The sequence below is a fragment of the Peribacillus simplex genome (genome assembly GCF_001578185.1).
GTDB classification, from domain to species: Bacteria; Bacillota; Bacilli; order Bacillales; family DSM-1321; genus Peribacillus; species Peribacillus simplex_A.
Genome location: NZ_CP011008.1, coordinates 1,644,529 through 1,759,871 on the forward strand (window position 1 = coordinate 1,644,529; position 115,343 = coordinate 1,759,871).

106 protein-coding genes and 2 pseudogenes (1 of these 108 running past the window's edge) are annotated in these 115,343 nt (G+C 40.4%); 99 read left to right on the top strand and 9 right to left on the bottom strand.

What is annotated here, in order from left to right:
• The 63 genes and pseudogenes from fliI to UP17_RS08070 form a co-directional block, all read left to right on the top strand.
• Positions 1 to 620, top strand: partial view of a flagellar protein export ATPase FliI gene (gene fliI, locus UP17_RS07765; protein WP_061462407.1) — the end only. Its footprint begins 700 nt before the window's first position; the window shows 620 of its 1,320 coding nt (coding positions 701-1,320); its start codon lies off the left edge, out of view; it ends in the stop codon at positions 618 to 620.
• A gap of 2 nt (positions 621 to 622) precedes the next feature.
• Positions 623 to 1,069, top strand: a complete 447-nt coding sequence (fliJ, locus tag UP17_RS07770; protein ID WP_061462408.1) for a flagellar export protein FliJ — start codon at positions 623 to 625, stop codon at positions 1,067 to 1,069.
• A gap of 4 nt (positions 1,070 to 1,073) precedes the next feature.
• Positions 1,074 to 1,691, top strand: a complete 618-nt coding sequence (locus UP17_RS07775) for a MotE family protein (protein ID WP_061462409.1) — start codon at positions 1,074 to 1,076, stop codon at positions 1,689 to 1,691.
• A 28-nt stretch (positions 1,692 to 1,719) separates the two neighbouring features.
• Positions 1,720 to 3,033: a flagellar hook-length control protein FliK gene (locus UP17_RS07780; protein WP_061462410.1), complete on the top strand. Its 1,314-nt coding sequence runs from the start codon at positions 1,720 to 1,722 to the stop codon at positions 3,031 to 3,033.
• 8 nt (positions 3,034 to 3,041) lie between these two features.
• Complete coding sequence (flgD, locus tag UP17_RS07785) at positions 3,042 to 3,677, top strand: flagellar hook assembly protein FlgD (RefSeq protein WP_061462411.1); 636 nt, start codon at positions 3,042 to 3,044, stop codon at positions 3,675 to 3,677.
• 11 nt (positions 3,678 to 3,688) lie between these two features.
• Positions 3,689 to 3,934: a hypothetical protein gene (locus UP17_RS28660; RefSeq protein ID WP_061462412.1), complete on the top strand. Its 246-nt coding sequence runs from the start codon at positions 3,689 to 3,691 to the stop codon at positions 3,932 to 3,934.
• On the top strand, positions 3,925 to 4,071 hold the full coding sequence (locus UP17_RS28665) for a hypothetical protein (RefSeq protein ID WP_250211774.1): 147 nt from the start codon (positions 3,925 to 3,927) through the stop codon (positions 4,069 to 4,071). The genes UP17_RS28660 and UP17_RS28665 overlap by 10 nt, the downstream gene beginning before the upstream one ends.
• A 75-nt stretch (positions 4,072 to 4,146) precedes the next feature.
• Positions 4,147 to 5,412, top strand: coding sequence for a flagellar hook protein FlgE (locus UP17_RS07795; RefSeq protein ID WP_061462413.1), 1,266 nt, complete (start codon positions 4,147 to 4,149; stop codon positions 5,410 to 5,412).
• A gap of 48 nt (positions 5,413 to 5,460) precedes the next feature.
• On the top strand, positions 5,461 to 5,676 hold the full coding sequence (locus tag UP17_RS07800) for a flagellar FlbD family protein (protein ID WP_061462414.1): 216 nt from the start codon (positions 5,461 to 5,463) through the stop codon (positions 5,674 to 5,676).
• Positions 5,673 to 6,101 (top strand): annotated as a pseudogene (fliL, locus tag UP17_RS07805) (flagellar basal body-associated protein FliL). Before UP17_RS07800 ends, fliL begins: the two are co-directional and overlap by 4 nt.
• 52 nt (positions 6,102 to 6,153) lie before the next feature.
• Positions 6,154 to 7,152, top strand: coding sequence for a flagellar motor switch protein FliM (gene fliM / locus UP17_RS07810; RefSeq protein ID WP_061462415.1), 999 nt, complete (start codon positions 6,154 to 6,156; stop codon positions 7,150 to 7,152).
• Positions 7,142 to 8,359 carry a flagellar motor switch phosphatase FliY gene (fliY, locus tag UP17_RS07815; protein ID WP_061462416.1) on the top strand — a complete coding sequence of 406 codons (1,218 nt, stop codon included), beginning with the start codon at positions 7,142 to 7,144 and terminating at the stop codon, positions 8,357 to 8,359. The genes fliM and fliY overlap by 11 nt, the downstream gene beginning before the upstream one ends.
• A gap of 17 nt (positions 8,360 to 8,376) precedes the next feature.
• The gene (locus UP17_RS07820; RefSeq protein ID WP_061462417.1) at positions 8,377 to 8,739 is read left to right on the top strand and encodes a response regulator; all 363 of its coding nucleotides are present in this window, start codon (positions 8,377 to 8,379) and stop codon (positions 8,737 to 8,739) included.
• 15 nt (positions 8,740 to 8,754) lie between these two features.
• Complete coding sequence (locus UP17_RS07825) at positions 8,755 to 9,414, top strand: flagellar biosynthetic protein FliO (protein ID WP_061462418.1); 660 nt, start codon at positions 8,755 to 8,757, stop codon at positions 9,412 to 9,414.
• Complete coding sequence (gene fliP / locus UP17_RS07830; RefSeq protein WP_061462419.1) at positions 9,411 to 10,076, top strand: flagellar type III secretion system pore protein FliP; 666 nt, start codon at positions 9,411 to 9,413, stop codon at positions 10,074 to 10,076. The genes UP17_RS07825 and fliP overlap by 4 nt, the downstream gene beginning before the upstream one ends.
• A gap of 14 nt (positions 10,077 to 10,090) precedes the next feature.
• Entirely contained in the window at positions 10,091 to 10,360 is a 270-nt protein-coding gene (fliQ, locus tag UP17_RS07835) for a flagellar biosynthesis protein FliQ (protein ID WP_061462420.1), read from the top strand.
• A gap of 3 nt (positions 10,361 to 10,363) precedes the next feature.
• Positions 10,364 to 11,140: a flagellar biosynthetic protein FliR gene (fliR, locus tag UP17_RS07840; protein ID WP_061462421.1), complete on the top strand. Its 777-nt coding sequence runs from the start codon at positions 10,364 to 10,366 to the stop codon at positions 11,138 to 11,140.
• A gap of 1 nt (position 11,141) precedes the next feature.
• On the top strand, positions 11,142 to 12,224 hold the full coding sequence (gene flhB / locus UP17_RS07845) for a flagellar biosynthesis protein FlhB (RefSeq protein ID WP_061462422.1): 1,083 nt from the start codon (positions 11,142 to 11,144) through the stop codon (positions 12,222 to 12,224).
• Positions 12,225 to 12,264: 40 nt separating this feature from the next.
• Positions 12,265 to 14,301, top strand: coding sequence for a flagellar biosynthesis protein FlhA (gene flhA / locus UP17_RS07850; RefSeq protein ID WP_061462423.1), 2,037 nt, complete (start codon positions 12,265 to 12,267; stop codon positions 14,299 to 14,301).
• Positions 14,298 to 15,446, top strand: a complete 1,149-nt coding sequence (flhF, locus tag UP17_RS07855; protein WP_061462424.1) for a flagellar biosynthesis GTPase FlhF — start codon at positions 14,298 to 14,300, stop codon at positions 15,444 to 15,446. Before flhA ends, flhF begins: the two co-directional genes overlap by 4 nt.
• Positions 15,430 to 16,296, top strand: a complete 867-nt coding sequence (locus tag UP17_RS07860) for a MinD/ParA family protein (RefSeq protein WP_061462425.1) — start codon at positions 15,430 to 15,432, stop codon at positions 16,294 to 16,296. Before flhF ends, UP17_RS07860 begins: the two co-directional genes overlap by 17 nt.
• A gap of 10 nt (positions 16,297 to 16,306) precedes the next feature.
• Entirely contained in the window at positions 16,307 to 17,404 is a 1,098-nt protein-coding gene (locus tag UP17_RS07865) for a protein-glutamate methylesterase/protein-glutamine glutaminase (RefSeq protein ID WP_061466021.1), read from the top strand.
• Between the two features lie 20 nt (positions 17,405 to 17,424).
• Entirely contained in the window at positions 17,425 to 19,467 is a 2,043-nt protein-coding gene (locus UP17_RS07870) for a chemotaxis protein CheA (protein WP_061462426.1), read from the top strand.
• Positions 19,468 to 19,578: 111 nt separating this feature from the next.
• Positions 19,579 to 20,034, top strand: coding sequence for a chemotaxis protein CheW (locus UP17_RS07875; RefSeq protein ID WP_061462427.1), 456 nt, complete (start codon positions 19,579 to 19,581; stop codon positions 20,032 to 20,034).
• A gap of 4 nt (positions 20,035 to 20,038) precedes the next feature.
• Complete coding sequence (locus tag UP17_RS07880; RefSeq protein WP_061462428.1) at positions 20,039 to 20,677, top strand: chemotaxis protein CheC; 639 nt, start codon at positions 20,039 to 20,041, stop codon at positions 20,675 to 20,677.
• A complete protein-coding gene (locus UP17_RS07885; RefSeq protein WP_061462429.1) occupies positions 20,670 to 21,173 on the top strand; it encodes a chemotaxis protein CheD in 504 nt (167 codons plus the stop codon). The genes UP17_RS07880 and UP17_RS07885 overlap by 8 nt, the downstream gene beginning before the upstream one ends.
• A 133-nt stretch (positions 21,174 to 21,306) precedes the next feature.
• Positions 21,307 to 22,065, top strand: a complete 759-nt coding sequence (locus UP17_RS07890; RefSeq protein WP_061462430.1) for a FliA/WhiG family RNA polymerase sigma factor — start codon at positions 21,307 to 21,309, stop codon at positions 22,063 to 22,065.
• Positions 22,066 to 22,369: 304 nt separating this feature from the next.
• The gene (locus UP17_RS07895; RefSeq protein WP_061462431.1) at positions 22,370 to 22,687 is read left to right on the top strand and encodes a hypothetical protein; all 318 of its coding nucleotides are present in this window, start codon (positions 22,370 to 22,372) and stop codon (positions 22,685 to 22,687) included.
• 171 nt (positions 22,688 to 22,858) lie between these two features.
• On the top strand, positions 22,859 to 23,497 hold the full coding sequence (locus tag UP17_RS07900) for a hypothetical protein (protein ID WP_061462432.1): 639 nt from the start codon (positions 22,859 to 22,861) through the stop codon (positions 23,495 to 23,497).
• Positions 23,498 to 23,649: 152 nt separating this feature from the next.
• Positions 23,650 to 24,363, top strand: a complete 714-nt coding sequence (rpsB, locus tag UP17_RS07905) for a 30S ribosomal protein S2 (protein WP_056526825.1) — start codon at positions 23,650 to 23,652, stop codon at positions 24,361 to 24,363.
• 305 nt (positions 24,364 to 24,668) lie between these two features.
• Complete coding sequence (gene tsf / locus UP17_RS07910) at positions 24,669 to 25,553, top strand: translation elongation factor Ts (protein ID WP_061462433.1); 885 nt, start codon at positions 24,669 to 24,671, stop codon at positions 25,551 to 25,553.
• A gap of 125 nt (positions 25,554 to 25,678) precedes the next feature.
• Positions 25,679 to 26,401 (top strand): UMP kinase, encoded by a 723-nt coding sequence (pyrH, locus tag UP17_RS07915; protein ID WP_061462434.1) that lies wholly within the window; start codon positions 25,679 to 25,681, stop codon positions 26,399 to 26,401.
• A 3-nt stretch (positions 26,402 to 26,404) separates the two neighbouring features.
• Positions 26,405 to 26,962, top strand: a complete 558-nt coding sequence (gene frr, locus UP17_RS07920; protein ID WP_061462435.1) for a ribosome recycling factor — start codon at positions 26,405 to 26,407, stop codon at positions 26,960 to 26,962.
• A gap of 399 nt (positions 26,963 to 27,361) precedes the next feature.
• Positions 27,362 to 28,135, top strand: coding sequence for an undecaprenyl pyrophosphate synthase (locus UP17_RS07925; RefSeq protein ID WP_061462436.1), 774 nt, complete (start codon positions 27,362 to 27,364; stop codon positions 28,133 to 28,135).
• 25 nt (positions 28,136 to 28,160) lie between these two features.
• Positions 28,161 to 28,958: a phosphatidate cytidylyltransferase gene (locus UP17_RS07930; RefSeq protein ID WP_061466022.1), complete on the top strand. Its 798-nt coding sequence runs from the start codon at positions 28,161 to 28,163 to the stop codon at positions 28,956 to 28,958.
• Between the two features lie 42 nt (positions 28,959 to 29,000).
• Positions 29,001 to 30,161 (top strand): 1-deoxy-D-xylulose-5-phosphate reductoisomerase, encoded by a 1,161-nt coding sequence (gene dxr, locus UP17_RS07935; protein ID WP_061462437.1) that lies wholly within the window; start codon positions 29,001 to 29,003, stop codon positions 30,159 to 30,161.
• A 7-nt stretch (positions 30,162 to 30,168) separates the two neighbouring features.
• Positions 30,169 to 31,437, top strand: a complete 1,269-nt coding sequence (gene rseP, locus UP17_RS07940; RefSeq protein WP_061462438.1) for an RIP metalloprotease RseP — start codon at positions 30,169 to 30,171, stop codon at positions 31,435 to 31,437.
• Positions 31,438 to 31,717: 280 nt separating this feature from the next.
• Complete coding sequence (locus UP17_RS07945; RefSeq protein ID WP_061462439.1) at positions 31,718 to 33,418, top strand: proline--tRNA ligase; 1,701 nt, start codon at positions 31,718 to 31,720, stop codon at positions 33,416 to 33,418.
• A gap of 164 nt (positions 33,419 to 33,582) precedes the next feature.
• Positions 33,583 to 37,905 carry a PolC-type DNA polymerase III gene (locus tag UP17_RS07950; protein WP_061462440.1) on the top strand — a complete coding sequence of 1,441 codons (4,323 nt, stop codon included), beginning with the start codon at positions 33,583 to 33,585 and terminating at the stop codon, positions 37,903 to 37,905.
• A gap of 193 nt (positions 37,906 to 38,098) precedes the next feature.
• Complete coding sequence (gene rimP, locus UP17_RS07955; protein ID WP_061462441.1) at positions 38,099 to 38,572, top strand: ribosome maturation factor RimP; 474 nt, start codon at positions 38,099 to 38,101, stop codon at positions 38,570 to 38,572.
• 43 nt (positions 38,573 to 38,615) lie between these two features.
• Complete coding sequence (gene nusA / locus UP17_RS07960; protein WP_061462442.1) at positions 38,616 to 39,746, top strand: transcription termination factor NusA; 1,131 nt, start codon at positions 38,616 to 38,618, stop codon at positions 39,744 to 39,746.
• Between the two features lie 17 nt (positions 39,747 to 39,763).
• Entirely contained in the window at positions 39,764 to 40,039 is a 276-nt protein-coding gene (rnpM, locus tag UP17_RS07965; RefSeq protein WP_061462443.1) for an RNase P modulator RnpM, read from the top strand.
• Positions 40,040 to 40,043: 4 nt separating this feature from the next.
• Positions 40,044 to 40,349, top strand: coding sequence for a YlxQ family RNA-binding protein (locus UP17_RS07970; RefSeq protein WP_061144653.1), 306 nt, complete (start codon positions 40,044 to 40,046; stop codon positions 40,347 to 40,349).
• Between the two features lie 19 nt (positions 40,350 to 40,368).
• A complete protein-coding gene (gene infB, locus UP17_RS07975) occupies positions 40,369 to 42,525 on the top strand; it encodes a translation initiation factor IF-2 (RefSeq protein WP_061462444.1) in 2,157 nt (718 codons plus the stop codon).
• Positions 42,522 to 42,803, top strand: a complete 282-nt coding sequence (locus UP17_RS07980) for a DUF503 domain-containing protein (protein WP_057913375.1) — start codon at positions 42,522 to 42,524, stop codon at positions 42,801 to 42,803. The genes infB and UP17_RS07980 overlap by 4 nt, the downstream gene beginning before the upstream one ends.
• Positions 42,804 to 42,820: 17 nt before the next feature.
• Positions 42,821 to 43,189 carry a 30S ribosome-binding factor RbfA gene (rbfA, locus tag UP17_RS07985; protein WP_061462445.1) on the top strand — a complete coding sequence of 123 codons (369 nt, stop codon included), beginning with the start codon at positions 42,821 to 42,823 and terminating at the stop codon, positions 43,187 to 43,189.
• Between the two features lie 169 nt (positions 43,190 to 43,358).
• Positions 43,359 to 44,279 (top strand): tRNA pseudouridine(55) synthase TruB, encoded by a 921-nt coding sequence (gene truB, locus UP17_RS07990; protein ID WP_061462446.1) that lies wholly within the window; start codon positions 43,359 to 43,361, stop codon positions 44,277 to 44,279.
• Positions 44,280 to 44,312: 33 nt separating this feature from the next.
• Entirely contained in the window at positions 44,313 to 45,263 is a 951-nt protein-coding gene (gene ribF / locus UP17_RS07995; protein WP_061462447.1) for a bifunctional riboflavin kinase/FAD synthetase, read from the top strand.
• 147 nt (positions 45,264 to 45,410) lie between these two features.
• Positions 45,411 to 45,680 (top strand): 30S ribosomal protein S15, encoded by a 270-nt coding sequence (rpsO, locus tag UP17_RS08000; RefSeq protein WP_061462448.1) that lies wholly within the window; start codon positions 45,411 to 45,413, stop codon positions 45,678 to 45,680.
• Positions 45,681 to 46,000: 320 nt separating this feature from the next.
• Positions 46,001 to 48,118: a polyribonucleotide nucleotidyltransferase gene (pnp, locus tag UP17_RS08005; protein WP_061462449.1), complete on the top strand. Its 2,118-nt coding sequence runs from the start codon at positions 46,001 to 46,003 to the stop codon at positions 48,116 to 48,118.
• Positions 48,119 to 48,726: 608 nt separating this feature from the next.
• Positions 48,727 to 49,988 (top strand): annotated as a pseudogene (gene ltrA, locus UP17_RS08010) (group II intron reverse transcriptase/maturase).
• Between the two features lie 181 nt (positions 49,989 to 50,169).
• Complete coding sequence (locus UP17_RS08015) at positions 50,170 to 51,129, top strand: polysaccharide deacetylase family protein (protein ID WP_061462450.1); 960 nt, start codon at positions 50,170 to 50,172, stop codon at positions 51,127 to 51,129.
• Between the two features lie 46 nt (positions 51,130 to 51,175).
• Positions 51,176 to 52,402: a M16 family metallopeptidase gene (locus UP17_RS08020; protein ID WP_061462451.1), complete on the top strand. Its 1,227-nt coding sequence runs from the start codon at positions 51,176 to 51,178 to the stop codon at positions 52,400 to 52,402.
• A 162-nt stretch (positions 52,403 to 52,564) separates the two neighbouring features.
• Positions 52,565 to 52,834 carry a YlmC/YmxH family sporulation protein gene (locus tag UP17_RS08025; protein WP_061462452.1) on the top strand — a complete coding sequence of 90 codons (270 nt, stop codon included), beginning with the start codon at positions 52,565 to 52,567 and terminating at the stop codon, positions 52,832 to 52,834.
• 229 nt (positions 52,835 to 53,063) lie between these two features.
• Entirely contained in the window at positions 53,064 to 53,966 is a 903-nt protein-coding gene (dpaA, locus tag UP17_RS08030) for a dipicolinic acid synthetase subunit A (protein ID WP_061462453.1), read from the top strand.
• Positions 53,963 to 54,565, top strand: coding sequence for a dipicolinate synthase subunit B (locus UP17_RS08035; protein ID WP_061462454.1), 603 nt, complete (start codon positions 53,963 to 53,965; stop codon positions 54,563 to 54,565). The genes dpaA and UP17_RS08035 overlap by 4 nt, the downstream gene beginning before the upstream one ends.
• 204 nt (positions 54,566 to 54,769) lie before the next feature.
• Positions 54,770 to 55,828, top strand: coding sequence for an aspartate-semialdehyde dehydrogenase (gene asd / locus UP17_RS08040; RefSeq protein WP_061462455.1), 1,059 nt, complete (start codon positions 54,770 to 54,772; stop codon positions 55,826 to 55,828).
• A gap of 97 nt (positions 55,829 to 55,925) precedes the next feature.
• Positions 55,926 to 57,146: an aspartate kinase gene (dapG, locus tag UP17_RS08045; RefSeq protein ID WP_061462456.1), complete on the top strand. Its 1,221-nt coding sequence runs from the start codon at positions 55,926 to 55,928 to the stop codon at positions 57,144 to 57,146.
• Between the two features lie 48 nt (positions 57,147 to 57,194).
• A complete protein-coding gene (dapA, locus tag UP17_RS08050) occupies positions 57,195 to 58,064 on the top strand; it encodes a 4-hydroxy-tetrahydrodipicolinate synthase (RefSeq protein WP_061462457.1) in 870 nt (289 codons plus the stop codon).
• A 304-nt stretch (positions 58,065 to 58,368) separates the two neighbouring features.
• Positions 58,369 to 60,039 carry a ribonuclease J gene (locus tag UP17_RS08055; RefSeq protein ID WP_061462458.1) on the top strand — a complete coding sequence of 557 codons (1,671 nt, stop codon included), beginning with the start codon at positions 58,369 to 58,371 and terminating at the stop codon, positions 60,037 to 60,039.
• A 123-nt stretch (positions 60,040 to 60,162) separates the two neighbouring features.
• On the top strand, positions 60,163 to 60,909 hold the full coding sequence (locus UP17_RS08060; RefSeq protein ID WP_061462459.1) for a ClpP family protease: 747 nt from the start codon (positions 60,163 to 60,165) through the stop codon (positions 60,907 to 60,909).
• Positions 60,906 to 61,133, top strand: a complete 228-nt coding sequence (locus tag UP17_RS08065; protein ID WP_061462460.1) for a YlzJ-like family protein — start codon at positions 60,906 to 60,908, stop codon at positions 61,131 to 61,133. The genes UP17_RS08060 and UP17_RS08065 overlap by 4 nt, the downstream gene beginning before the upstream one ends.
• A gap of 238 nt (positions 61,134 to 61,371) precedes the next feature.
• On the top strand, positions 61,372 to 63,702 hold the full coding sequence (locus UP17_RS08070; protein WP_061462461.1) for a DNA translocase FtsK: 2,331 nt from the start codon (positions 61,372 to 61,374) through the stop codon (positions 63,700 to 63,702).
• A gap of 29 nt (positions 63,703 to 63,731) precedes the next feature.
• Here UP17_RS08070 and UP17_RS08075 read toward each other — a convergent pair whose 3' ends face one another.
• Positions 63,732 to 64,031 (bottom strand): DUF6509 family protein, encoded by a 300-nt coding sequence (locus UP17_RS08075; protein WP_061462462.1) that lies wholly within the window; start codon positions 64,029 to 64,031, stop codon positions 63,732 to 63,734.
• A 311-nt stretch (positions 64,032 to 64,342) separates the two neighbouring features.
• Between UP17_RS08075 and UP17_RS08080 the strand changes: the two genes are divergently transcribed.
• From UP17_RS08080 to tdh, 22 genes are all read left to right on the top strand, one after another.
• Entirely contained in the window at positions 64,343 to 65,068 is a 726-nt protein-coding gene (locus UP17_RS08080; protein ID WP_061462463.1) for a GntR family transcriptional regulator, read from the top strand.
• Between the two features lie 164 nt (positions 65,069 to 65,232).
• Positions 65,233 to 66,333 carry a BMP family lipoprotein gene (locus UP17_RS08085; protein WP_061462464.1) on the top strand — a complete coding sequence of 367 codons (1,101 nt, stop codon included), beginning with the start codon at positions 65,233 to 65,235 and terminating at the stop codon, positions 66,331 to 66,333.
• Positions 66,334 to 66,546: 213 nt separating this feature from the next.
• Positions 66,547 to 68,082, top strand: a complete 1,536-nt coding sequence (locus UP17_RS08090; RefSeq protein WP_061462465.1) for an ABC transporter ATP-binding protein — start codon at positions 66,547 to 66,549, stop codon at positions 68,080 to 68,082.
• Positions 68,075 to 69,118 carry an ABC transporter permease gene (locus UP17_RS08095; RefSeq protein WP_061462466.1) on the top strand — a complete coding sequence of 348 codons (1,044 nt, stop codon included), beginning with the start codon at positions 68,075 to 68,077 and terminating at the stop codon, positions 69,116 to 69,118. Before UP17_RS08090 ends, UP17_RS08095 begins: the two co-directional genes overlap by 8 nt.
• Positions 69,119 to 70,078 (top strand): ABC transporter permease, encoded by a 960-nt coding sequence (locus UP17_RS08100; protein WP_089364410.1) that lies wholly within the window; start codon positions 69,119 to 69,121, stop codon positions 70,076 to 70,078. It abuts the gene before it with no gap.
• A gap of 202 nt (positions 70,079 to 70,280) precedes the next feature.
• A complete protein-coding gene (gene yfmF / locus UP17_RS08105) occupies positions 70,281 to 71,561 on the top strand; it encodes an EF-P 5-aminopentanol modification-associated protein YfmF (RefSeq protein ID WP_061462467.1) in 1,281 nt (426 codons plus the stop codon).
• The gene (gene yfmH / locus UP17_RS08110) at positions 71,561 to 72,847 is read left to right on the top strand and encodes an EF-P 5-aminopentanol modification-associated protein YfmH (protein WP_061462468.1); all 1,287 of its coding nucleotides are present in this window, start codon (positions 71,561 to 71,563) and stop codon (positions 72,845 to 72,847) included. Before yfmF ends, yfmH begins: the two co-directional genes overlap by 1 nt.
• A gap of 19 nt (positions 72,848 to 72,866) precedes the next feature.
• Positions 72,867 to 73,592, top strand: coding sequence for an elongation factor P 5-aminopentanone reductase (gene ymfI, locus UP17_RS08115; RefSeq protein ID WP_061462469.1), 726 nt, complete (start codon positions 72,867 to 72,869; stop codon positions 73,590 to 73,592).
• Positions 73,593 to 73,672: 80 nt separating this feature from the next.
• Entirely contained in the window at positions 73,673 to 73,930 is a 258-nt protein-coding gene (locus UP17_RS08120; protein WP_061462470.1) for a DUF3243 domain-containing protein, read from the top strand.
• Between the two features lie 243 nt (positions 73,931 to 74,173).
• Positions 74,174 to 74,965, top strand: a complete 792-nt coding sequence (locus UP17_RS08125) for a DUF3388 domain-containing protein (RefSeq protein WP_061462471.1) — start codon at positions 74,174 to 74,176, stop codon at positions 74,963 to 74,965.
• A gap of 8 nt (positions 74,966 to 74,973) precedes the next feature.
• A complete protein-coding gene (locus tag UP17_RS08130) occupies positions 74,974 to 75,885 on the top strand; it encodes a helix-turn-helix domain-containing protein (RefSeq protein ID WP_250211775.1) in 912 nt (303 codons plus the stop codon).
• Between the two features lie 160 nt (positions 75,886 to 76,045).
• A complete protein-coding gene (gene pgsA / locus UP17_RS08135; protein ID WP_034313524.1) occupies positions 76,046 to 76,630 on the top strand; it encodes a CDP-diacylglycerol--glycerol-3-phosphate 3-phosphatidyltransferase in 585 nt (194 codons plus the stop codon).
• A 22-nt stretch (positions 76,631 to 76,652) separates the two neighbouring features.
• Positions 76,653 to 77,885 (top strand): competence/damage-inducible protein A, encoded by a 1,233-nt coding sequence (locus tag UP17_RS08140; RefSeq protein ID WP_061466024.1) that lies wholly within the window; start codon positions 76,653 to 76,655, stop codon positions 77,883 to 77,885.
• A 347-nt stretch (positions 77,886 to 78,232) separates the two neighbouring features.
• Positions 78,233 to 79,279, top strand: coding sequence for a recombinase RecA (gene recA / locus UP17_RS08150; protein WP_061462474.1), 1,047 nt, complete (start codon positions 78,233 to 78,235; stop codon positions 79,277 to 79,279).
• Positions 79,280 to 79,628: 349 nt separating this feature from the next.
• Complete coding sequence (gene rny / locus UP17_RS08155; protein WP_061462475.1) at positions 79,629 to 81,188, top strand: ribonuclease Y; 1,560 nt, start codon at positions 79,629 to 79,631, stop codon at positions 81,186 to 81,188.
• A 157-nt stretch (positions 81,189 to 81,345) separates the two neighbouring features.
• On the top strand, positions 81,346 to 82,143 hold the full coding sequence (locus tag UP17_RS08160) for a TIGR00282 family metallophosphoesterase (RefSeq protein WP_061462476.1): 798 nt from the start codon (positions 81,346 to 81,348) through the stop codon (positions 82,141 to 82,143).
• A gap of 181 nt (positions 82,144 to 82,324) precedes the next feature.
• Entirely contained in the window at positions 82,325 to 82,585 is a 261-nt protein-coding gene (gene spoVS, locus UP17_RS08165; protein ID WP_029281188.1) for a stage V sporulation protein SpoVS, read from the top strand.
• Between the two features lie 138 nt (positions 82,586 to 82,723).
• On the top strand, positions 82,724 to 83,659 hold the full coding sequence (locus tag UP17_RS08170) for a dipeptidase (RefSeq protein WP_061462477.1): 936 nt from the start codon (positions 82,724 to 82,726) through the stop codon (positions 83,657 to 83,659).
• Positions 83,660 to 83,876: 217 nt separating this feature from the next.
• A complete protein-coding gene (locus UP17_RS08175) occupies positions 83,877 to 85,634 on the top strand; it encodes a 2-oxoacid:acceptor oxidoreductase subunit alpha (RefSeq protein WP_061462478.1) in 1,758 nt (585 codons plus the stop codon).
• On the top strand, positions 85,621 to 86,487 hold the full coding sequence (locus tag UP17_RS08180; RefSeq protein ID WP_057913339.1) for a 2-oxoacid:ferredoxin oxidoreductase subunit beta: 867 nt from the start codon (positions 85,621 to 85,623) through the stop codon (positions 86,485 to 86,487). Before UP17_RS08175 ends, UP17_RS08180 begins: the two co-directional genes overlap by 14 nt.
• A gap of 116 nt (positions 86,488 to 86,603) precedes the next feature.
• Complete coding sequence (locus UP17_RS27400) at positions 86,604 to 86,945, top strand: hypothetical protein (RefSeq protein WP_155727268.1); 342 nt, start codon at positions 86,604 to 86,606, stop codon at positions 86,943 to 86,945.
• 236 nt (positions 86,946 to 87,181) lie between these two features.
• Complete coding sequence (gene tdh, locus UP17_RS08190; protein WP_061466025.1) at positions 87,182 to 88,222, top strand: L-threonine 3-dehydrogenase; 1,041 nt, start codon at positions 87,182 to 87,184, stop codon at positions 88,220 to 88,222.
• On the opposite strand, the gene UP17_RS27405 is transcribed toward tdh, so the two are convergent.
• On the bottom strand, positions 88,211 to 88,399 hold the full coding sequence (locus tag UP17_RS27405; RefSeq protein WP_155727269.1) for a hypothetical protein: 189 nt from the start codon (positions 88,397 to 88,399) through the stop codon (positions 88,211 to 88,213). The two genes, tdh and UP17_RS27405, sit on opposite strands and share 12 nt — an antisense overlap.
• A 354-nt stretch (positions 88,400 to 88,753) precedes the next feature.
• Here UP17_RS27405 and miaB point away from each other — a divergent pair, with 354 nt between their 5' ends.
• Complete coding sequence (gene miaB / locus UP17_RS08195; protein ID WP_061462480.1) at positions 88,754 to 90,298, top strand: tRNA (N6-isopentenyl adenosine(37)-C2)-methylthiotransferase MiaB; 1,545 nt, start codon at positions 88,754 to 88,756, stop codon at positions 90,296 to 90,298.
• 1 nt (position 90,299) lies between these two features.
• Positions 90,300 to 90,728: a YlbF/YmcA family competence regulator gene (locus tag UP17_RS08200; protein WP_061462481.1), complete on the top strand. Its 429-nt coding sequence runs from the start codon at positions 90,300 to 90,302 to the stop codon at positions 90,726 to 90,728.
• 149 nt (positions 90,729 to 90,877) lie between these two features.
• Here UP17_RS08200 and UP17_RS26200 read toward each other — a convergent pair whose 3' ends face one another.
• Together UP17_RS26200 and UP17_RS26205 are read right to left on the bottom strand one after the other, a co-directional pair.
• Positions 90,878 to 91,093 (bottom strand): integrase core domain-containing protein, encoded by a 216-nt coding sequence (locus UP17_RS26200; protein ID WP_430151200.1) that lies wholly within the window; start codon positions 91,091 to 91,093, stop codon positions 90,878 to 90,880.
• Between the two features lie 125 nt (positions 91,094 to 91,218).
• Complete coding sequence (locus UP17_RS26205) at positions 91,219 to 91,623, bottom strand: IS3 family transposase (RefSeq protein WP_081108757.1); 405 nt, start codon at positions 91,621 to 91,623, stop codon at positions 91,219 to 91,221.
• Between the two features lie 737 nt (positions 91,624 to 92,360).
• Here UP17_RS26205 and UP17_RS08215 point away from each other — a divergent pair.
• The 3 genes from UP17_RS08215 to mutL all read left to right on the top strand — a co-directional run bounded on the left by UP17_RS08215 (position 92,361) and on the right by mutL (position 97,760).
• Entirely contained in the window at positions 92,361 to 92,900 is a 540-nt protein-coding gene (locus tag UP17_RS08215) for an outer spore coat protein CotE (RefSeq protein WP_056526911.1), read from the top strand.
• A 269-nt stretch (positions 92,901 to 93,169) separates the two neighbouring features.
• Positions 93,170 to 95,797 carry a DNA mismatch repair protein MutS gene (gene mutS / locus UP17_RS08220; protein WP_061462482.1) on the top strand — a complete coding sequence of 876 codons (2,628 nt, stop codon included), beginning with the start codon at positions 93,170 to 93,172 and terminating at the stop codon, positions 95,795 to 95,797.
• Positions 95,798 to 95,819: 22 nt separating this feature from the next.
• Positions 95,820 to 97,760, top strand: coding sequence for a DNA mismatch repair endonuclease MutL (gene mutL / locus UP17_RS08225; RefSeq protein WP_061462483.1), 1,941 nt, complete (start codon positions 95,820 to 95,822; stop codon positions 97,758 to 97,760).
• A gap of 1,348 nt (positions 97,761 to 99,108) precedes the next feature.
• Here the strand turns inward: mutL and UP17_RS08230 are convergent.
• Positions 99,109 to 99,759 (bottom strand): cupin domain-containing protein, encoded by a 651-nt coding sequence (locus UP17_RS08230; RefSeq protein WP_061462484.1) that lies wholly within the window; start codon positions 99,757 to 99,759, stop codon positions 99,109 to 99,111.
• Positions 99,760 to 100,124: 365 nt separating this feature from the next.
• On the opposite strand from UP17_RS08230, the gene UP17_RS08235 reads away from it, so the two are divergent.
• From UP17_RS08235 to UP17_RS08245, 3 genes are all read left to right on the top strand, one after another.
• On the top strand, positions 100,125 to 102,017 hold the full coding sequence (locus UP17_RS08235; protein ID WP_061462485.1) for an OPT family oligopeptide transporter: 1,893 nt from the start codon (positions 100,125 to 100,127) through the stop codon (positions 102,015 to 102,017).
• On the top strand, positions 102,007 to 102,372 hold the full coding sequence (locus tag UP17_RS08240) for a PqqD family protein (RefSeq protein WP_061462486.1): 366 nt from the start codon (positions 102,007 to 102,009) through the stop codon (positions 102,370 to 102,372). The genes UP17_RS08235 and UP17_RS08240 overlap by 11 nt, the downstream gene beginning before the upstream one ends.
• Before the next feature lie 378 nt (positions 102,373 to 102,750).
• Positions 102,751 to 103,359 carry a methyltransferase domain-containing protein gene (locus UP17_RS08245; RefSeq protein WP_061462487.1) on the top strand — a complete coding sequence of 203 codons (609 nt, stop codon included), beginning with the start codon at positions 102,751 to 102,753 and terminating at the stop codon, positions 103,357 to 103,359.
• Positions 103,360 to 103,459: 100 nt separating this feature from the next.
• Here UP17_RS08245 and asnB read toward each other — a convergent pair whose 3' ends face one another.
• Entirely contained in the window at positions 103,460 to 105,349 is a 1,890-nt protein-coding gene (asnB, locus tag UP17_RS08250) for an asparagine synthase (glutamine-hydrolyzing) (protein WP_061462488.1), read from the bottom strand.
• Positions 105,350 to 105,711: 362 nt separating this feature from the next.
• A complete protein-coding gene (locus UP17_RS08255; RefSeq protein ID WP_061466026.1) occupies positions 105,712 to 106,428 on the bottom strand; it encodes a GntR family transcriptional regulator in 717 nt (238 codons plus the stop codon).
• A gap of 287 nt (positions 106,429 to 106,715) precedes the next feature.
• On the opposite strand from UP17_RS08255, the gene UP17_RS08260 reads away from it, so the two are divergent.
• From UP17_RS08260 to chbG, 5 genes are read left to right on the top strand one after another with little or no spacing between them, the layout of a single operon-like run.
• The gene (locus UP17_RS08260) at positions 106,716 to 107,024 is read left to right on the top strand and encodes a PTS sugar transporter subunit IIB (protein ID WP_061462489.1); all 309 of its coding nucleotides are present in this window, start codon (positions 106,716 to 106,718) and stop codon (positions 107,022 to 107,024) included.
• Positions 107,025 to 107,028: 4 nt separating this feature from the next.
• The gene (locus UP17_RS08265) at positions 107,029 to 108,378 is read left to right on the top strand and encodes a PTS sugar transporter subunit IIC (protein WP_061462490.1); all 1,350 of its coding nucleotides are present in this window, start codon (positions 107,029 to 107,031) and stop codon (positions 108,376 to 108,378) included.
• Between the two features lie 16 nt (positions 108,379 to 108,394).
• Positions 108,395 to 108,742: a PTS sugar transporter subunit IIA gene (locus UP17_RS08270; protein WP_061466027.1), complete on the top strand. Its 348-nt coding sequence runs from the start codon at positions 108,395 to 108,397 to the stop codon at positions 108,740 to 108,742.
• Positions 108,739 to 110,082, top strand: a complete 1,344-nt coding sequence (locus tag UP17_RS08275; RefSeq protein ID WP_061462491.1) for a 6-phospho-beta-glucosidase — start codon at positions 108,739 to 108,741, stop codon at positions 110,080 to 110,082. Before UP17_RS08270 ends, UP17_RS08275 begins: the two co-directional genes overlap by 4 nt.
• Positions 110,079 to 110,810 (top strand): chitin disaccharide deacetylase, encoded by a 732-nt coding sequence (chbG, locus tag UP17_RS08280; RefSeq protein ID WP_061462492.1) that lies wholly within the window; start codon positions 110,079 to 110,081, stop codon positions 110,808 to 110,810. The genes UP17_RS08275 and chbG overlap by 4 nt, the downstream gene beginning before the upstream one ends.
• A gap of 91 nt (positions 110,811 to 110,901) precedes the next feature.
• Here the strand turns inward: chbG and UP17_RS08285 are convergent, their stop codons facing one another.
• Together UP17_RS08285 and UP17_RS08290 are read right to left on the bottom strand one after the other, a co-directional pair.
• Positions 110,902 to 112,083: an NAD(P)/FAD-dependent oxidoreductase gene (locus UP17_RS08285; RefSeq protein WP_061462493.1), complete on the bottom strand. Its 1,182-nt coding sequence runs from the start codon at positions 112,081 to 112,083 to the stop codon at positions 110,902 to 110,904.
• A gap of 39 nt (positions 112,084 to 112,122) precedes the next feature.
• Positions 112,123 to 112,560, bottom strand: a complete 438-nt coding sequence (locus UP17_RS08290; RefSeq protein WP_061462494.1) for a helical membrane plugin domain-containing protein — start codon at positions 112,558 to 112,560, stop codon at positions 112,123 to 112,125.
• Positions 112,561 to 113,315: 755 nt separating this feature from the next.
• Between UP17_RS08290 and UP17_RS26220 the strand changes: the two genes are divergently transcribed.
• Positions 113,316 to 114,646, top strand: a protein-coding gene (locus UP17_RS26220) for an IS3 family transposase (RefSeq protein WP_155727194.1) whose coding sequence is annotated in 2 segments (ribosomal slippage) — positions 113,316 to 113,703 and positions 113,703 to 114,646 — 1,332 coding nt in all. Because the reading frame shifts where the segments join, the coding sequence is not laid out codon by codon here.
• Positions 114,647 to 115,343 lie beyond the last annotated feature (697 nt).

Consider the following 115,343-nt stretch of genomic DNA (forward strand, 5'->3'; position numbering starts at 1 on the left):
CTTTAACGGCAACTGCCATCGCTGAATATTTTCGTGATAAGGGATTGAACGTGATGCTGATGATGGATTCGGTCACGAGGGTCGCAATGGCCCAGAGGGAAATTGGGCTTGCTATCGGGGAACCGCCGACGACCAAAGGTTATACGCCCTCCGTTTTTGCCATCCTTCCAAGATTACTCGAAAGAACGGGAACAAATCAGCTGGGTACCATTACAGCGTTTTATACGGTTCTAGTCGACGGTGATGATATGAATGAGCCGATTGCTGATGCTGTCAGGGGAATATTGGATGGTCACTTCATACTAGATCGTAACTTAGCCAATAAAGGACAGTTTCCAGCGCTCAATGTCTTGAAGAGTATAAGCCGTGTCATGAACAATATTGTTGGGGACATACATAAAAGTTCCGCAGAAAAATTACGGGCAAGTTTATCAACCTATATGGAGTCAGAAGATTTGATTAATATAGGAGCGTATAAGAAGGGCTCTTCCAAACCAATTGATAACTCTATTACACGCTATCCTGAGATCATTTCATTTTTAAAGCAAGGCACCCATGAAAAAGCTCCAAAAGATAATAGTATTAACGCCCTTGTCGATTTGATGGGGAAAGGTGATTAGTTATGATTTATCAATATAAATTCGAGAAGATCCTGAACATCAAGGAAAAAGAAAAAAAAGATGCACTAGCTAAATATAATACTGCGTTAAAAAAATTTGAAGAAGTGGCAGAAAAGTTATATAAGCTTTTAAAGAAAAAAGAAAAGTTGCTTGAGTTTCAACAGGAAAAGCTGCGAAATGGATTATCCGTTCAGGAAATTCGCCATCATCAGTTATTTATGGACAATTTGGAAAAACTCTTAAGCCATTGTCAACAGGAAGTCATTGAAGCTCGATACAAGATGAATGTTCAACGGGATTTATTAATGGATAGAAATATTGAGGTTAAAAAGTACGAGAAAATGAAAGAAAATGATTTTCTTAAATTCCTTGATGTCTTAAAGGAAGTAGAGAATAAACAAATGGATGAAATTTCTATCCGGCAATTCTTAAGCAAAGGCGTTAGGTGATAGAATGCGTAAAAAAAGTGAATCTAATGGATTGGAAGAATTGGAAAAAAGCAAGATAAGTAAGTTCCAATGGTTCCTTGTCATCTTCATTTCTTTAATCTTTGCGGTAACTGTAGCGTTGATCGTTTTTACAGTTGCAGGTGTCAATGTTGTGGAAAAGGCCAAAGGAATGTCTGAGAAAATACCCTTCATTGAATCGGATCATAAGAATGAAGAGAAAGGTAATCCAGCCAAGGAAAATGAGAAAGTTTCGATGAAGCTCGAAAAATTAGAAACTGAGATTGAAAACAAGAAAAAAGAGATAGACAAGCTTGAGGGCATCATTGATAAACGTGACAAGGCCATTTTAAAGGCAGGAGCGGAAAAACAGCAGCTTCAAACTGAAATGAATCAACTTAAGGATAGTCAAAATGGTAGTAAACAGGCGTTCAAAAATATAATCCGCACTTATGAAACCATGGCTCCTAAGACGTCTGCACCTATCATTACTGAAATGAATGATGATGACGCAGTGGAGATTCTCTCAAGTATGAAAGCAGCCACTTTAGCTAAGGTATTGGAGCAAATGACAACGGCTGATGCTGCAAGGTTAACGAAGAAACTAACGGAACAAAGTCCTTAAGAGAAGAGATTAAGGAGGTGAATAATATATGAATTCAGCCATTAATTCTTTACTCCCCTTGGCATCATTAAGTCAAAAGGCACCAATTAAACAAAATCAGCAAACCAATTCCGGGTTTGGTTCAGTCCTTCAATCCTCCTTAGTGGCAGAACCTCCTGCTCCAGTGGATATAGGCGACATCACTGAAGGACGATTGTCTGTTATAAAGGATTTGCTTGGTTTTCTGAAACTTGAAAGGTTAAGTGATAAAGGGAAAGAGAGTATTGTTGAAGATATTTCTGTAAACAACCATGAAGAATTCTGCACCCTTCTATTACAGGTACTAAAAAATGTAGCCGGCAATGATGAGGGTCCCCTTAAGGATTTCTTTGCGAGCATAGAGGAAATGGATGTAGAACAAGAATTGGATGACTTCAGCCTGAATCCACAAAGTTTGTTATCTGCCAATGTCATGGAACTGTATACAATTCTAAAAAAGGTTACTGTATTGAATGAAGAAGAATGGCATGAGCTCCCACTATCTGGTGTGGTGAATCTTTTGAAACTGGCTAAGATTCAAGATCTTCTTTCAGAGAGTAAGGATATGACACAAGATGAAGCGGCCATCCAGAAACAAAGGAAAAATCTGCTTGAAGGGATAACGGGGAAACTGGATAAAATGCTGTCCAATCAGTCAGAACCAAAATCAGAATATGGTCAATCCAACATTTCGGAAAAAGGGCAAAATAAAACAATAGAAACATTGAAAAACTCACCCTTGCAATTATCTGGGAGTGACAAGGTAAGTAAAGACAGGTCAATAACCAGCAGTGTGACTTTGCAAAATGCGGATAGCGGTGACCATCAAGGTTCAGGTATGCCTTTTCTCATGACTAAGTTGGAGCAATTCGTCTTGACTGCTTCCATAGGTAAGCAAATTGTCAGTCATGAAGAGTTTGTTAAACAATTTGAAAATATTTTGAGTAAGGCGATTTTTAGCGGAAAAAACGGTGTAAATAAACTGTTGATCAGATTGAATCCCGAACATCTAGGGTCACTTAGAATCGAGTTGATTCAAAAGGAAGGTATGCTGTCAGCCAAGATTATGGCTACTACTTCTCAGGCCAAAGATATGCTGGAGAAACAGATTCATGGCTTAAAACAAGCCTTTAGCGGTCAAAATATTCAAATTGAAAAAATTGAAATATCACAGGCCTTCAATCCTTTTAACCCCGAGAAATTCAGCCAGAAAGATGCAGATGAACAAAATAAACAACAAGAGAGTAAGGAAGAAAGCAATGACGAGACGGATAGTGAGTTTATGGGATCCCTTGCCGAAGCGCTGTTAAATCTGGAAGTGTAGGTGTTAAAATGACGACCATTGATACGTCACTATTATTATCAAAATTTCAAACTGAAAACAGAAAAAACGGGGATGCATTAGGAAAGGATGATTTCTTGAAATTGTTGCTTACACAGCTTCAAAACCAAGATCCGTCAAATCCGATGGATAACACGGAATTCATCGCCCAAATGGCCACTTTTTCATCTCTAGAACAGATGATGAATATGGGAGCCCAAATGGAAGAAATAATCGGGATCAGTCAACAAAATAGTATCATGAACTTTAACTCCTTTGTCGGTAAGGAAGTCACTTGGCATAAATTGGATGGTGGCGATGGTGATCTTGCGGTAGAAGAAGGAACAGGCATCGTGAAGTCGATCCAATATAAAGGTGATGGTGTTTATTTCATTTTAGAAGATGGCACAAAGCTTGTACCCGCCAATATTTCACAAATGAAACAAACAAGTTCCACGGCAAATAGCTTAACGACGGCAAGTGAATTAATAGGCAAACGAGTTTCCTGGATGGATGAAAAAAATGGAGAGTCATCGGCTGTCGCTATCGCTGTATCCTTGAATAATGGCAAGCTGCAAATTGAAGTGGATGATGAAAGCAACACCAAGCTATCATCAGAGCAATTGATCAAAATCGCTGAAGCTTAATGGGCGGGAATATGAGTAAACTTGATTTTCAGGCAAATTCCGCTCAGATGATGGCTCAAACAAAATTACCGTTAAGGCAAGGGCAGTTGATCCAACAAGGTTTTCAACAGCATTTTCAATCATCTGTTTCCACTAATGAAAAATTGATCATTAGTAAACATGCTCAAATGCGGATAAATGAAAGAAATATAGAAATACCACGACAAACCTGGAAACAAATAACCGATAAAGCTAATGAGGCAAAAAGATGGGTGTGACCGAATCTCTTATCATTACAAATAATGCGGCACTCATAGTAAGCACGAAAAAAAATAAAGTCATCACAGTCATGGACAGGGATGAAGCATCAGCTCAAATTTTTACGAACATCAATGGAACTATAATTTTGGATTAATAGGCTGGACCTAGAATAGGAAGTCTAGACTGTGGAATGACTGAAGCAGTCGCTATATGAAAGGGGAGCTTTTACATGCTTCGTTCAATGTATTCGGGAATAAGCGGGTTAAAAAACTTACAAACAAAATTGGATGTTATCGGTAATAACGTAGCCAATGTCAATACTTATGGTTTCAAAAAAAGCCGTGTAACATTCAGCGATGCCATGAATCAAACGGTATCTGGGGCAAGTGCAGCAACAGCCAATAGAGGTGGAACTAATTCTAAACAAATTGGGTTGGGTTCCACGATTGCTACAATCGATACCATCCATACACAGTCAAGCTTGCAAACGACCGGCCGTGAGCTTGACTTGGGAATTTCTGGTGATGGCTATTTCATCGTCAAGCAAGGCGATGCACTATCATACACTCGTGCTGGAAACTTTTATCTTGATAATAACGGTACACTTGTCAACTCGAATGGTTTGAAAGTGCAGGCTTACAAGATTGATGAAGATGGAAAACAATCAAAAACAATCGGTGATGTGGCTGTTAACGTCAATGCAATTTTACCTGCTGTAACAACAACTAAAATAACAGTAGGTGAAAATTTAGCTGCTGATGCAATTGACGGTACCGTATTTAGTCAGCAAATAAAAGTCGTGGATGCAAAGGGTAAAGAACAAACGGCAACTATCTTTTTCCAAAAAACAGCTGATAACAAATGGGAGATTTTTGATGAGGAACCTGCTGCTTTGGGGGATACTTCGGCTACTAAACCAAAACCGTTCACTTCTCTGAATTTCGATGCTAATGGTCAGATAGTGGAAGCTGATAAAACTCAGGAAGGCCTAAACATTAACATTTCAAGTGGCAAAGAGAATGACCCGGATACGGAAGCTGATGAAAGCGTTCAAAAAATCAAATTGGATTTTGATTTCTCGAAACTTACTCAATCTAAAGGTGCTACGACTGCTCTTGTCAATCCAAATGGTAATAAAGAAGGGAAACTGGAAAGCTTTAATATTGGTGCATCAGGGGAAATAAATGGCGTTTATTCCAACGGTATGATCACAACATTAGGCCAACTGGCCGTTGCCAAGTTTTCCAATCCATCAGGCTTGACGAAAACAGGTGGTAATACTTTTCAGGAATCAATCAACTCAGGTACTGCAAACATCAATATCGCAGGTGAGGGCCGGGGGTTGATTGCATCAGGTTCCTTGGAAATGTCCAATGTGGATTTATCGGAAGAGTTTACTGAAATGATCGTTGCGCAACGTGGTTTCCAGTCGAATTCCCGGATTATAACGACATCGGATGAAATTTTACAAGAATTAGTTAACTTAAAACGATAGGTTAAGGGGGGAGGAGCCAGGTGCTTATTTCTCTGGCTCCTAAATATCATTATCAAAGTCACAAGGCTCAATGGAAAGTGCTTTCATATCAATGCATTGTACATAGATACAGTCGAGTCATTGCCAGATACGACCATTACTTTTACAAATGGTAAGAAAATCGTTGTGCTTGAGAAAGAAGAGGAGATGGTTGAAGCTATTATACAATTTTATCGTACCGTGAATATTCTCGGTTTTCGTAATGATGTGGAGGGAAAATCATGAAAAAAAGTCTATTATCAATTATGTTGATTATATTCGTGGCCATAACGCTTGTTGGTGTCATAGCATTCGTGGTTGTGACAAAGTTATCTGACCCCACATCTGCAGAAGAAAAACCTAGCATTGACGAAATTGTCAAATCATCAGTTGAAATTCCCGAAATTACAACGAATCTTGCTGGCAATGATTATATCAAAATCTCATTTATGGTCCAAACAGAAAATAAAAAAGCAAAAGAAGAATTGGAAAAAAGAAGTTTTTAAGTGAAAAATATCATTATTACCGAACTATCCGAAATGAAAGCGGAAGTGTTAACCGGTAAAAAAGGCAAGGAAAAGCTTCAAGAAGAGCTAAAGACTAGAATGAACGAATTAATGGAAGAAGGAAAAGTTGAAAAGGTTTATATAACCTCCTCGATTCTTCAATAAGAACATCCTTGCTTCATTAAATAAGAAGGGGAAGCTTTGGAGGTGAGTGTTAATGTCCGGGGAAATATTATCGCAAAATGAAATCGATGCTTTATTATCGGCCATTTCCACAGGTGAAATGGATGCAGATGATTTAAAGAAAGAAGAAATAGAAAAAAGAGTGAAAGTGTACGACTTTAAAAGGGCACTTCGGTTTTCAAAGGATCAAATCCGAAGTTTGACCAGGATACATGAGAACTTTGCAAGGTTGCTGACCACATACTTTTCGGCTCAGCTTAGGACATATGTTCAAATATCCGTTGCTTCGGCAGATCAAATACCATACGAAGAGTTTATTAGATCGATCCCGAAAATTACCATCCTGAATGTGTTTGAGGTGCCGCCGTTGGATGGCCGTATCATTCTTGAGGTCAACCCGAATATAGCTTATTCCATGATGGATCGAGTTTTGGGCGGGCGGGGCAAAAGCGTGAATAAGGTAGATACTTTAACGGAAATAGAAACGAAAATCATGTCGAATTTATTCGAGAAGGCTTTTGAAAATTTACAGGAGGCCTGGGGAACGATTGTTGAAATCGAACCGGTGATGACAGAGTTTGAGGTGAATCCACAATTTCTTCAATTGGTTTCGCCCAACGATACGGTTGTTGTCATTTCCTTGAATACACAAATCGGCGAAACGAGTGGAATGATTAATATTTGTATTCCTCACGTCGTATTAGAACCAATCATACCAAAGTTATCTGCTTATTATTGGTTGGAAAATTCCCAAAAGGAAAAAATTCCAGAGGAAATCATGATTTTGGAAAAGCGTATTCGAAATGCAGACCTTCCCATTATTTCCGAACTTGGTTCTACGGATATCACCATCCAGGATTTTTTACTGCTAGATGTTGGTGATGTCATCGATTTAAATAAGGCAATCGATGAACCTTTGACCATTAAAATTGGAGGGATCCCAAAATTCAATGGGCAGCCAGGAAAAGTAGGAAAAAAACACGCCATCCAGGTTCTTGATATTTTGAAAGGGGGAGACGAAGATGGTAAGTGATCAAATGCTTTCACAGGACGAAATAGATGCCCTTTTAAAAGGTACAAGTGATATAGAAGATGAGATGAAGTCTCATATGATTGACGATTATTTATCAATTATGGAACTCGACGCCCTCGGGGAAATTGGTAATATCTCTTTCGGAAGTTCGGCCACTGCCTTATCTACTTTGTTGAATCAGAAAGTGGATATCACCACCCCGACGGTTACCTTAATTGAAAGGGGACAGATTGCGGAAGAGTTTCCGCATCCGTATGTAGCGATTCAAGTGCAATATACCGAGGGTTTCTCAGGTATTAATATGCTGGTCATCAAGCAGAGCGATGCTGCAATCATTGCAGATTTGATGCTTGGCGGTGATGGGGAAAATCCTTCTGACATGCTGGGAGAAATTCAATTGAGTGCAGTCCAGGAAGCCATGAACCAAATGATGGGTTCTGCTGCTACATCGATGTCGACCATTTTCAGTAAAAAAGTGGATATTTCCCCTCCTAGCATAGATTTACTTAACTTTTTAAATGGTGAAGGGGAAAATGCGATACCGGACGAAGATTTATTTGCAAAAATCTCGTTCCGTCTCCGTGTCGGTAACTTAATTGATTCCAGTATTATGCAATTGTTGCCTTTAGAATTTGCTAAAGGGTTAGTCTCTGAATTATTGAATGGAACGGGCGATAGTGAACCGACCGATATGAAAATGGAAAAAGTACTAAGTGATCCAGTAACGAACATTCCACCTCGGGAGCCGGCCCCATTCCAAGACGCCGGGTCTAATCAATCGGCAAATGAATCTTTTGGGCAAGGCGGTTACCAAACCCACTCTACGAACCAAATACCGAATATGCCGCAACATTTTGGAGTTTCATCCGTACCTACAGGGCAGCCGGTAAATGTTCAGCCTGCTAGTTTCACTAGTTTTCAGCCCTTTCAGCTTCAAGAGGCTGAAACGAAAAATCTCAGCATGCTGATGGATATCCCTCTACAGGTAACTGTGGAGCTTGGGAGAACGAAGCGCTCTGTCAAGGATATTCTGGAGCTGTCCTCCGGATCTATCATCGAATTGGATAAATTAGCCGGCGAGCCAGTGGATATCCTGGTAAACAGTCGCTTGATAGCAAAAGGTGAGGTTGTGGTGATTGATGAAAACTTTGGCGTACGTGTTACGGATATCATGAGTCAAAGTGACCGATTTAATAAAATCAGATAACTTGGGGGACGAAAATAATGGCTAATAGAATTTTAATTGTGGACGATGCAGCATTTATGAGAATGATGATAAAGGATATCCTTTCTAAAAATGGCTTTGAAATTGTAGGGGAAGCAGCAGATGGAGCCCAAGCAGTGGACAAATATAAAGAAACGCTTCCTGATCTTGTAACGATGGATATTACCATGCCTGAAATGGATGGAATTACTGCATTAAAGGAAATTAAAAAGGTAAATCCTCAAGCTAAGGTCATTATGTGTTCAGCGATGGGGCAACAAGCCATGGTCATTGATGCAATCCAGGCGGGCGCAAAAGACTTTATCGTGAAGCCATTCCAGGCAGACCGGGTAGTGGAAGCCATAAATAAAGCATTAAGTTAAGAGGGTGTCTTCATATTGTTTTTTATTAAAAAATGGCTTCAGGTCTCACTGATGATTGCAGTATTCTTCTCTGGGGCCATACAGGCCTATGCGGAAGATCTTGAAAAAACAGTGAAGGATGTTTATAAAAAGCCTGATGATTTAAAAGTGGATAAGGGTGAATCAAAAGACTTGCAATCTACCAAACAGGCTTCGAATCCGGATAAAGTTGGGATAACCGTTTGGGAGTTTCTTAGGATGATATTTGCTACTATTTTTGTAGTGTCTCTTCTATATATCCTATTAAAGTTCATCAATAAAAAAAGTAAATCGTATCAAAAAGCAAATTCAGTTGAGAATTTAGGCGGCACGAGCCTTGGTGCAAATCGTTCTGTCCAGCTTGTTAAAGTCGGCGGGCGAATATTGGTGATTGGGGTTGGCGAAAATATTCAACTCTTGAAAGAAATAGATAATCCTGAGGAATATGAACAGCTTTTGAGAGATTACAACGATAAGATCGATCAAATGATCCAGCCTGGGGAATTTGCAATGAAGTTGAAAAATAAGTGGTTGAATAAAAGAGAATCCGAAATCGCCAGTTTCCCTGCAGAGTTCAAAAATCAACTCGATCAAATGTCTGATAGCAGGAAGAAACTGTTGAACGAGCTTGATAGGAAAGGAAGAGGCAATGAATGAATGAGTTCATGGAGTTTTTTAATAACAGTGACCCCGCCAATGTCTCTACTTCCGTCAAGCTTGTTCTACTAATGACCGTTTTATCACTGGCCCCTAGCATATTGATTTTGATGACATGTTTTACAAGAATCATCATTGTCCTGAGCTTTGTGAGAACATCGCTAGCTACACAGCAGATGCCGCCGAATCAGGTGCTGGTCGGCCTGGCTCTTTTCATGACATTCTTCATAATGGCACCGACTTTTCAGGAGGTGAATGAAAAGGCATTAACCCCGTTATTTAATGAGGAAATAGATTTAGAAGAGGCATATGTACAGGCCTCGATACCGTTTAAGGAATTCATGAGTGCCCATACAAGGCAAAAGGATCTGGCGTTATTCTTGGAGTATGCCAAGATGGATAAACCGGAAACGATACAGGACATACCCTTGACTGCTTTTGTACCAGCTTTTGCAATTAGTGAAATCAAAACGGATTTTCAAATAGGTTTTATGATTTTCATTCCATTTTTGGTTATTGATATGGTTGTTGCAAGTGTCCTGATGTCGATGGGGATGATGATGTTGCCGCCAGTCATGATTTCCCTTCCATTTAAAATCCTCCTTTTCATTCTTGTTGACGGATGGTATTTAGTAGTGAAGTCATTATTACAGAGTTTTTAAGCAGGTGAGAAAAAGTGAGTGCAGAGTTTGTTATTGATGTAGCAGAAAAAGGAATTTATACAGTTTTGATTATCGCTGGTCCATTGATGGTAATTGCTCTTATTGTAGGGCTATTAGTAAGCATCTTTCAGGCGACTACACAGATTCAGGAACAAACCTTGGCATTCGTTCCAAAAATCGTGGCAGTCTTATTGGGACTCATAATATTGGCTCCATGGATGCTGAGCCATCTATTATCATACGCAAATGAAATATTCGGTAATCTGAATCGATTTGTAGGGTAGGGCATGGAGGAAATATTTCCGCACTTTCCCGCCTTTTTATTGATTGTAGTAAGGGTCACTACGTTTTTCGTGGCCATGCCGATTTTTTCTTACCGTTCTATACCGGTACAACATCGAGTGGGGCTAGGAATCTTCCTTGCCTGGATCATGTACTATACCATTGAAGCCCCGGTTCTGGACTTGGATGTCACATTTTATTTATTAATCATAAAGGAAGCGCTTGTTGGGCTTTTCATTGGGTTTGCAGCCTATATGATTTTATCGGCCGTTCAAATCGCTGGTGGATTGATTGATTTTCAAATGGGGTTTTCAATTGCCAATGTCATCGATCCCCAAACTGGGGCTCAAAGCCCGTTGATGGGACAATACCTTTATACAATCGCCTTATTATTCCTATTGAGTACTAACGGCCATCATTTGCTTTTGGATGGAATCTTTTATAGCTATCAGTTCATCCCGATTGACCAATTATTTGTGCCATTCGGAGATCATACACTAATGGAATATTTGGCGAAAGCATTCAGTAAAGCTTTCATGATTGCTTTTCAAATGTCCATACCAGTAGTGGGAAGTATTTTCTTAGTGGATGTCACGCTAGGAATCCTTGCTAGGACAGTCCCTCAATTAAATGTGTTCGTGGTCGGAATTCCAGTGAAAATCATAGCCGGGTTAGCGGTTATAGTACTGGTGATGGGGATGATGATGACGGCTGTCACCCAACTTTTCAATTTTTTGCTTTTGATGATGCGTCATCTAATGCAGTTGATGGGAGGCGTTTGATATGGAGAGGTTTCAGCTGGATTTACAGTTTTTCGCTGGTGAGAAGACCGAAAAGGCGACTCCAAAAAAACGTCAGGATTCGAAGAAAAAGGGTCAGGTGGCAAAGAGTCAGGATGTAAATACCTCTGTGAATTTAATTGCAGTGTTTTCAGTCCTATTGCTGATGGGGCCGTACATGTATAATCATTTGCTGGGTCTAATGAAAGAATATCTGCAACATTTTACATTGACTGGATTCAGCGAGGAAAATGTACAAATTATCATGATTGAGGTTTTAAAGGAGATGGGTCTCGTCCTTGGACCCGTTTTTGCTGCCGTGATAGTGGCTGGGGTATTGGCTAATGTCATGCAAATTGGTTTTTTGTTTTCGACTGAATCCATTCAGTTTAAACTTGAAAAATTGGATCCCATTAAAGGTTTCAAACGTATTTTTTCAATGCGTGCCATTGTTGAATTATTAAAATCCATTCTCAAAATATCTTTTGTTGGTTTTGTTGCCTTTTATGTACTATGGCAGCGCATGGGCGAGATTATGATGTTATCACAGATTTCTGTGGAAGCAGCGATGGCAACATTGGCGGATATTACGATTAAAGCAGGATTTTATGCTGCCGTGGCTTTATTGTTCATTGCTCTATTAGACTATTTGTATCAAAAATATGACTTTGAAAAAAACATCCGTATGTCCAAACAGGATATTAAGGATGAATATAAAAATTCCGAAGGGGACCCGCTTATCAAATCCAAGATTAAGCAAAAGCAAAGGCAGATGGCCGCTCAAAGAATGATGCAGGAAATTCCCAATGCGGATTTCGTCATCACTAACCCGACGCATTTTGCAATTGCTCTAAAATATGATGAAGATAAGGCAGAGGCTCCGTATGTAGTGGCAAAAGGCGTTGATTTTGTCGCTCAGAAAATTAAATTCATTGCTAAAGAAAATGATGTGATCATGGTAGAAAATCGGCCTTTGGCCAGGTCTTTATATGATCAAGCTGAATTAGGTCAAGCGATACCTGAGGAGTTCTTTAAGGCGGTCGCTGAAATATTAGCCTTTGTATATAAAACCAAAGGTAAACTGTAAAGAAGTAACAGGGTAACCCGCTAGTTAGGAGAGAAAAAACATGCGAGCAAGAGATTTAGTTGTTATTTCGAGCGTCATTATGATCGTTGCCATGTTGGTCATTCCATTGCCAACATGGTTGTTAAGTATTTTACTCCTTTTAAATATCTCTCTTGCACTGCTAGTTCTATTGACTACGATGAATATGAAAGAACCTCTCGAATTTTCAATCTTTCCTTCCTTGCTCCTTTTATTTACATTGTTCAGGCTGGGGTTGAACGTTTCGACGACCCGTGCCATTTTGACCTATGGTGATGCTGGTGGAGTTGTAGAAACCTTTGGTTCGTTTGTAGTCGGAGGAAACGTGCTTGTTGGATTAGTTGTATTCATCATTTTGGTCATCATCAATTTCATCGTCATCACGAAAGGATCCGAACGGGTCTCGGAGGTTGCTGCAAGATTTACGCTGGATGCGATGCCAGGGAAACAGATGGCCATTGATGCAGATTTAAATGCTGGGATGATCTCCGAAAACGAAGCACGTGCCAGAAGGGAAAAAATAAGTAACGAAGCAGACTTTTATGGATCCATGGATGGAGCGAGTAAGTTTGTTAAAGGGGACGCCATAGCGGGCATCATCATTGTCATCATTAACTTGATTTTCGGTATGATCATTGGCGTCATGCAATTGGACATGAGCTTTGGAGAGGCAGCCGTCCATTTTTCCATGTTATCGGTTGGTGACGGTATCGTGAGTCAGGTCCCTGCTTTATTGATTTCTACAGCTACGGGAATAGTTGTAACCCGGGCTGCCTCGAATGGAAACCTCGGAGCGGATATTGTTGAACAGTTATTTCAATTTCCCAAAATGCTTTACCTAACAGCAGCAACCATTTTCCTTTTAGGGTTATTCACTCCCATTTCTGACTTATTCACCATTCCGATTGCTGCATTATTAGTCGTTGGAGGGTATACGATTTCAAGGATACCAAAGCAGGACGAAGGTGAAATACAAGAAATGGAAGAAATGTTGGAAACTGATGAAATGAAAAGTCCAGAAAGCGTCGTTAACCTTTTAAGTGTTGACCCGATCGAATTTGAATTTGGATATGGATTGATTCCGCTTGCGGATGCCAATCAAGGGGGAGACCTGCTGGACCGGGTCGTTATGATCCGCAGGCAGCTTGCGATTGAATTGGGGCTCGTGATCCCAGTTGTCAGAATACGTGATAACATTAAGTTGAATCCTAATGAGTATCGGCTGAAGATTAAAGGAAGCGTCATGGCAAAGGGCGAATTGCTCCTTAATCATTTCTTGGCCATGAGTCCAGGGATGGAGGATGATTCAATAGAAGGAATCGATACGATAGAACCATCCTTCGGTTTACCAGCCAAATGGATCACGGATGAAATGAAAGAACATGCGGAGATGATGGGTTATACGGTAGTAGACCCGCCAAGTGTAGTATCCACTCATTTGACGGAAGTCATAAAGGCCAATGCGCAGGAATTATTGGGCAGGCAGGAAACGAAACAATTGATCGATCATCTTCACGAATCGGCACCTATACTGGTGGAGGAAGTCACTCCGAATCCTTTGTCTATAGGAGATGTACAAAAGGTATTGGCAAAATTATTGAAGGAAAAAGTTTCAATAAGGAACTTACCGGTCATTTTCGAAACACTTGCTGATTATGGCAAGTTATCGACTGACACAGATTTGCTTACTGAGTATGTAAGGCAGAATTTAGCCAGACAAATAACGGATTCTTTTATTACGGATGAAAATAGAATAAAAGTCATAACATTATCGGGGAAAGTGGAGAAGACCATCGCGGATGCTGTACAGCAAACCGAACATGGTAATTTTTTATCATTGGATCCAACTCTATCGCAATCCATATTGGAGGCAATTGCAGCCAAACTGGAAGAGCTGACGTTAATGGATCACCAACCGATCTTACTATGCTCTCCTGCGGTAAGGATGTATGCCAGGCAATTAACTGAACGTTATTTTCCAAATGTACCGATTCTTTCATACAATGAACTAGAATCGAATGTAGAAGTACAAAGTGTAGGGGTGGTGAATATCGATTGAAGGTAAAAAAATATTTGGCACCATCAATGAACGAGGCGATGAAGCGAATAAGGGGGGAACTAGGCAGTGATGCGGTCATCTTAAGTTCAAAGGCTGTGTATAATGGCGGTTTCCTAGGATTATTCAAAAAGAGGAGTATTGAAGTCATAGCAGCCATAGATCCGGTTTCCCAGCCTATCGAAACGATAGTGAAACAGAAATTGAAGAAGTTGCCATCGAAGCCGAAAATGGCAAGTCATATTAATGAGGGCAATAAGGAAAGTGCCGATTTATTAAAAGAAATAGAAGGTTTGAAAGATATGATCAAGAGTATACAAATTTATTCACCTGATAGAGAATATCCGGGGAAACTGCAGGAAATCCACGATTACCTAATGGAGCAAGAAGTAGATATATCACTTCGGTCGCAAATCATGGATGTACTACTTGAGAAATGGTTCGTTTACAAACAACAATCAACGGATGAAGAGATTCAAGTTTGGTTGGAGGAAGCCATGTTCGATATTTTGGAAAAGGTTGAAAACGGAAAACCCGGGCTCCAAAAAAAATATATTAATATTGTTGGTCCAACAGGTGTGGGAAAGACAACGACCTTAGCAAAAGTAGCTGCGGAAACCATGTTGAAGCATGATAAGAAGGTGGCATTCATTACGACGGATACTTACAGGATTGCTGCAATAGATCAGCTTAAGACATATGCGAAGATTTTGAACGTTCCGATCGAAGTCGCTTATAATTTGGAGGATTTCAAAAGGGCGACTGAACGTTTCTCCCATTATGATTATGTTTTTATAGATACGGTCGGGAGGAATTTCCGTAACCCGCAATACGTCAAGGATCTTAATGAAATTATTCATTTTACAGATGAGATGGAAACCTATTTAGTGTTGTCATTAACCTCAAAACAAAAGGATATGGAAGATATTTATCGACAGTTTGCTACCATACCGATTAAACAGGTCATTTTTACAAAAGCGGACGAAACCTCCACTTTTGGGGCGATATTCAATTTTATACACTCTCATAAAGTAGGAGCCGCTTATATAACAGATGGACAGAATGTGCCAGACGATATGGAAATAGCTACATCATCACAGCTATTGAAAATGGCTTTTGGGGCTAAAAAATATGAAAGATCAAGCTGAGAACTTACGAAGAAAATTGGAAGCCCGCCATAATCAATCAATGGCCAGGACGATTGCCGTTTTAAGCGGTAAAGGAGGAGTGGGAAAATCAAACTTTTCCTTGAATTTTTCCATTGCCTTATCCCAGAGGGGGAAAAAGGTCCTGTTGTTCGACATGGATATTGGTATGGGGAATATTGATATTTTGATTGGGGAACACTCCCCCTACAGTATTATTGATTTCTTTGAAAATGATTGTAGTTTAAAAGATATCATCACAGTAGGACCGGGGAATATTTCAATCATTAACGGCGGAACGGGACTGACGAATCTCTTTTCACTTGATGAAGATAAGTATACCCGTTTTAATGAAGATTTAAGTTTATTGTTGGCGAACTACGATTATATTTTATTTGACATGGGAGCAGGTATTACTCAGGATTCTATGAAATTCATGTTATGTGTGGATGAATTAGTCGTTATCACGACGCCTGAACCTACTTCTATCATGGATGCATACTCCGCAATGAAATTTATTAATTCAGTAAATAAAGAGGTTCCGTTGTTCCTTGTTTGCAATAGGGTTTTCACGAGTAAGGACGGCAAAGAAGCGATTAAGCGGCTCCAAAATGCACTAGTGAAATTTTTGGGTCTGGAAACAGTTGCTCTAGGGTACTTACCAAACGATGGAATAGTATCAAAATCTGTTACCAAACAAATGCCCTTCATTCTTTTCGATTCTGAAGCAGATGTTTCCAAAGCTATTATGGACATTGCGTCGAGATATGCAAATCATTCATTTGGGGGAGAATTGACTTTGCAAAGAAGCCATTTCCTCCGAAATATGAAGAGATATTTTCTTGGAAAGTAGGTCTCCTTTCATGGATATCGTAAAAGTGCTGATAGTGGATGATTCTGCGTTTATGAGAAAGTTAATTTCAGAGTTTTTAACAGAAGATAGCAGAGTTGAAGTCATCGGGACTGCCAGGAATGGAAGAGATGCTTTAGATAAAATAAAGGCTTTAAAACCCGATGTCGTGACTTTGGATGTAGAAATGCCGGTTATGGACGGATTGGAAGCATTAAACCGGATCATGAATGAATGTCCAACCGCTGTAGTCATGTTATCGAGCACAACGAAAGAAGGAACGGAAAATACATTAGCTGCCATGGACAGTGGAGCTTTTGACTTTATGGCTAAACCAACAGGTGCCATTTCATTGGATTTACATAAAATTAAGACAGAACTCCTTGAAAAAGTTATGGCTGCCAGCAGGGCAAATGTTCACAAACTACAAAAAAATGCGTTGAATATGGAGATAAGCCCATCATTTTGGGAAAAATATAGTAAAATAGATTCAATAGTATCGATAAAAAAAGAAAAAAATAATAAAACATGGTCCTATAGGAACAGGAAGATAATAGTCATTGGTACATCTACTGGAGGTCCAAAAGCGCTTCAGACCGTCTTGACAGAACTCCCACTAGATATTGATGCGTCCATACTCATTGTCCAGCACATGCCCCCCGGTTTTACAAAATCTTTGGCAACACGCCTGAATTCATTATGCAAGATTAAAGTGAAGGAAGCAGAAGAGGGTGAACTGATACAAAAAGGTGTCGCCTACATCGCACCTGGAGGTTTTCACTTAAAAGTGAAAAAAGTCGGAATGAGCTTGGCAGTCCTTTTGGATCAATCCGAATTGCGAAATGGACATCGGCCGTCGGTTGATGTGCTATTTGAATCGGTAAGTGAAATGAAGGATCTTGCGAAAATAGCCGTTATCATGACCGGGATGGGCATGGATGGGGCGGCAGGGCTTATTAAGCTGAAGCAAAGGGGTCCTTTAAAAGCTATAGCCGAATCACAGGAGACAGCAATCATTTTTGGTATGCCGAAAGCGGCAATCAAAACCAATTTAATAGATTGCATAGAGGATGTAGAAAAAATAGCTAAAACGATAATAAGCTTTTGTTAACATATGGAGGTGGAGTTTGTATGGATATGAACCAGTATCTAGAGGTATTTATAGAGGAAAGTAAAGAACATCTTCAAACGTGCAGCGAACAGTTGCTGGTACTCGAAAAGAACCCGGAAGACCTCTCGATTGTGAACGAAATCTTTCGTTCAGCCCATACCCTAAAAGGGATGTCGGCAACTATGGGATATGAGGACTTAGCTAATTTAACTCATAAAATGGAGAATGTTTTGGATGCGATCCGAAACAGTCAAATCATCCTTACACCTGAATTGTTTGATGTGATATTTTTAGCGGTTGATGATTTAGAAGGCATGGTCATGTCCATTGCTGAAGGTGGAGATGGAAAGAGAGATGTGAAGAGGGTTGTTCACCAGCTGGAGTTGATTGGAAAAGGAGAGTCGCTGGTTTCTTCATCCAGTGCAGAGATTGCAGCAGCTTCTGTCGTTCTTGAAAAGGAGAAAATGACTGCGGGACAGTATGATGAATTTGAATGGACAGTGCTTCAGCAGTCCAAAGATCAAGGCTTCAACAGCTTTGAAATTTCGATAGCTTTGCGTGAAGACTGTCTTTTAAAAGCTGCCCGGGTATTTATGGTATTTGAGGTGCTTGAAAAATCAGGTGAAATAATCAAGTCACACCCACCTGTTGAAGTTTTGGAAGAAGAGCAGTTCGATCAGCAATTTACAGTCACGATGGTATCAAAAGAATCGAGTGAAGAGATAAAGAAAAAAATCATGAAGGTTTCAGAAGTGGGTCACGTTGTTATAAATGACATTGATCTTGAAGGCTTGGGACATACCGCCAATGCTAAAGAGGATAAAGTTGCTGAAGTTCAGGAACAAGAGACAACCAATGCAAAGCTCCCAACTGATAATAATAAGAAGAAAAAACAGGCATCCTTTAAGCCGGCATCAAGCAAGACCATTCGGGTGAACATTGAGCGGCTTGATATATTAATGAATTTATTCGAGGAACTTGTAATCGATAGAGGCAGGCTTGATCAAATTTCTAGTGATTTGGATAATCAAGAATTGCATGAAACAGTTGAAAGAATGTCCCGTATAACAAGTGATTTACAAACAATCGTATTGAATATGCGGATGGTTCCCGTGGAAACGGTATTCAATCGTTTTCCTAAAATGGTTCGTCAATTAGCAAGGGATTTAAACAAGAAAGTCGATTTGGAAATCATCGGAGCTGAAACGGAACTTGATCGTACAGTCATTGATGAAATCGGTGATCCTCTCGTCCATTTATTAAGAAACGCTATGGACCATGGAGTTGAAAAGCCTGAAGAACGGTTGGCGAAAGGGAAGAATGAAGAAGGTAAAATCCTATTAAAAGCATATCACAGCGGCAATCATGTCTTCATTGAAATCGATGATGATGGTGCAGGCATCAATAAAGAGCGAGTCTTGAACAAGGCGCTTTCCAATGGGATATTAACTAAGGAAACTGCTGCCACTCTAACGGAGAAGCAAATCTATGAATTGATATTCGCTTCTGGTTTCTCAACAGCGGAAACCATTTCGGATGTATCGGGGCGTGGTGTGGGTCTGGATGTAGTTAAAAATACTATTGAGTCTCTCGGTGGATCCGTCACGATTGATTCCAGGGAGAACGAAGGGTCCATTTTCCTTATTCAGCTTCCACTTACATTGTCTATTATTTCTGTTATGCTGGTTGCAATCCAAAACGAAAAATATGCCATACCGCTTTCATCCATTATAGAAACAGCGATCATAAAAAAAGAAGATATCATGAATGCCCATGATCAACAAGTTATTGACTTCAGGGGGAAGGTGCTGCCACTTCTGTTCCTGAAAGATATTTTTGAAGTGCCTATCAGTCAGGAAGAAGTAGAGTTTCTCTCTGTGGTCATTGTAAGAAAAGGAGATAAATTAGCTGGGTTAGTCGTTGATTCATTTATAGGGCAGCTGGAAATTGTATTGAAATCACTGGGGAATTATTTAACAAGTGCATTTGCAATATCGGGGGCAACGATTCTTGGAGATGGACAAGTTGCTTTAATCATAGATTGCAACACATTGATTCATTGAATGATAGATGAAGAGGGCAAGGTAATGGGACGTTTGCTCGCCCGTGCCGCATTCAGGTTCTCATTAATGTTATACCTGTCATCATGAAGTTATTTTAAAGGAGGGGAACGGATGTCGCAGGATATGAAAGTAATCGTTTTTCAAATTAAGGATAAAGAATATGCCATTCCGGTGGAAAAGGTCAAAGGTATCGAAAAGCTTCTGCATATTACCAGAGTTCCAAAGGCTGTTCAGTTTGTTAAGGGAGTCATAAATTTAAGGGGTGTTATCACTCCAATCATTGATTTACGGGTACGTTTTGGTTTCGAAGAGGTGGCTTATGATGAATCAACAAGGATCATCATCGTCATTTTGGATGATATGGAAGTTGGGTTGATAGTGGACTCTGCCAATGATGTTTTGGATATTCCGGTGGATAGTTTCGAGCCGCAGCCTGAAGTTGTGGGACATTTAGCTTCAGAATACATAAGCGGAGTGGCTAAAATTGAAAAGCGTCTGCTCGTCCTGATTAATTTGGAAAAGGCTTTAAGTCTAGAAGTGACTGGAAATATGTTAAAAGAAGGATAATCACATGTCGTTCATTGAGAAAATCAATCCTCTTCAACTCGATATTTTGAGGGAAATTGGCAATATAGGTGCAGGCAACGCAGCAACGGCTCTTTCTGCCATCCTTAATAGGAAAATTGATATGAATGTTCCAAATGCTCGGGTCGTTTCCTTTGATGAAATGATGGAAATGGCTGGCGGGGCCGATCACGTCGTTGCCAGCGTTTTCCTTAGAATAGAAGGAGATGCTTCCGGGAGTATGTTTTTTATCCTTTCGCTTCAAGTAGCTGAATACTTGATTCGTCAAATGACTGGTGATGGAACCTATTTGATAGATTCCACACCCTATACCGAATTGGCACTCTCCTGCCTTCAGGAATTAGGGAATATTTTATCTGGATCCTATCTTTCTTCACTTTCCGATTTCACTCGATTGAATATCTGTCCATCCGTACCGTCATTGAGCATTGATATGGTAGGGGCCACAATCAGTTATGGTTTATTGGAATTATCTCAAGTAAGTGACGCAGCCATTGTCATTGATACTGTACTTGAAAAAGATCAGCATTTTGCTGAATCCATTGACGGTCATTTCTTTCTTTTACCTGATCCAGGATTTTTTGATACCATTTTTTCCGCTTTAGGAGTGTCACTTAATGACTGAATTGATAAAGGTCAAGGTTGTGAAGGTTGGAATAGCGGATATGAATATTATAAAACCTCCATATTCGATTCGCACTTCAGGGTTGGGGTCATGTGTTGGTGTTGTGGTATATGACCAAAAAAAGGGGATTGCCGGTTTGGCTCACATCATGCTGCCTGACTCTTCACTCGCTAAATCAGGACAGATCAACGCTGCCAAATTTGCTGATACGGCGATAAAGGAATTAGTGCAGCTTTTAGTAAATGGAGGAGCAAGAATTCGATTCCTAAAAGCGAAGTTGGCTGGTGGTGCGCAAATGTTTCAATTTGCTTCAGGAGGAGATTCAATGAGAATAGGACCCCGAAATGTGGATGCTGTCCGGAAAGAGTTATCTGACTTGCGCATTCAAGTCGTTGCAGAAGATATAGGCGGTAATAGCGGGAGAACGATCGAGTTCAATTTGAACGATTGTTTACTGAATATACGGACCGCTAATAAAGGGACAAAAAACATATAGTAACGATTAGGCTTTACTTAAAAAGAACAGCTGAAAATATGACAGGTACACTTCCAATCAAATTATTGTTGCATTTATGGCCTTTAAGAGAAATTTTGATCACATGACGTTTATAATGTAAGGAGGATGTCCAATGTCTCGTCTGACCATCGAAGAAGAGCAGATATATTGGAAAAATTGGGTTGATTACAAGGATCCGCAAGCCGGGGACATTTTAGTTAAGAAATACACCCCTCTCGTATCGTATCATGTTCAACGCATTTCAGTAAGCCTTCCTAAAAATGTGAGCCGCGATGATATAAGGAGTTTAGGGATGATGGGATTATTCGATGCCCTGGCACGTTTTGATACGAAGCGTGACCTGAAATTTGATACATATGCTTCATTTAGAATTCGTGGTGCTATTTTAGATGGATTAAGAAAAGAGGATTGGCTTCCACGGAGTGCAAGAGATAAAGCCAAGAAAATTGAATCTGCAATAGAAAAGCTAGAACAGCGATATATGAGAAACCTTTCTCCAAACGAGATTGCTGCCGAATTGAATATTCCGGAAGATGAAGTATATGCTGCGTTAAATGGGAATTTCTTTGCCAATGTACTTTCGATGGATGAAAATCCCCAAGAACAAGACGACAAAGAAAGCACGAATTTTCATATTAAAGATGAAAAGGCGGATTTACCTGAGGAACATGTTTTAAGGGAAGAACTGTATGTGGAATTAGCCAAAGCCATAGAAACGCTTAATGAAAAAGAACAGTTGGTTTTACAACTTTTTTATAAAGAAGAACTGACATTAACCGAAATCGGACAAGTGATGGGCCTATCTACGTCTCGGATATCCCAGATTCACTCGAAAGCGATATATAAATTAAGAAACTCGATGCAAAATTAAAAGAATTAATCATATTTTGTTTGAAGAGGGAATGGAGCCAAAGATGCATCCAGTTGATCATAGATCCGGTTGAACGAAAAATGCCTTCTTTAAAGTCAGGGGCAGCCTGAAAGGACTTAGGAACCCATCACTTCAATAAATGTTTCGAAATCACAGAATTTCGAACTGAACTTGGTCACGAAGAGCAGTTCAAGTGTCCCTTACTACATTGTAAGGTAATCATAAATATTATTAAGAAGTCCAATGAGAACTCACTTTCCGCTCGGTTTTGTCTGGTTATTGGAAATGGAAAGGCGGTTTCCATATGAGTTTAAAAGCGATTGAGATGCAATTTGCAATCCCACGAACACAGGATGCAGGGAAAATCCAAGAGCAAAATCAACAAAAGAATTTAATCCAACAAGATCATGCTGCCCATCAAGTCCAAAAGGATTCAGAACGAAAACAAAGGACCGTTGTAGAAGAACGAAAGCTTCCGGCCCATTTTTATGAAAAGGCTCTTTTCGTAAAGATTTTTGTTTTTAAAACGAAACTATTTAAGGTTGATTGGAGCGGAAGTGCGAGACTCCTGCGGAAAGCGAGCATCTGGAGGGGAAATCAACCACAACTCACTACCTGGTAAATAGCAACAAAGTATGTGGAAACAGCCTATGAAAAAGAAAGAAATGCAGACAAGGGACAGTCTCAAAAAAAATATAAACAGAAAGAAATCCCCCAAAAAACAACATTGAAAAATGATCCCCATCCGTATAAAGGAAACTGGATTGACTATTCCGGTTAATTAGGAGGCAACATGTCAGTATTTTTTATGTTTCTGTTGTTTGTACTAAATATATTCACCATTTTCGCCATCATCGTTTTATATCTTCGGCAAAACCGTTTAAGTAAGGTGGAAAAAGACCAAAAAGCCATGATTGATGAAATGGAACAACTTTTGTCTGGTTTTTTGATTGAGATGAAACAGGACAACGAGATATTGGTAAAGGCATTCACCAATTCGGTAGCAATGGATTCCGAGCATGATCAAAAAATAAAAGAACATGGCGCAATTAGAGAAACCATGGAAGATAAAGAAGTAAAACAAGAACAAAATATGCTGAAAGAGTATAAAGAGGGAAGAAGTGCCGCGGCTAAAAAACAGGCGACCAACGCTTACAAAATAATGCCTGAAGACGATGAGGATAATGCTTTACCCGTAATAGTTGAGGACAAATTGGAACTTTCATCAGTGGCCACCACCCTTCCGAACAAGGGGAAGGTGACGGGTAAAGAATTTGCGGACATGTTACAGGCCTCGGTAAATGAACATTCATTAAATGAACAAGTAGATATGTTAGCTGATCAAGGTCATTCAATTGAAGAAATCGCCAAAAGGCTAGGTCGCGGTCAAACGGAAATAGAGCTATTACTAAAGTTTCGCATGAATAGATAGATATTACTTGATTGAGAAGAATCATTATGGTATATTATGAAATGGTGTTAATACACACGCCCCGTGATTCTTGCAGATGGTGCTGTTTCGACAGTTTCTGTATGAAAATGATCGGTGCGGAGGAAAAACAAAACCATTTAGGAGGAACTAAAATGTCAGTCATTTCTATGAAACAATTGCTTGAAGCTGGTGTGCATTTCGGACACCAAACACGTCGCTGGAACCCGAAAATGAAGAAATATATCTTCACTGAGCGTAACGGCATCTACATCATCGACCTTCAAAAAACAGTTAAAAAGGTTGAAGAAGCTTATAACTTCGTGAAAGAACTAGCTGCTAACGGTGGAACTGTTCTTTTCGTTGGTACTAAAAAACAAGCTCAAGAATCTGTTAAAGAAGAAGCAATCCGTTCTGGTATGTACTATGTAAACCAACGTTGGTTAGGTGGAACTTTAACAAACTTTGAAACAATCCAAAAACGTATTACTCGTCTTAAAGATATCGAAAAAATGGAAGCAAACGGAACTTTCGAAGTCCTTCCTAAAAAAGAAGTTATCCAACTTAAAAAAGAATGGGATCGCTTAGAAAAATTCTTAGGCGGAATTAAAGATATGAAGACTCTTCCAGATGCGATCTTCGTTATCGACCCTCGCAAAGAGCGTATTGCTGTTGCGGAAGCACACAAATTACACATTCCACTTGTAGGTATCGTTGATACAAACTGTGATCCGGATGAAATCGATGTAGTTATTCCTGCGAATGACGATGCAATCCGTGCTGTTAAATTATTAACAGGTAAAATGGCAGATGCTATCTTAGAAGCTAAACAAGGCGAAGAAACAGCAACTGAAACAACTACTGCTTAATAAGCAAAAAAGGTTGCTTATTCAGTAAGAAAAAAGGTGATAAGAGGATAATGCCTTTTATCCCTTTTTTTTGCACTAAATAAGCGTACATAAATCACTGTACGGAATGTTTTTTAAAAGGTATAGTCGATTTTTAAGGAAAAGAAATCATTAAGTATTTAGTTCCGTCAAATTGACTGACTAAGTGGATGGCTTTTCTGGAATATTGCCTTTGCTCGTTATTTTCTTTGATGATAACAAGTATTTTTTGGTAAAAATGGGTAAAGATTGAATAAACTGCATTTAATTTGAGGAGGATATATATTATGGCAATCACTGCACAATTAGTTAAAGAATTGCGTGAAAAAACTGGTGCCGGTATGATGGACTGTAAAAAGGCACTTGTACAAACAGAAGGCGATATGGAAAAAGCAATCGATTTCCTACGTGAAAAAGGAATTGCAAAAGCTGCTAACAAAGGCGACCGTATTGCTGCTGAAGGTTTAACTTCAATCGTTGTAGAAGGAAACCAAGCGGTTATTCTTGAAGTGAACTCAGAAACAGATTTCGTTGCAAAAAACGAAGGATTCCAAACACTTGTTAAAGACTTGGCTTCGTTCCTTCTTGCTAACAAACCTGAAAGTGTTGAAGTTGCTCTTGAACAAACAATGGAAAATGGAGAAAAGGTTGCAGATCATATCAATGCTGCAGTTGCTAAAATCGGAGAAAAATTAACTCTTCGCCGTTTCCAAGTTGTTACTAAAACAGATAACGACGCATTTGGTGCGTACCTTCACATGGGTGGACGTATCAGCGTACTATCAGTTCTTGAAGGTACAACTGACGAAGATGCAGCAAAAGGCGTTTCAATGCACATCGCTGCAATTAACCCTAAATATATCTCTCGTGACCAAGTCGATGCTAGTGAATTAGATCGCGAACGCGAAGTTCTTACTCAACAAGCGCTTAACGAAGGTAAACCAGAAAAAATCGTTGCAAAAATGGTTGAAGGACGTATCAATAAATTCTACGAAGAAATCTGTGTGAACGAACAAGCTTTCGTTAAAAACCCTGATCAAAAAGTGGGACAATTCGTTGAATCAAAAGGCGGAAAAATCCAATCATTCGTTCGTTATGAAGTAGGGGAAGGTCTTGAAAAACGTCAAGAAAACTTTGCTGAAGAAGTAATGAACCAAGTTAAAAAAGACTAATTGTCAGATAATTAATAATAGGGAACACTCTGGTGTTCCCTATTTTTTGAAATGTCATGAATTTTTGGTAATATTGCAAGAAAGCATGATGAACGAATGAAAAGATTACATAGTTGGAGGTTCTCATGAGTAGCGCTAAATATAAACGTGTAGTTCTAAAATTAAGTGGCGAAGCATTAGCAGGTGAAGAAGGATTTGGAATTAACCCTGCAGTAATTAAATCTATTGCTGAACAAGTCAAGGAAGTGGCTGAGCTTGATGTGGAAGTGGCTGTTGTGGTTGGCGGCGGAAACATTTGGCGCGGCAAAATAGGCAGCGAAATGGGCATGGATCGTGCTAATGCCGATTATATGGGGATGCTGGCTACAGTCATGAACTCATTGGCGTTACAAGACAGCCTTGATCAGCTTGGAATTGAAACGCGTGTACAAACTTCCATCGAGATGAGACAAGTTGCAGAACCATACATTAGACGACGTGCAATCAGGCATCTAGAGAAAAAGAGAGTGGTGATTTTTGCAGCTGGTACAGGTAATCCATACTTCTCAACGGATACCACTGCCGCCCTGCGTGCTGCTGAAATTGAAGCTGATGTCATCTTGATGGCGAAGAATAATGTGGATGGCGTATACAATGCAGATCCGGTTAAGGACAAAAATGCAGTGAAGTATGATAAGCTTTCCTATCTTGATGTGATTAAAGAAGGCTTAGAAGTAATGGATTCGACCGCGTCCTCACTATGCATGGACAATGATATTCCATTGATCGTCTTCTCGATTATGGAAAAAGGTAATATTAAACGAGCCGTACTAGGCGAAACGCTTGGAACTATTGTAAGGGGGAAATAAAAGATGCCGAAACAAGTTATTTCGAATGCGAAAACGAAAATGGAAAAAGCCATTGGAGCGTATACACGTGAATTAGCCAGCATCCGTGCCGGAAGGGCAAATGCCTCATTGCTTGATAAAATCTCGATTGATTATTATGGTTCGCCGACACCGGTTAATCAGGTGGCTGGTATTTCTGTCCCGGAAGCTAGGCTTTTAGTCATTCAACCATATGATAAAACGGTATTGGGTGAAATCGAAAAGGCGATTTTGAAATCAGACTTAGGCTTGAATCCTTCTAATGATGGTTCAATCATCAGGATAGCCATCCCCGCGTTAACTGAAGAACGCAGAAAAGAACTTGTGAAAGTTGTTAAAAAAGAAGCGGAAGAAGCGAAAATAGCTGTCCGTAATGTGCGTCGCGATGCTAATGATGATTTGAAAAAGCTTGAAAAAAATGGTGAAATCACTGAAGATGACTTACGTGGCTATGCTGATGACATCCAAAAGATGACAGATGGCAATATCACGAAAATCGATGATATTACAAAAGATAAAGAAAAAGAAATTTTGGAAGTATAATTTTGCTTAAAGAATTGATTAAATAAAGAGGGCCGAATCCATACTGGGTCATGTCTTGATTCTAACATATAGGTGTGCTTAAAAGAGAAAACTGTTATAATAAGGTTTCTCCGATAATGATTACTCCTTGAGTTAGTATGTTGCATGCAAACGTTGGAGGTGGTCCTTTTTTTGCATTTTTCACGGTAATCATAACCGGTTTTAGAAAAAAAGAAGTAATGATTTCTCCCTTTCTAGCTTCTAATGAAGAAATAATTTTCATAATAATAATATGAGAACCAGTTTTTTTTTGATATTATGATATAGATTCTTTTTAAGCGGCAGAAAGCTTGATATACATAGTGCACGTTAACTTTGCCTTTGTAGAGAGATAAGTACAACCTGATGGGGGACTAACATATGTATTCACTATGGAAGCGTTTCGTTAAAAAAGATGCTTCTTCCGATGTAACTAATAGGATTCAGCATATTAAACAGTTTGATGTTCCTCAGCATATCGCCATCATTATGGATGGAAACGGCCGCTGGGCCAAAAAGCGTGCATTGCCACGTGTGGCAGGTCATCATGAAGGAATGAAAACCGTTCGTAAAATTACGAAAGTTGCCAATAAATTAGGGGTCAAAACTTTGACAGTCTATGCGTTTTCCACTGAAAATTGGAAACGCCCGAAAAGTGAAGTCGACTTTTTGATGAAGCTTCCCCAGGAATTTCTTGGGACATTTTTACCCGAGCTCATTTCTGAAAATGTAAGAGTTGAAACGATTGGGGACCTGTCACTCATTCCCTCACATACTCAAAATGCAGTTAAACGGGCAATGGAAGACACGAAGGATAATGATGGGATGATTCTGAATTTTGCCCTGAACTATGGAAGCCGTGGGGAGATTGTATCTGCAGTGAATAGCATTATTCAAGATGTTAAGAATGGTATAATAAAGGAAAATGCAACAGAGGAAATTATATCCAGTTACCTGATGACCAAACATTTGTCGGATCCTGATTTACTGATCCGTACAAGTGGTGAAATCCGTTTGAGTAATTTCATGCTTTGGCAGGCGGCTTATACTGAGCTGTGGTTTACAGAGGTGCTATGGCCGGATTTTAGTGAGGGGCATTTATTGCAGGCAGTTGAGGAGTATCAAAAACGTTCACGAAGATTCGGTGGCGTTTAATTTAGAAGGCGAGGAAAATGGAATAATGAAACAACGAATTATTACGGCGGTCGTAGTTGCCGCTATCTTCATTCCACTAGTCATTTTAGGGGGAGTTCCCTTTTTACTGACAGTTTATCTGTTAGGGTCCATTGGTTTGTATGAACTGATGAAAATGAAAAATTTACGCGTTGTATCTTTTGAGGCGTTACTTTCTCATATATTATTGTGGGTACTTTTATTGCCTAATGAACATACCGCTTTTTTAGCAGAAATAAATTACGATAAAGTGCAAGTCTTCCTAATCGGGGTTTTGCTGCTGTTACTTTATACAGTTGTTTCTAAAAACCGTTTTACTTTTGATGACGCAGGCTTTTTAGTGATTTCAATCTTATACTTGGGAATGGGTTTCTACTTCCTATTTGAAACACGTGACGCTTTAGGACTGGGTCTGATCTATATCTTGCTTACCCTATTCACGATCTGGGCAACCGACTCCGGAGCTTACTTCATAGGTAAATCACTTGGTAAAAGGAAGCTATGGCCAGAAATAAGTCCAAACAAGACTGTGGAAGGATTTATCGGCGGGTTATTTTCTGCGATGGTAGTGGGTGTGCTATTTTACATCTTCTCGAGTCTTGACTACACGTTATTACAATTATTATTGATTTCATTAATCATTGGGGTATTCGGCCAATTGGGGGACCTCGTCCAATCGGCGTATAAACGTCATTATGGGGTTAAGGATTCCGGCAAGCTTCTCCCGGGACATGGCGGAATTTTGGACAGGCTTGATAGCTTGATATTCATTTTACCGATTTTGCATTTATTGCATGTTTTATAATATAAAAATAGGCAGTGTTATATGAATTAGGAGATGAGCAATTTGAAAAACATCAGCCTTTTGGGCGCGACAGGTTCGATTGGTCAACAAACAGCGGATGTGGTGAGGTCACATCCTGACCAATTCAAGATAGTGGCTCTTTCTGCTGGAAAGAATATAGAATTGGTCAGGACTTATATACAAGAGTTTGAACCGAAACTAGTTTCGGTCCAGACGGAAGAAGATTATCATGTTTTGAAAAGTGAATTCTTCAGCCGCAAAGATATCGAGTTCATGTATGGCGATGAGGGACTGTCTGCTGTTGCTGTATATGATCAGGCGACAATATTGGTCAATGCCGTCATCGGAAGCGTGGGCCTTTATCCGACGCTTCAAGCGATAAAGGCTAAAAAAGATATTGCTATCGCCAACAAGGAGACTTTGGTAACGGCAGGTCATTTGGTCATAAGTGAAGCTAAAAAAGCGGGGGTTCGTTTGCTGCCGGTTGACAGCGAGCATTCCGCTATTTTTCAGGCATTGCAGGGTGAAAAGGAAAAAAATATAGAACGTCTTGTCATTACTGCTTCAGGTGGCAGTTTTCGCGATCGGACCAGGGAAGAATTGAAGGATGTAACGGTGGAAGAGGCATTGAACCATCCGAACTGGTCAATGGGAGCTAAAATCACGATTGATTCAGCATCAATGATGAATAAGGGTTTGGAAGTGATTGAGGCCCACTGGCTATTTGATCTTCCATACGATAAAATTGATGTATTGCTACATAAGGAGAGTATCATCCATTCCATGGTTGAGTTTCATGACTCCAGCGTGATTGCACAACTGGGAACACCGGATATGCGAGTGCCGATTCAATATGCACTTACTTATCCGGACCGTATTCCGTTGGCAGGACGCAAGCGCCTGAATTTGGCTGAAGCAGGCAAACTGCATTTTAGCGATATGGATTTCACTAGATATCCTTGTTTGCAATTTGCCTATAAAGCGGGTAAAATGGGCGGAACGATGACTACCGTGCTGAATGCCGCCAATGAAGCGGCAGTCGCTGCTTTCTTATCTGGAAAGGTATCCTTCCTTGAAATTGAAACGTTAATTGAAAGAGCGCTGAATCAGCATTCCGTGATGGCCCTTCCGGATTTAGAAACGATTCAGGAAGTGGATAATATGACAAGGCAGTATATAGAATCCTTAGTGAAAGATAGGTGACCGGAACATGCAGACTTTAGAAACGATTATAGCGTTCATCATCATTTTTGGCGCTCTTGTATTTTTCCATGAGCTTGGACACTTAGTGTTTGCAAAGCGTGCCGGAATTTTATGCCGTGAGTTCGCAATCGGTTTCGGCCCAAAAGTATTCACATATAAAAAGAAGGAAACCGTTTATACCATTCGATTGCTTCCGCTGGGCGGGTATGTGCGTATGGCTGGTGAAGATGCAGAAAATATAGAATTGAAGCCCGGCTATCGAGTAGGATTGATGTTTGATAATGATGAGAATGTTACAAAAATCATTTTGAACAATAAAGATAAATATCCTGATATTCGTCTTGTGGAAGTTGAAGTGATCGACCTTGATCATAAGCTTATCCTTACTGGTTATGAAGAAGGTGAGGAAGATAATCTAAAAACGTTTACCATTCATGAAGAAGCGGTAATCGTTGAAAATGGTGTAGAGAACCAGATTGCTCCATATGACCGGCAATTTGCTTCAAAGTCGCTTGGGCATCGCTTCCTGACGATAGTAGCTGGACCAGCAATGAACTTTGTTTTGGCTTTTGTCATTTTTGTGTTGATCGGCCTGTTTCAAGGGGTCGTGGTGGATGAAGCGAAACTTGGTGAGCTGACTGCAGACGGTTCGGCTGTTAATGCCGGGTTAAAATCTGGTGATGTCATTCAATCCATAGAAGGGACGGAAGTCTCATCTTGGGAAGATGTTCAGGAAAGCATTCAAAAGAACCCTGGGCAAGAGATCGAGTTCGTCGTGGACAGGGACGGGAAAACGTTAGAAGTGCCGGTCATTCCACAAGAAGTGGAGAGGGAAGGTAAGAAAATCGGGATTATCGGAGTTTACCCTCCAGTTGAAAAAGCACCGATTAAAGCTATACAATACGGTTTTACGGAAACATATTTTTGGACAAAACAAATTTTCATCATCCTTGGTGACCTCGTAACAGGTGGATTTACGATTGACAGCCTATCCGGTCCTGTAGGAATATATAAATCAACTGAAGAAGTAGCGAAACAAGGTTTATTCACGTTAATGAAATGGGCAGGGCTGCTGAGCATTAACTTGGGAATCATGAACTTGCTGCCGCTACCGGCATTGGATGGAGGAAGACTGTTATTCTTTGTTGTCGAATTCTTAAGAGGAAAACCGATCGATCGCCAAAAAGAAGGAATGGTTCACTTCATCGGCTTTGCTTTGCTGATGTTATTGATGATAGTCGTTACATGGAATGACATTCAGCGGTTCTTCTTATAAGACATGTTTGGATAAGGTAAAACAGGCCAGCAGATTTTTTTCTGTTGGCTGTTTTCTTATCTCCAAGAAGGAATAGTCATTTCCTAGTTTTTTAACCGTTTTAGGGAAATAGTTTGTTTTCTAAGGAAATCGTAAGTATAATCGAGAATGAGTATATTAAATTAGCTTTTCTGAATAGCGCAGAAAGACTTTTTTGTATGATATGACCGTATTCATGCTGCAGTATGAATTTTACCGCAGCCGCAGTTTAATTTAAAGGAAATATTGAAGAGGTGCAGATATGAAACAAAGTATGACGTTAATCCCTACATTGAGAGAAGTGCCTGCAGATGCTGAAATCAAAAGTCATCAGCTTCTATTACGTGCAGGATTTATGAGACAAAACTCCAGCGGGGTTTACAGTTTTATGCCGCTTGGAAAAAAGGTGCTTCAAAAGGTTGAAGCGATCGTTCGGGAAGAGTTGGAGAATGCTGGTGCAGTAGAACTATTGATGCCTGCTTTACAACAAGCTGAATTCTGGCAGGAATCTGGACGCTGGTATACCTATGGTCCAGAGTTGATGCGCCTTAAGGACCGCAATAACCGTGAATTTGCGCTAGGTGCCACACATGAAGAAGTGATAACCAGCTTAGTTCGTGATGAGGTGAAATCATACAAGCGTCTTCCTTTAACGGTTTACCAAATCCAAACCAAATTCCGTGATGAAAAAAGACCGCGTTTCGGATTGTTGCGTGGACGTGAGTTCATCATGAAGGACGCTTATTCTTTCCATGCCAATCAAGAAAGCCTGGATGCTGTTTATAAAAATATATATGCGGCATATTCAAATATATTTAGCCGTTGTGGGTTGGACTTCCGTGCCGTCATTGCTGATTCTGGGGCGATGGGCGGAAAGGATACACACGAATTCATGGTCCTATCCGAAATAGGGGAAGATACCATCGCCTATTCTGATACTTCCGAATATGCAGCGAATATTGAAATGGCACCGGTGAGTGTAAAATATGAAAAAAGTTCCGAAGCACAAATTGCACTTGAAAAAATTCATACACCTGGCCAAAAATCTATTGAAGAAGTGGCTTCATTCTTAAATACAGATGCAGAGAAACTGATCAAATCGCTATTGTTTAAAGTGGATGAAAAGTATGTGCTTGTATTGGTACGAGGGGATCATGAAGTCAATGATATCAAGCTGAAGAATTTCTATAACGCTTCAATCGTTGAATTGGTCGATCCGAATGAAACGAAAGAAGTCTTAGGATGTGCAATTGGATCCCTTGGACCAATCAATGTCACATCTGAAGTGGAATTGATAGCCGATGTTGCCGTAGAAGCAATGGTTAATGGAATCTGTGGTGCAAATGAAGAAGACCATCATTATATGAACGTAAATCCCACTCGTGATTTTAACGTGGACAATTTTATAGACCTTCGTTTCATTCAAGAGGGTGACCCATCACCGGACGGAAACGGAAAAATTAAATTTGCCAAAGGAATTGAGGTAGGCCACGTATTCAAGCTGGGAACAAAATATTCCGAAGCTATGAATGCAACATTCCTGGATGAGAATGGACGGTCTCAGCCTATGATAATGGGCTGCTATGGAATTGGTGTTTCACGTACGCTTGCAGCTGTAGCTGAACAATTCAACGATGAAAAAGGATTGGTCTGGCCAGCGAATTTAGCACCATACCAAGTCCATTTGATTCCAATCAATATGAAGGATGAGGCTCAGGCTGTCCTGGCAGAAGATTTGTATAATGATCTAAAGGCACAAGGCATGGATGTTCTTATGGATGATCGTCAAGAACGTGCTGGCGTAAAATTTGCCGACTCTGACCTGATCGGTCTTCCTGTCAGGGTGACGGTCGGTAAAAAGGCATCCGAGGGAATCGTAGAAGTGAAAATCCGTAAAACGGGTGAGGTTCTTGAAATAGAAAGAGCTGAACTTATTCAAAAGCTTCAAGAAATACTTGGGTAATTTTAAAAATTGGGGAATTAGGCATCATTCAATTGGATGATGCCTTTTTTTTCATGGATTTAGATACTAGTGAAACACTCGTGATATGTTATAATAGCCTCTGATATCATAGTGAAAATGATAATGAATAATATCTTAGAGATAGTAGATAGGGGAGAGAGGAAATGGATCAAAATCCAAATAGCGGTAGAGAGAGATTTCAACTCTTGCTCCAGCAAATGGACTTGACTGAGGATGCCTTTGTGAATTATTTCATAGGTGCCGAAATTGATAAACTCTCAATCGAGAGGGAGTCCAAAAAATGGCATTTTGCCTTTAATATACCTGCATTAATTCCTTGCAGTGTTCATACAAGACTTGCTACTCAATTAGCAAGTACGTTTTCCCATATTGCGAAGGTAACGTTCAACTTAAATGTGGTCAATCCGCAAGTGACGGAACAATTGGTAAAAGAATATTGGAAAAACTGCATTGGCGAGCTTGAAGGAATGTCTCCAGCCCTGTTGTCACTTCTGAATGAACAAGAGCCCGCAGTGAATGGATATAAACTTATCGTAAGCGCCCGGAATGATACGGAGGCTGGCCAATTGAAACGTAAGTACTCCGGCATCATTTCGAATATCTACCAAACTTTCGGTTTTCCCCCGTTGACTCTGGAAGCGGAAGTGAAGGAAACGGTTTCGAATCCTGATTACCAGAAGTTTTTAGAAGAGAAACAAAAGGAAGACGCGGAAAAGGGACTTGCTGCCTTAGTGGAAATGCAGAAAAAAGAATCGGAAAAAGGCGGCGACGAAGGCGTCTACGAAGGACCGGTTAAAATTGGCTATACGATTAAAGAAGATGCGGATTTCCGCAGAATCGAACAGATTATCGATGAAGAACGCAGGATTGCTGTCGAAGGATTCGTTTTTGATGCAGAAGTCCGTGAGTTACGCAGCGGACGGAGCCTCTTGACATTTAAAGTCACGGATTATACAAGCTCAATATTAGTCAAAATGTTTTCGCGTGATAAAGAGGATGCTGCCATACTTGCCCGAGTGAAAAAAGGGATGTGGGTACGTGCCCAAGGCAGTATCCAAAATGATACATTCGTACGTGACCTGGTAATGATCGCAAATGATATAAATGAAATTTCTAAACAAGGACGGCAGGATAAGGCACCTGAAGGTGAAAAGCGTGTAGAACTGCATATGCATACCCCGATGAGCCAGATGGATGCAGTGACGCCTACTTCTGCTCTTGTTGCCCAGGCTGCCAAGTGGGGGCATAAGGCTGTTGCCATTACGGATCACGCAGGTGCACAATCATTCCCTGAAGCTTATAGTGCCGGGAAAAAGAATGGTATTAAAATCCTTTATGGCGTCGAAGTGAACCTTGTGAATGATGGGGTGCCCATTGTTTATAATGAGGCGCATATTCCTTTGGCAGATGCCACCTACGTTGTGTTTGACGTAGAGACGACTGGTCTGTCAGCTGTTTATGATACGATCATTGAATTTGCTGCAGTGAAAATTCGTGACGGGGACATCATTGATAGATTTGAGTCATTTGCGAATCCGCATCACCCATTATCCAATACGACGATAGACTTGACTGGAATCACTGATGATCTCGTGGAAAATGCTCCAGAAGTCTCGGAAGTACTAGAAAAGTTCAAGAACTGGGCAGGCGATGCGATCCTTGTTGCCCACAACGCAGCCTTCGATATGGGCTTTTTGAATATAGGTTATAAAAACATGGGATATCCTAAAGCTTCCAATCCTGTTCTTGATACATTAGAACTTGGCCGTTTCTTATATCCGGAGTTTAAAAATCATCGGTTAAATACATTATGTAAAAAATTCGACATTGATTTGACCCAGCATCATAGGGCCATTTATGATGCCGAAGCTACAGGTTACCTAATGCTGAAGATGCTGAAGGATGCAATGGAAAAAGAGATTACCCATCATGATCAGCTTAATGACAATATGGGTAAAGGAAACGCTTATCAGCGTTCCCGGCCATCCCATTGTACGTTGATCGCGCAAACACAGGCTGGCTTAAAAAACCTTTTCAAATTAATTTCAATATCGCACATCGATTATTTTTATCGTGTTCCCCGGATACCGCGTTCACAACTTAAAAAGTATCGTGAAGGAATTTTGGTCGGATCGGGATGCGATAAAGGGGAAGTTTTTGAAGGGATGATGCAGAAGGGGTTTGAGGAAGTCGTCGAAATCGCAGAATTCTACGATTATCTTGAAATTCATCCGAAGGAAGTGTATCAGCATCTGATTGATCTTGAATATGTCCGGGATGATAAATCGTTAGAAACGATCATCTCCAATATCGTCAAGCTCGGTGAAAAATTGGATAAGCCAGTCGTAGCGACGGGGAATGTACATTATTTGGATCCAAATGATAAAATTTACCGGAAAATCCTTGTGAATTCACAAGGTGGAGCAAACCCGCTGAATCGTCATAAGCTGCCTGACGTACATTTTCGGACAACTGATGAAATGCTACGGGAGTTTTCCTTCCTTGGTTCAGAGAAAGCCAAAGAGGTCGTGGTAACCAACACCAATAAAATCGCTGATATGATTGATGAAATCAAGCCAATCAAGGATGAGCTATATACACCTAAAATTGAAGGTGCCGAAGAAGAGATGCGTGAGATGAGTTATGGCATGGCAAGGAAGATCTATGGAGAGAACCTGCCGGAAATCGTGGAAGCCCGTCTTGAGAAAGAATTGAAAAGCATCATTGGCCACGGTTTTGCCGTTATTTATTTAATTTCTCATAAACTAGTAAAAAAATCATTGAATGATGGGTATCTCGTTGGCTCAAGGGGATCGGTTGGATCATCTTTCGTTGCCACGATGACTGAAATTACGGAGGTAAATCCTCTTCCGCCACATTATGTATGTCCGGAGTGCAAGAAATCCGAATTCTTCAATGACGGTTCTGTAGGTTCGGGGTTTGACCTCCCAGATAAGGACTGTCCCGAATGTGGCATTGCTTATACAAAAGACGGGCATGATATCCCGTTTGAAACCTTCCTTGGATTTAAAGGGGATAAGGTTCCCGATATCGATTTGAACTTCTCTGGTGAATATCAGCCAAAGGCCCATAACTACACTAAAGTCTTATTCGGTGAAGAATATGTATATCGTGCGGGAACGATTGGTACTGTCGCTGAAAAAACGGCTTATGGATATGTAAAAGGGTATTCCGCTGATAATAACATCCATATGCGCGGAGCTGAGACTGATCGACTTGTTGCCGGTTGTACAGGGGTGAAACGGACGACAGGACAGCATCCAGGCGGAATCATCGTTGTTCCTGATTATATGGATATTTATGATTTCACACCTATTCAGTTCCCTGCTGATGACAGGAATTCCGAATGGAAAACAACTCACTTTGATTTCCATTCCATTCACGATAATATTTTGAAACTAGATATCCTTGGACATGATGATCCGACTGTGATCCGGATGCTTCAAGACTTAAGCGGCATCGATCCAAAGACCGTTCCCACAGATGATCCTGAAGTAATGAAAATATTCAGCAGTACCGAATCTTTAGGAGTTACAGAAGAACAGATCATGTGTAAAACGGGTACACTCGGCATTCCCGAATTTGGAACGCGTTTCGTCCGGCAGATGCTTGAAGATACGAAACCTACGACATTTTCCGAGCTTGTTCAGATCTCAGGGCTTTCTCATGGTACCGATGTGTGGCTGAGCAATGCACAGGAACTGATCCACAACCGGATATGCACGCTAAGTGAGGTTATAGGCTGTCGTGATGATATTATGGTTTATCTGATTTATCAAGGGCTCGATCCATCCCTGGCGTTCAAAATTATGGAATCTGTACGTAAAGGGAAAGGGCTCTCGGAGGAATTTGAAGAGGAAATGAGGAAAAATGAGGTGCCGGAATGGTACATCGATTCATGTAAGAAGATTAAATACATGTTCCCGAAAGCCCATGCTGCAGCTTACGTCTTAATGGCTGTCCGGATAGCCTATTTTAAAGTGCATCTGCCTTTATTGTATTATGCAGCCTATTTCACAGTGCGTGCCGATGATTTTGAAATCGATGCCATGACACGGGGGCCGCAAGCAATAAAAACGAAAATGGAGGAAATTACCGTAAAGGGATTGGATGCATCCACAAAGGAAAAGAATACATTGACGGTTATTGAACTAGCTTTGGAAATGTGTGAACGCGGATATGCGTTCGCTAAAGTGGACTTGTACAAATCAAGTGCTGATCAATTCTTAATTGAAGGAAATACTTTGATACCGCCTTTCAATTCAATACCTGGTCTTGGAACGAATGCCGCCATCAATATCGTCAACGCACGCAAGAATGGTGAATTCCTCTCGAAAGAAGACCTACAACAACGGGGGAAGGTTTCGAAGACCATCCTTGAATACCTTGATAAACAAGGCTGTCTGGAGTCATTGCCTGAACAAAATCAGTTATCATTATTTTAAAGAGGAAACTGTTGTCAAAAAGGAAGAAACAGACATGGTATTTGCATAAATATCTTGATTATGGTATATTTTTATTGGAAATACTAAGAGGAACCAATGGCAAGAGTGGGGAAACCCACTCTTTCGTGTTGTATTGACCATTTAATTTTGAATCCGAAACCAAGCGCATACAACGCACGTATGGAGGAAACAAATGAGTAAAAAGGTAACGGAAGTTGTAGAGGAATTTGCATTACCAATTCTTGAAGAATTGCAGCTTGAATTAGTCGAAGTGGAGTATGTGAAGGAAGGTAAAAGCTGGTTCCTTCGAGTGTACATTGATAAAGAAACAGGCGTAGATATTGAAGATTGCGGAAATGTGAGTGAAAAACTCAGTGAAAAGCTTGATGAGGTTGATCCGATTCCACAAAATTATTTTCTCGAAGTTTCATCTCCCGGAGCTGAAAGGCCTCTGAAAAAAGAGAAGGATTTCCTTAAAGCTATCGGTAAAAATGTTTACATAAAAACATACGAGCCCATTTTAGATGAAAAAGAATTCGAAGGAATCTTAACCAGTTTCGATGGTAAAGAAGTGACACTCGAAGTCAGAATCAAGACAAGAAAGAAAACCATCGTCATACCATTCGAAAAGGTGGCCAAAGCAAGATTGGCGATTACCTTCTCTTAAGTCAAGCAAATCATTAATTTAAATATCCGTAAGGGGGATCACCATGGGCAATGAGTTATTGGATGCTCTCTATATTTTAGAAAACGAAAAAGGAATTTCCAGGGAAGTTTTGATCGACGCGATTGAAGCTGCTCTTATATCGGCATATCGCCGTAACTTTAACCAAGCACAAAATGTACGTATCGACTTGAACCTTGGTAAAGGAACTATGCGTGTATTTGCCAGAAAAGACGTTGTTGACGAAGTATTCGATTCACGTCTGGAAATTTCTGTTGAAGAAGCAAGAGCAATTGATCCCAACTACCAGTTAGAGGATATTGTCGAAATGGAAGTAACACCAAAGGATTTCGGCCGTATCGCTGCACAAACTGCAAAACAAGTCGTTACTCAAAGAGTGCGTGAAGCAGAACGAGGCATCATTTATGCCGAATTCATTGATCGGGAAGAGGATATCATGACTGGCATCGTTCAACGCCAAGATTCACGATTCATCTATGTGAGCCTAGGTAAAATCGAAGCTTTGCTCCCGGTGAATGAGCAAATGCCGAATGAACAGTATAAACCTCATGATCGCATTAAAGTTTTCATCACTAAAGTTGAAAAAACTTCTAAGGGCCCGCAAATTTTTGTATCCCGTTCACATCCTGGCCTTTTAAAACGTTTATTCGAAATCGAAGTGCCTGAAATTTTTGATGGAACAGTAGAAATTAAGTCAGTTGCCCGCGAAGCAGGCGACCGTTCAAAAATCTCCGTGCACTCAGATAACGAAGAAGTCGATCCTGTCGGTTCATGTGTAGGCCAAAAAGGACAGCGTGTTCAGGCCATCGTCAATGAGTTGAAGGGTGAAAAAATCGATATCGTTAAATGGTCGGAGAATCCGGTCATTTTCGTTGCGAATGCTTTAAGCCCTTCAAAAGTACTTGAAGTTATCGTAAAAGAAGAGGAAAAGGCGACGACTGTGATCGTTCCGGATTATCAACTTTCCCTGGCAATTGGTAAGCGCGGACAAAATGCCCGTTTAGCTGCCAAACTTACAGGCTGGAAAATTGATATCAAGAGTGAAACGGAAGCCCGCGAAGCTGGTATTTATCCAGTGGAAGAACAGGAATTCCTTTTGAGCAGAGATAGTTATGTTAATGAAGAGGAAACAGATTTCGAAGAGGATAACGAGTAATTCAGAGGTGAAAAAAGATGAATAGCCGAAAAAAAATCCCGATGCGTAAATGTGTGGCTACAGGTGAAATGAAGCCGAAGAAAGAACTCATTCGCATCGTTCGATCTAAAGAAGGGGAAGTCAGCCTTGATCCGACCGGAAAGAAATCGGGAAGGGGAGCTTATTTGACTCTTGATCGGGATGTTATCGAGCTGGCCAAAAAGAAAAACGTGCTGGCTAATCACCTTAGTACCCAAATCGATTCTTCCCTTTATGAACAATTGCTTGAATTAGTGAATAAGGAGAAAAACTAACACCATGACCCAACAACAACAATGGATGTCTCTATTAGGTTTGGCCAATCGGGCACGCAAGCTAATTTCGGGTGAAGAATTAGTGGTTAAAGAGATTAGAAGCGGTAATGCCAAAGTTGTTATTTTATCCGCGGACGCTTCAAAAAACACTGAAAAAAAAATATCTGATAAGTGCGCATTTTATCAGGTTCCTTTAAAAAGAGTCGAAAGCAGGTCTATGCTCGGCCATGCGATAGGTAAGGATGCTAGAGTTGCCGTCGCAGTTCTGGATGAAGGTTTTGCACAAAAACTCCGAACGCTGCTCGATTAAATTTTACGGGGGTGAACGTATGACAAAATTGCGTGTATATGAATATGCAAAACAAAAGAACGTTTCAAGCAAGGATGTAATAAATAAACTTAAAGAAATGAATATAGAGGTAACAAACCATATGACAGCATTAGACGATTCAACTGTAAATAAATTAAACGATTCAATTAAACCTAAAAACGAAGATAAAAGCCAAGCTGCTGAACCAAAGGCAAACGCTACGGTTGCGAAGTACGAAGCTGAAGCGGATGAAAAGAGCACAGTTAATAAAGAAAAACTGAAGAAGAAACCACCAGTTAAACCTGTAGGTACGAAAAAACCAACGGGGCAGTTTAACAGGGGCCGCAATAATAAGAATAAAAATAATAAACAAAGACAACAAGCCCCACAGGCTCCCGTTACAAAGCGTAAGGAAAGAGAACTTCCAGAAAAAATTACGTTTTATGAGTCTTTGACCGTTATGGAACTTGGTAAAAAACTTCATCGTGAACCTTCTGAAATCATTAAAAAGCTCTTTATGCTTGGTGTTATGGCTACAATCAACCAAACTTTGGATAAAGATGCAATTGAATTGATTTGTACAGAATACGGTGTAGTGGCCGAAGAAGAGATTCGTGTTGACCTGACCGACCTTGAGTCACTAGTCACTGAAGACGCTTCTGAAGATTTGATTGAACGTCCGGCTGTCGTAACGATCATGGGGCACGTTGACCATGGTAAAACAACATTGCTTGATTCTATACGCCATACAAAAGTTACAGAAGGCGAAGCAGGCGGAATAACTCAGCATATCGGTGCTTATCAAGTTAAAGTAAACGATAAGAAAATAACATTCCTAGATACACCAGGCCATGCTGCTTTTACAACAATGCGTGCCCGCGGTGCACAAGTTACTGATATCACGATCCTGGTTGTTGCGGCGGATGATGGTGTTATGCCTCAAACGATTGAAGCGATTAACCATGCTAAAGCGGCAGAAGTACCAATTATCGTCGCTGTCAATAAAATGGATAAAGAAGCTGCCAATCCGGACCGTGTCATGCAAGAATTGACTGAACATGGTTTAGTTTCTGAAGCTTGGGGCGGAGACACAATTTTCGTACCAATTTCAGCTAAAAACGGTGAGGGTATCGATAGCTTGCTTGAAATGATTCTTCTTGTCAGTGAAGTGGAGGAGTATAAAGCGAATCCATCTCGTAAAGCAAATGGAACGGTTATCGAAGCGCGTTTGGATAAAGGTCGCGGATCGGTTGCTACTTTGCTTGTTCAAAACGGTACGTTGAAAGTCGGAGATCCGATTGTTATCGGTAATACATTCGGCCGTGTCCGTGCTATGCTTAACGATCTTGGACGCCGTGTTAAGGATGCAGGTCCTTCAACACCGGTTGAAATCACTGGATTGAACGAAGTGCCACAAGCCGGTGATCGTTTCATCGTCTTTGAAGATGAGAAAACGGCCCGTCAAGTTGGGGAAGTGCGTGCACAGAGACAACTTGCTTCACAACGTAATGAAAAATCCCGTGTAACGCTTGATACATTGTTCGAGCAAATGAAAGAAGGGGAAATTAAAGAATTGAACATCATTCTAAAAGCGGATGTTCAAGGTTCTGCGGAAGCAGTAGCCGCTTCCCTGAATAAAATAGAAGTGGAAGGCGCTAAAGTGAAAATCATTCACACTGGCGTCGGTGCAATTACAGAGTCTGACATCATCCTTGCTACAGCTTCCAATGCAATCGTCATCGGATTTAACGTCCGTCCTGACGTGAATGCAAAGCGTGCAGCTGAATCAGAAAATGTTGATGTCCGCCTTCACCGCATCATCTATAAAGCGATCGAAGAGATCGAGTCGGCTATGAAAGGGATGCTTGACCCTGAATTCGAAGAAAAAATTATCGGTCAGGCTGAAGTTCGTACTACTTTCAAAGTATCTAAAGTAGGTACGATTGCCGGTTCATATGTCACAGAAGGAAAAATTACACGTGATAGCGGTATTCGCTTAATTCGTGAAGGTGTCGTCATTTACGAAGGTGAAATTGATGCATTGAAACGTTTTAAAGATGATGTAAAAGAAGTGGCAACGAACTACGAATGCGGTATTACCATTAAAAATTACAACGACCTTAAAGAAGGCGATGTAATCGAAGCTTATGTAATGGAAGAGATTGAACGTAAATGATCGTTGGCTCTGTCCAATGTGAATGCATCATCCATGACACCCATTCATTGAAAGAAAAACGGGCCGTGCTTCAGCGTGTCATGACACGGCTTAAACAGAAGTTCAATATTTCTGTAGCCGAGACCGATTTTCAGGATTTATGGCAGCGGACAAAGATTACTATCGTAACCGTAACATCCTCAAGGAAGGCTACAGAGCGGGAACTTCAAAATGCCCTTAAATTTCTAGATTCTTTTCCGGAACTAGAGCGAACAATAACAGATATAGACTGGCTTTAGGCTATCGAGGTGATATTATGAGCCTTCGTTCAAATCGTGTTGGCGAACAAATGAAAAAAGAGCTGAGTGAAATTATCGGCCGAAAAATTAAAGATCCAAGAATCGGATTTGTAACTGTGACGGATGTTGAGGTTACAGGCGATTTACAGCAGGCAACTGTTTATATTTCCGTTTTGGGTGACCAGGAACAACGGGAGAAAACCTTGCAAGGCCTAGCAAAGGCAAAAGGATTCATGCGTTCAGAAATTGGGCAAAGAATCCGCCTGCGCAAGACCCCAGAGCTGTTTTTTGAATTTGATGAATCAGTTGATTATGGTAATCGTATCGAGTCGTTGATTTCCCAAATCAATTCAGAGGACAAACCGGCTGAAAAAGACGAAGAATAAGCAAGCAGTAAAAGGAGGCCGACTCAAAAAGTGCTTTGCACTTCTTGAAGTCGGTCTCTTTTTTTTGAAAATGAAATATTTAAAAATCAAAAAAACACCTTTCGGAATTGAAATTTATTTTGCTTCATGATAACCGTTTAGGGTGTTTTATAAATGATGAGGTGAAAGCGTGAACGGTATTCTTCCATTATGGAAACCCAAGGGATTGACATCCCATGATTGTGTTTTTAAATTAAGAAAGATTTTAAAGACGAAAAAGGTTGGGCATACAGGTACTTTAGATCCCGATGTAACAGGGGTTTTACCTATTTGTATTGGCAGGGCAACTAAAATTGCTGAATATTTGACAGAAGCCGGCAAAGCGTATGAAGGGGAAGTGACCCTTGGTTTTTCAACGACAACTGAAGACGCAAGCGGTGAAAAAGTGGAAGAGAAAAAGGTTGAACAAGTGATTCCGCGTGAACGGATTCTAGAGATGCTCGAATCATTGACTGGGAAAATTGAACAGACTCCGCCAATGTTTTCGGCTGTTAAGGTAAACGGGAAGAAGTTATATGAATATGCTCGTGCAGGAGTAGAAGTGGAGAGGCCGACAAGAGAGGTCTCCATCTATGAAATTACCCTTCTCGATGATCGTTCTGAATTCAAAGGGGAAACCATTTCTTTCCGTTTTCGCGTCAAGTGCAGCAAAGGTACGTATATTCGGACACTTGCAGTCATGATGGGTGAAGAATTGGGGTTTCCTGCCCATATGTCAGATTTAACCCGTATTGAATCAGCAGGTTTTAAGCAAGAGGATTGTTTTACATTTGCTGAGGTGGAAGAATTCATGGAAACCGAACGAACGGATGGTTTTCTGTTGCCATTGGAGCGGGGATTATTTCATTTGCCCAAATTTCAGATTAGTGATAAAGTAGCAAAGAAAGTACTTAACGGTGCGGTATTGGAACAAACAGAGGATGTCATTGTTGAAAAAGGTAAGCCTTTTGTGATGGTCGACCCATCAGGTAAGGCGATTGCCATTTATCAAATACATCCGACAAAAGTGGGGTTAATTAAACCTGTAAAAGTATTGGCACAAGAATTATAGACCGTTTTACCGTCGGAAAGAGGAGATTGAAAGGTGAAAGTGATCGCAATAGAGCATCCTCATCAATTTAAATCGGATGATTTTCCTGAGCTTGTAATGGCGCTTGGATTTTTTGATGGTATACATAAAGGACATCAGATTGTTATTCAAACCGCCAAGCAAAAAGCCGATGAAATGAATCTTAAGTCAGCAGTCATGACATTTGACCCGCATCCTTCAGCAGTACTGGGGAGGAAAACGGAAAATATCCGCTATATTACTCCACTTGAAGATAAGGTGGATATCATAGAGTCGATGGACATAGATTACTTATTCATAGTCCATTTCAGCAAGGAATTTGCTTCGGTACTGCCGGAACGGTTCGTTGACGAATACATTGCCGGGCTGAATGTCCGTCACGTCGTAGCAGGCTTTGATTATTCATACGGTCGGTATGGTCAAGGGTCAATGAAAGATTTGCCTGTTTACGCCCAAGGAAGGTTTTCGCAGACTGTCGTTGAAAAACAGACACTTGAAGATGAAAAGGTTAGTTCGACGAGAATCAGGGAAACTCTCGGTAATGGCAACTTTTCCGACTTTTATCATTTGGCTGGCCGGCGCTATTTAACGAAAGGGCATGTCATCCACGGTGAAAAACGGGGCAGGAAGTTGGGGTTCCCCACCGCTAATATTGAAGTAAGTGACGATTATATCTTCCCTGCTGCAGGCGTATATGCCGTCAGGATCAAAATAAGCGGTAAATGGTTTTGCGGAGTTTGCAATGTCGGATACAAACCTACGTTCCACGAAGAAAAGCCAAAATACCCTACTGTGGAGGTCCATGCCTTGGAGTTCTCAGGAGATATTTATGGCGATCAGGTTTCGGTTGAATGGCATACAAGGCTTCGGAGTGAGCAGAAATTTTCCGGACTTGAAGCATTGGTCGCTCAGATTGAAACGGATAAGCAAAATACAATAGTCTATTTTTCAAAACTGAACGCATAAAAAGGGCAGTAATAGACAAGACTTGCAATTTTAATGAAAAACATGTATTCTATTGTATGTATGAAAATAACCATTGCTTGGCTAGTCGAGACTCCGACGCTGGCTCGGTAATAGGTGATTTTACAGAATTTTAGGAGGAATAATAACATGGCAATTACACAAGTACGCAAAAACGAACTTATCGCTGAGTTCAGAACTCACGATACTGACACTGGGTCTCCAGAAGTTCAAATCGCAGTTTTAACAGAAGAAATCAACAACTTGAACGGTCACTTACGCACACATAAAAAGGACCACCATTCACGTCGCGGTCTTCTTAAAATGGTAGGTAAACGTCGTAATCTTTTAACTTACCTACGTAACACAGACGTTACTCGTTACCGTACACTAATTAACAAATTAGGTCTACGTAGATAATTTTTTCAGGAAGGCGGGAAATTTCCCGCTTTTTTGATGTTAATCAAATGATTTGGACGTGTTCTACTTAAAGGCTGAGCCTTCGTCCTTGGGACTCGGCAGGAGCCGGGTCCTTTTCCATTTATAAATGATCAGGATATACATAATCAAATGAATGAAATTTTTATTCATTTTACTGTTAATGCTTGTTTTTTTCGTGCATAATAGGAATAGTTTGGTTTTAACTCGAGTTCAGTTACTTTCACATATAAATGATTTAATCCAATACAGGTTTAGGTAAACTAAGCCTTTAAGTGAAGATTCAGAGAGGGGTTTAATAAATGGGACAGGAAAAACATACGTATTCATTTGACTGGGCCGGCCGTAATGTAACGGTAGAGATAGGGCAATTGGCCAAACAAGCGAACGGAGCAGTTTTAGTCCGTTATGGAGAAACTGCTGTATTAAGTACAGCAACAGCTTCGAAAGAGCCTAGAAATGTCGACTTCTTCCCTTTGACAGTCAACTACGAAGAAAGACTTTATGCAGTCGGCAAAATTCCAGGTGGCTTCATCAAACGTGAAGGCCGACCAAGTGAAAGGGCAATTCTTGCAAGCCGTTTAATTGATCGTCCAATCCGCCCGCTATTTGCTGATGGCTTCAGGAACGATGTTCAGATCATCAGCATGGTCATGAGTGTCGATCAAGATTGCTCTTCTGAAATGGCAGCGATGCTTGGATCATCCCTTGCACTTTCAGTTTCCGATATTCCATTCGAAGGGCCAATTGCTGGAGTTGTAGTAGGAAGAATCAATAATGAATTCATGATTAACCCTACTGTTGACCAACTTGCAAAAAGTGACATCAATTTGACGGTTGCCGGTACTAAAGATGCTATCAACATGGTTGAAGCCGGAGCTAATGAAGTACCAGAGGAAACCATGCTTGAAGCAATCATGTTTGGACATGATGAAATCAAGAAAATCATTGCATTCCAAGAGAAAATCGTTGCTGAAATCGGCAAGGAAAAAATGCAGATCGCTTTATATCAGGTGGATGCAGAGCTGGAAGCAGAAGTGAAAGGCCTATGTGAAGCCGACTTGAACAAAGCTGTACAAGTTCAGGAAAAACATGCTCGTGAAGACGCGATTAAAGAAGTGAAAGATCGTGTATTGGCTCATTATGAAGAAGAAACTGATGAAGCTAAATTAAAACAAATCAAAGAAATCCTGAATAAATTGGTCAAATCTGAAGTACGCCGTTTAATTACGGAAGAAAAAGTGCGTCCGGATGGCCGTAATCCTGACGAAATCAGACCATTATCATCAGAAGTTACCATTCTGCCCCGTACACATGGTTCTGGATTGTTCACACGCGGACAAACCCAAGCACTATCCATCTGTACTTTAGGTGCACTTGGTGATGTGCAGATTCTTGATGGCCTTGGAACCGAAGAGTCAAAACGTTTCATGCACCACTATAACTTCCCACATTTCAGTGTTGGTGAAACTGGTCCTATCCGTGGAGCAGGTCGCCGTGAAATTGGTCATGGTGCACTTGGTGAAAGAGCATTGGAACCTGTCATTCCAAACGATAAAGACTTCCCTTATACAATCAGACTTGTTTCAGAAGTGCTTGAATCAAACGGTTCAACTTCACAAGCAAGTATCTGTGCAAGCACTTTGGCAATGATGGATGCTGGTGTTCCATTGAAGGCTCCAGTTGCCGGTATTGCAATGGGCCTTGTCAAAACTGGTGAGCACTATACAATCTTAACCGATATTCAAGGTATGGAAGATCATCTTGGAGATATGGACTTTAAAGTCGCAGGTACCTCAAAAGGTGTTACTGCCCTACAAATGGACATTAAGATTGAAGGTCTATCAAGAGAGATCCTTGAAGAAGCTTTACTTCAAGCCAAACACGGCCGGATGCATATTTTGGAATCAATGATGTCAACAATCAATCAACCGCGTGAGCAGTTATCCAAATATGCTCCTAAAATCGTTACAATGTCTATAAATCCGGATAAAATCCGTGATGTAATTGGACCGAGCGGAAAACATATCAATAAAATCATTGAAGAAACTGGCGTGAAAATCGACATCGAGCAAGATGGAACGGTATTCATATCTTCTACAGATGAACCAATGATTCAAAAAGCGAAGAAAATCATTGAGGATATCGTACGTGAAGTCGTAGTCGGCGAACTATACTTAGGTAAAGTTAAACGTATTGAAAAGTTCGGTGCTTTCGTTGAAATCTTCAATGGTAAAGACGGTTTGGTGCATATTTCCGAACTGGCTGAAGAAAGAGTCGGAAAAGTGGAAGATGTCGTTTCACTTGGCGATGAGTTATTGGTTAAAGTTACTGAGATTGATAAGCAAGGAAGGGTAAACCTTTCCCGTAAAGCGGTCCTGAAAGAGCAAAAAGAGGCAGCTAACCCTTCTCAATCGTAATAGAAATGAAATTCCGGCATGCGATTCTTTGTGAATCTGCATGCTTTTTTTTTTTTTTGTGCGCCCGGCATGGGTGCAATCTATAGGGTGGAAGTCCCGAATCATGAAGGCAGTAGTAGTGGTTAGCTTAATGCAAGGGTGTCCACGGTGACGTGGAATCTGAAGGAAGCAAGCGGCAAACCTCCGGTCTGAGGAACACGAACTTCATATAAGGCTAGGTATCATTGGATGAGTTTGCGAAACAAAACAAAGTCCTTACTGCCGAAGGTGGTACAGAGTAAATGAAGCAGATAGATGGAGGGAAAGATTGCACTCTTACCCGGGGAGGTCTGATGACAGCCAAGTACACTTGGTAACCTTTCCAGTGATGGACAGCTGAATCATCAGAAGTCAGCAGAGGTCATAGTACTTGTCTACTCGAGAAGACAAGGAAGGACCGAACAGATTAAGGAGGATGAATACTAGGCGTTCGTTATCTGTGAAGAAGCAAACAATTCCTAACGGAACTTATTTGAAGGAAGAAGTGGTGAATACACGGGGAACTTCAAAAGGGTGGAGCAGATAAAGGCACAAATAGACCATTTATCCACGTAGAAAGGATATCAACGATGTTAATGGAACAGATACTAGAGAGGGAAAACTTAATACAGGCATTGAAGCGTGTAGAAAGAAATAAGGGAAGCCATGGTGTAGATGGAATGCGGGTCCAAAACCTGAGACCGCACCTCGTAACCGAATGGTACAACATGAAAACTGCCCTTTTACAGGGTACCTATCAACCGAAGCCCGTCCGTCGTATCGAAATCCCGAAACCAAACGGCGGAGTTCGGCTTTTGGGTATTCCAACCGTTCTAGACCGTTTCATTCAACAAGCCATTGCCCAAATATTGACCAAGATATATGACTCAACCTTTTCGGAGAATAGCTATGGATTTCGCCCTAACAAACAAGGGCACCAGGCGGTTCGAAAGGCAAAGTCCTATATAACCGAAGGTTATACATGGGTAGTGGATATGGATTTGGAGAAGTTCTTCGATAAAGTGAATCATGACAAGCTCATGGGAATGTTAGAGCGGAAAATTGAAGATAAACGAGTTCTTAAACTGATTCGTAAATTCCTTCAAGCAGGCATTATGATAGGCGGACTTTTTCATAAAAGTGAGGAGGGAACTCCGCAAGGAGGTCCGTTAAGTCCTTTATTATCTAATATCATGTTAGACGATTTAGATAAAGAACTAGAGAAACGCAATCTTCGATTCGTAAGGTATGCGGATGACAGTACTATCTTTGTGAAGACACGAAAAGCCGCCAAACGTGCAATGGGAAATATCTCAAGCTTCATTGAAAATAAACTGAAGCTAAAGGTCAACTACGAGAAGTCGAAGTATGATCGCCCTTGGAACAGAACGTTTCTCGGTTTTAGTTTCACGAAGTCAAAGAAGAACCCGAAGGTTCTACTGGCTAAACAAACGGTGAAGAGGGTAAAGAAACGAATCAGGGAAATGACCTCGAGAAAATTACCGATACCCATGGAACTCCGAATAAATAAGTTAAAGCAATACCTTAGAGGTTGGATGGGTATTTCGCCCTCATTGATACTCCGAACGTATTGAAGAATTTAGATTCATGGATTCGAAGAAGACTCAGAATGTGCCTATGGAAGCAATGGAAATTACCAAGAACGAGGGTGAGGAAACTCAAAGGATTAGGCGTCCCATTTGGAAAAGCATATGAATGGGGAAATAGCAGAAAGGGTTATTGGCGCATAGCGCATAGTCCTATTCTAGACAAAACCCTTAATAATGTTTATTGGCTCCATCATGGGTTAGTAAATCTATATGAACGATATACAAAACTACGTCAGACTTAAACTGAACCGCCGTATACCGAACGGTACGTACGGTGGTGTGAGAGGTCGGAGGCTAGGCGCCTCCTCCTACTCGATTGTAAAAAGCATTGGGCTAATACATAGCATGAATGGCATTAATAGTATGTCATGTTCTACCTTGTCCGTTTTCTTCATACATTTTGGTATGAAGGGGGCGTAAAAAATGAATAATAAATGGAAGCAGATAGTTGCGATAAGTGCCATTGCAGGTATATCATGGTTATTAGTGCAAAATCCATATACACAAATTTATTTGACCCAATTAACAGATCATTCAGTTGCTTCAATGAAGCAAGAAGATGAGCTTCTTTTACAAATAAAAGAATCAACAAAAAAATATGAGATTGCACCAGAGGATGCACGAATAGATTCGGTATGGAAAACCATTCCTGCATATAATGGCCTGAAGGTAAATATTGATGATTCGTATAAAGCCATGAAGAAGGAGGGTGTGTTCGATAAGGATAAGCTGGTATTTCAGCAGGTCCCTGCAAAGATACACTTAGAGGATCTGGATCCGGCTCCGATTTACCGGGCCCATCCCAAAAAGCCGGTGGTTTCATTTTTAATCAATGTGGCCTGGGGGAATGAATACTTACAAGATATGTTGGCTGTGCTGAAAGAGAATAATGTCAAGGCCACTTTTTTCCTTGAAGGTAATTGGACCAAGAAAAATCCAGATTTGGCCAAGATGATTAAGGGTGGCGGGCATGAAATAGGAAATCATTCTTATTCACATCCCGATATGAAAAACATATCCGCACAAGCTACACGTGAGGAAATTCGAAAAACGAACGAAGTCATTGAAGCGGTGACAGGTTCGAAGATGAAATGGTTCGCGCCACCAAGTGGCAGCTACCGGGATGAAACGGTGAAAATCGCGGATTCTTTCGGTCTGGAAACAGTCATGTGGAGTGTGGATACGATCGACTGGCAAAAACCAAGCCCTGAAGTCCTACAACAACGAGTGCTTTCTAAGGTACACCCAGGAGCATTTATTTTAATGCATCCGACGGAATCTACTGCAAAATCATTGGAAACGTTAATAATTGAAATAAAAAAGAAAGACCTGGATGTTGTTACCGTTTCGGAAGCTGTAGATGAAGAGCGATCGAATCCATAATGTTTTGGTTACGATAGCAGCATAGAATGATTGGGAGGAATGTTAGTTGATTAAGAAATACACGTGTCAAAATGGAGTTAGAATTGTATTGGAAAATATTCCAACAGTACGCTCAGCAGCAATTGGAGTATGGATCAAAACAGGTTCACGAAATGAAACACCTGAATTGAATGGGGTTTCACATTTTCTGGAGCATATGTTCTTTAAAGGGACAACTACGAGGAATGCGCGTGAAATTGCCGAGTCGTTCGATAGTATTGGCGGACAGGTAAATGCATTCACTTCAAAAGAGTATACATGCTATTATGCTAAAGTAATGGATAACCATGCAAGCTATGCGCTTGAAATACTTGCCGATATGTTCTTCAATTCAACATTTGATGGGGAAGAATTGAAAAAAGAAAAAAATGTAGTCTACGAAGAAATCAAAATGTACGAAGACACACCGGATGACATTGTCCATGACCTCTTAAGCAAGGCGGTTTATGAAAATCATCCTCTTGGCTATCCAATACTAGGGACGGAAAATACCCTTGAAACATTCAATAGTGATACATTGAAAAAATACGTCCATGATATGTATACACCTGATAAAGTAGTGGTTTCCATTGCGGGTAATGTGGATGAAAAATTGATTCAAGAGGTCGAAAGCTACTTTGGGTCGTATCAAGGTGGGGAAGATCGTCTTGAGTTGGTGAAACCTTCCTTTCAACAAAATAGGATCACCCGTAAAAAAGAAACGGAACAAGCCCACTTATGCCTTGGTTACAAAGGATTGGAAATCGGCAATGATAAAACATACAGCTTAATTACCTTGAATAATATTCTTGGAGGAAGCATGAGTAGCCGCCTATTCCAGGACGTCAGGGAACAACGCGGCCTTGCCTATTCCGTGTACTCCTATCATTCCAGCTATCAAGATAGCGGTTTGGTGACAGTCTATGGGGGGACAGGCACAAATCAACTCGACAGCCTATATGAAACCATTCAGGAAACACTGGATACATTAAAGAGGGATGGCATTACAGAAAAGGAATTACGAAATAGTAAAGAACAGCTTAAAGGAAGCTTGATGCTTAGCCTTGAAAGTACGAATAGCCGGATGAGCCGAAACGGAAAAAATGAACTTATGCTGGGTGAGCACCGTTCCCTTGATGATATTATCATCAAAATTGACGAGGTGACAGAGGATACCGTCAATGAACTGGCAAACCAGATATTTACGGAACATTCCTTGTCATTAGTGAGCCCGTTGGAAAACTGGGACAAATAAAAACGAACAAGCCTGCACCTTCCCTTTTATTAATGGGAGGTCAGGCTTTTTTTATAATGGAAGGGCCGGGACGGTGTTATGGACAATATTTGGATAAATGCCTTCTAAGTTTCCCTTTTTCGGATATAGATTGAATAGAAGGTGAAAAAGGGGGAGCTATAATTGAGATTGAGCGAACTGAGCGGTAAGGAAATAGTCGATGTGAATAGGGCGGAAAGATTGGGAATCCTTGGTCAGACGGATTTGGAAATAGATGAAACTGGACAAATTACCACGTTGATCATCCCTTCTGTCAAATGGTTCGGCCTTTTAAGGAATGGCAGTGAAATAAGAGTGCCATGGGAACATATAAAAAAAATCGGATCGGATATGGTCATCATTGATTTTCAGGAAGGACTTTCACTTAAAGATGGAGAGCAAATGGACGGGTGAAGACCTCACACACCATTCTCCTTGGAATGTCTGGATATGATCTCTCGAAAACGCCTTAGCTGGCAATGGCTAAGGCGTTTTTTCTTTTCTTATCACCGTTTTTTAAGTGAAAACATAAGATGGCAGGGTAACTAGAGAATGTAGCAAAAACCGAGTTGCTTCTTGAGGGAAGTTTATCATGAGGCGGGGAATGTTTAGGATCTTTTATATAAAGAAGGTGACGGTTTTAATGCTCACAGGCATGCAAATCGCTGTAATTGGTGGAGATGCGCGTCAGCTTGAAGTTGTCCGTAAACTGACGGAGCTTGATGCGAAGCTATTATTGGTAGGGTTTGAACAGCTCGACCATGCTTTTACCGGTGCGGTTAAGGAAAAAATGAAAGATATAAATTTCAACGAAATTGATTCGGTTATTTTACCTGTCCGGGGCACGGATTCAGATGGAAAAGTGGAAACGATCTTTTCCAGTGAAGAGGTTGTTTTGACTGAAGAAATGATAAAAAGGACCCCGGCACATTGCATTTTTTATGCAGGAATCAGTAACGATTACCTCAATGCGATATTTAAGAAAGCGGATCGTAAACTTGTGCTATTGTTCGAACGTGATGATGTGGCTATTTATAATTCCATTCCCACTGTAGAGGGTGCGATCATGATGGCCATTCAACATACGGATTTTACTATCCATGGATCGAATGTAGCCGTTCTTGGGCTGGGAAGGGTCGGTATGAGTGTAGCCCGGTCATTCCAGGCCCTTGGAGCAAAAGTGAAGGTGGGGGCAAGAAAAAGCGAAGATATTGCGAGGATCAGTGAAATGGCACTAACCCCTTTTCATTTAAATGATCTTGCTGAAGAGATGAAAAATGTTGATATATGTATCAATACGATTCCTTTTCCGATAATTACCGCAAGAGTTATATCCAATATGCCCGTTCATACATTAATCATCGACCTTGCTTCAAAACCAGGGGGGACGGATTTTCGTTACGCTGAAAAAAGGGGAATTAAAGCGCTGTTGGCACCGAGTCTACCGGGTATAGTTGCCCCGAAAACGGCTGGTCAGATATTAGCAAATGCACTGGGACTATTGATTCAAGGCGAGTTTATGAAAAGGAAGGGGAAAAAACTATGAGTCTCCAAGGGAAACGGATCGGTTTCGGATTAACAGGATCACATTGCACATATGATGAAGTATTTCCTGAAATAGAAAAACTTGTAAATGAAGGGGCGGAAGTCATTCCAATCGTAACATCGACTGTACAAAACACGGAAACCCGTTTTGGAAAGGGGGAGGACTGGATCGAAAGGATTGAAACATTGACGGGGAATCATGTCGTTGATACAATCGTCAAAGCAGAGCCATTAGGACCTAGATTGCCACTTGATTGCATGGTAATCGCTCCTTTAACGGGTAACTCAATGAGTAAAATGGCAAATGCTCTTACCGATTCGCCTGTACTTATGGCTGCAAAAGCGACGATGAGAAATCACCGTCCAGTTGTGGTCGCTATATCAACGAATGATGCACTTGGGTTAAATGGTGTCAATCTAATGAGGCTGATGGCAGCAAAAGATATTTATTTTGTTCCATATGGCCAGGATAATCCAATAGGAAAGCCAAGTTCCATGGTTGCAAGGATGAGTATGATAAGGGATACGATCGTTGCGGCACTGGAAAGGGAACAGGTTCAACCGGTCATCGTCGAAAGGTTCAAGGATGATATAGACTAAAACAAGTTTTCAGGCACGCTCCCGCTTTCACATATATGCATAATTTTGTAGTGTAAAGTTATAAAAAACCACTCCACTACCAGAATATTTTGTTAAAGTCCGACCCTTTGGAATGTTAATGTGATAAAATAAATGATATTCTGAACAAGAAGAGTAAATCCAACTATAAACTAATTTTAAGAGATAGAAAAGGAGTATGTATAAATGACTGAGACACAGGGATTGCGTATTGCAGTTGTGGGAGCAACTGGAGCAGTAGGACAACAAATGATTTCAACACTCGAACAAAGGGACTTACCGATTAAGAAAATCATCTTTTTATCATCGGCTCGTTCCGCTGGAATCAAACTTAAGTTTAAGGGCGAAGAAATCGAAGTGCAGGAAGCAAAACCTGAAAGCTTTGAAGGCATCGATATCGCATTATTCAGTGCTGGAGGAAGCGTGTCTAAGGAATTGGCTCCAGAAGCAGTGAAACGCGGAGCAATAGTAGTGGATAACACCAGCGCGTTCCGCATGGATGAAAATGTGCCGCTAGTCGTGCCTGAAGTAAACGCTGAAGACTTGAAACTGCATAATGGGATCATTGCGAACCCGAATTGTTCAACTATCCAAATGGTTGTGGCATTAGAACCTATCCGCCAGACATACGGATTATCAAAAGTTGTCGTCTCTACCTATCAGGCTGTTTCGGGTGCAGGGGCTGCAGCGATAAATGAATTAAAAGAACAAGCTCGCAACTTGCTTGATGAAAAAGAAATAGATCCGAAAATTTTACCGGTGAAGGGGGACGAAAAGCATTATCAAATCGCTTTTAACGTCATTCCCCAAATCGATAAATTCCAAGAAAATGGTTACACATTCGAAGAGATGAAAATGATCAATGAAACAAAGAAAATCATGCATATGCATGACCTTCCAGTAGCTGCAACATGCGTAAGGCTTCCTGTTGTAACAGGTCATTCAGAATCTGTTTACATTGAAGTTGAAAAAGAAGGCGTAGCGGCTTCTCAAATCAAAGATTTAATGAGGATGGCGCCTGGAATAGTGTTAGAAGATGAACCGGAACAACAAATTTACCCAACGCCTGCTTCATCCGTCGGCAAGAATGATGTATTCGTCGGTCGGATCCGCAAAGATTTGGATGAAGATAAAGGCTTCCATTTATGGGTGGTTTCCGATAATCTATTAAAAGGAGCAGCTTGGAATTCTGTTCAAATTGCTGAAAGCCTTTTGAAATTAGGTTTAGTTACAGTTAAGGATTAATTTATTCTTAACGAACTGAAAATTAATTTCCGATAGGATAGAGAGTTTTTGTCAGCTTCCCTAATCGGGAAGCTGGCTTATATTTGGGGTGCATATTATGAAAATTATCGTCCAGAAATACGGTGGGACATCCGTTCGTGATGAGAAAAGCCGTTCATTTGCAAAAGGGCATATTGAAAATGCGATCAAAGAAGGGTATAAAGTGGTGGTTGTGGTTTCAGCAATGGGAAGAAAAGGCGATCCCTATGCAACGGATACCTTACTTTCTTTAGTAAATGGAGCAAAAGCCAGCCTTTCAAAACGAGAACAGGATTTACTTATGTCAGTAGGGGAAACGATATCTTCTGTCGTGTTTACGAACATGCTGTTGGAACACGGTATTGAAGCCGTCGCCTATACTGGAGCTCAAGCGGGGTTCTTGACGAATTCCGACTATTCCAGTGCGAAAATAATCGAAATGAAATGTGACCGTCTCATGAAGGAACTGGAAGTGAAGGATGTTGTCGTTGTGGCAGGATTCCAGGGAGCAGCTAAAAATGGGGATATCACCACCATTGGTCGTGGTGGAAGTGACACTTCAGCTGCTGCATTAGGTGCGGCTTTGCAAGCTGAGCGGGTCGATATTTATACGGATGTGGAAGGAATCATGACGGCAGATCCACGTATTGCCGATCAAGCTCGTCCATTATCAATCGTTTCATATACGGAAGTTTGCAATATGGCATATCAAGGGGCGAAAGTGATTCATCCGCGAGCTGTTGAAATTGCCATGCAGGCCAAAGTCCCGATTCGGATAAGGTCAACATACAGCGAAGGTTTGGGAACACTTGTTACAAGTGTGAACAAGGAAAGCCAGGGTAGTGACATACGTGATAGGCTTGTAACCGGAATTGCCCATGTTCCAAAAATCACTCAAATCAAGGTGCGTGCAAAAAAAGATCAATACAATCTACAAGCAGAAGTTTTTAAAGCAATGGCCAATGCCTCCATTTCAGTGGATTTTATAAATATTTATCCAAGTGGCGTGGTTTATACAGTTTCGGAAGAGATGACAGAACTGGCCCTCTCGATTTTGGCCGAGCTTGGTCATGAACCGGTCATTGAACGAAATTGTGCCAAAGTTTCCGTAGTCGGTGCAGGCATCAACGGAGTGCCAGGCGTTGCAGCGAAGATTGTCACAGCGCTTTCCGAGAAGGAAATTGCCATACTTCAGTCTGCAGACAGCCATACGACTATTTGGGTACTCGTAAAAGAAGAAGATTTAATTGAAGCTGTTAATTCACTGCACGATGCATTTCAACTGCATGAAGTCCACTAATCATGGTTTTTTAATAAATAAAGGTTTTAAAAAATAAAGAGGTGTTAGATGATGATATTTGGTAGAGTATCAACCGCAATGGTCACCCCTTTTGATAGCAAGGGAAATGTAGATTTTCAAAAGACGACTACATTGGTTAATTACTTATTGACGAATGGAACGGATTCACTTGTGCTATCGGGAACAACAGGGGAATCTCCAACTTTATCTTCGGAGGAGAAAATCGCATTATTGCGTCATGTTTCTAAGGTGGTTGAAAAACGTGTGCCCATCATCATGGGTACAGGGAGTAACAATACGTATGCTTCCATTGAGTTGACAAAAAAAGCAGAACAAAATGGCGCCGATGCAATTATGCTGGTGGCCCCGTATTATAGTAAAACGAATCAAGAAGGTCTGTACCAGCATTTTAAAGCTATTGCAGCCAGCACCACTCTCCCTGTAATGATATATAATATCCCTGGGCGTGCTTCGGTTAACATTGAACCGGAAACGATCATCCGCCTTGCACAGATTCCTAATATCGTAGCCGTGAAGGAAGCAAGCGGGGATTTAAACGCTATGTCTCAAATCATAGCAGGAACGGATGATGATTTTGCATTATATAGTGGAGACGACGCTTTAACACTCCCTGTACTAGCGATTGGTGGTGTGGGTGTAGTTTCGGTTGCTTCACATATTGCTGGTAATGAGTTGCAGAAAATAGTGGAGGCTTTCATCAGTGGTAACCTGAAAGAGGCGGCTCAGCTGCATCAGGAACTGTTACCGCTTATTAAAGGTTTGTTTGCAGCGCCAAGCCCGGCACCTGTCAAAACAGCTCTTCAGTTATATGGAATAGACGTTGGATCGGTCAGACTTCCAATCGTGCCATTGACGGAGCAGGAGCGCCTTGCCTTAACTTCGATATTAAAAAAATAAAAATACATGGAACAAGCTGATCGTTGAAGATTGGCTTGTTTTTACATAAAGATGTATTTGAAATAGGATATATTTTCCGCATTTTGGTTGTATATTGTGATTTCCTCCAAAATTCGATCGAAAGAGGATAAAACCATTCGAATAGTACATGGGATGAATGTCCCATACATACATGCAAAGTTTTATTAATGAATAAAAGAAAAAGTCCCTCTGAAAATGGTAAGTGTTGTCATGTTTTTTGAACATCAGTTATAATGAAATCATTGGGAAATTATGAACGGGATTTTTTAAGGAGGATATTCGATTGGGTAAAGATAAAAATAATGGGATAAAAGTCATTTCTCTTGGAGGACAAGGGGAACTTGGTAAAAATATGTACGTCGTTGAGGTGAATGAGGACATCTATCTTCTTGATGCAGGGTTAATGCTGCCAGAAGAGGAAATGCTGGGAATCGATGCGGTTATTCCTGATATATCATATTTGATGGATAATAAGGAACGGGTGCAGGGGATATTCATTACACATGGTCATGAAGACCATATGGGAGCTCTTGCTTATGTTTTGAAATACTTACCGGTTCCTGTTTATGGAACAAAGCTTACACTTGCTTTAATCAAAACCAAATTAAAGGAAGATGGCTTTAACGGCAGGGCAACATTTACTGAAATCGATTCCGATTCTCTTTTAAGTTTCCCTCAAGCAGCCGTGTCTTTTTTCCGGACTAACCATAGTATCCCTGATTCTGTCGGAGTCGTGATCCACACGCGTGAAGGTGCAATCGTATATACAGGGGATTTCAAATTCGACCAAGCGGCGACCGGTCTTTATAAACCCGAAATCGGTAAAATGGCTAGTATAGGTGAAGAAGGTGTCCTATGCTTGCTTTCGGATAGTACGGGTGCTGAGAGGCCAGGTTACACGCCATCAGAAGCAGTTGTGGCCAGAGATATTACAGAGGCTTTCCTTGCTGCCTCCGGAAGGATCATCGTTGCGTGCTTCGCTTCTAACATCAACCGGATTCAGCATGTCTTCAATGCAGCGTCTGCAAGTCGCAGGAAAGTTGCAGTGGTAGGAAAAAGTCTGCAACGCGTTTATGAAACAGCCTTGAATCTTGGCTACTTGAAGGTCGAAGAAGAGCTGATCATCCCAATTAATGAAATTAACCAGTATGACGACCGTGAAATCGTCGTGTTATCGACAGGTCATCAGGGGGAGCCAATTGCAGCCCTTCAAAAAATGGCAAAACAGACTCATAAGCAGGTAACGATCAAAAAGGGAGACACAGTTCTAATCAGTGCATCACCACTTCAGGGCGGCGAACTTATCTTATCAAAAACCGTCGATTTGCTGTACAGGGTAGGTGCGGAAGTGGTATCTGCTAATAAATATAAAGTGCACGTAACGGGGCACGGCAGCCAGGAAGAACTGAAAATGATGATCAATTTGATGAATCCTAAATTCTTTATCCCAGTACATGGGGAATACCGCCAATTATATGCCCATCAAAAAGTTGGGGTTGCCGCGGGGATTAAACGGGAAAACATCATAATTGCCGAAAAAGGTGATGTCATCGAACTAAAGGGCAATAAAATGGGTCTATCCGGCAAAGTTTCTGCAGGAAATATCTTGATAGATGGCAGTGGTGTTGGAGATGTTGGTAATATCGTTCTTCGTGATCGTCGCTTGTTATCCCAGGATGGCATTTTGATTGTAGTCGTCACCTTGAACCGTCAGGATAAAAGCATTGCAGCAGGACCTGAAATCATTACAAGGGGATTCGTTTATGTACGCGAATCAGAAAAAATGATTGGGGAAGCAACTGAAATAGTAAGTGAAATCGTGAAAAAAAATGGATCGCGCCAACCCTTCGATTGGTCCACTTTGAAGCAGGAAATGCGTGATGCATTGAACCAATTCTTCTATGAAAAAACGAAACGCCGTCCAATGATTTTACCGATCATCATGGAATATTAAGTAATGAACCCCTGATTCGACAGGGGTTCTTTTTTTCGATTCAAACCTCTTATATCTTGAAGAATGAAGTCCGAGACTCGAGACATAATAAAGCTATAGGCTAAGAAGAAAGGGGTTGGCATAGTGGATAATGCACCATTACCAAATGAAAACGAAGGCCGGCAGGAAGGTAAGAACTCAACTTTAGTCGAAAAGATCCAGCAGCTGGGGGCTACTAATGTCCCGCAACTATCTCAGGACTCAAAAATCCATTGCTTAACAATCATTGGACAAATTGAAGGACATATGCAGCTGCCGCCTCAAAATAAAACGACCAAATATGAACATGTTATTCCACAAATTGTGGCAATTGAACAAAATCCCAATATTGAGGGGCTTCTTGTCATTTTAAATACAGTTGGAGGAGATGTCGAAGCGGGACTGGCCATCGCAGAGATGCTGGCTTCACTGTCCAAGCCGTCTGTCTCGATTGTGCTTGGGGGAGGTCATTCAATCGGTGTGCCGATTGCAGTTTCGTGTGATCATTCCTATATAGCAGAAACAGCAACGATGACGATTCATCCCATTCGTTTGACAGGTCTAGTCATTGGCGTGCCTCAAACCTTTGAATACTTGGATAAAATGCAGGAAAGAGTCATTAAGTTTGTTACGCGGCATTCCAATGTTACGGAAGAAAGTTTTAAGGATTTAATGTTTGCTAAAGGGAATTTAACCCGTGATATAGGCACGAATGTAATCGGGGCCGAGGCAGTTGAAATAGGTATGATCGATGATGTAGGAGGAGTGGGCCAGGCCATGAGAAAACTAAATAGCTTCATGGATGAAAGAAGGCCAAAAATAGCTGGGGAAGGGGAGGGGCTTCTGCAATGACGCTTTATACGATCGTTCCTGATGATGTCATTTTCCCTCATCACCATGAAAAGACGGCAAACTTAATAGAAATGATTTATAATGGTGTACATGTTATGGTTGAACATGACGGTGGACGCACGTTTCGCATTGATCGAATTGTGAGCACGGATCCAGAAGATTATATGAATGTACACATTCAGCCGGGAGCTGTCATCAATGTGTTCGAACATATGAGTACCTAGTAAAAACGACTAACTGAGGTAAATTATGATATACTGGAATGAAAATCAGCAGCCGCTTGGCTGCTTTATTCATTATACGGGCAAATTGTCAGCCTTAAGAAGAAATGGTACATATATCAAGCACAGGGACATATTTATTTGGTATAATCAATAAGCGAACGTTTGTTTCGTGAAGGGAATTCATGTTGTGATGTTGAATAGGAAAGTAGAATAGTTTCATGAAGAATCAGGTGATATTATGGCAAAGAAGAAACGCAGAAAAAAGAAAAGTACAGAGAAGTTAAAAATAACGCTTAAATATGAATTGATCGGCCTCACTTTAATAGGGTTGGCCATCATTGCCATTGCCAAGCTAGGAGCAGTTGGAAAAGGGACGGTCTTTTTAATCCGCTTCTTCATGGGGGAATGGTATATCCTCTTTTTGTTGGGAGCAATTGCAGCTGGGTTCTATTTGATGATAAGGAGGGAGGTCCCTTTCCTGTTGAAACGGCAATTCATCGGGATGTACTTCCTTGTCGCGAGCATGCTCTTACTAAGTCATGTGACGCTGTTTAACATGCTTGCAGATGGGGGCCCGTTTACGAAGCCCAGCGTCATTTCGAATACATGGGAACTATTTTGGATGGAAGTGACCGGCAAGGCCAGCACAAAGGACCTCGGGGGCGGTATGATTGGAGCGATATTATTCGCTTCCTCATACTTTTTATTCGACGAAGCTGGATCGAAAATCATCTCATTCCTTTTTATCATTGTAGGTGCTGTATTATTGACCGGGAAAACTTTAGGTGAAGCCCTCGGGAAGTTTTTCATGGGTCTTGGCGGTTTTTTCAGTAAGCAATGGTCTGAATTCAGTGTTGATATGAAAACGTGGAATGAAGACAAAAAAGAAAAGAAAAAAAAACCCGTAAAAAAGAAGAAACGAGAAAAAGATCCGGAGGAAGAAACGGATCAGCCCCTTCATCAAGAAGAGGAGACACAGCAAATGGCGACGGAACGGATCATTTCAAGCTTTGCTGATAAAGCCTATAGCGACGAAACTGAAGTAATTCCGGTTGCGACGGAACCTGCCGCTGAAACTGCAGAAGAGCAGGAAGATGCCGTTCCGCCTATGAATTTTACTGAAGTGGAAAATAAAGAATATCTTTTACCGCCGCTTTCATTATTATTACAGCCCAAAAAAACGGACCAAAGCGGAGAGTACCAATTGATCCATGAAAATGCGGCAAAGCTTGAACGCACATTTCATAGCTTTGGAGTGAAAGCGAGGGTCACTCAAGTGCATTTAGGCCCAGCCGTAACCAAATATGAAGTGCATCCGGATGTAGGGGTGAAGGTAAGTAAGATTGTCAGCCTTTCCGATGACTTAGCCCTTGCACTGGCCGCGAAGGATATTAGGATCGAAGCGCCGATTCCCGGTAAATCAGCTATAGGAATTGAAGTTCCTAACTCCGAAGTGGCGATGGTGTCATTAAGGGAAGTGTTGGAGGCCAAAGAAGTTGACAAGCCTGATGCAAAACTGCAAATAGGCCTAGGGCGGAATATTTCTGGTGAAGCGGTTAAGGCGGAGCTCAATAAAATGCCGCATTTACTAGTAGCCGGAGCTACGGGCAGCGGAAAATCCGTTTGTATCAACGGAATTATCACGAGTATCTTGATGAGGGCAAAACCGCATGAAGTGAAAATGATGATGATCGATCCAAAAATGGTGGAGCTTAATGTCTATAATGGAATTCCCCACTTACTCGCACCTGTAGTGACAAATCCAAAGAAAGCTGCACAGGCCTTGCAAAAAGTAGTCAGTGAAATGGAAAGGCGCTATGAGCTATTTTCACATTCTGGTACGCGTAATATTGAAGGTTACAACGATTATATTAACCGATATAACATTGAAGAAGATGCAAAGCAACCGCTCCTGCCCTATATCGTAGTCATTGTCGATGAGCTGGCAGATTTGATGATGGTCGCCTCGAATGATGTTGAGGATGCCATAACACGGCTTGCGCAAATGGCAAGGGCTGCAGGCATCCATTTGATAATAGCCACTCAGCGGCCTTCCGTAGATGTTATTACAGGGGTCATTAAAGCGAACATCCCATCTCGGATTGCTTTTAGTGTCTCATCAATGACCGATTCGAGAACGATCCTGGACATGGGCGGTGCCGAAAAACTGTTAGGGCGGGGTGACATGCTCTTCCTGCCTGCAGGAGCTTCTAAACCCGTTCGCGTCCAAGGGGCCTTTTTATCCGACAATGAAGTCGAGGAAGTTGTCACATATGTCATTTCACAACAAAAAGCCCAATATAACGAAGAGATGATACCGGATGAAATTGCAGAAACTTCAAATGGTGAAGTCGAAGATAGTTTATACGGGGATGCCGTGTCCTTGATCATAGAAATGCAGACCGCATCCGTTTCCATGCTGCAGCGCCGTTTCCGGATTGGCTACACGCGGGCAGCAAGATTGATTGATGAAATGGAAACGAGGGGAATTGTCGGGCCATATGAAGGCAGTAAGCCACGAAATGTATTGGTCACTAAAGATGAACAGGATGAAGCGCATTTATCATAGGAAAAAAAACCGGGCGGCTGCCCGGTTTTTTAATTCTTCATCGCCTCATCTAAATGTTTAAGACAGAAGTCGGAAATCATCGCTTCTTCATCTTCCTCTAAATCGAATTCGAGTGCGGCTTCGTTCCCTTTTTCAAAAATATCATATTTAATCAGCTTGCCTAATTGTTCTTCCACTACAAAAAGTACCCGGATATATAAACCATTTTCCGAAAAGAGCTCATCCTCTTCCGGCACTTCAATATCCAAGAACAACTCGTAACGCTCCCCGGATAAAATTCCGAATGGATCATTCAATTTTTCAATCGTGTATTCTGTAATCTTTAACATCATGTGTACATCCCTTCAAAGAAGATAAATCTTATTATACAGGAAAACGGTGCCTTGAAAAGAAAGCTGGCTGCATTCATCTTGCATTTTCAAAAAAAAAAATATCTGATTTAGGAGAATAATCGTACAACTTTCGCGGCCATCCCTAGACGGAAAGACACAGAGGAGGGTAATTTATCCTAAATTCTTTTAAAGTAAATAGTAAAACACTATTTATTTATATCAAAAAAAATGTTATATTATTTTCGATTAGTAGGAATGATTCAACATCAGAGGTCTGATGTCTTAAGAAATTAGCTGGGGGAAACTGTATGTCAATAAAATCAGATAGTCGACATTTATATTTGCAGGTCATTGATTACCTGAAGCAGGATATTGAAGCAGGAGTCTATCAGGAAAATGAAAAATTCCCTTCAGAATTCGATCTTGCAAAAAAATTGGGAGTGAGTAGGGCGACACTTCGAGAAGCGCTGCGAATTTTAGAAGAAGAAAACGTCATCATTCGCCGCCATGGAGTTGGGACCTTTGTCAATCCAAAACCTCGCTTCACTTCAGGTATCGAGCAATTAAAAAGTGTCACGAACATGATTGAAGAGGCAGGAATGAAGCCGGGTACGATTTTCTTAAGCTCGACGACCCAAGAAGCTACAGAAGAGGATATACAAAGGTTTTCTTGTTCACCAGATGAACGCATCGTCATCATTGAACGTGTAAGGACAGCGAATGGCGAACCAGTTGTCTACTGTGTTGACAAAATTCCTGAATCAATACTATCAGAAAATTTTGACCGTAATGATGAGTCTCTTTTTGATATTTTGGAAAGAGATGCGAATCGAAAAATTACGCATGCCGTAGCAGAGATTGAGCCTATTGGATATCATGAGAAAGTTTCTCCTATCCTTAAATGTTCGCCAGAAGCCGCACTCCTCGTTCTAAAGCAGATGCATCTGGATGATTGGGACCAGCCTATCCTGTATTCTGTTAACTACTTTAAAGCCAATATGTTCAGTTTTCATGTCCTTCGTAAACGTGTGTAGTCCTTTTAGTCTGCATACGGGTGAATGCAAGCGTTTGTTTCGATTCCTTAAAAGTCGGTCAAACGCTTGCAAAAAAAATTTTAAAGAGAAGTGAAAACGCCAACATGAATGACTTTTCAGAACATTCCTGCTCAAAAAACTATGTATTTTAGGGGGATAAAAATTTGAAAAAGCGCAAATTAGGCCTAGTTCTTTCACTTGTTCTTGCAGCTGGAACGCTACTAGGAGCATGTGGTAATTCAGAGAATGATGATAAAAAATCTTCAAATGGAAAAGACAAAAAAGATAACTTCACAGTATCGATGGTAACCGATATTGGTGGTATCGATGACAAATCCTTCAACCAATCTGCTTGGGAAGGCCTTCAGGCGTTTGGAAAAGACAATGGATTGGAAAAAGGAAAAGACGGCTATAATTACCTTCAGTCAAAATCAGATTCCGAGTATACGACGAACCTAAATACTCTTGTTAAAGAAGATTACAATCTTATCTACGCTATTGGCTATGCATTAGCCGAATCTGTTGATGAAGTAGCAACACAGCGTCCTAAATCTCATTTTGCGATCGTTGATAGTGTTGTTAAACAAGATAACGTAGCAAGCATCGTTTTCAAAGAACAGCAAGGTTCATTCCTAGTAGGTGTTATTGCTGGCTTGCAGACAAAATCGGATAAAGTGGGCTTCATCGGTGGCGTGGATTCTAAACTAATTAAGAAATTTGAAGTAGGCTTTAAAGCTGGTGTTCTATCTGTTAATCCTAATGCGAAAATTACAGCACAATATGCAGGATCGTTTGGTGATGCGGCAAAAGGACAACAAATGGCAAACAACATGTATTCTTCAGGAATTGATATCATTTACCAAGCAGCTGGCGGAACTGGAAACGGTGTCTTCACATCTGCTAAGGAATTGAAGAAAAAAGATCCTAAAAAAGACATTTGGGTTATCGGGGTAGACCGTGACCAAAAAGAAGAAGGCGCATTGAAAGTCAAAGGCAAGGACTACAATGTCACTTTGACTTCCATGGTAAAACGTGTGGATGTAGCAGTACAAGATTTAGCGAAAAAGACAAAAGAGGGTAACTTCCCTGGTGGAGAAACCATTGAATATGGTCTTGAAGAAAACGGAATCATGATTTCTAAATCTCAAGAAAATGTAACCAAGGAATCATTAAAAGCGGTTGAAGAATATGTTAAAAAAATTAAATCTGGTGAACAAAAAACTCCTGGAACAGAAAAAGAGTTGAAGGAATTAGGATTTAAATAATTCAAGCATAACATGATAAGGAGAGAGAAGGCCTGTCAAAGGCCTTCAAATCCTTTTTCATACTGAAAAAAGCCGAATGAAAGACTATGAAAAAGTTTGTAGTTTTTCATTTGGTTTTTTATAAAAGAAAACCAATTAATGAGAACTATTAGGAATTTATCATATCTCCTAGTTAGGTATCAGAATCCTCATTTCTATAGGAGTTGATTATACGTGGAACATGTAATTGAGATGCTTAATATACGCAAAGAATTTCCTGGTATTATTGCAAATGATAATATAACCCTTCAAGTGAAAAAAGGGGAAATTCACGCATTGCTAGGTGAAAATGGAGCTGGTAAATCCACGCTCATGAATGTGCTTTTTGGATTATATCAACCGGAACAGGGCGAAATCCGAGTAAATGAGCAGATTGTTCAGATTACAAGTCCGAATGTTGCCAATGACCTCGGAATTGGGATGGTGCATCAGCATTTTATGTTGGTTGATCCATTTACAGTTACCGAAAATATCATTCTAGGAAAAGAACCATCAAAATATGGAAAAGTTAATGTAAAGGGAGCGAGTGAAGAGGTAAGGGAACTTTCTGAACGATATCATTTAAGCGTAGATCCAGATGCGAAAATTGCGGATATATCGGTGGGGATGCAACAAAGAGTAGAGATTTTGAAAACCTTGTACCGTGGTGCTGAAATTCTGATTTTTGATGAACCTACTGCGGTTTTGACACCCCAGGAAATAAAAGAGTTAATAACGATTATGAAAGCTCTTATTAAAGAAGGAAAGTCGATTATCCTTATTACACATAAGTTAAAAGAAATTATGGAAGTTTGCGACCGAGTCACGGTTATTAGAAAAGGCAAAGGTATAGGTACAGTGAACGTAAAGGATACAAATCCTGATGAACTAGCCAGTTTAATGGTTGGACGGGATGTGGTTTTTAAAACAGATAAATCGCTAGCAATTCCGCAAGAAGTCGTTTTAGAAGTGAAGAATCTGGAAGTGAAGGATTCCCGTGGTGTATCAGCTGTTCATAACCTTGACCTATCAGTTCGTGCCGGTGAAATTATCGGTATTGCCGGAGTGGATGGAAATGGACAGTCTGAACTTATCGAGGCACTTACAGGATTGAAGAAAGTGGCTTCAGGTACAATAACATTAAACGGAAAACAAATACAAAATATGAAACCGCGTAAAATCACCGAATCTGGAGTAGGACATATACCTGAAGACCGTCATAAACATGGTCTTGTCCTGGATTTCAGCATTGGGGAAAATATCGTGCTACAAACATATTATCAAGAGCCTTTTTCATCAGGAGGCATTTTACATTCGAAGAGAATATTCGAAAAAGCTCGTACTATCATAAAAGAATATGATGTCAGGACCCCTAATGAATATACACCGGCACGGGCACTATCAGGCGGTAATCAGCAAAAGGCAATTATCGGTCGTGAAGTCGACCGGAATCCTGATTTACTAATTGCAGCACAGCCCACACGTGGATTGGATGTTGGTGCAATCGAGTTCATCCACCGTCGATTGATTGAACAGCGTGATGCGGGGAAAGCTGTACTTCTCATATCTTTTGAATTAGATGAAATAATGAATGTCAGTGATCGAATCGCTGTTATTTATGAAGGGGAAATCGTTGCAATAGTTGATCCTAAAGAAACAACAGAACAGGAATTGGGATTATTAATGGCTGGAAGTAAGCGTTCGGAAGCAGGTGAAAGAGAGAATGTCTAAATATTTTTATAAATTAACGAGTCCATTATTTGCTGTCATACTCGGATTGCTCGCCGGTGCCATTATCATGTTGGTCAGTGGGTATAATCCGGTTGAAGGTTATGGAGCAATGTTAGCGGGAATCCTAGGTGATTCCTACTATGCTGGAGAAACCTTAAGGACGAACATTCCTTATATTCTTGCTGGTTTAGCCGTTGCCTTCGCCTTTAGGACAGGACTGTTCAATATTGGAGTAGAGGGTCAATTAATTGTAGGCTGGCTTGCAGCGGTTTGGGTCGGTGTAGCTTTTGATCTTCCTAAGATCATTCACTTACCATTAGCAGTACTTGCTGGTGCTGCAGCTGGGTCTCTATGGGCTTTTATTCCTGGGTATTTGAAAGCTAAATTCCGTGTGCACGAAGTAATTGTATCCATCATGCTTAATTACACTGCTTTATATGTAACGAATTATTTAATTCAAAATGTTATTTCTGATAACCAGGACAAAACTGAACGGATTGCGGAAACAGCATCTCTTCGTTCTCCATATTTTGAGAGTTTAACAGACTTCTCCCGTCTTCACTGGGGAATCTTTATAGCAATCATTTGTGTATTCATCATGTGGTTCATCCTGGAAAAAACAAAAACCGGTTTCGAATTAAAAGCTGTTGGGTTTAATCAGCAGGCTTCGGAATATTCGGGTATGAGCGTAAACAAAAATATTATTCTATCTATGGTCATTTCTGGTGCGTTTGCAGGACTTGCTGGAGCTATGGAAGGCTTAGGCACTTTCGGCTATGCAGCGATTAAAGGTGGATTCACGGGAATCGGCTTTGACGGGATTGCGGTGGCCTTACTAGGAGGCAACTCAGCGATTGGGGTCGTGTTAGCTGCTTTCTTGTTCGGTGGTCTTAAAGCAGGGGCAATCAATATGCCATTGGAGACCGGGATTCCAAGTGAAATTGTTGATATTGTCATAGCATTAATCATATTCTTTGTTGCATCAAGTTATTTTATTCGTTGGATTGTGCAACGCTTTAAGAAGGGGGCGAAATAAGTGGACTTTTATCAAGTGTTACAAATCATCATTCCGTCCATGATTGCTTATGCTGCCCCGCTGATTTTCACTGCGCTTGGTGGCGTGTTTTCTGAACGATCTGGTGTTATCAATATAGGGTTAGAAGGGTTAATGGTAATTGGGGCTTTCACAGGAATCGTTTTTAACTTAATGTATGCAGATGTATTTGGAGTTTGGACACCATGGCTATCCGTTGTTGTCGCCATGCTTGCTTCCCTGCTATTTTCAGCTCTTCATGCAGTGGCATCGATAACATTCCGAGCGGACCAAACGGTAAGTGGGGTTGCTATTAACTTACTGGCGGTTGGACTCACATTATTTCTAGTAAAGAAGATTTATGATAAAGGGCAGACGGATATAATTACGGAGACTTTCCCGAGGATAGATATTCCCTTGTTAAGTGATATTCCTTTTATTGGTCCAATCTTCTTCTCAAATGGTTACTATATTGCATATCTTGCCATTATCGTAGCAATTATCGTTTGGTATATCATTTTTAAAACTCCCTTCGGACTTCGTCTCCGGGCTGTAGGGGAACATCCGATGGCTTCGGATACAATGGGCGTAAATGTAACGAAGATCCGTTATCAGGCTGTCCTTCTTTCAGGAGCTTTTGCTGGTATCGGAGGAGCAATTCACGCGACTTTATTTGCGAATGATTTCAGTCATACGACAATAAATGGGCAAGGTTTCATGGCCATTGCCGCAATGATCTTTGGTAAATGGAATCCACTAGGAGCCATGGGAGCTGCGTTATTCTTTGGCTTGGCACAAAGTTTAAGCATTGTCGGATCAAGTCTTCCATTCATAAAAGACATACCATCCGTTTTCTTATTAATTATGCCATATGTTCTGACGATCATTGCACTAACAGGTTTCATTGGACGTGCAGATGCTCCGAAAGCATCCGGACAGCCATACATCAAAGGGAAAAGATAAGTTATCTTAACCGGTCAGCAAACTGTGCTGACCGGTTTTTCTCTTTGTATAAGCACAAGATCGGACTGGTAAAACAAAAAAAGTAGCTGTAACTTGCATGATTTTTCCTTTCACATGTATATTTTAAGTAGATGTTTAAAAGGGTCCCGATCTACAAACAATAAGCTAATAAAGGTGATTTATATAATGAGGAGGATTATTCATGTCTATTGCTTCCGATACAATTACGGAAAAAAGCGGCTACAGGCTTCATGTGGTCCGTACGGATAAATATAAAACGAATACTCTGGTGCTGAAGATGAAAGCCCCGCTTACAAAAGAGGACGTTACATATCGTGCATTGCTGCCATATGTGTTACAAAGCAATACAAATAAATATCCTACAACACCCGAGCTTCGTTCGTATCTTGATGATTTATACGGGGCAGGGTTTTATGTCGATGTAGTTAAAAAAGGTGAATATCAAATCATAAGTTTTACGATCGATATCGTCAATGAAAAATTCCTTAGTGATTCAACGCCGCTTCTCGAAAAGGCTTTTGGATTATTATCAGAGGTGATCTTTAATCCGAAGAAGAATGGCGAAGCCTTTGACCCTAAAACGGTTTCCATTGAAATCCGTTCTTTAAAACAGCGGATTCAATCCATTTCCGATGATAAAATGCGTTATTCAGCAACACGGCTTGTAGAGGAAATGTGCAAAAACGAACCATATGCTTTAGAAGCGAGCGGTAATCTGCAAGACTTGGAAACGATAACGCCTGAGTCACTTTTCGCTTATTATAAAAAAATGCTGACTGAGGATGAAATTGATTTATATGTGATAGGTGACATTGATGAATCAGAAGTGGGGGGTCTAGCTGACAAGTATGTGTCACTAAAAGAACGAGTGCCGGTGAGTCTGACAAGGATTACGGGTAACGAAGTGGAAAAGGAAAAAGAAATCATTGAGAATTCGGATGTGAAACAAGGGAAATTGAATATCGGCTATCGAACCCATGTTGCATACGGTGATCCGGATTATTATGCTCTTCAGCTATTCAATGGGATTTTTGGCGGCTTTTCACATTCGAAGCTTTTCATTAATGTCAGGGAGAAAGCAAGCCTTGCTTATTATGCAGCTTCAAGGCTCGAAAGTCATAAAGGTCTATTAATGGTCATGGCCGGCATTGAAAATGCCAACTACAAGCAGGCATTGGAAATCATTCATGCACAAATGAAGGAAATGAAGCAAGGGAACTTTTCCGAAGAAGAACTGGCACAGACGAAGGCGGTCGTTAAGAACCAACTCCTTGAAACCATTGACGTTTCGAGAGGACTTGTGGAAATTTTATATCATAATGTGGTTTCCGGGCAGGATATATCACTCGACGAGTGGTTTGCCAAAACAGAGCGGACGACAAAGGAAGAAATCATTGCAGTGGGTCAAAAGATTCAGCTTGATACGATTTATTTTCTAACAGAAGAGGAGGTGCAAGGGTAATGGAGAAAATAGCATTCAATCAATTGAAAGAAGAACTTTTCCATGAAAAAATGGATAATGGCCTCGAAGTATATATTCTTCCGAAAAGTGGGTTCAATAAATCATTTGCAACGTTTACGACGAATTATGGTTCAATCGACAACCATTTCAAACCATTGAATCAAACGGAATTCTCAAAAGTACCTGATGGAATTGCACATTTTCTTGAACATAAGCTTTTTGAAAAGGAAGATGGTGATGTTTTTCAGCAATTCTCAAAACAGGGAGCTTCTGCAAATGCTTTTACTTCTTTCACCCGTACAGCTTATTTGTTTTCAAGCACGTCCGATTTCGATAGGAATCTAACGACCTTAATCGACTTTGTCCAGGAGCCTTACTTTTCAGAAAAGACGGTAGAGAAGGAAAAAGGAATCATTGGGCAGGAGATCAATATGTATGATGATAATTCAGACTGGAGGCTGTATTTCGGGACGATAGCCAACATGTATCATCATCATCCAGTAAAAATTGATATTGCTGGTACTGTGGAATCCATTGCTGATATTTCGAAAGATATGCTTTACGAATGTTATAATACGTTTTATCATCCAAGCAACATGCTCCTATTCATTGTAGGACCGGTAGATGTCGAAAGTACGATGAAGCTGATTCGGAATAATCAAAATAATAAAGACTATTACCAACAGCCTGAGGTGGAACGTAAATTTGATCAAGAGCCGGAAACCGTTGCCAAGGATAAAGAAATCTTAAAAATGAATGTTCATACACCAAAAGTGATGCTGGGCATCAAGGCCATCAATGTTCACCAAACCGGTTTAAAGCTTTTGAAAAGGGAATTGGCGGCTAATATTTATTTGGAAATGCTGTTTGGAAAAAGTTCACCATTGCATGAGGAGCTATACGAGAAAGGGTTGATCGATCAAAGCTTCTCTTATGATTATACTCAGGAGCAAGGTTTTGGGTTTGCGTTAATTGGCGGGGACAGTGCAAAACCTGATGAATTGACGGAGTCTTTATTTAGTATCCTGCAAAAATCTAAAGCCGGAACCGGCTTGAATGAAGAAAGCCTGCAAAGGACGATCAAGAAAAAAATCGGTTCTTTCCTTCGTTCTCTGAATTCGCCGGAATATATAGCGAATCAATTCACCAGGTATGCATTCAATGATATGAACTTGTTCGATGTGGTATCGGTTTTGGAAAAACTAACGATTGAAGATATAAGGGAGATCGCCAAGGACTTGATATCCGATGAACGGATGACTGTCTGCCAGGTACATCCTAAATAATATTAAAGGGGGCGGGAATGTGGGGAAACGTTTTGCCCTTATTACTGGAGCCAGCGGAGGAATCGGCAAGGAAATCGCTATAAAGCTTGCCGAGGAGAATTATTCACTTTATCTACATTATAACAGCAATGAAGAAGCGATCCTTGAACTAATCGAAGAACTGAAGCCATATCAAGTCGAACTTATTCCTGTTCAAGCGGATTTGGCTACACCGTACGGCTATAAGAAATTGGCGGAAAATATTTTCGCCCTTCATGCAATCGTCCTTAATAGTGGGAATAGCTATTATGGGCTCATATCGGACATGGATGAGAAAATCGTAAATGAAATGGTCCAGCTGCATGTAACGAGCCCTTTCCAATTAACAAAGGAACTGCTTCCGAAGCTGATGTACCAAGAACAGGCGGCTATTGTTGCGGTCACATCGATTTGGGGGCAGACGGGTGCATCCTGTGAAGTATTATATTCCATGGTCAAAGGCAGTCAAAATGCTTTTATCAAGGCGCTCAGCAAAGAAGTATCCCTTAATGGAATCCGGGTGAATGCCGTTGCCCCAGGAGCGATTTCCACTTCCATGCTCGAATCTTTCAGTGCAGAAGATTTGGAAATCATCAAAGGTGATATCCCAATGGGCAGGATGGGTAATTCAAAAGAAGTCGCCGAGGCCGTATACTATTTGCTTTCTGACAAGTCATCTTATATCACCGGACAAATTTTAGGAGTAAATGGTGGATGGTACACATGATTTTTTAAAGACATGTATAATTTCCCCGGTTCCTTCACAAAATATCTATGTACTATTTTGAAAGGAAAGGGTGACCATACATGTCTGTACTAGACAATTGGGATCAATGGAAAAATTTCTTAGGCGACAGATTAAATCAAGGTGAACAACAAGGTTTGTCAGATGGTGCTGTTACCGACTTGGCTTTCGAAATCGGTGATTACCTTGCGAAGCAAGTTGAGCCCCAGAATGAACAACAGAGAGTACTTGCTGATCTTTGGTCAGTCGCAAGCGATCAAGAAAAACATGCCATGGCAAGCGTTATGGTTAAGTTAGTCGAGAACAATGGAACAAGGTAAAAAATATCAATCCAAAGGCCCTGTTATTATTTAACAGGGCCTTTGGATTGATATTGATCACAATTTATCCCCATATATAAAAATGAATACTTTTTATAGGGTTTTTCCTTTTAACTTATCATGAAATGCTATATTATAGAAGCTAGACAATAATAACTAATGGGTGCAGACCTTTAAATTTACGATGGATAAGTTTTGCCCCTAATTTTAGGGTAAAAGCTTTTAGGCTTAAGGAGTGTTATCGTGGAGAATAAAGAATGGTATTTTGAATATGAAATTCAAGTCAACCGTCCAGGTTTATTAGGGGATATTTCATCCCTGCTGGGTATGCTGTCCATCAATATCATCACTATTAACGGGGTCGATGAAGGCAGGCGTGGTTTACTTTTGATGGCGAAAGATAGCCGTAACATAGAAAGATTCGAATCAATCCTCCATACGATGGATACGATAAAGGTCATTAAGCTTAGGGAACCTAAATTGCGTGACCGTCTCGCTGTCAGGCATGGAAGGTATATTCAGCGCGATGCTGATGAGAAAAACACCTTTAGGTTTGTACGTGATGAACTAGGCTTACTTGTCGATTTCTTGGCCGAGCTATTTAAACAGGAAGGTCATAAATTAATCGGGATACGAGGTATGCCACGTGTCGGAAAAACTGAATCTATCGTAGCCTCGAGTGTTTGTGCTAATAAGAGATGGTTGTTTGTGTCATCGACCCTTTTAAAGCAAACTATTCGCAGTCAGCTTATTGATGATGAATATAATAATGATAATTTGTTCATTTTAGATGGAATTGTTTCCACACGCCGTGCAAATGAGCGTCATTGGCAGTTGATTCGCGAAATCATGAGGCTTGATGCGGTTAAAGTCATCGAACATCCGGATGTTTTTGTCCAAAATACGGAGTATACTCTCGAAGACTTTGATTATATTATTGAATTGCGAAACAATCCAGATGAAGAAATAACATATGAAGTTGTCGACCAAAAAGACCAGTTTTCAGGGTCCAATTTTGGCTCCTTTGACTTTTAAAATGGCAGGTGTTTTATTTGACTGAGTTAGGTAATCGATTAAGGGAAGCTAGGGAAGCCAAAGGGCTTAGCCTAGAAGATTTACAGGAATTAACGAAGATTCAAAAGCGTTACCTCATTGGCATTGAAGAGGGTAATTACAGTATGATGCCTGGAAAGTTCTATGTACGGGCATTCATAAAGCAATATTGTGAAGCGGTCGGGCTGGATTCAGAAGAGATTTTCGAACAATATAAGAGTGAAGTGCCTTCAGTCTATAGCGAGGAATTGCCAGAACAGCTTTCAAGGGTCCAATCCCGGAAAACGATGCCGGCAGGGAATTCCAAGGTTGTAGAAATGTTACCTAAGGTCCTGGCTGCCGTTTTAGTCATTGGTGCAGCTGTATTGATATGGGTCCTGGTATCGAACTATATGAGTAAGCCGGATATTGATGATAAAAAGGGCGCTAAACAGAGCGAAGCCGTGGGTTACAATAAAAGTGCTGGGTTTAATAATGAAGAAAAAGAGAATCCAGACAAGAAACAGAATGATGTAAAACCAGATTCATCTGATAAGAAGAATGAAGATGAATCAGATGTTAAAGATGAAAAGAAAGAGCAAAAGCTTGCCGTCATCAGTTCCAGCGGTAAAAATAGTACGTATGAATTGAAAAATACGGATACCTTTAAATTAAAGGTGACTTCCAAAGGCTCACCATGGGTAGGCATAAAAAATGGTGAAGGTAAATTACTATTCCAGGGCACCATCGACAATAATGAGAGCCAGGAAATTGATTTCACGAATGAAAAAGAAGCTGTCATCAATATTGGCAGAGCGTATGAAACTGAAATTTTTGTAAATGATGAGAAGCTGGAGTATTCCATTTCACCGACTGAAGTGAATACGCAATTGGTAACGATACAATTTACGAAAGCCGAATAGTCATCTTATAGATGACTATTTTTTCTCTATACAATATTAAGACCGGATTTTGCTCTACCTGGCATAAGATTGGTTTTGAGTTAAATTATACATATAAGCATTATTTTAGATCTATAACGCATTGCCCTAAAGGCAGGCGTAAATTTTGGAGGTAAAAGTTTTGAATCTGCCTAATAAGATTACAGTAGCAAGAATCTGTTTAATACCAGTATTTTTAATCATCATGCTCGTTCCTTTTTCTTGGGGGACGTTGACTTGGGGAGAATACAGTTTGCCAGTGGCACATTTAGCTGGTGCCATCCTCTTTATCATCGCTTCTACTACTGATTGGATCGATGGCCATTTTGCCAGGAAATATAATATGATTACTGATTTAGGGAAATTTTTAGATCCATTGGCTGATAAGCTTTTGGTTTCGGCTGCCCTAATTGTATTGGTTGATCTGGATTTAATGTACGGTCAGTCTTGGATTGCTATCGTGATCATTAGTCGTGAATTTGCTGTGACCGGTTTGCGTTTGGTACTGGCGGGTACAGGAGAAGTGGTTGCAGCGAATCAGCTTGGTAAAATTAAAACATGGGCACAAATTGTTTCTATTTCGGCATTATTGCTGCATAACCTTCCATTTGCCCTCATTTCTCTTCCGTTTGCTAATATCGCATTATGGATTGCATTGATCTTTACAATATGGTCAGGTTTGGATTATTTTATAAAAAACAAAGAAGTATTTGTTAATTCCAAGTAAAACGAATGGTGGTTTTGAAAAGATGGATGCAGAAATCATTGCAGTGGGCTCTGAGCTTCTTTTAGGACAAATCAATAACACTAATGGGAGATTCCTATCGCAGCAGTTTGCGGAAATGGGAATCAATGTTTTTTACCATACTGTAGTCGGGGATAACGACCGTCGTTTACAACAAGCTATAGAAATCGCTGAATCAAGGGCGAACTTGATCGTCTTTACAGGTGGACTAGGACCTACCAAAGATGATTTAACGAAGGAAACGATTGCTCGCCATATAGGGAAAAAGCTCGTTTTTAATGATGAGGCTTTGCAATCCATTGAAGCTTACTTCCAAAAACGGGACCGCCCGATGACGGAAAACAACAAGAAGCAGGCCCTTGTATTGGAGGGCAGTGAAGTGTTGGCGAACGATCATGGCATGGCACCGGGAATGGTCTTGTCCAAATCCGGGATTACATATATGCTTCTACCTGGTCCGCCAAGTGAAATGGAGCCGATGTTTTTAAGTTATGGTTATGAGTCGATCATGAATAAATTGGATAAGCACGAACGGATCGATTCCAAGGTTCTTCGGTTCTACGGGATAGGTGAAGCCGAACTGGAAACGGTTATTGAAGATCTTCTTGTCAATCAAACGAATCCGACAATTGCTCCTCTGGCAGCCGAAGGGGAAGTGACATTAAGGATTACCGCTAAAGACTCATCCAAAGAAAAATGCGAAGAGCTTATTTTAGAATCGGAAAAAGAAATCCTTAGCCGGGTAGGCAAGTTCTATTATGGAAGTGATAATACTTCGCTAATAAAGGAACTTGTAAAAGAATTAACGGTCCGTAAACTTTCAATCGCGGCAGCCGAAAGCTTGACAGGTGGAATGTTCCAAGAACAGCTGACAACCATCCCGGGGGCCGGTAAAGTTTTCAAAGGCGGCATTGTCAGTTATACGAATGATGCAAAGTCAAATGTACTTGGCGTCAGTGATGATACCATCTCTGAGCACGGGGTGGTCAGCGGTGAGTGTGCAATGGAAATGGCCTCTAATGTCCGGAAAAAGCTCGATGCAGACGTAGGCATAAGCTTTACGGGTGTCGCAGGACCGGATGAACAGGAAGGCAAGCCTGTTGGTACAGTATTCATTGGCATTTCTTATCGGGATGGAAAGACTCATTTCAAAGAATTGAATCTTTCCGGAAGCAGGGCGCAGAATCGTATTCGCAGTGTGAAGTACGGCTGTCATTACCTGTTAAGGGATTTATAAACGCTGAAGCAGAGCTTTTTACGGCTCTGCTTTTTTATTTGGTTGAAAAAGTTTGTTTCTTGAAAAAACGGGGAAAAAGAAAAAAGTTAATTCAAAGAAAAAAGTTTTTAAAGTGAGTAAGTGGATGGAAATGGGGATTTCCTCAAGGTAAAATGGTTTTTTATAAAGAATATCCCGAAAGAAAAAAACGAATGAATGTTCGACTTTTTGCTTGGCAAAATAGTAAAAAGAGTATATAGTAAAGATAGGTTTTGAGACAGGATACAAACCTTGATCTCAAATAATTGCTAACGTTAGAAAACCTTTAATCGGACAGCCGATTATTTGAATATAGAGGAGGAAATTGAGTGAGTGATCGTCAAGCGGCTTTAGATATGGCGTTAAAACAAATTGAAAAACAATTTGGTAAAGGTTCTATTATGAAACTTGGGGAACAGTCTGATCGAAGGATTTCAACGATTTCAAGCGGTTCTTTAGCATTGGACGTAGCATTGGGAGTAGGCGGATATCCAAGAGGTCGGGTCATTGAGATATATGGACCTGAAAGCTCCGGTAAAACGACTGTCGCATTACATGCTATTGCAGAAGTACAAAAGACTGGTGGCACGGCTGCATTCATTGATGCTGAGCATGCTCTAGATCCAGCATATTCAGAAAAACTTGGTGTGAATATTGATGAGCTACTGCTTTCACAGCCTGATACGGGTGAACAAGCCTTAGAGATCGCCGAAGCGTTAGTTCGAAGTGGAGCGGTAGATATCATAGTCATTGATTCGGTTGCCGCACTTGTTCCTAAAGCTGAAATTGAAGGTGAAATGGGAGATTCCCATATGGGTCTTCAAGCACGGATGATGTCTCAGGCACTTAGAAAACTGTCTGGTGCCATTAATAAATCAAACACCATTGCCATTTTCATTAACCAAGTCCGTGAAAAAATTGGTGTAATGTTTGGGAACCCAGAAACGACTCCGGGAGGCCGGGCATTGAAGTTCTATTCAACTGTTCGCCTGGAAGTGCGTCGTGCGGAACAATTAAAACAAGGTAATGAAATTGTCGGTAATAAAACTAAAATCAAAGTTGTAAAAAACAAGGTTGCCCCTCCATTCCGTCAAGCAGAAGTTGACATCATGTATGGTCAAGGGATTTCTCAGGAAGGTGAAATCATCGATATGGGTGCAGATCTTGATATCGTCCTTAAAAGCGGCTCATGGTACTCATATAATGAAGAGCGTGTCGGACAAGGCCGCGAAAATGCGAAGCTGTTCTTAAAAGAAAATCAGGATATCGCTCTGGAAATTTCTCAGAAAATCAGAGATCACTATAATCTTGATGGAGAACATGAATTGCCACCAGAAGAAAATGAAACAGAAGAACATTTTGAATTACTTGATTAATGGTAGGAAAAGGTCTAAGCTTGATCGCTTAGGCCTTTTCTATATATTGTGAGAAAAATGTGAAATTTCCAGCGGGTTAAATGGCTGTGAAAACGGATTTACAGACATTTTCCATAATGAATGCTGTACTTAATGGTGGTTCATATAAAGAAAACTTGAATAATCATTGATACATAAGGGACAAACGCTTGACAATAAAAATTCTCAACTATACAATTAATATGTATATTTTACAATTTTTCAAACTAAAATTTTGAAAATTAAGTGCTGTATATTGAATTTAGTGCAATGTACTTGCCGACAGTTCAACATTTTATGTAAAAAGTTCATAGCAAGGGGAGGTGAAACGATGGAACCCATGACAATCATCTTCACTTTGCTTGGCCTAATCGTCGGTGCAGTTGTTGGTTATTTTATTCACAAATCAAAATTTGAGAGTAAAATAGCAGGGGCAAAGGGCTCTGCAGAACACATCCTTGAGGATGCAAAACGTGAAGCGGAAGCTCTTAAGAAAGAAGCCTTGTTGGAAGCAAAAGATGAAATTCATAAAGTTCGTTCTGATTCTGATCGGGAATCCCGTGAAAGAAGGAACGAATTACAAAAACAAGAAAATCGGTTATTGCAAAGAGAAGAGAATCTGGACCGAAAGGATGAAACGTTAGACAAACGTGAAAGCCTTTTGGAGAAAAAAGAAGATTCTCTAAACCAAAGACAACAGCATATTGAAGAGATGGAAAGCAAAGTGGAAGAGACGGTTCGTAAGCAGCAAACAGAGCTTGAACGTGTTTCCGGTTTAACTCGAGAAGAAGCTAAAGCAATCATTATAGACCGAATGGAAAACGAACTGGCTCACGATGTAGCGCTTATGATTAAAGAAAGTGATACCCGTGCCAAAGAAGAAGCTGATAAAAAAGCAAAAGAAGTTCTTTCTCTTGCCATTCAGCGTTGTGCGGCTGATCATGTTGCAGAAACCACCGTTTCTGTAGTGAATCTTCCAAACGATGAAATGAAAGGACGGATAATCGGACGTGAAGGACGAAATATCCGGACGTTAGAAACGCTAACAGGTATTGACCTTATTATTGATGATACTCCTGAAGCTGTCATTTTATCTGGATTTGATCCAATTAGACGGGAAACGGCACGCTTGGCTCTTGAAAAACTTGTTCAGGACGGACGGATTCATCCGGCTCGAATTGAAGAAATGGTTGACAAAGCAAGACGTGAGGTGGATGAACATATTCGTGAAATTGGTGAACAAACAACTTTTGAAGTTGGAGTTCACGGTCTCCATCCAGATCTTATCAAAATACTAGGACGTTTGAAGTTCCGTACAAGTTATGGGCAAAACGTACTTAAGCATTCAATTGAAGTGGCCCAGCTTTCAGGTTTACTGGCCGCAGAGCTTGGTGAGGATGAAGTTCTTGCCCGCCGTGCAGGTTTATTGCATGATATTGGGAAAGCGATTGATCATGAAGTGGAAGGCAGTCACGTTGAAATTGGCGTTGAATTAGCAACCAAATATAAAGAGCATCCAACTGTCATTAACAGCATCGCTTCCCATCATGGTGATACTGAACCAACTTCCATCATTTCAGTGCTTGTGGCTGCCGCTGATGCATTATCAGCTGCAAGACCGGGTGCTAGAAGTGAAACGCTTGAAAATTACATTAGAAGACTTGAAAAACTTGAGGAGATTTCCGAATCCTATGATGGAGTGGAAAAATCATTTGCGATTCAAGCCGGACGAGAAGTACGGATTCTAGTGAAACCAGAGCAAATCGATGACCTTTCGGCCCATCGACTCGCTCGTGATATCCGAAAAAGGATTGAAGAAGAGCTCGATTACCCAGGTCATATAAAAGTCACGGTCATCCGTGAAACAAGAGCAGTCGAATACGCCAAATAAATTGATAATGAAAGACGAAGTGGTGCAAACCACTTCGTTTTTTCTTTTTCTAATATTAATCGATAAGCATGATTCCTATAATGACACCATGTTATGTTACAATACATACTTGAATAATCCATATAATAATAAATGTGAATCTAGAAAGGGTTTTACAATGAAATTGCTATTTATTGGAGATGTAGTGGGGTCTCCTGGTCGTGATATGATCCAAGAATACCTTCCTAAGTTAAAAGAAAAGTATCGTCCGCATATCACGGTCATCAACGGGGAAAATGCTGCAAGTGGCCGGGGAATTACAGAAAAGATTTACCGCAGTTTTTTAGAGTGGGGAGCGCAGGCAGTGACCATGGGAAACCATACATGGGATAATCGCGATATTTTCAATTTTATTGATGACGCGAAATATCTCGTCCGGCCAGCGAACTTTCCGGACAGAGCACCTGGCGATGGAATGAAATTTTTAAAATTGAATCAACAGGAAATAGCGGTCATCAATTTGCAGGCTAGAACGTTCATGCCGGATTTGGATTGTCCGTTCAAAAAGGCGGAAGAACTAGTGGCGGAGGCTCAAAAAAGGACACCAATCATCTTTGTTGATTTTCACGGAGAGGCTACAAGTGAAAAGCAAGCTATGGGGTGGTTCCTGGATGGGAAGGTTACAGCCGTTGTTGGTACACACACACACGTCCAGACAGCCGATAACCGTATTTTACCTGCTGGCACCGCTTACATATCAGATGTAGGCATGACAGGACCGTATGATGGCATCCTTGGTATGGAAAGAGAGGCAGTAATCCATCGGTTCCTAACTAGCCTTCCTGTTCGTTTCGAAGTGCCTAAGGAGGGGCGGACGCTATTAAGTGGGGTTCTCCTTGAAATTGATGATAAAACTGGCAAAGCTAAAAAAATTGAAAGAATACTGATTAACGAAGATCACCCCTTTGATAATTGATTTGAATGGATGGACAGTCAAAATGACTTTCCATCCATTTTCTTTATTCTTTAATAAATGGTGGACAATCCAGGTTTTCTTTGTCATACAAGTTTTACTTGATGAATATAGTAGCAGTGGAAAGTGTTATAACTATTGAGCCAAAGATTATAATCGGCAGGGAAAACAAGGAGGACTAGGAATGGAAATATTAAAGGTTTCAGCAAAATCTAATCCTAATTCTGTAGCAGGCGCACTAGCGGGAGTGCTCAGAGAAAGAGGAGCAGCCGAAATTCAGGCAATCGGTGCAGGTGCGTTAAATCAAGCCGTCAAGGCAGTAGCAATCGCAAGAGGGTTTGTCGCACCTAGTGGAGTTGACTTGATTTGTATTCCTGCCTTTACAGATATACTTATTGATGGCGAAGAACGAACTGCTATAAAGCTAATCATTGAACCAAGATAATTTTATGGGTGGGTGTCCTGTTTGTCGGATGGCGAGCAGGCTCTTTTTTGTCCTGAAATCCAAATGACGAAAAATCGAGATCGCTTTATAATGGAATATATGATCTCTAAATAGATAAGGGCAGGAAGGGGGATTACATTGGCGATTTTTGATGCACATTGTGATGTGTTGATGAAGATGTTCAAAGATCCGGATATTTCTTTTTTAGATAGTGATAAATTACATATAACAAAGCGGGGGTTATTGGATGAAGGAGGAAAAGTCCAATGTTTTGCGATTTATATTCCAGAGAATGTCCACCCGGATATGAGATTTCAAGCGGCTTTGGCGATGGTGGATATTTTTCATGAAAAGATTTTATCAGAGCCGGAAATGAAATTTATAAAGACCAAAGCAGACATCGATTCTCTAAAAGAAAAGGAAATCGGTGCGATGCTAACCTTAGAGGGATGCGATTGCATTGGAAATGATTTATTAAAACTGAAAACACTAATTCATCTTGGAGTGTCCTCTGTAGGTTTGACTTGGAATTACGCAAACTTGGTAGCAGATGGGGCATTAGAATCAAGAGGGGGCGGATTGACAGGGTTTGGAACAGAGGTGGTCGCGCTTTTGAATGAGAAATCAATTTGGTGTGATTTATCCCATCTATCTGAAGCTGGATTTTGGGACACCCTAAAGAAGGCAAAATTCCCAATTGCCTCCCATTCGAATGCCTATCAGCTTTGTTCGAATCCGCGAAATTTAAAAGACGGCCAGATAAAAGCACTTTTGCAAAAAAATGGAGTGATAGGGGTAACCTTTGTCCCTCAATTCCTATCTAATGGTGAATCGGCTTCGATAAAGGATATCTTGAAACATATAGAACATATATGCAGTTTGGGCGGGGAAAGACAAATTGGATTAGGGTCTGACTTCGATGGAATCGATCATATGGTAGAAAATTTAATGTCATATAAGGATTATCATAATTTTATCAATGAACTCAACATGCTTTATTCAAGTGAGTTCGTAAAAGGTCTCCTTTTTGGTAATTTCACTCGTAATTTTCCGCTTAAACAGGAATTATCTTAAGTGATTTTCAATTCTTACTATATAGATATGAATAAATATTCTGAAAATATAAAAAACAAAAGCAAAAAGGTTGCAATTTAATGATTTAACCGATAGAATTGAAAGCGTTTAGTACACCTTTCCTAAATTAGAACGATTAATTATACATAGTCGAATGTTCTGAAGGGAGGGGCGGTTAAATGCATTTATATACGAACGTCCTAAAGGAGTGTAAGACATGATCAATCAACTTTCATGGAAAGTTGGCGGACAACAAGGTGAAGGTATTGAAAGTACAGGAGAAATATTCTGTATTGCCCTCAATCGCTTAGGTTATTACTTGTATGGCTACCGTCATTTCTCATCCCGAATCAAGGGTGGACACACGAATAACAAAATTCGTGTAAGTACTACGGAAACTCGTGCTATCTCTGATGATTTAGACATCTTAGTTGCTTTTGACCAAGAAACAATTGACGTCAATTATAAAGAATTACATGAGGGTGGCATCATAATCGCAGATGCAAAATTCAAACCTGTCTGCCCAGAAGATACAAAGGCAGAATTATATATTGTTCCATTTACGGAAATAGCAGCCGAATTAGGAACATCTTTAATGAAAAATATGGTCGCTATCGGTGCGACATGTGCTGTTCTAGGAATGGAAATTTCCGTATTCAACGATGTGGTGGATGAAATATTCGGCCGCAAAGGTGAAGAAATCGTAAAGAAGAATATGGAAGCCATTACTGCTGGCTATAAGGCAATGGAAGTGATGCTTGGAGAAAAACTGGGCGCAATGGAGCTTGAAAAAGCAGACGGCCAAAAACGATTGTTCATGATCGGGAACGATGCTATCGCTCTAGGTGCAGTTGCAGGCGGTTGCCGCTTCATGGCCGCTTATCCAATTACTCCAGCCTCGGAAATTATGGAATACCTGATTAAAAAACTTCCTCAATTGGGTGGGACGGTCATACAGACTGAAGATGAAATTGCAGCGGCTACAATGGCGATTGGTGCAAACTATGGTGGTGTACGTGCCATCACTGCTTCAGCTGGACCTGGACTTTCCTTGAAGATGGAAGCGATTGGTTTAGCGGGCATTACCGAGACGCCAATTGTCATTGTCGATACTCAGCGTGGCGGTCCATCTACGGGACTTCCTACAAAACAGGAGCAATCCGATTTAATGGCCATGATTTATGGTACTCATGGTGAAATCCCTAAAATCGTAATGGCTCCAAGTACAGTTGAAGAAGCTTTTTATGATACGGCAGAAGCATTCAATCTTGCAGAGGAATATCAATGTCCAGTTATCGTTTTATCCGATTTACAGCTATCACTAGGTAAACAAACGGTTCAGCCGCTTGATTACAGCAGAGTGGAGATAAGACGCGGTAAATTGGTGGACTTTGAAATTGAAGAGGCTGAAAACAAATCTTACTTCAAGCGTTATAAAGTAACGGAAGACGGGGTCTCACCTCGTGTAGTGCCTGGTATGAAAAATGGAATTCACCATGTTACCGGTGTTGAACATGACGAAACGGGCAGACCTTCTGAGACGGCTTTGAATCGTAAAGTGCAAATGGATAAACGGATGCGTAAGCTGAATAACTTAACTAACACATTCCAAACACCAGTATACAAAAACACACCGCATGAAGAAGCGGATTTATTAATTCTTGGTTTTAACTCTACACGCGGAACCATTGATGAAGCGATCGGCCGGTTAGAAACGGATGGAATGAAAGTGAATCATGCGCAAATCCGTTTGATTCATCCTTTCCCGGCTGATGAAGTCCTATCGTTGGTGCAAAGTGCTAAGAAAGTAGTAGTTATTGAAAATAATGCGACTGGACAATTGGCTAATATTATCAAGATGAATGTCGGACATGTTAATAAAATTAAAAGCATCCTAAAATATGATGGCAACCCATTCCTCCCGCATGAAATTCACACACAATGCAAGGAGATGTTCGAATATGGCAACGTTTAAAGAGTTTCGTAATGATGTAAAACCCAACTGGTGTCCTGGCTGCGGAGATTTCTCCGTTCAGGCTGCCATGCAGCGTGCGGCGGCCAATGTAGGATTGGAGCCGGAGAATCTGGCTGTTGTTTCCGGTATCGGCTGTTCAGGACGTATATCCGGTTACATCAAGTCATACGGTTTCCACGGAATCCATGGCCGCTCTCTGCCAATTGCCCAAGGAGTGAAAATGGCCAACCGTGAATTGACCGTTATAGCTTCAGGCGGTGACGGAGATGGTTTTGCAATCGGGATGGGACACACTATTCATGCGATCCGTCGTAATATAGACATTACCTATATTGTCATGGATAACCAAATTTATGGTTTGACAAAAGGCCAGACCTCACCTAGATCTGCTGCTGGATTTAAAACGAAATCCACTCCAGAAGGATCAATAGAACAGGCTGTTTCACCTATGGAATTAGCTTTGTCAGCTGGCGCTACGTTTGTCGCCCAAAGCTTTTCCACTGACTTGAAAGACCTGACAGCGATCATTGAAGCAGGGATAAACCATAAAGGGTTTTCCTTTATCAATGTTTTCTCTCCTTGTGTAACATATAATAAGATTAATACGTATGATTGGTTTAAACAAAACTTAACTAAATTGAACACGATTGAAGGCTATGATTCATCAAATAAAGAACAGGCCATGCAGACTTTGATGAAACATGACAGCCTTGTGACAGGTATTATCTATCAAGACTCTTCACGTCCTTCGTACCAGGAATTAGTGCCAGGGTATGCTGAAAAAGCGTTAAATAAATCCGATTTGACACTGGATCAAGCGCACTTTGATAAGCTTGTTGCTGAATTTATGTAAAAGTGAAAAGGTTCGCCCCTTAAGATGGGGTGAACCTTTTTTGTGGTTAATTATTAGGCTCTCCAGTAGATAGGCCACATGCTAGAAGACTTACGACTGGCTTAGCTTAACAACCGTTGTTGCATCTGCCGAAGTTACGGTTAAAAACCGCAACCGCCACCGCAACCTCCACCAAAACCGCCACCGCAACGGCCACCGAAGCCGCCACCGAAACCGAAGAAACAGCAACGATTCCTTCTTCTACAACAACAGTTGTTGTTGTTATGATGATGGTGGTGATGGTGTTGATCGCGGTCCCGATCCCGATCCCGATCGCGGTCACGGTCACGGTCATGATCGCGGTCACGATCTCTGTCGCGCCTATTACAACCTCTCACAGCACGACAAAAATCGTCTGCGATTCTATCGTTATTATTGTTGTTACCATGATGATCATGATTATGGTTTCCAGAACATGACATATAAGTCACTCCTTCAATTATTTTTGTTGTACAAGATATCTTATTCGAGAGCGGACGAGATGCTATAGAAACATGACCCATTTAACAAAAATGTACGAATGCCCCAAAATCAACTTTATTTTGCACAAAAGAACGATACAAAAGCGATTAGGTATTTTTTTAATTAGTTTTTCATATCTTTACATATTAAGGCAGGTGAAAAGAGCAGCCCTATTTCAGGGGGAGTGTATATGCTGAGAGGGAAAATGAAAGCAGTCGTCAAACATCACCGAGGATATGGGGCACAATTACAAGTTGTCGATATTCCTGATATTCGTGAGGACGAGGTCTTGATTCGAGTAAAGATGACCTCTATATGTGGAACGGATATTCATATCTTCACCTGGGATAAATGGTCGCAGGGAAGAGTGAATCCACCATACGTTTTTGGACACGAATTTGCTGGGGAAGTAATGGAGATAGGAGAAAATGTGAGAAATGTTTCAGTTGGTGATTGTGTATCTGCCGAAACACATATAGTTTGCGGTACATGCAGGCAATGCTTAACCGGCCAATTCCATATTTGTAAAAAAACAAATATTATCGGACTCGATAAACAGGGATGCTTTGCAGAGTATATAGCTCTGCCGGCCAAGAATCTATGGAAAAATCCAATTGGTATGCCACTCGATATAGCTACCATCCAAGAACCAATGGGAAATGCCGTACATTCAGTGCTTGCTGGTGAGGTCCTGGGTAAAACGGTGGCCATAATCGGCTGTGGTCCAATTGGGCTTATGGCAGTTGCTGTAGCAAAGGCTGCAGGTGCCGATAAAGTGATCGCTCTTGATATTAATGATTATCGGCTTCAGCTTGCCAAAAAGATGGGGGCTACAGACCTCATACATTCAATTAAACAAAATCCACTGGAAATCACGAAAGGCCTCACAAATTCGGATGGGGTGGATGTGGTTTGCGAAATGAGCGGTAATCCTACAGCTATTGAACAAGGGTTCAAGATGGCCACGAATGGTGGAAGGATATCAATTCTAAGTCTGCCATCACAGCCGGTCACGCTTAATATAACGGATGATATTGTATTCAAGGGTCTTACTGTCCAAGGGATAACCGGAAGGAAAATGTTTTCAACCTGGCAACAGGTTTCAAGTTTGCTTGGGAGTGGCAATGTTGATGTAAAACCAATGATTACACACCGATTTTCACTAAGCGATTTTGAGAAGGGTTTTGAACTGATGATCAAAGGTCAGTGTGGCAAGGTGCTCCTAACCCCTTAAAGAGTGAGAAGGTTCACGAGTAAAACAACCAAATAAAGGAGTAAAGCGGTCAAACTCACGAGTAAAATGCACAATTTCACGAGTAAAGTGATCAAACTCACGAGTAAAGCGCCTAAATTCACGAGTAAAATGCTCAATTTCACGAGTAAAGCGCCCAAACTCACGATTAAAGCTCAAACCCACGAGTAAAGCGCATGGTCTGCATTTTTAAAATAGCTGTGAAGGAATAGTATCATCCTATCATTTAATAAGAAGAGGCTAATATCGTCATATTGAATATGCGAATCAAGCCTCTTCTTTCTTGTTCTTATTTTCCACGTTTGTGAAAAATTTCTTACAATTGAAGAAGGCACGACAGAATGATTGTTTCTTGCTGTTAAAAGCTTTATACTAAGTTAATGTGGATATATCACAATTAAAAGCTAATATTTACTGGAAATTCTTAAAAAGAAACCGTATAAAACCATTAGAAGATAGGTCTTGAAATAGTTGGTGAAGAAATAAACTAACTATTTTGAAAGGAGATTAACTATGAACGAGAAACAACGATTAGAATCACAACAAGTACAGGCTGAAAATTCAGCGGACAAAAAATCCGATAAGGACTTCAGTAAGTACTTTCAAGCCGTTTATATTCCGCCTTCCCTAAAAGATGCGAAAAAGCGAGGAAAAGAAGAAGTAGAATACCATGATGACTTTGCAATTCCTGAAGGTTTCCGTGGAATGGGAGAAGGCAAAAAGTTTTACATTCGTACATATGGCTGTCAAATGAACGAACATGATACAGAAGTCATGGCGGGCATCTTTACGGCACTTGGTTATGAGCCTACAAACACGGTGGATGATGCTAACGTCATATTACTTAACACTTGTGCGATTCGGGAAAACGCAGAGAATAAAGTGTTCGGTGAATTGGGCCATTTGAAATCATTGAAATTGGAAAAGCCGGATCTTTTGCTTGGGGTTTGCGGTTGTATGTCGCAAGAGGAGTCTGTTGTAAAGCGGATTCTAGAGAAGCACCATTTTGTAGATATGATTTTCGGAACGCATAATATCCACCGGCTGCCGCAAATTCTTAATGAAGCTTATCTTTCCAAGGAAATGGTCATTGAGGTTTGGTCCAAAGAAGGTGATGTAATCGAGAACCTTCCGAAAGTGCGTAAAGGCAAAACGAAGGCATGGGTCAATATCATGTATGGCTGCGATAAGTTTTGTACATACTGCATCGTACCTTACACAAGGGGTAAAGAAAGAAGCCGCAGACCTGAAGATATCATACAAGAAGTCCGTCATTTAGCGGCTCAGGGTTACAAGGAAATAACACTGCTTGGACAGAATGTGAATGCATACGGTAAAGACTTTGCGGATATTGAATATCGTTTCGGTGATTTGATGGATGAAATCCGCAAAATCGATATTCCGCGTATTCGTTTTACGACCAGCCATCCCCGTGACTTTGATGATCACTTGATTGAAGTTCTGGCTAAAGGGGGAAATCTCGTTGACCATATCCATCTTCCAGTTCAATCGGGAAGTACGGAAACACTTAAAATCATGGCCCGTAAATATACACGAGAACAATATTTAGAGCTAGTAAAAAAGATTAAGGAAGCAATCCCAAGTGCATCGCTAACAACTGACATCATTGTAGGCTATCCGAATGAAACGGAAGAGCACTTTGAAGAGACGATGTCTTTATACCGTGAAGTTGGTTTCGATGCAGCATATACTTACATCTATTCACCACGTGAGGGAACACCGGCTGCGAAAATGCAGGATAATGTACCGATGGAAGTGAAAAAGGAACGCCTGCAACGTTTGAATGCCCTTGTCAATGAAACGTGTGCATTGAAAATGAAAGAGTATGATGGGCAGATTGTTGAAGTGCTTGTTGAAGGCGAAAGCAAGAAGAATGCGGAAATATTAGCAGGTTATACAACGAAAAATAAGCTCGTGAACTTCAAAGGACCAAAATCGGCAATTGGCCAAATCGTAAAAGTGAAAATCACTGGAACGAAAACATGGTCATTAAATGGGGATATGGTTGAAGAAGCAACGGCGATTGAGGTGGAGTAATATGACTAAATATACTAAAGATGACATACTGTCAAAAGCGGCAGAGCTTGCTGAAATGATTGCGAGCACGGAAGAAGTCGATTTCTTTAAACGGGCAGAAGCTCACATCAATGAAAACCAAAAAATCCGTGAAATGATCGCCAGTATCAAGAGCTTGCAAAAACAGGCGGTAAACTTCCAGCATTACGGAAAAGAAAAAGCATACAACCAAGTTCAGGCTAAAATCGATGCACTGGAAAAACAATTGGATGAACTACCGATCGTCCAAGAATTCAAACAATCCCAAGTTGATGTAAATGATCTTTTGCAAATGGTCTCATCACAAGTATCGAATAAGGTAACGGACCTGATCATTGAATCGACTGAAGGCGACGTCCTTCGCGGTGAGACAGGTTCACAGGTGCAAGCTGGAGGCGGAAGTTGTTCATGAATATTAAAAAGCCCTACTGATTTTGAACTATACCCCGAATAATGGTCACAGTAAAAAAGTCCCTTATTCGGGTAAAGTGTACCCCATTTTTTTGACAGTATAAAAAAATTGGCTAATAGGTGGTCCCGGTATTGTACCGGGGCCATTTTCTATAGTCCCCATTGATAACGAGACTCATTGTATTCTTCAATAACTGGATCAACTTCTTCCTTCACATCCGTTAAATTAGTACATGTTTTATATTCTGCTAAATCTTTAAAGTGGCCAAAAAAACTTTCCATCGGCGCATTATCCCAACAGTTTCCCTTACGGGGATTGCACTCGGATGGAACTCGTGATTCACAGCCTGCCTTAGCTTGTTTAATGTTTCATAAACATATTCATATCTAATTGAGTGGATAAATGATACGTAACTATTTCTTTTATGGCCGAATCTTTTACGCATGATAAATAAGCTGACCCTTTCCATAATAAAGATAGGTAATGTCCTTTAGCAGAATTTCCTCTGGCTCCCTCGGTTTGAATTCACGATTAAGAAGGTTGGACAAGTATGATGCTCCTCCTTGGTTGTCTTAGCTATCTTTCGAGACGGTTTGGCCCTTCTGATTTTTGCGAAGAGATTATATTTTGCCATCAACCGTCTGATTTTCTTATGATTCATGACGGCCGAATGATCATTTTCCATAACCATTTTGATCTGGAGGGTGCCTGCTTTTTCCTTCTTACTGAGGAGTATATTTTTAATTAATTTTATGTCCAAATCATCCTGTTCCTCGCGTAGCTTACGGGTTGGAGCTGCCTTTAACCACTCATTGTAGCCACTTCGACTTACACCAGCTAATTTGCATAGATAGGAAACAGCCTTCTTACTGGTATTGCCTGATCGTTCTTTCAATCAGATAGAACTTCTCAGCTGCAGTGAAAATGATTTCTTTTTAAACGCCCGCCTTTCTAACTCTTCCAGCTTTTTTAGGAAGTCATTTTCCGTTTCAAGGAATTTGATTCTCGCTTCGGCCTTCCTAAGTTGATTCTCTGCAGACTGTGGCTTAGAAGAAGGGCGTCTTTCCTTTTCCGCGGCGTTCAGGAAGCCTTCCTCCACCAAGCCTTTCAAGGTATCACGTCAGCGCTGTAGACAACGCTTAGGTTTTTCCTTACCAATGATTTCGAGATTGAATCCATGTTCTATGAAAATTTGAGAGGGGGATTTCCCCTTTTTTATATTCCTTAATAGCTTTTGTTTTAAATTCAGGATTATAGGAAAATAGAACACTCTGAAGCACTTATGATTTTTGGGTTCTTTTCAAGTTCTTTAATCTGTAAATCAGTATATGTATTCTTACTCGTTGACCCCCTCCGTCCATACTCATTACTCCTATTGGAACATAAATAAACCGGAAAAGGGACGCTTTTTTATGTGTCAGCTATCAGGGCCAAATTTCAATTTAGAAGGGCTTTTTTAATACTTGGAAATCCTTATACAGCGCCCATTCGTGACACATATCCCAAAAGATGCGCATAAAATAACCTAGGTTTAAAACATTACTGCAGTTTTCAAACAATTAAAATTCTACGCACACTAGACTTTTACCACGCATAGGATGAATGGAAACTGTATGAGGAGGGTTCGCTAGCATGTCACAATATAGAGAGATAATTACTAAAGCGGTGGTGGCAAAGGGACGTAAATTCACAAAGTCCTCTCACACCATTTGCCCGGCTCATCATCCTTCTAGCATTCTAGGTTGTTGGATCATCAACCATAAATACGATGCAAAGAAAGTCGGCAAAAAGGTAGAAATTCACGGCAGCTACGAAATCAACGTTTGGTATTCCTATAACCATAATTCAAAGACGGAAGTTGTTACTGAAAAAGTGCAATATACCGACGTGATTTCGCTGAAATACCGTGATCCGGATTGTCATGATGACCATGAAATCGTTGCACAAGCTGTCCAACAGCCGAATTGTTTAGAAGCTTGCATCTCCCCGTGTGGACAAAAAATCATTGTCCATGTGGAAAGAGAATTCTTTGTGGAAGTCGTCGGCGAAACGAAAATTTGTGTCGCTGTTAATCCAGATGGCCGCTGTGAGGATGACTGGGGCTCTGATTTCGATGATGAGGAATTTGAAGATTTAGATCCGGATTTCCTTGATGAATTCGAAGACGAATAGAATATAGAAAGTAACTACCGGATGACATTCCCTTCATCCGGTTTTATTTATTTTGAAGCGGGACAAGTCCTTTATCAAAAAAATAAGATTGAAATGATACTATATACGTGTACATATTTTTGCGGATACTTAACTAGCATTCAACAGTTTAATCCCACAGGGTAATTGATTTACATTCAATTTCGAATACAGGCAATGTTGCTTACCCGTATGTTATAATGAAGGACATAAATGGGTAATAGATTTTAGTTTGGAAAGGTTTTGAAAGAATGGCTGGATATACTCCGATGATACAGCAATATTTAAAAATTAAGGCAGAGTATCAAGATGCCTTTTTATTTTTTCGTTTAGGCGATTTTTATGAAATGTTTTTTGACGATGCACTGAATGCATCACAGGAGCTCGAAATCACATTAACGAGCCGAGAAGGTGGTAGTGAAGATCGAATTCCGATGTGCGGGATTCCATATCACTCGGCTCCTAATTATATTGATATATTGATAGAAAAAGGGTTTAAAGTAGCTATTTGTGAACAGACTGAGGATCCCAAACAAGCCAAAGGTGTGGTACGCAGGGAAGTTGTCCAGCTGATTACTCCGGGAACGAAAATGGACAGTAAGGGTCTTAGAGAAAAGGAAAATAATTATATTGCCACCATCACTTATTTTACGGATGGTCAGTTTGGCTTTGGATACAATGATTTATCGACAGGGGAAAATAAGGTCACTTTGATTGAGAGTTTTGAAGAAGTTCTGAATGAATTTGCCATCCTTGGTGCTAGCGAAGTGGTCATCGCTGAAGATTTCAATGAAGAATGGAAAAAAAAGCTGCAAGAACGGGGAGCTGCCGCTCTGTCCCTAGAGAATAATTTGGTTCAAAGCGAGTCATTCGCTGCATTGCTTCAACTGTTAAAAGACCAGAAACTGGCGACAACGACCTCACGTTTATTGAATTATCTATACCGTACCCAAAAACGCAGCCTGGATCATCTACAGCCAGTGCTTGCATATGAAACGTCACAATATATGAAAATTGATTATTATAGCAAACGCAATTTGGAGTTGACTGAAACCATTCGTTCCAAAGGTAAAAAAGGCTCATTATTATGGCTGCTTGATGAAACGAAAACAGCCATGGGCGGAAGGATGCTGAAGCAATGGATTGATAGACCGCTCATTAATAAAAACCAGATCGAGCGGAGGCAAAGCCTTGTTGAAACCCTGAAAAATCAATACTTCGAACGGCAAGACTTACGTGAACGCCTGAAGGAAGTGTATGACTTGGAGAGGCTGGCCGGAAGGGTCGCCTTCGGGAATGTAAACGCTAGGGACTTGATTCAATTGAAGCGTTCATTGCAACAGGTGCCAATCATTCGTGAAATCGTGAATTCAATGGCTTCCGAACATGATATTTCAATTCTTGCCGATAAATTGGATCCTTGTGAAGAAGTGACGGATTTACTTGAAACAGCGCTTGTTGAAAACCCGCCATTGTCCGTCAAGGAAGGGAATATCATTCAGGACGGTTTCCATAAGGAGCTGGATATATACAGGGATGCCAGCAGGAACGGGAAAACGTGGATTGCTCAGCTGGAACGTGAAGAGCGGGAACGTACAGGAATCAGATCATTGAAAATCGGTTATAATCGTGTTTTTGGCTATTATATTGAAGTCACACGAGCCAATTTGCACCTGCTTGAAGAAGGGCGCTATGAAAGGAAGCAAACTTTAACGAATGCCGAACGTTATATCACACCTGAATTAAAAGAAAAGGAAGCTTTGATTTTACAAGCAGAGGAAAAAAGCATCAGTTTGGAATATGACCTATTCCTCAATCTTCGTGAAGAGGTCAAAAGCTATATCCCGCGCTTACAGGATTTGGCGAAAGGCGTCAGTGAATTGGATGTCCTGCAGTGCTTTGCGACGATTAGCGAAGAACGCCATTATGTGAAGCCTGTCTTTTCTGATGATCGAAGAATCGTCCTGAAGGAAGGCCGGCATCCAGTAGTGGAGAAAGTCCTTCAATCACAGGAGTATGTCCCAAATGACTGCTTTATGGATGGAGAACGGGAGCTACTCTTGATCACAGGGCCCAATATGTCGGGTAAAAGCACGTATATGCGCCAGCTTGCACTAACATCGATTCTAGCGCAGATTGGATGCTTCGTTTCCGCAAGTATAGCTGAATTGCCTATTTTTGATAAGGTATTTACTAGGATTGGCGCTGCTGATGATTTGATTTCCGGTCAAAGTACATTCATGGTCGAGATGCTTGAGGCAAGAAATGCCATTATGAATGCGACTGAAAACAGTTTGATATTATTTGATGAGATCGGGCGGGGAACATCAACTTACGATGGGATGGCACTTGCCCAGGCCATCATTGAATATATTCATGAAGAAATTGGGGCAAAGACCCTCTTTTCGACTCATTATCATGAATTGACGGTATTGGCATCGGAACTGCCTAAATTGAAAAATATCCATGTCAGTGCAATTGAGCAAAATGGAAATGTCGTTTTCCTTCATAAAATTAAAGAAGGGCCAGCAGATAAAAGTTATGGAATTCACGTGGCAAAGCTTGCTGATTTACCGAAGCAGTTAATTGATCGGGCCGCTGCTATTTTAGCGAAGTTAGAGAATGAAAATGGACAAGAAAAGGGGATGCATGAGCAGCCTGCTGCTGTTGTAAAAGCACCTATCGCCGAAGCAGCTCCTGTAACATCAGTCAATGAAGCACAGCTTTCCTTCTTTGGGGAAGAGACTCCTAAGGGAAGAGTGAATTCTTCACCTAAGGAAAATAAGGTGCTGGACGACATAAAATCACTGGATATCCTTGAAATGACGCCACTTGAGGCGATGAATATTCTTTATAAATTACAAAAGAAACTAAAATGAGAACAAAAGCGAGGCGATAAAAATGGGGAAAATCATACAGCTTGACGAGGCTTTATCTAATAAAATCGCAGCTGGCGAAGTTGTAGAACGCCCTGCCTCAGTCGTTAAGGAACTTGTGGAAAACGCAATAGATGCAAACAGTACCATTATAGAGATTGAATTGGTGGAAGCTGGACTTGGTTCCATTAGAATCGTGGACAATGGCGATGGGATTTTGGCTGATGACATTGAGGCAGCATTTAAACGTCATGCCACAAGTAAAATAAAAGATGAAAATGACCTCTTCCGAATTCGAACACTGGGCTTCCGGGGAGAAGCGATGCCCAGTATTGCTTCAGTTTCCCGTTTCGAATTGAAAAGCAGCACTGGCGAAGGTGTAGGAACGCGCATACTTCTTGAAGGCGGCATGGTTAAAGAACTCGAGGCTTCATCCAGCCGTAAGGGAACGGATATCCTGGTTTCCGATTTGTTTTACAATACTCCTGCAAGGTTGAAATATATGAAAACCATTCATACCGAGCTAGGAAATATTACGGATGTCGCTAACAGGCTCGCACTTTCGCACCCGGATGTTTCTATACGGTTATCCCACAATGAGAAGCGTATCCTGCATACGAATGGTAACGGTGATGTCAGGCAGGTGCTAGCAGCAATCTATGGGACTAATATCGCCAAAAAGATGATTCCGATTCAGGCAAGCTCTTTGGACTTCAAATTATCCGGATATATAGTTATGCCGGAGGTCACCCGGGCTTCAAGGAATTATATATCAACCATGATAAACGGCCGCTTCATAAAAAACTATGCACTCGTGAAAGCGATCTTGGATGGGTACCATACACTTCTCCCAATTGGCCGTTTTCCAATTGCTTTGTTGAATATTGAAATGGATCCGATTCTTGTCGATGTCAATGTCCATCCATCTAAAATGGAGGTAAGGCTCAGTAAGGAACAGGAGCTTTACAGTCTTGTATCAGAAACGATTAAATCTGCGTTTAAAAAGCTATCTCTCATTCCTAGTGGATATACACCTGCACCAAAGCCAGAACAGGTGAAAAGTGAGCAAACTACTCTGGATTTGGACCATGTCGTGGAAAAGGGGAAGCGTATCCTTGAAGAAGCCAAGAAAGAAGCTTCACTCTTGAAGGATACCTTGATCCGGGAAAAGCAGGGACAAAAGAATTATGAGGATCATGTTGAAGAATTCAATCTCGAACCGATAAAGGAATTAATCTACAGCAATGAACAGCAGCAAATGGGAGATGCCTATATACCGGTCTTACCAGAAGATGAAAGAAAACCATATTTCGAATCGGCTGAAAAATATACAACCTACACTGTCGAGCAAGAGGAAGAAATCGAGGAGGATGAGTCGGAGAGTCGAATCCCTCCAATGTACCCAATTGGGCAAATGCATGGAACATATATTTTTGCCCAAAACGAAAAAGGTTTGTATATCATAGACCAACATGCTGCCCAGGAACGGATCAAATACGAATATTTTAAAGAAAAAGTCGGACGAGTCGAAAACGAGCTACAGGATATGCTCGTACCCATCACGCTTGAATTTTCGACTGACCAATGTATCCGGATAAATGAATATCGGGATGAGTTGGAACGAGTCGGCGTCTTTTTAGAGGAGTTTGGCTATAACGCCTATATTGTCAGATCGCATCCTCAATGGTTCCCTAAAGGAATTGAACAGGAAATACTGGAAGAAATGATCGAACAATTGTTATCGATGAAAAAGGTAGACATCAAAAAACTGCGTGAGGAAGCAGCAATCATGATGAGCTGTAAAGCCTCCATTAAGGCAAACCGTCATCTGCGCAATGATGAAATTCAAGCACTTTTGGATGAACTAAGACGGACAACCGATCCCTTCACATGCCCTCATGGAAGACCTATCATCATCTCTTATTCCATTTATGAAATGGAGAAAATGTTCAAGAGGATCATGTAATAATAAACACTGGAGAACCCTTATTTACAAGGACTCTCCAGTGTTATTTTTATTAAAGGCTCTTTTCGTAAAGATTGTTGTTTTTAAAACAAAACTATTTAAGGTTGATTGGAGCGGAAGTGCGAGACTCCTGCGGGAGCAGCGGGACAGGTGAGACCCCACAGGCGTTTACGCCGAGGAGGCTCACCGCCGCCCCGCGGAAAGCGAGCATCTGGAGGGGAAATCAACCACAACTCACTACCTGGTAAATAGCAACAAAGTATGTGAAAACAGCCTTATTAAATGACCACTAAGTGACCACATTTATTGCTAAAGGGCTCTTTTTAGCTTATGAAAAGTTCTCTGCTGATGAGTCCTATATATTCTGGGTAACATGACTATATTTATCTAAGGTTATGGAAACATTTGAATGCCCTAAACTTACTGATACCACTTTTTCATCATAGCAATTCTAATTGGGGTTGTCTTAGGAATGCAGATTATGATTTATAATAAAATTAAAAATTTAAAGTAAGGGAAACATTTTAGCAACTGTATGAAAATAAAAGGCATAAACCTTTAATGAAAGGGACTTATGCCCTTTTGTTGCTTTTAAGTAAGTGATATAAATATAAACTCATAGCCACGTATGATGACAAATTGTTATATATTTGTTCATTTGCGATTACACTAATCGTGTTTTTATATAATTTGTCTCCCTTTTGGAACAAAAAAGCAACGGCCTTGTGTAAGTTGCGAAGATATCAAACTCGATTTAATAGTACATCAAATGTTTGCCGGGTGAGATCAGTCGGGAGGTATATAGTGTTAGTAGCATTAAATAGTCTGTGACTTGTGTATTATTTTCTTCTTCATCACTTTTATATCTTTGAGAATCAAAATGAAACCGAAATGGAAACTGAGCAATTTAGAGGACTTATGATAATATGAAAAACAAAATTCCAAAAAGATGCAAATAAGAATCCGACAATTTAATTTTTTATAAAACTGGATTGAGCACGTTCCTTTAAAGGTAAGATAAGTTCTGAGCAAACGTAAAATAGAATGAATAATCTGTTTTTATAGAGGGGGATCAATTTGAGAATCTCTTATATAAGAAGAAGAAACTCGGTAGAATATATAGAAATTGTATAACGAATACGTGTTATGGATTTTATAATGCCCCTAAACCACATTGGGTGACCACAATAATGTAAGATGTGGCGAAGTAAATGAATGACTTTTAAAAGGGTCATGCAATTAAAAGCAATGGAGGACTCTTAAGTAATGGGGTTCTTCATTGCTTTTTTCGATCCCTTTTTATTAGACGCCATCCATGAACGGGGTTAATCAATTTCCCAATTTATCTTCAATAATAATACTGGGGATTAGGTTGAAATTGATAGTTGTATGACGGGGCAGTATACATTTGGTTATCATAGTGATTAATATATTGCGGGTATTGCTGACTGTCTTCTTCGGCCGCTCTATCGCAGTTGGCTGGCGGACCGATGAATGTTGATGGTTGAACCGGTGCAATTACTTTTTTCCATTGGTTTTCATCGATACAATACGTATGCGCCATAATATTTGCAGGCGTCAATTTCAAAATATCCGAACCCAGGATCACTTCAGGTGTTGGTGCATTAAAAATGGCAAGCAGATGGGTGTTATCAGTATTGGCTACTTCATAATGCCACCAACCTTGTGGAACATTGGCTACTTGACCGGGTTTAATGGGGTAATTTTGTATTTGTTTTGTAAAAGGATTCAGTAATGAAACGGTTGCAGCTCCAGAAATGCAGTACACTAGCTCTGCAGCATTTTGGTGATAATGCGGTTCTACGACATTGTCGGTACTAAGGTAAATATCTAATAATGAAACATTTTCGAGTGTGTTCAATTGTTTGATACCTAATACATTTATATAGTTTTGATTGTTTTTTTTAACGAAGGTGCTCTTGTTAACATCGAAAAAGTATTGTGTAGATGGTGAAGTATAGTCCATATAGGAGACCATGAATATATCATTCCTTTTCCGGAGACTTGATCTTGCCAGGATATGTTAGTTTTTATTTTAATGTGCAATCACAGAGTGGGTAATTGCTTATTGTTCCTAATGATTGTTTATGAATGCTGCATATCAGTTAAAGGGCACAGGGAAAAAAATATTATATAATAGCCTGTTGAATGGAAAGCAATTGAATCAAACCAGATGGTAATTAGAGAAATATTATTTTAATATACTTTAAAACCGAAACTGCTAATCTGAATTTTGGATATAATCAAACTTTTAGTAAGAGAAATTTTCCCATTGCATGACTTTAAATTACAGTGATATAATGTTCTCTGTGATTTTAAAGTTTAACATAGGAAGTGGCTAAATTGTCGAACAATTCGAAAGAAAGTAAATTCGTCCCGTACGTCTCTGCATCAAAATCTCTACCGGAATTAACTGCAACGGCAGTCATTCTAGGGATCATTCTTGCAATCGTATTCGGTGCGGCAAATGCATACTTAGGCCTACTTATTGGTTTAACTGTCTCTGCTTCAATACCCGCAGCGGTAATTTCAATGGCTATCTTAAGAGGGGTTTTTCGCAGGGATTCAATTTTAGAAAACAATATTGTGCAAACGATGACCACGGCAGGTGAGGCAATTGGTGCCGGTGCTGTATTTACCATTCCAGCATTATTCATGTGGGACATGGACGTGAGTCAAGCATTCATCATTTTCGTTGTATTAACTGGGGGATTTTTAGGGGTCTTCATGATGGTTCCCCTTCGCCAGCTTTTGATTGTAAGGGAACATGAAACATTACCATATCCTGAAGGTACGGCATGTGCCGAGGTTCTGAAGTCAGGAGAAGAAGGTGGTACAAGTGCCAAATTAATCGGAGCCGGTTTGGTTATCGGCGGTATGGTTAAAGGGCTTGGTGATGGTTTTAAGCTTTTTAAAACAGAGGTTGAAACAGGAATCACAAACTTTAAAAATGCGGTGGTTGGTCTTGATGCCTTTCCTTCCCTTTTGGGTGTAGGTTATATCATTGGGCCGCGTGTTGCAGGACAAATGCTAGGTGGAGGGCTATTAGCATGGGTCGTTCTCATACCGGCAATCAGCTTCTTTGGCAGCAGCAATGGAACAGCCATTTTCCCTTCTGATGTACCGATCGGTGAATTGGATGCATGGGGAATTTGGGATAATTATATACGTTATATTGGAGCTGGTGCTGTTGCAACTGGCGGATTGATCACATTGATCAAAACATTACCTATACTTTTCAGTTCAGTTTTTGATACCCTTAAAGGCGTAAAAGCCAATAAAGGGCAACTTAAATCGGGTTCGATCCGTACTGAAAAAGACATCCCGGCTAAGTACGTTTGGTTGGGAACGATCATCGTTATTTTAATCATTGCTTTCACACCAATAACAGATGTAGGAATCATCGGTGCGATTGCAATTGCGCTTTTTGGATTTTTATTCGTGACGGTGGCTTCAAGGGTTGTTGGGATCGTCGGAAGTTCTTCTTCCCCTGTTTCCGGGATGACCATAGCCACACTATTGATTGTAGCGATTGTCTATAAAGCAATTGGTTTTACTGGTACGAATGGAATGGTAGCGGCTTTAACCGTTGCTGCGATCATTTGTACTGCTCTTGCGGTTTCCGGAGATGTTTCTCAAGATCTAAAAACAGGATATATTGTGGGCGGAACACCATGGAAACAACAAGTTGCCATGATGATCGGTGTCGTTGCGTCTGCTTCTGTCATTGGTTTTATCCTGGTTCTGATGGACAATGCTTATACGATGGGATCTGCAGAACTACCTGCACCTAAAGCGGCACTTATGAAAATACTTGCTGAAGGTGTTCTTGGGGGAGATCTACCTTGGACCCTTATCTTTATCGGTGCGGCTATTTCCATCACATTAGAGTTTTTCGGTCTGAATTCACTTGTTGTTGCTGTCGGCATTTATTTGCCGGTTCATACTAGTGCCCCAATCATGATCGGTGGATTTATCCGTTTCTTCGTTGAGTTCTTCTCGAAAACGAAAGAAGCGCTTAAAGCACGTGTTGATAGGGGTGTATTATTTGCATCTGGTTTAATAGCAGGTGAATCATTGATTGGTGTACTTATTGCCATATTGATTGCAGCAGGTGTCCAAGTCCCGGCCACGGCTAAATTAGCCAGCAATTTGCTACCATTCTTACTATTCCTTGCTCTAGCTGGATTGCTATGGTTCGTATCCAGCAAAGGGAAAAAAGAAGATGCTTCGTAAACGCCAATCAAAAAAGAGGAACCTGTTAACCATGGTTCCCCTTTTGGAAAAACGCGTCACAATGGAACAAGAATCTTTGGAAGCAACTTTTTTAGTCATTCAACGGACCAATTTTGTGGAACGAATTACGATTCGTTTCCTTAAACAACCATCAGTCCGTAAAATCAAGCTTGATAAGTTTGGGGCATTTGCCATTAAACAAATGGAGTTCCAAAGCAATGTCAAACAGATTTCTGAAGCGATGAGTGAACATTTTGGTGAGGAAGCAGAACCAGCCTTACCTCGTTTGATGAAATTTTTGGAAATCCTTGAGGTTCATGATTGGATCATATGGGATGATGAAGTAGGAAAATGAGACAAGGTAAAAACACCTCCTGAGTCGTATTTATAATAAATACGAATTTGGAGGTGTTTTTCTTATGGGAACAAGAGTGCATTATTTGGAAGAGATTAAGCGGAAAGCAATAGGGCTAAAACAGCAAGGTGTAAAAACCGAACGATAATTGATCAGTTAGGGATAAAGAATGTACCCCAGACGATCCAGATTGAAGGCGGTCATTATATGGCCAGCCCATGCATCTCTGATTTTAATGGTTATGTAACTAAAGCAAAATCCAATTAATTGTCTGGACATTCATATAACAAAACTTTACCCTGGATAAGATCAACCTTATTTGGGGTTTTTAGTTAGGAATCCCTTTTTGAAATAACCATGAAGCAGGTGCATATTACAATGAAAGAAACAATTTATGATGAGATGCTAAACATCAAGACGGAAGGGGAACAAAAAATTTTCAATGATTCTTTGCATTACCATCGATACGAACCTACGCCATATAGTGCATTAGAACATTTATTCAAAAAATACCCACTAAAAAGAAATGATCGCATTGTGGATTTTGGATGTGGTAAAGGACGATTGAATTTTTTTATCCATCACTTATATCAATCATCTGTGGTTGGCGTGGAGATGAATGAAAACTACTATAAAGAAGCGATTGGGAATCTGAATAACTATAAGAAGAAAAGGAAAAACAACAATGGCAATATAGAATTCCACTGTTGTTTAGCGGAAGAATATGATATTGATTCGAAAGACAATCGGTTTTATTTCTTTAATCCGTTCTCAGTACAGATCTTTATGAAAATCATCAATAATATATTGCTTTCCTTTGAAAAAGAACCGCGCCAAATCGAACTGATTTTATTTTATGGGTCACAGGATTATATTTTTTTCCTCGAAAATCAAACCGCCTTCGAGCTGAAGGGCGAAGTGATATTACCAGGCTTGACTGAATTTAATCCTTATGAGAAATTCGTCATATACCAATTGTTAATTTAAACGGATCCTCGTTTTTTGGTTGTTATCATGTAAAAATAAAAGCACCCAAGCCTAATACATTGATGCTTGGGTGCAAATGAGTAAACGAGCCAATGGATGCTTAATTTACAGCATATTGTAAAGCCTTTTGAGGCCGTGGCTCATATTGTTTTTCTATATAAATTTGATGCCAAATCATAAAAGTCAAAATGGTCCAGAGCTTCCGGCTGTTGTCCGTTTTATTATTTAAATGATTTTCAAGTAATTTCATAATTTGCGGTTTGTTAAAAAGATAGTCAGTTGGGCTCTCCTGGATTAACTTTACTGCCCAATCATATAATTCATCCTTTAACCAATGGCGGATAGGTACTGGAAAACCCAGCTTCTTCCTGCTCCATACATGTTCCGGCACAATCCCGCGGGCAGCTTTTCGAAGCATGTATTTGGTCGTTCCATTTCTTACTTTTTGATCCATACTAAGTTTTGAAGCCGTATTGAATACGCATTTATCCAAAAATGGAACTCTCACCTCTAAAGAATTCGCCATAGACATTTTATCTGCCTTCAATAAAATATCACCTTTTAGCCAAGTTTGAATATCAATGTTTTGCATTTGGGTAATAGGATCATAACCTAAAGAACTTGAATAGATTGGACTTGTAACTTTTTCATTTTCTAAACCATTGAGATAATTCACTAGTAAAAGTTTTTTCTCTTTCTCGTCGAATATGTTTGCGTTTCCGATATATCGATCTTCTAAAGGTGTTACTCCACGCTCTATAAAACTCTTTCCTTTAACCCCTTCTGGCAAAATAGAGGAAAGTGTCCTCAACACGTTGTTCAACGGTGCAGGTATATGGGAAAACATGCGCAGGGAATGGGGCTCCCGGTATATATTATATCCGCCGAATAATTCATCTGCACCCTCACCGGACAAGGCGACTTTAACGTGCTTTTTAGCTTCCCGTGCGACAAAATATAGCGGAACGGCAGCGGGGTCTGCTAATGGGTCATCCATATGCCAGATAATCTTTGGAAGTTCTGCCAAGAATTCTTCAGGACTTATGATATAACTTATATTTTCTACATTCAAAGCGGCTGCTGTCTCCTGTGCAACGTTTATTTCACTGTATCCATCTCTTTCGAACCCTACAGAAAAGGTTTTGATCTTAGGATTAATCTGTTTTGCGATGGAGCAGATAAATGATGAATCAATCCCACCTGATAGAAAAGATCCAACCGGAACATCACTTCTCATATGTACGTTCACCGAGTCAATTAAGGTTTCTTGTATTTCTTTAATGACTTTTGAATCTTCTATACTGGAAGGGCGAAAAGTAGGTTTCCAGAACTCTTTTATATCCATTTTCTTTCCGGGCTCTTTAGTGAAATAATGCCCAGGTGATAACTTTTTAATGTTATTGGATAAGGTAGATGGTTCGGGAACATATTGAAAGCTGAGAAAATGCTGTAATGAATTCACGTCCAACTCTTCATTCATCGCTGTCAAGATACTCTTTTTTTCTGATGCAAAATATGTGACATTATCTTGTTCACAATAGAAAAAAGGCTTGATTCCAAAGTGATCCCTTGCCCCAAATAGTTTTTGTTCGACTTTATCCCAAATGACAAAAGCGAACATGCCGCGCAGTTTCTGGACGGTTTGCTCTTTATGGCTACTATAGAGAGCCAATATTACTTCCGTATCAGAATCCGTCGTGAACTCATACCCTTTATCAATGAGTTCTTTCCTTAGTTCAATATAATTGTAGATTTCGCCATTAAAAATGATCCAATATCGTTCATTTTCATATGAAAGAGGTTGGTTACCGTTATCTATATCGATTATGCTCAATCTCCTAAATCCAAAATTTACAAAATCATCAAAAAAATAACCTTCATCATCCGGACCCCTATGGGTAATGATCGTGTTCATCTTCTTGATCGTTTCTTTCATATTTGAATTTATGGCTTTCGGATATTTTTGAATACATCCTACAAAACCGCACATAAAATCCACCTGCCTAATTATTTATTATTAAGAGATTTCCTAGTAACTTTTATCAAGATTACAATGAAATATATAGGCATAAAGTTGTGTATCGATCTAAGTAGTAGAATATCTCTAGTCTACTAGGTTAGATTATTATTCTATATTTGTCAATTTCACTCATTTATTGAATTGATTTGTAAGTATTTTAATATGGTACAAGAATCCAAACACGCAATAAGAAGAGGCAATCGTTATGATTGCCTCTAAATGAACGCATATAAAAAAATATATTCAATCCCAAATCGAAATGCTGAATAAGAAGCACACAAAAAAACGGGCTGCCTTAATGAAATAGGCATCCGTCTTCTTTTAATTATCATTCAATAGTTCCGTTCGATGACAAAGTGTGCACGATCGCCTCTAAAGAGAGTTTTAGAAAATTCAATGACAGATCCATCAACCTCATATGTGTAAGTTTCTAATGAAAAACAAGGTGAACCGTTGGGTACATCCAATTTGTCAGAAATGGAATCGTCGGCTAGTGAAAACTCCAAGTGTTCGACCGTTTTTTTTACTTTTAAATTGAATTGTGTTTCAAGTACTGTAAAGAGTGATTTTTCACAGGCTTCGATATTAAGCCCGGGTGTTTTATACCAAGGCAGATAGGCAATTTCATATTGAAGGGGGACATCGTTTACGTAACGAATTCGTTCCAGTTTGTTTACTGGATCTCCAATATTTTGCTTAAAAAGCTTGGCAAGGGTAGCATTAGCTTCAATCACCTTTAAGCTAATGACCTTTGTAGAAGGATTTTTTCCTTGCATCGTGATTTGTTCTGAGAACTTTTCAACCGTGCTTGTAAGAAATTGCTTCACTTTATTCTCCGAAACGAAAGTCCCTTTACCTTGAACACGGTAGATGTAGCCTTCGACTGTCAATTGCTGTAAGGCCGTGCGCACTGTTGTCCTGCTTACTCCGTATATTTTACAAAACTCAGCTTCAGTCGGTAATTTTGTATTTGTTTGATACTCGCCATTTTTTATGAGATCGATAATCGATTCCTTAACGATGGAATGCAATGCCGCTTCTTTATTCATGGTCTCCACAGTGATGCCTCCTTTACTCATTCCAATATATACATATAGATTATATCGGATAAGTTCAATAATCAACTGTAAATCAAAAATTTGTAATAACAAATCAAAAATTGTGTTGATATTTTTTCGATTTGTAACTACAATATATATATGGAGGTAATAATACCCAGTTCAAAAATACCTTTCAAAGGGAGTGATAAAACAAAGGAACATCAATTATTGTAAAATTATGGTTCTTTTTTTCTTGAAAATACTGAATAATCAATCATTAAAAGGGGGTAATTTCAATGAATATCTTATTATGTTGTTCTGCAGGGATGTCTACCAGTTTATTAGTTACCAAGATGGAGGAAAGCGCTAAAAAACAAGGGGTGGAGTGTCATATATGGGCTGTTGGTTCTACAGAAGTGAACAATGAAATGGATAAGGCTGATGTGATTTTATTAGGTCCGCAAGTTCGGTATCTTCTTTCCAAGTTACAGGAGGCGGGTAAGGAAAAGGGAATTCCGGTCGCAACCATCAATCCAATGTTCTATGGTCTATGTAATGGTGAAGAAGTACTAAAACAAGCCACTACTTTAATAAAAGGAGAATAAGGATATGATGACTTTTATTGATAAGTATATTATGCCTGGAGCGGTGAAAATAGGAAATAACCGGCATCTGCTCGCGATTCGTGACGCATTGATTGGAATGATAGCGATTACAATGATCGGGTCTTTTGCCGTCCTGTTCAATAATCTTGGGCAAGTCATCAAGCCTTACGGAAGAATGATGGAGGCCATTTTCGGTCCAGCATGGAATACGCTAGGCGGTGATATTTGGTTTGGAACCTTTGCATTCATGACGGTATTCGCTGTATTCGGCATTTCTTATAAACTAGCAAGATCATACGGCGACGATGGTTTTGAAGCGATGCTGGTTTCCTCGGCCTGTTTCTTCTTATTATTACCTCAAATCGGAAATGTCACTTTAACCATTGATGATAAGGATGTTACAGGCGGGGCATGGGGTTTCGTAAGCGTGAATTATTTTAATGCTACAGCCCTCTTTACAGGAATAGTCGTTGCCTTAATAGCAACCGAAATATTTGTGAGACTTTCCCGAGTGAAATATTTAGTCATTAAGTTGCCTGATGGAGTACCTCCAGCGGTAGCCCGTTCTTTTGCAAAGTTAGTACCGGGTATGGCAACGATTCTTGCCGCTGGTGTATTCGGACTGCTATTCCGTAAAGTTACTGATGGACAGGTACTGAATGACTGGCTGAGTAAAGTGATTGTATCTCCCTTACAAAGTGCTGTAGATTCATTGCCATTCGCTATTTTACTAGTATTTCTTGTTCATTTATTATGGATGATTGGTTTGCACGGACCAAATATCCTTGGAGGGATAACAACACCGCTTTTTGAAAGTTCGGGTGTGAAAAATATTGATTTATATGCAAAAGGTGTCAAAGACATGGACCAATATGGGGTATTGGCAGGTTCTTTCCTGGATGCATTTGTTTATTTAGGAGGATCTGGTGCAACATTGGGCCTCATCATCGCAATGATCATTGCCGGTCGGAAACGTTATAAACAGATGATTGCACTTGGAGGGGCACCAGGGGTGTTCCAGATTAACGAACCTATCCTATTCGGATTGCCTATCGTTCTGAATCCAATGTGGTTCATTCCATTTGTTCTCGGTCCGGTAATTACAACGGTGATCTCGTATATAGCGGTAAGCAGCGGAATGGTTTTTCCGATCGTTGCTAAGATTCCATGGGTTACCCCACCGATTGTGGGCGGATTCCTAGCCACTGGCGGGCATGTATCCGGAGCGGTCTTGGCTGCGGTCAACTTAGTCATTTCAACAGTGATTTATTTACCATTCGTATATGCTCAAGTGAAGATAGATACCAAAAATAAAACAGAGCTTACAAAAGATTCAGAAACGCTAAACGTTTAAGAAAGTAGTGATGAAAATGGAAAAAGAAGAATTATACCAGCTATCCTTTCAATTGATTTTATATAGTGGGAATGCGAGAAGCTTTGCAATGGAAGCGATGCAGGAGGCTAAGAAAAAGAACTTTGATTCTGCTCGTTTGAAAATCGCCGAGGCCGAAGCGGAATTACTGCAAGCCCATAAATACCAAACTCAATTAATCCATGCAGAGGCGGGCGGGGACCAATTTGAGCTTCCCATTATCCTGGTGCATGCTCAAGATCATTTAATGACGGCGATGACTGTAAAGGATCTTGCAATAGAAATGATCGATCTGCGCGAAGAATTCTTACATGCAAATGTAGTGAAAGAGAGGACTGCTGAATGAGCGAGGGTCTGAAGATTGTCACGATTGGCGGAGGATCGAGCTATACGCCAGAACTGATTGAAGGTTTCATTAAATATCATGAGGAACTTCCCGTGAGTGAAATTTGGCTCGTGGATATCGAACCGGGAAAGGAAAAGCTTGAAATTGTCGGGGATTTGGCAAGAAGGATGATTGAAAAGGCTGGTGTGAATATCGACGTCCATCTTACGCTAGACAGGAAGAAAGCACTTAAAGGGGCGGATTATGTAACAACCCAGCTGCGAGTTGGCCAGCTTGCAGCAAGGGCACTTGATGAAAAGATTCCGTTGAAACACGGAGTGATTGGACAGGAGACGAATGGACCAGGCGGGCTTTTTAAGGCTTTTAGAACGATTCCCGTCATTCTGGATATTGCTCGTGAAATGGAGGAATTATGCCCGGATGCCTGGCTGATTAACTTCACGAATCCTGCTGGTATGGTAACGGAAGCGGTTCTTCGTTACAGTAATATTTCCAAAATCATCGGTCTTTGCAATGTGCCGATTGGTATGGAACGAGGTGTTGCTGATTTGATGGATGTCGAGCCATCAAGAGTCCGGATCGACTTTGCTGGGTTGAATCATATGGTTTACGGCTTGGATGTATTCGTTGATGGGGAGAGTGTCAAAGATCAAATCATCAATCTGATTACAGATCCAGCTAAAGCCGTCACGATGAAGAATATCCATGCAATGGGCTGGGAGCCGGAATTTCTTAGAGCGTTGAACCTGTTTCCGTGTCCATACCACAACTACTATTATAAAACGGGAGATGTGCTGGCCCAGGAATTGAAGGATGCTGAAAAAGGGGAAACACGTGCTGAGGTCGTTCAAAGACTTGAAGCAGGATTATTCGAGCTTTACAAAGACAAGGGTTTGGACATCAAGCCTCCGCAGCTTGAAGAGCGCGGAGGAGCGTACTACAGTGATGCGGCAGTAAGGTTGATTTGCTCGATGCATACGGATAAACGTGATATTCAAGCGGTAAATACCATCAATCATGGTGCGATTGAAGGCATTCCTTATGGATCTGCAATTGAAACCAGTTGCGTGATAACCAAGGATGGTCCTAAGCCAATCAATGTGGGAGAGCTTCCAGTCGCTGTTCGCGGTTTAATTCAGCAAATCAAATCCTTTGAAAGGGTGGCCATCGAAGCTGCAGTCTCAGGTGACTATGATACTGCGTTGCTTGCCATGACGATTAATCCACTTGTTCCTAGTGATCGGGTTGCGAAACTTATCTTAGACGAAATGCTGGAGGCACATAAAGATTATCTGCTGCAGTTTTTTGGAAAAAAGGAGTTGCAGGATAATTTATCATGATTGAAGTCCTTGTAAATGCAGATGATTTCGGGTTAACTAAAGCGGTGAATTATGGGATTTTGGATAGCCACAAATATGGAATTGTCAATTCAGCAACCATCATGATGAATGCGAAAGCAACGGAACATGCGATTGAATTAGCAAAGAAGACACCGTCGTTGAAAGTAGGTATACATTTAGTGCTCACATGGGGAAAACCTTTGTTGAACGACGTGCCGAGTTTAGTTGACGAATCTGGTTTCTTTAAGAAGCAAGGTGTGGTGTATGAGAACCCTACTCGTATTTCCTTGAGCGAATTGGAGAGGGAGTGGTCAGCACAGATCGAAAGATTCTTGGAATTTGGTCTGTTTCCAACTCATTTCGATAGCCATCATCATGTACACGGGATAACAGAGTTTCTACCGGTTATTCAAAATCTGTCTGATAAATACGGATTGCCAGTGCGTAATGCCGGAATGCACCTAGCTGAGATTCAAACCGTTACAGATGTTTTCCTGGATGACTTTTATGGAGAAATGGTGGTTGAAGATTACTTTCAAAACTTGAAGGGGAGGGTAATTGATGGGGCAAGCGTTGAGATAATGACTCATCCTGCTTATATGGATGAAGAATTGATGAAAGTCTCCTCTTATAATGATAAACGCTTAAAAGAAACCCGGATTTTGACAAATGCAAAATTGCCTGAGGGATTTTCCCTGAGATTCAGCATCAACCAGGTTAAGATTTGATTTTATTAAATGCAGCCCTTTAATTACAAAAAGGACCATTCATCAAAATGATGAATGGTCCTTTCAAATTCAAGATAGCTTTATCTTAAAGTTAATAAGCGAGGCTGAATAGGGCTTTGATGTGTGATAGATAGCGAATATTACTTGCTTCTTTCATCAATGTAGCCGGCAGACCTTTAAGGGAAGTGTTATTGGCCCCAACGGTTGCCACTGCATCTTTACGGCCAAGGCTTGCAAGTGTACCTGAGTTGACAGGTGAAAATTCTTCAAGTTTCTTGCCTTCAAAGGCTGCATATAGGTTGTATCCAACAAGCTCACCCATTTGCCAAGCATTTTGTGCAGTAGGAGCGTATGGACGGCCGCCTTCTGGAGGGAAAGCAACGGCACTGTCTCCGACAACGAATACGTCATTATGGGATTTTGATTGCAAATACTCATTAACGGTTGCTTTGCCGCGATCCACTTCAAGGCCTGATTCGCCTACGATAGGAAGTGCTGCGACTCCGCCTGTCCAAACAAGCGTATTGGCTTCGATCGTTTGTCCATCTTTCAATTCGATTTGATTTCCTTTAACACCCGTTACAGGCAGACCTGTCAAGAATTCAACGCCGCGTGCTTCCAAGCTGGACATGGCACGTTCAATTAAGTGGTCAGGCAGGACAGGAAGGATTTTTGGACCAGCTTCCACAAGCTTGATTTTCAAGTCCTTGAAGTCCACTCCGAACTTTTTGGCGATTTTAGGGAAATGATCCACGATTTCACCGATTAACTCGACGCCAGTCAATCCGCCGCCGCCGATTACGATTGTAGCGTCCGCTTCGTTATTCGTTTGTGCATATTCACGGATGCGATCTTCGATATGTTTGTAAATTTTGTTAGCATCATTTACGGATTTCAAGACCATGCTGTTTTCCTCAAGTCCCGGAATGCCGAAGAATCCTGTTTGGCTTCCCAAAGCAACAACTAGGGCATCATAAGATAAAGTGGAACCATTCGCAAGTTTCACTTCTTTTTTATCGACTGAGAAAGACTCCACTTTTGAAATGGTAAGGTCGATATCTTTTCCTTTGAAAAGTTTTTCCAAAGGAATCGAAACGGCTTGTTCAGAAATGGATCCGCCTGCAAGACGGTGCAATTCGGTGATGATTTGGTGCGTTGGAAATTGATTCACCACTGTAACCTGCACTTCATCCTTATTGTAATATTCACGTACGGATAAGGCTGATAGTAATCCCGCATAACCCGCACCTAAGATGACGATTTGTTTTGACATAGTTAATCCCCCGTCCTTACTGATTGAATGTTTATCAAATTATTTTTGGTTTTTGCGTTCTGAAGAGACTTCAAGAAAAGCTTGGGCAAAACGGAAAAGCTTTTGTGCTTGCGGATCTTTCATCATTCTTAACAGACCAAAAAGACCGATCACATCAGTATTCGCTTCTGCACGATCCTTAGCTTCGATGGCGTTAGCTGCAAGACCTTTCACTGAGCCCACTACAGGTGTAGCGATCTCCGAAATGGCGCTGACCGTATCATTTTTCAAAACATCATCAGTCGCAACCGATTGAGCGAAATCATAAGACTTTGTTAAAATATTCACTAACTCAGTCAGTTTTGGTAACTGCTCAACTAAAGTGTTCAAGGATTCCTGAACCTCAGGCTTTAAAAGCTGATCTAGGATATCCAATTGTTCTTGGTTTGCAGAAATATTAAGTGTTTCATGTTCAGGTTTTGTGGCTACATCTACCATATCTAATTCCCCTTTAAACTTATTTATTTTGATTTATGTGTTTTCCGCCGATACTACTAATCATACGACTCTAATCTCTTAATTTCAAATAAATTTTTTGTGATAGAAATATAATTTTTCAGTTATAATTAAGAGTTAGTAGGTGGGTTTCTTAATTTATCTTAATATTCTAAAAAAATGTTGAGATTATTGTGGTTATAATACCTTAAATAAAAAAGTTTATTAGAAATGCCCCTTGTCATTAGATTGTCCAATCAATTCATGACATGAACAATCAATATAGACACTTATAATTCTGCCTGTATGTTTGTTTTGGTGTCCAAGAATATTTTATCTGATTTAGGGTAAATAATATTATCGGAATTGGAGATGATGCCCTTGGTAGAACGCAGGATGTTAAAAATCCGTGGAGAGAATATTGAAATATCTTCTAGGTATAGTGAGAAATATAGTAAATGGAATTGTACTGCTAAACTTCCCAACAGTTCCATAATAGCCTATTGTCGTGATAAGAATAAGCTTCGTGCTGAAACAGTTTCTATGAGCAGATTATTAATTACTTATGATGACTATAAAATTGTATGAGATGTAGTGGAATCAGCCGACCAAAAAAAAAGGCGCCCAACCTCGAAGATGATTGAACTATACCCCGAATTATGGACACAGTAAAAAAAGTCCCTTATTCGGGGTTTTCTATGTCCTTTTTCTAGAACCCCGTTTATAATCATTTCAGATATAGGGCGGAGGAAATCAAAATGAGTAAGATTTATTTTAATGAATTTCAAATAAAGGAATTAGAGAATAATCCACATGTGAAACAGGTTTCAGATCGTTCGATTGCTTATCATCCAGACTTTAAGGTAAAGGCTATTAAAGAGAATCAAGCTGGTAAATCACCTACCCAAATCTTTATTGAACATGGCTTTGAGTTAGAGATGATTGGATCGGATAAACCAAAAGGCTGCTTAAAACGTTGGAGAAAAACGTTTGAACAATATGGCGAGGATGGCTTCTATACAGAGCGACGTGGGAAAGGAAGTCCAGGAAGACCAAAATCCAAGGAGTATTCGCAGGAAGATCAGTTAAAAAAGGCTGAAGCTCGTATTAAATATTTAGAGGCTGAACTTGAATTTCTAAAAAAGTTAGACGAACTCGAAAGGCAGGCTTCGAAGAAGAGAAAATGACAACGAGTGAAAAATTCACGTTAATTGAACAAATCATTCGCCAATATAATCTTACCAATATGGTCCGTTATTTTTGTGAAATGGCCGAAGTCAGTCGTAGTGGATATTATGCTTGGATACATGCTGAAAGGATTCGATTGACTCACGAGAAGAAAGATTCGCAGGATTATGAACTTATTAAGGAAGTATTTGAGGCCAAGAAGAAAAAAGCAGGTGCCCTCACCATCAAAATGATTTTAGAGAATAAGTATTTTGTCACGATGAACCATAAAAAGATTCGAAGGCTTATGCATAAATTCAATCTTAAAGCCATAATTCGTCAAGCGAAACCTTATAAGAAATTAGCGAAAGCCACTCATGAGCATAAGGCCGTTCCAAACCACTTAAACAGGAATTTTAACCAAGGAGAACCGAGGAAAATTCTCCTTACAGATATTACTTACGTTTATTATGGTTCTGGACAACCAGCTTATCTTTCTTGTGTCAAAGATGCTGTTACACGAGAAATCATCGCTTTTCACTTATCTAGAAGTCTCAAGATGGGGATTGTCTATCACACATTGGAGAAGCTCTCTGATTCCCTAAATGATCTGATTCATCCTGAAGCGATCATTCATTCAGACCAAGGCGTTCATTATACACACCCTGAGTTCCAGCGCCGAGTGAAAGAACTAGGGCTGAAACAATCCATGTCCCGAAAGGGAAACTGTTGGGACAATGCCCCTATGGAATCATTCTTTGGCCATTTTAAAGATGAAGTGGATTATTTGGAGTGTCAAACTTTTGATGAGTTACACCAATTAATTGAAGAATATATGGAAGATTACAATACAAATCGTTACCAATGGAGCCTAAATAGAATGACTCCCGCACAATACGGGAGTCAACTATTAGCTGCTTAATTTATAGGTCTTTTTTTAAGACTGTCCATTTTGAAGGGCACAGTTCAGATGGTTGGGTGCCTTTTTTTATTGGATCCAAGATGGTGTATCCCCGTATCCCCGTATCGCCGGTATGGAAATAAATATTTTGCAGAACAGGTATTTGGAGATAGCTTTCGATTAGTCTCGATATCATGTCACATGCGATACTGCAATTTTGCTGTTACTTCGATCTGAAATATTAAAACATCTATCCTAAATTGATTATTTTATATTCCTTTTACCCAAATTTTTAAATAACCATCAATTTTGATATCTTTAACTCAAATCTCATTTTATTTTAATAGCCCAAGTGTATAGTATGAAATATTTATCCTTTTAATTGTTATTGTATACTTGTATTTATATACAAACCTCTTCTATTTTTCCCTTTTGGGACATAAGCTTTCAAATCACCATTTTGCCTTCTACCCTTTTTTTGCGAATTTTTAGTGAAGGGAAAATCCCTTTTTTTTTAAAGCTATTTTCTTAAGTGGAGATGATTGCAACAAAATTGTCGAAAAATATATCAGAAAATACTGAAAAGGAAAGTAAATTTATGTTAATGTATTTAAAAAGTGTCATTTTTTTAGTCCTGAGGAATAATTTGTTTTTCAGGAATCTCCATTGAAAAAATCGTTTAGATTGTAATGGAGTCAAAGTTCCATTTGGCTAAGGA

Coding starts and splice junctions, on each gene's coding strand:
- fliJ (WP_061462408.1), top strand. CDS start 623: ATGATTTATCAATATAAATTCGAGAAGATCCTGAACATCAAGGAAAAA.
- UP17_RS07775 (WP_061462409.1), top strand. CDS start 1,074: ATGCGTAAAAAAAGTGAATCTAATGGATTGGAAGAATTGGAAAAAAGC.
- UP17_RS07780 (WP_061462410.1), top strand. CDS start 1,720: ATGAATTCAGCCATTAATTCTTTACTCCCCTTGGCATCATTAAGTCAA.
- flgD (WP_061462411.1), top strand. CDS start 3,042: ATGACGACCATTGATACGTCACTATTATTATCAAAATTTCAAACTGAA.
- UP17_RS28660 (WP_061462412.1), top strand. CDS start 3,689: ATGAGTAAACTTGATTTTCAGGCAAATTCCGCTCAGATGATGGCTCAA.
- UP17_RS28665 (WP_250211774.1), top strand. CDS start 3,925: ATGGGTGTGACCGAATCTCTTATCATTACAAATAATGCGGCACTCATA.
- UP17_RS07795 (WP_061462413.1), top strand. CDS start 4,147: ATGCTTCGTTCAATGTATTCGGGAATAAGCGGGTTAAAAAACTTACAA.
- fliM (WP_061462415.1), top strand. CDS start 6,154: ATGTCCGGGGAAATATTATCGCAAAATGAAATCGATGCTTTATTATCG.
- fliY (WP_061462416.1), top strand. CDS start 7,142: ATGGTAAGTGATCAAATGCTTTCACAGGACGAAATAGATGCCCTTTTA.
- UP17_RS07820 (WP_061462417.1), top strand. CDS start 8,377: ATGGCTAATAGAATTTTAATTGTGGACGATGCAGCATTTATGAGAATG.
- fliP (WP_061462419.1), top strand. CDS start 9,411: ATGAATGAGTTCATGGAGTTTTTTAATAACAGTGACCCCGCCAATGTC.
- fliR (WP_061462421.1), top strand. CDS start 10,364: ATGGAGGAAATATTTCCGCACTTTCCCGCCTTTTTATTGATTGTAGTA.
- flhB (WP_061462422.1), top strand. CDS start 11,142: ATGGAGAGGTTTCAGCTGGATTTACAGTTTTTCGCTGGTGAGAAGACC.
- flhA (WP_061462423.1), top strand. CDS start 12,265: ATGCGAGCAAGAGATTTAGTTGTTATTTCGAGCGTCATTATGATCGTT.
- UP17_RS07860 (WP_061462425.1), top strand. CDS start 15,430: ATGAAAGATCAAGCTGAGAACTTACGAAGAAAATTGGAAGCCCGCCAT.
- UP17_RS07865 (WP_061466021.1), top strand. CDS start 16,307: ATGGATATCGTAAAAGTGCTGATAGTGGATGATTCTGCGTTTATGAGA.
- UP17_RS07870 (WP_061462426.1), top strand. CDS start 17,425: ATGGATATGAACCAGTATCTAGAGGTATTTATAGAGGAAAGTAAAGAA.
- UP17_RS07875 (WP_061462427.1), top strand. CDS start 19,579: ATGTCGCAGGATATGAAAGTAATCGTTTTTCAAATTAAGGATAAAGAA.
- UP17_RS07880 (WP_061462428.1), top strand. CDS start 20,039: ATGTCGTTCATTGAGAAAATCAATCCTCTTCAACTCGATATTTTGAGG.
- UP17_RS07885 (WP_061462429.1), top strand. CDS start 20,670: ATGACTGAATTGATAAAGGTCAAGGTTGTGAAGGTTGGAATAGCGGAT.
- UP17_RS07890 (WP_061462430.1), top strand. CDS start 21,307: ATGTCTCGTCTGACCATCGAAGAAGAGCAGATATATTGGAAAAATTGG.
- UP17_RS07895 (WP_061462431.1), top strand. CDS start 22,370: ATGAGTTTAAAAGCGATTGAGATGCAATTTGCAATCCCACGAACACAG.
- UP17_RS07900 (WP_061462432.1), top strand. CDS start 22,859: ATGTCAGTATTTTTTATGTTTCTGTTGTTTGTACTAAATATATTCACC.
- rpsB (WP_056526825.1), top strand. CDS start 23,650: ATGTCAGTCATTTCTATGAAACAATTGCTTGAAGCTGGTGTGCATTTC.
- tsf (WP_061462433.1), top strand. CDS start 24,669: ATGGCAATCACTGCACAATTAGTTAAAGAATTGCGTGAAAAAACTGGT.
- pyrH (WP_061462434.1), top strand. CDS start 25,679: ATGAGTAGCGCTAAATATAAACGTGTAGTTCTAAAATTAAGTGGCGAA.
- frr (WP_061462435.1), top strand. CDS start 26,405: ATGCCGAAACAAGTTATTTCGAATGCGAAAACGAAAATGGAAAAAGCC.
- UP17_RS07925 (WP_061462436.1), top strand. CDS start 27,362: ATGTATTCACTATGGAAGCGTTTCGTTAAAAAAGATGCTTCTTCCGAT.
- UP17_RS07930 (WP_061466022.1), top strand. CDS start 28,161: ATGAAACAACGAATTATTACGGCGGTCGTAGTTGCCGCTATCTTCATT.
- rseP (WP_061462438.1), top strand. CDS start 30,169: ATGCAGACTTTAGAAACGATTATAGCGTTCATCATCATTTTTGGCGCT.
- UP17_RS07945 (WP_061462439.1), top strand. CDS start 31,718: ATGAAACAAAGTATGACGTTAATCCCTACATTGAGAGAAGTGCCTGCA.
- UP17_RS07950 (WP_061462440.1), top strand. CDS start 33,583: ATGGATCAAAATCCAAATAGCGGTAGAGAGAGATTTCAACTCTTGCTC.
- rimP (WP_061462441.1), top strand. CDS start 38,099: ATGAGTAAAAAGGTAACGGAAGTTGTAGAGGAATTTGCATTACCAATT.
- nusA (WP_061462442.1), top strand. CDS start 38,616: ATGGGCAATGAGTTATTGGATGCTCTCTATATTTTAGAAAACGAAAAA.
- rnpM (WP_061462443.1), top strand. CDS start 39,764: ATGAATAGCCGAAAAAAAATCCCGATGCGTAAATGTGTGGCTACAGGT.
- UP17_RS07970 (WP_061144653.1), top strand. CDS start 40,044: ATGACCCAACAACAACAATGGATGTCTCTATTAGGTTTGGCCAATCGG.
- infB (WP_061462444.1), top strand. CDS start 40,369: ATGACAAAATTGCGTGTATATGAATATGCAAAACAAAAGAACGTTTCA.
- UP17_RS07980 (WP_057913375.1), top strand. CDS start 42,522: ATGATCGTTGGCTCTGTCCAATGTGAATGCATCATCCATGACACCCAT.
- rbfA (WP_061462445.1), top strand. CDS start 42,821: ATGAGCCTTCGTTCAAATCGTGTTGGCGAACAAATGAAAAAAGAGCTG.
- rpsO (WP_061462448.1), top strand. CDS start 45,411: ATGGCAATTACACAAGTACGCAAAAACGAACTTATCGCTGAGTTCAGA.
- pnp (WP_061462449.1), top strand. CDS start 46,001: ATGGGACAGGAAAAACATACGTATTCATTTGACTGGGCCGGCCGTAAT.
- UP17_RS08015 (WP_061462450.1), top strand. CDS start 50,170: ATGAATAATAAATGGAAGCAGATAGTTGCGATAAGTGCCATTGCAGGT.
- dpaA (WP_061462453.1), top strand. CDS start 53,064: ATGCTCACAGGCATGCAAATCGCTGTAATTGGTGGAGATGCGCGTCAG.
- UP17_RS08035 (WP_061462454.1), top strand. CDS start 53,963: ATGAGTCTCCAAGGGAAACGGATCGGTTTCGGATTAACAGGATCACAT.
- asd (WP_061462455.1), top strand. CDS start 54,770: ATGACTGAGACACAGGGATTGCGTATTGCAGTTGTGGGAGCAACTGGA.
- dapG (WP_061462456.1), top strand. CDS start 55,926: ATGAAAATTATCGTCCAGAAATACGGTGGGACATCCGTTCGTGATGAG.
- dapA (WP_061462457.1), top strand. CDS start 57,195: ATGATGATATTTGGTAGAGTATCAACCGCAATGGTCACCCCTTTTGAT.
- UP17_RS08065 (WP_061462460.1), top strand. CDS start 60,906: ATGACGCTTTATACGATCGTTCCTGATGATGTCATTTTCCCTCATCAC.
- UP17_RS08070 (WP_061462461.1), top strand. CDS start 61,372: ATGGCAAAGAAGAAACGCAGAAAAAAGAAAAGTACAGAGAAGTTAAAA.
- UP17_RS08075 (WP_061462462.1), bottom strand. CDS start 64,031: ATGTTAAAGATTACAGAATACACGATTGAAAAATTGAATGATCCATTC.
- UP17_RS08080 (WP_061462463.1), top strand. CDS start 64,343: ATGTCAATAAAATCAGATAGTCGACATTTATATTTGCAGGTCATTGAT.
- UP17_RS08095 (WP_061462466.1), top strand. CDS start 68,075: ATGTCTAAATATTTTTATAAATTAACGAGTCCATTATTTGCTGTCATA.
- yfmF (WP_061462467.1), top strand. CDS start 70,281: ATGTCTATTGCTTCCGATACAATTACGGAAAAAAGCGGCTACAGGCTT.
- yfmH (WP_061462468.1), top strand. CDS start 71,561: ATGGAGAAAATAGCATTCAATCAATTGAAAGAAGAACTTTTCCATGAA.
- UP17_RS08120 (WP_061462470.1), top strand. CDS start 73,673: ATGTCTGTACTAGACAATTGGGATCAATGGAAAAATTTCTTAGGCGAC.
- UP17_RS08140 (WP_061466024.1), top strand. CDS start 76,653: ATGGATGCAGAAATCATTGCAGTGGGCTCTGAGCTTCTTTTAGGACAA.
- rny (WP_061462475.1), top strand. CDS start 79,629: ATGGAACCCATGACAATCATCTTCACTTTGCTTGGCCTAATCGTCGGT.
- UP17_RS08160 (WP_061462476.1), top strand. CDS start 81,346: ATGAAATTGCTATTTATTGGAGATGTAGTGGGGTCTCCTGGTCGTGAT.
- spoVS (WP_029281188.1), top strand. CDS start 82,325: ATGGAAATATTAAAGGTTTCAGCAAAATCTAATCCTAATTCTGTAGCA.
- UP17_RS08175 (WP_061462478.1), top strand. CDS start 83,877: ATGATCAATCAACTTTCATGGAAAGTTGGCGGACAACAAGGTGAAGGT.
- UP17_RS08180 (WP_057913339.1), top strand. CDS start 85,621: ATGGCAACGTTTAAAGAGTTTCGTAATGATGTAAAACCCAACTGGTGT.
- miaB (WP_061462480.1), top strand. CDS start 88,754: ATGAACGAGAAACAACGATTAGAATCACAACAAGTACAGGCTGAAAAT.
- UP17_RS08200 (WP_061462481.1), top strand. CDS start 90,300: ATGACTAAATATACTAAAGATGACATACTGTCAAAAGCGGCAGAGCTT.
- UP17_RS08215 (WP_056526911.1), top strand. CDS start 92,361: ATGTCACAATATAGAGAGATAATTACTAAAGCGGTGGTGGCAAAGGGA.
- mutS (WP_061462482.1), top strand. CDS start 93,170: ATGGCTGGATATACTCCGATGATACAGCAATATTTAAAAATTAAGGCA.
- mutL (WP_061462483.1), top strand. CDS start 95,820: ATGGGGAAAATCATACAGCTTGACGAGGCTTTATCTAATAAAATCGCA.
- UP17_RS08230 (WP_061462484.1), bottom strand. CDS start 99,759: ATGGTCTCCTATATGGACTATACTTCACCATCTACACAATACTTTTTC.
- UP17_RS08240 (WP_061462486.1), top strand. CDS start 102,007: ATGCTTCGTAAACGCCAATCAAAAAAGAGGAACCTGTTAACCATGGTT.
- UP17_RS08245 (WP_061462487.1), top strand. CDS start 102,751: ATGAAAGAAACAATTTATGATGAGATGCTAAACATCAAGACGGAAGGG.
- asnB (WP_061462488.1), bottom strand. CDS start 105,349: ATGTGCGGTTTTGTAGGATGTATTCAAAAATATCCGAAAGCCATAAAT.
- UP17_RS08255 (WP_061466026.1), bottom strand. CDS start 106,428: ATGAATAAAGAAGCGGCATTGCATTCCATCGTTAAGGAATCGATTATC.
- UP17_RS08260 (WP_061462489.1), top strand. CDS start 106,716: ATGAATATCTTATTATGTTGTTCTGCAGGGATGTCTACCAGTTTATTA.
- UP17_RS08265 (WP_061462490.1), top strand. CDS start 107,029: ATGATGACTTTTATTGATAAGTATATTATGCCTGGAGCGGTGAAAATA.
- UP17_RS08270 (WP_061466027.1), top strand. CDS start 108,395: ATGGAAAAAGAAGAATTATACCAGCTATCCTTTCAATTGATTTTATAT.
- UP17_RS08275 (WP_061462491.1), top strand. CDS start 108,739: ATGAGCGAGGGTCTGAAGATTGTCACGATTGGCGGAGGATCGAGCTAT.
- chbG (WP_061462492.1), top strand. CDS start 110,079: ATGATTGAAGTCCTTGTAAATGCAGATGATTTCGGGTTAACTAAAGCG.
- UP17_RS08285 (WP_061462493.1), bottom strand. CDS start 112,083: ATGTCAAAACAAATCGTCATCTTAGGTGCGGGTTATGCGGGATTACTA.
- UP17_RS08290 (WP_061462494.1), bottom strand. CDS start 112,560: ATGGTAGATGTAGCCACAAAACCTGAACATGAAACACTTAATATTTCT.